Raw genomic sequence first — 112,329 nt, 5'->3', positions numbered from 1 at the left:
AGTACATGGTCGAGGCCACGGTCAAAGGCAAACGATTTGGCCAAAAGGCTGTCCGTTGGGAAAGCGCGTGGATGAACGGCAGCGGCAATGGCCCGCTGACGGTCGAAATCCCCGAGCCGCCTGACGATCTGGGCGAAAAGCTGGATCAATACCTGTCCTGACGGACCCTGCGCGCCGCCCGGCGTTGCGGCGGCGCGTGTGACGGAGGCCGATATGCCCGATGACACCCTGTTCAGCGCTTTGCTCAATCAACTGAATGCGCGCAGCAGTTCCACACGGATCGAAGATGGCCGGATCATTCCGGCGCACCGGTTCCAACTGAACCCCGGCAGCTTGCGCGGGGCGATGGCCAATGTGGATGTGTCGGACCGGGAAGAAACGCGGGCGGTGTCGTCCACGGGCGCGCATTTCGTCATGTCAGAAATCCGCCACCCCATTCTCAAATCGATCCAGATTGACCCTGGCCTTGCTCTGCTTGGCACGGACAGGGTGGAAAATGGTCCAATCCTGACTGCGTCCGGGGGTATGATCCTCCGCGATCGGGGCGATCCGAACCTGCGTTGGGTCAAGCGCGCCTTTGAAGTGCCAAACCCCGCCGACAGTGCGGAACCCGTGTTCCGCGCCCGCAAGTCCGGCACCGCCATAGACGGCACCGACATGTGGGCCGCAGATTTGACCCTGCCCGTACGGCTGGTCCGCCTTGCCGCCACCGAACGGCAGATCGCACTGGCGTTGAAACGTGACCCGCGACTGGAATTCCGGGACATCCCGATGGTGCTGCGCGAAGCCACGCTGAAACTGCCCTACCAAAGCCCCGAGGGTCGGCAGGTGATGGAACTGCAAGGGCGGGTGGCGGGTGACAAGGGGTCCGTCACATTCAACATCACAGGCGATGCGATATCGCTGGCTTGGAAACTGCTGCGCGAAACCGATGAGGCGCGAGTGCAATTCCTGTCCGACCACGTCGCCTACGAAGCGATTGAACAACCCGCCCCGGAGCCTGAAGCGGTGGCAGATGGTGACGGCGACACAGCAAACGATCCGGGTTTTTTCCACGTGGGGCGGCTGGCCAAGCTCTTTGGTGGACGGGTCCGGCGGGCTGACATTTCGGCCAGCAGGCGCATTGCGCGGGAGGGTGTCGAGCCCATCGCTATTTCGCCAAAGGCTAAGCGGTTCAACATCCTGAAAGACCGCGCCGCACGCATACGCGCTGCCCATCTGGGTGCGGCCAAAGTTGCGCGCGCGCCCAAACTGGACACGATTGTCTATGCCAAGCAGCGCATGGTGACGGACATCGTTCACATGCTGGACTTTCGCGGGTCAGACAAGGACCGGCTGTTTGTGATGACAGACCCCGTCACACGTCGCGACATCCGGATCACCCGCCCGCCTTGGTCCGCGCACGGTGCTATTCGCGAACTGGAAGAACTGGATGGGTTCAAACTGGGTCTGCCCCCTGCGCTGGCCACGCGGCTGACCATCTTTGCATCGCTGGTCGATGTTGGTGTCTACATCGTTGTGCCCGATGTCTACGTGCTGGGGCGCGAGCCGGAGACGGGCGCGCTTCAGCTGTTCGCAGAGGTGATCAGCGACCCGATGATCCCTGAAAATTCCGTTGTGCGCGTGACCATCGGTCTGGTGCCGGAGGTGCAACCGGATGAAGAGGTCGTGCTGCGTGCGGCCCTTGAGGCGCATCTGCGGCAGACCCTCTTTGCCACCGATACGCCACCTGCACCCAAGCTGCGCTATCCCACTGATCTTGGGACCCTGCCGGATCTGTCATGGGGTGACCCGCTGACAGAGGCGAGCCAGCCGATCATTGATGGGCGCACGGTGTTGCTGACGCTGACCACCAACAAGCTTGGGTTCGCCAAGGCGGTGTTCGACACGCTGACCCGGCGCAATCAGGTCATTGGCGGGCAGTTGGCCTTTGGCATCCCTGACGCGCGGTCGGCGCGGGTGTCCCTGCTGATTGGGCTGACACGGACATCCGGCCCGACACTTCGGACTGAAATGACCTCAGGTGGCGCTGTTCTGACCGATCTGTGTGGGCATCCCCAACGGGTCACGGGCCTTGTGCGACCCAAGTCCTTTGGCGCGGTACAGACGCTCAATCTGTCGCCGCCTGTCGATCTGGAGCCGGGGGCAATGGAACAGGCCCAGCCTGACGGTCTTGAACCCGGTGCATGGACGGCGGCGTCGCAGGTCCTCTACCCAGAGGTTGTCCCACTTGACCCAAAACGCATCAATGTGGATGAACTGGTCACTTCGGTCATCTTTACCACAGCGCTGGAACAGGGGGCGGTGTTTGGCGGTACAGGCCTTCAGTCGCTGACGATCGAGGCATCGTTGCCGGGTCAGGAACCGTTGGCCGTTGTCATGAACCCACGCGCTGATACCGGGTTCTTTGAGGCGCAGATCGTGCGGCTTGCGCTGCCGTTTGATCAGGCGTTGTCAAGCACGGGCCGGGTGCTGGACTACCGCATTACCGCGATGTTCGCGGATGGGTCGCGGTTTATGACGGATTGGCGTTCGCAGGACTTTGGTGCCAATCCCGACATTTCCATAACGCGCGAGATGCTGACGGCGTGATCCGGTGGCCTGATCGGCGGGCCCGTCTGGGGCCGTCCTTCGGGATCATTCCCGGGCACAAATATGGGCCGGTCAGCGCCGATACAGGGTTCTTGTGCAACTGTCCGAGGGAACGCTCCATCGTTCAGGATCAGCTTACGCGGGATTGGACAAACGGGCTGCACAGGTGGTGATGCGTCAAGTGCAACGACCGCCGCAAAACCGAATGCGCAGCGACCCACGGCAACGGTGGCAGGCACAGAGTATTCTGAACGCTCGCCTTGTCATTTCGGTGCGTTCGCTGTGTTCTCCTCTGTGAATGCCACCAACTGCGCCGGACATATCGTGACTCTCTTTGCCCAGATCGCCCTTGGCTCATTGCTGCTGACCATCTGCGCGCTGCTGCACGTGTTCGTCGTGGTGGGCAGCCTGCCGTTTCTGGCGATTATTGGCCGTGCGATGCGGCGCCACACGAATGTCGTGCGCAACGCCGTCTTGCTGTCCTATGGTGTGGTTGCGGTCGTTGTGGCCCACACCTTGCAAATCTGGGCGTGGGCCTTTGTGCTTTATGGCGTTGCAGCGTTCTCGGATTTTCCCGAGAGCTTTTACTTTGCCATCGCCACCTACACGACGCTGGGATATGGCGACCTGATCCTTGGGCCGGGCCTGCGGGTGTTTGCGAGCTTTGCCTCCATCACCGGGCTGTTGACCTTTGGCATCAGCACGGGCCTTCTTGTTTCGCTGGTGACGCGGCTGATGCCACAGGACCCGCGCTAAACGTATCTGTTAACGATGTTTTCCAACCGCTCCTGCTGGCCGGAACGTGGTGCCGGGGCGAACCCGTCTTGCATCGCTATGTCAAAACACCCGTCAAGCCCGCCTGCCAGCATAGTCTTGGCGTCTTGACTGTCCCATCCGGCGTAACGCGCTGCCCGCGCCTGTTCGAGCGTGCCGTCCTCCAGCATCGCTGCGGCCGCCTTTAACCCGCGGGCACAAATGTCCATCGCGCCCACATGGGCGGCCACAAGGTCCACCGGGTCGAGCGATTGTCGCCGCAGTTTCGCGTCGAAATTGGTTCCACCGGTGGTAAATCCGCCAGCGCGCAGCACCTCGTAATAGGCCAGCGCCACTTCGGGCACGTTGTTGGGGAACTGATCCGTGTCCCAGCCGGATTGGTAGTCATTGCGGTTCATGTCGATGGACCCAAAGATGCCCAGAGACGCCGCCATCGCCAGTTCATGTTCAAACGAATGCCCGGCAAGGATCGCATGGCCCTGTTCGAGGTTCATCTTTACCTCACGTTCAAGGCCGAATTCCTTGAGAAAGCCATAGACCGTTGCCACGTCGTAATCATATTGGTGTTTGGACGGTTCCTGCGGTTTCGGTTCGACAAGGATGGCACCTTCAAAGCCGATCTTGTGCTTGTACTCGACAACCATTTGCAAGAACCGGCCCGCATTGTCCCGCTCACGCTTGAGATCGGTGTTCAGGAGCGTCTCGTACCCTTCGCGACCACCCCAAAGCACGTAGTTCTGCCCGCCGAGCCTGTGCGTGGCGTCCATGCAAGATTTCACGGTCGCACCGGCACAGGCAAAAACCTCCGGATCGGGGTTTGTCGCGGCCCCCGACATGAACCGCCGTTCCGTGAACAGGTTGGCCGTGCCCCACAGCAGTCTCGGACCGCCTGCTGACATCTTGTCGCCGATATAGTCGACGATCTCTTCGAAATTCCGGGTGCTCTCGGCAAAGGTGCTGCCTTCGGGGCGGATGTCATAGTCGTGGAAACAGAAAAACGGCTGGCCAAGGATGTCGAACAGGTCAAAGGCGACGTCTGCCTTCATCCGGGCCAGATCCATCGTGCCGCCAAACCACGGTCGGTCAAAGGTCTGTCCGCCAAACGGATCGCCTCCGGGCCAAGCAAAGCTGTGCCACCACGCCACGGCAAAGCGCATGTGGTCTTCCATCCGCTTGCCCATCACGATCTCGTCTGCGTCGTAGTGGCGATAGGCGAGGTCAGACGTGCTGTCGGTCCCCTCGAATTGAACCGGCGCGATGCCGTTGAAGAAGTCGGTCATGAGATATCCTTGAGAGCTTGGTACGTGGCGCGGTAGCGCGCATAGGCGTCGTCGAACGCGGCGCCGAGTGTCGTATCGGGCACGTAGGTATGGGCGATGTCTGGTGGCGTGGCGCTCTCCGGTCCGCCGTCGCCTGCGGCCATGAGGCCAAGGCGCGCGGCCCCATAGGCGGCCCCGTAATCGCCTTGGGCCGGGACCGAGACGGGCAGGCCGAGCACTGTCGCGATCGTTTGCAACCAGTAGGACGATGCCGCCCCGCCTCCCACAGCGATCAGGCTGTTCAGCGGGGTGCCTGTGGCTGTCATCGCCGCTTGGGTGTCGCGGAAGGCAAAGGCCAGCGCCTCAAGCACCGCGCGTGTGCCTGCGGCCCTGTCGGTTTCATGCGCAAGGCCGATAAAGGCACCGCGCACGCGCGCATCATTGTGGGGCGTTCGTTCGCCGCCGAGATAGGGCAGGAACAATGTGCGTCCGGGGCCCTGTGCATCACCTAGCTCTGCGGTCAGGGTGGCGGGGTCCGCGCCCACCATCCGCCCGTACCACGCCAGCGCATCCGTTGCGGCAAGGATCACGCCCATCTGGTGCCACTGTCCCGGCAACGCGTGGCAAAATGTGTGCAACGCCGTGGCCGGGTCCGGTGCATACCCATCGGTGGCCGCAAACAGCACCCCAGATGTGCCCAGCGACACGAAACCTTCGCCGGGCCGAGCCACGCCGACACCCACTGCCGAGGCGGCATTGTCGCCCGCGCCCCCCGCCACGGGGATGCCGGCCCGCATCCCGAACGGCGTCGCAACCCCGTCGCGCAATTGCCCTGATGGCTGTGACCCTTCGACCAGCCGCGGCATGTGTTCGCGGCCCATATCCGTGGCGGCCAGCAGATCGTCTGACCAGTCCCGCGCACCGACGTCCAGCCAGCTTGTACCGGCGGCATCCGACATCTCCGACACCGGCTCACCCGTGAGCCACAAACGGAGGTAATCCTTGGGCAGCAGCACGCGCGCGGTCTTGGCAAAAATGTCGGGCTCATGCGCCTTGACCCAAGCGAGCTTGGGCGCGGTGAAACCGGGAAAGACAATGTTGCCTGTCTGCGCCCGAAAGATCGGGTTGGCGTCCATGGCGGCAGCCTCATCGGCGCTGCGGGTGTCATTCCACAGAATGCAGGGCCGCAGAACCGCGTCGGCGCCATCCAACAGGGTCGCCCCATGCATCTGCCCGGACAGGCCAATCCCCCGCACACCGCTGAGGTCATAGGCCCCGGCCAGTTGCCGCAGCGCCGCTTCGGTCGCGCTGATCCAGCTGTACGGGTCCTGTTCGGACCAGCCGGGATGCGGGCGTGTCACTTCGAGCGGCGCAGTTGCACTGCCGATCACCGCCTGATCTTCACCGATCAGCAGCGCTTTGACACCGGAGGTGCCGAGATCAAGGCCGAGATACATCAGTGATCCAACCTGACCCAAGCGGCATCGCGCTGCGATGATTTCACGCAAGCCGATACAAATTGCACGCCTTTCAGCCCGTCATGGACCGTAGGATAAATTACGTCGTCCGGCACAGTGGCACCGGTGCGCGCAGCCACAATCGCTTCAGCCGCCTCGCTGTAGATATTGGCAAACCCTTCAAGGTAACCCTCTGGATGGCCGGGCGGGGTCCGGCTGATGCGTCCTGCGGCGTCGCCCGCGCCCGCGCCACCGCGCGTGATCAGCCGTTTTGGTTCTCCGAAGGGCGTATGCCACAGGTAATTCGGATCCTCCTGCGCCCATTCCAAGCCGCCTGTTTCGCCATAAACCCGAAGGCGCAGCGCGTTTTCATTGCCCGGCGCCACCTGAGACGACCACAACATACCCCGCGCCCCACCGGCAAAGCGCAGCATGACATGGGCGTTGTCATCGACCTGCCGCCCGGGGACAAAGGCCTGCAAATCGGCGGCGAGGCTCTCGACCTCCAGACCCGTCACGAAACAGGCCAGATTGAACGCGTGTGTGCCGATGTCCCCGGTGGACCCGCCGACACCGGATCGCGCCGGATCGGTGCGCCATTCCGCCTGTTTAAAGTCCTGCTCCACCGACAGCCAATCCTGCGGATACTCGACCTGAACAACGCGCACCGCGCCGATCTGGCCGCCTGCAACCATTTCACGGGCCTGCCGGACCATCGGGTAGCCCGTGTAATTATGGGTCAGGATGAACAATGCGTCCGATGCTTCGGCAGCTTTCACCATCCTTTTTGCGTCCGCCAGCGTCGAGGTCAGCGGCTTGTCGCAGATCACGTGAATGCCGCGCTTCAGAAACTCGCGCGCCGCTGCATAATGCACGTGGTTGGGCGTCACGATACTGACGGCCTCGATCCCGGTCTTCAACCGGGCCTCGCGGATCGCCATCTGCTTAAAGTCGTCATAGACGCGCGGCAGCCCAAGCGCGGCGCCACTGGCCTGCGCCTTCTCCGGTGTGGAACTCAACGCGCCCGCCACCAGTTCGAACCGATCGTCGATTCGTGAAGCGATCCGGTGCACCGCTCCGATAAAGGCGTCGTTCCCACCGCCCACCATCCCCAATCTGATCCGGCTCATCCTTCAATCCCTCCTGCGGGGTGGCGCGCCATCCCCTGCTTCTTCTCTTTCCAAATACTCAAATCCTGCGGCTGCCTCCGGCGCCGTCAGTCGATACCCAACATCTTGCGGTTTGCAGCCTCATCCGTGCCGCCATCGGCAAAATCGTCAAAGGCACGCTCGGTCACGCGGATGATATGGTCCGACACAAACTGCGCTCCTTCCCGCGCGCCGTCCTCGGGATGCTTGAGGCAGCACTCCCATTCCACCACGGCCCAGCCATCGAAATCATTGGCTGCCATTTTGGAAAACACCGCCCCGAAATCCACCTGCCCGTCACCCAGTGACCGGAACCGACCCGCCCGGTCCACCCAAGGCTGGTAGCCCCCATAGACACCCTGCCGGCCCGTCGGATTGAATTCGGCGTCCTTGACGTGGAACATGCGGATGCGGTCGCGGTAGATGTCGATATTGTCGAGATAATCGAGGCATTGCAGCACGTAATGGCTCGGATCATAGAGCATGTTGCAGCGTGGGTGATTGTCCACCCGCTCAAGGAACATTTCAAAGGTGGCGCCATCATGAAGGTCTTCGCCCGGATGAATTTCGTAGCAGACATCCACGCCCATTTCCTCGGCGTGGTCCAGAATGGGACGCCAGCGTGCGGCCAGCTCGTCGAATGCGGTCTCCACCAGACCCGCCGGACGCTGCGGCCACGGGTAGATATAGGGCCATGCAAGCGCGCCGGAAAAGGTCGCGTGCGCCCCGATCCCCATGCGGGACGAGGCCGAGATGGCGTATTTGACCTGCTCGACCGCCCATTCCTGCCGCGCCTGCGGGTTGCCGCGCACTTCGGGGGCAGCAAAGCCGTCAAAGGCGGTGTCATATGCGGGGTGCACGGCGACCAATTGGCCCTGCAAATGTGTGGACAGCTCGGTCACCTCGACCCCGTTTGCGCGCGCGGTGCCAAGGAAGTCGTCGCAGTAGTCCTGTGATCCGGCGGCCTTCATCACGTCGAACAGACGACCGTCCCAACTGGGCACTTGCACGCCCTTGTAGCCGCAATCGGCGGCCCATTTCGTGATCGCATCCCAGCTGTTGAACGGGGCTTCGTCACCTGCGAACTGCGCCAGAAACAGCGCGGGTCCCTTGATGGTCTTCATGATCTGTCCTCCCTCGCCGCTGCTATTCGGGCGGCATGTTGTCTTGCAGATAAATGTCGATGCGGATGCGCTCTTGGGTCTCGTCAAAGGGCACCCGGTCCGCCGTTGCCTTGAGCAGGCGCACGGCTGAGCGCACGAGGTGGCCCGCATTCTGTGATATGACGGCGTCGAAGACGCCAGTTGTCAGGGCGCGGCGGGACACTGGTGTTAACTCATGCGCGATGACCACCAGATCGCCGCGGCGCCCCTCGCGTTCGAGGCAGCGCAACAGGCCCGCATTGCCCGCCGCCGATGAATAGATGCCACGCACCTGTGGAACGGCGCGCAGGATGTCGGGCAGCAATTGCTGGATCAGGTCCGGGTCATCGCGACCCTCGACCGACGGCAGCACCTCCAGATGTGGGAAATCGGTCGTCATCACCGCGTCAAATCCTGCCCGCCGTTCCAGATGATCGCGTGCCAGCCGCGAGCCTGTGATGACCAGCACCGGACCCGGTTCGTGAATGAAGCGACCCATCAGGCGGGCGGCGGTTCGACCCGCCGCATAATTGTCGATGCCCACGAAATGATCGCGTTCCGAACTGGGCAGGTCGGCCACCAAGGACACAACGGCAATGCCCCGCGCTCGCGCGCGGTTCACCGCGTCGCGGACCGCAGGTGTTTCTGGCCCAAACACGGCGACCCCGTCAGTCTCATCCGGTGACAATCCGTCCAGCATGTCCACAATCGCTTGCGGATCGAAGGGCGGCACGCTGCGGGCGGCCAGTGTCGTGCGCTGGTGTGACAGCTGCGCGCCTTGGACATCGACCTGTGCCGCCAGCGCATCGACAAATTCGTTCGCCGCGTCCGGCAATATGAACAAAAGCCGGTACACCCGCCGCCGTGCCAGATTTGCCGCTGCGGTGTCGCGGATGTAACCCAGATCGGCGATCGCTTTGTTGACCTTTTCGATGGTCGTCCTGCGTACCCCCGGACGACCGTTCAACACCCGGTCGACAGTGGCCAGCGACACGCCAGCCACGCGGGCCAGATCATTGATCGTCGGCTTGCCAGTGGGGGGAGACAGATCGCCTTCGGGCACGTGCGGGTTATCCTTCCATATGTCCGGCAAGGCCTTCGAAAAGAAGGGCGACAGCCTCTGCGCCGGGATCGTTATGGCCCTTGAGATTGTCCGACGGCACGTATGCGGCCCGACCCGCTTTGGCGGTGTGGATCGCGGCCGTGGCATCGGCACCGGCGCGGGCCGCAGTCGCAGCGGCGTGCAGACCATTCGGCAGGGCCACCAGTGCAGGTGACAAGGCATCAATCATTGTGCGGTCGCCCACCTTGGCTCCGCCCACGTCGCTGACCCGTTGCAGCCCGATGGCCAGCGCTTGCTCCACAGTTGCGCCGCTGGCGCAGGCGTCGCCTGCCGCGTTGAAGTAGATGGCAAGGATCACGCCAGACGAGCCGCCCATGGTCTGGCTCAGCGCATTGCCCAGTGCCGGGAACAGCTGTGTCAGATCGGCCAGTGGCATGTCGTCTATGCTGTCACGCAACGCGCGCGCCGCTGTGGCAAGCGTGCTGCCGGTGTCGCCATCGCCGGATTTGGCGTCGAGCGCATTCAGCGCATCTTCGGCTTTGATCAGCAGCTCCGCCACATGCAGGATTGTGGCGCGTGTCCTGTCATTGGCGGACGGGATCGGCGCGATTGGGGTGAGGCCGTCGGGCAACGGGGTTACCGTCACCTCCCCCAAGGCTTGCACGCCGGGCCATGCGGGCATGGGAACAGGGCTTGTCAGCGCTTTGAGGTCATCGACGTCGACGGGCAGAACGGAGACAGAAAAGCCGTGCATGTCGAGGGATGTCATCATCGGGGCGGGCCCAATGATGTGGGTGACCACGCCGGTCTCGGCCAGTGCATGGGTCAGAACCGACATTTCAAGCGGGGTTGTGGAGCCGAGGTTGTTCAGCAGTGCGACGCAGTATTTGTCACCAATATGCGGTTTCAGCTTGTCCATCACGACAGACATCGCCTGCGCCGCGCCCTCGAAATCGACTTGTTCCACGCCGGGTTCACCATGAATGCCGAGACCGAGTTCCGCCTTGCCCGCCGGGATGCGATCCTCTTTGGGGGAGCCGGGGATTGTGCAGGTGTCGAGGCTCTTGCCGATGGAGGCGACGCTGCCGATGATACGCCGGGCTGTGTTGGCAACGTGTTCGAGGGTGCAGCCCGCCTCGGCCAATGTGCCTGCGATCTTGTGGACAAACAGCGTGCCAGCGACACCGCGCGGCTGTGGCAGATGGGGCAGGGCGATGTCATCGTCCACCACGACCATCTCGACGCGGCGTCCCAGTGCGCGCGCGCGTTCAGCAGCGAGGCCAAAATTGAGCCTGTCGCCAGTGTAGTTTTTGACGATCAGCAGGCAGCCCGCCTCGCCTGTGACTGCGAGGATGCTTGCCAGAACGGCCTCAACCGATGGGGACGCGAAGACCTCTCCACAGACCGCCGCCGTCAACATACCGGGGCCGACAAAACCCGCATGTGCCGGTTCATGCCCCGATCCGCCGCCTGAAATCAGGGCGACGTTGGAGCGGTCCCAGTTGGTGCGGTAGACCACCTTGATATGCGGATACCCGTCCAGCCGCGCCAATGCGCCGCCCGAGGCCGCGAGGACACCATCGATGGCTTCTTTGACCAGATCGTCCTTTGCATTCACGAATTGTGCCATGGGTCGGGGTCCTTTCTTCAAGCGACGCGCGCGCCGTTTGCGTCGAAAAACAGCGGGTTGCGCGGTGCGATATGGATGGTCTCGCCCTGTTCCAGCGAGGTGTGCGGATCGGTGAGGGTGATCACGTCGTGATCCTTGAATTTGAGGTGCAGCCGGGTCTGGTCACCCAGATGTTCAACCCGTGCGACATGTGCGGGCGCACCGCCGTCCATCGCGATATGTTCGGGGCGCAGGCCGATCTGCGCCGCGCCTTGGGGCGCATCCTCGCCAAAGAGGCCGGTGGGCAACAGATTGATCCGTGGCTGACCGAGGCGCGCGGCGACATAGGCCGACGACGGGTTTTCATAGATCTCGCGCGGCGTGCCGAATTGCACCAGCCGCCCCTCGTCCAGCACGCCCACATGGGTGGCCATGGTCATGGCCTCAATCTGGTCGTGGGTGACATAAAGCAGGGTCGCAGCGAGTTCGGCGTGGATGCGTTTCAATTCAATCCGCAGATCGGCGCGGAGTTTTGCGTCCAACGAACTGAGCGGTTCGTCCATCAGGTAAATCGCCGGATCACGTACCAAGGCGCGCCCGATCGACACCCGCTGCATCTCGCCGCCCGAAAGTTCTGTTGCCTTGTTGTCGAGCTTGTGCGGGATATGCAGAACCTCGGCCACTTCGGCGACCTTGCGCGCGATCTCGTCTTCGGCGGTTTTGAGGATCGGTGAGCGCAGCGGAAAAGCGAGATTGTCGCGCACGGACATGTGCGGATAGAGCGAGTATTGCTGAAACACCATCGCCACGTCGCGCTGGGCGGGAGTTTCGACGCTCACATCACGACCACCGATCTGAATGGTGCCGGTGTCGGCCTTTTCCAGCCCGGCGATCAGGCGCAGCGTTGTTGTCTTGCCCGCGCCGGTGGGGCCAAGCAGCACGACAAACGCCCCGTCCGGCACGGTCAGATCCATGTCGGTGACGGCTTGCGTCTTGCGGAACGCCTTGGAGACGTTTGACAATATGACCTCAGCCATGGGCCAGCACTCCTTCGTTCAGGGCGGAGCGCAGCGCATGGCCCGTGCCGCGATCAAAAAGCGTGATCGTCCCCGGATTGAAGTCCATGCCGACAGTCTCGCCGACAGTTGCAGGCTGATCGGAGGCGATGCGCGCCTTGAGATCACCGTTGGGTGTATTCAGGGTCACGATCTGGGTGGTGCCAAGGTATTCGGTCGCGATCACCTTACCGCGATACGCACCCGTATCGTTTAGGGTAATATGTTCAGGCCGCACTCCAAACACCAACTCTCCAGATGCGCCATCGCGCAAAACCGGCACGCCCAATTCCGTGCCCTCAAGCATCACGCTGTTCGAGCCTGCCGCCACTTGTCCCTGAAAGTTGAGAAAATTCATCGACGGCGAGCCGATGAAATTGGCGACGAACATGGTCGCTGGCTTGTCGTAAATCTCTTGCGGGGTGCCGAATTGCTCGACAACCGCATTGTTCATCACGACGATCTTGTCGCCCATTTGCATGGCCTCAAGCTGGTCGTGGGTCACGTATACGGTGGTGGCCCCCATCCGGTCGTGCAGCGCACGCAGTTCTTCGGCCATGTGTTCGCGGAATTCTGCATCCAGCGCGCCCAGCGGTTCGTCCATCATGAACGCCTTGGGTTCCCGGACGATGGCACGCCCAAGCGCAACCCGTTGCCGGTCGCCGCCCGACAGACCACCCACGGGCTTTTTCAGGATGTCCTTGATGCCGAGGATCGTTGCGACCTCGTCCACTTTGGCGCGCACCTGCGCGCGCGGCATCCCCTGACTGACCAGCGGGTAAGACAAGTTCCGGTAGACGTTCATATGCGGGTAGAGCGCGAACATCTGGAACACGAAGGCGATATCGCGTTCGGAGGGCGGGCGCTGCCCGATCTCTTCGCCGTCGAGGTAGATCTCTCCGCTGGTGGGCAACTCAAGCCCCGCAATCATGCGCAAGGTTGTGGTTTTACCGCAGCCCGAAGGACCCAGAAGCATGAAAAACTCGCCGTCCTCGACGGTAAAGGACGACTCGCGCACAGCGACAAAATCGCCGAATTCCTTGCGGACGTTTTTGATAACGATCTCAGCCATTTGGAATATTTTCTCCGATCCTGAGAAGGTTGCCGTCGGGATCCCAGAGCGTTGCCTCGCGCATTCCCCAGGGTTTGTTTTCCGCAGGCTGGAACCGGGGAAAGCCCGTGTCTGCCGGTAGGTTCAGCCCGGCCAAAAGGTCCGACACCGCGTCCACATCCGTGGGGCGGATATAGGCGCCGTGCGTGCTGTCCTGAGGCCGGTGATTGGCGTGGTGAAAGAAATGCAGTTCGATTTTGTCCCGATTTGTCAGCATGTAGTTTCCGTCGTCGTACCACGACACGAATCCCCAGCTTTCGTAGAACGTCCGGGTGGTCGCAAAGTCGCGGGCGGGTAAAATGGGGCAGGCTTGTTCCAGCATGTTTAGTCCCCTTCCGGAAAATGGCTGACCACGATGAACATGACCGTGCCCACGAGCGTTGTGATGAAGGAATAGGTGTAGGCCCACATCACAAATGGCTGCATGAGCATAACCACGCCTAGGGCGATGATGATGGTTGCCAGCATCTCCCATGGGCCGCGGTGCAGGCGCATCAGGCCAGTAATGAAGGACATCATTTGCGTACAGCTCCGAAGGTGATCCCGCGCAGCAGGTGCTTGCGCAGCAGGATGGTGAAGATCATCACGGGCAGCAGGAAGATCGTGGCCCCTGCCGCGACCGCGGGCCAGTCAAGGCCACCGACGCCGATGATGGTCGGAATGAACGGCGGCGCCGTTTGCGCGGTGGCCGAGGTCAGCAGGACGGCAAAAGCATATTCGTTCCACGCAAAGATCAGGCAGAAGATCGCGGTGGAAGCGATGCCAGTAGCGGCCTGTGGCAGCACGACCTTGTAGAAGGCCTGAAACCGGGTGTAGCCGTCGATCAACGCGGCCTCTTCGTACTCGCGCGGGATTTCGTCGATGAACCCTTTGAGCAACCAGACAGCGAGGGAGATGTTCACCGCCGTATAGAGCAGGATCATGCCCAGATGCGTGTCCGACAGACCGAGGTTGCGGTACATCAGGAAGATGGGGATGGCGACAGCGATGGGGGGCATCATCCGCGTACTGAGGATGAAAAACAGCAGGTCGTCGGCGAGTGGAATTTTGAACCTGCTGAACGCATAGGCGGCGAGAGTGCCCAAAAAGATGCTGAGAAAGGTTGAGCCAAAGCCGATGATCACCGAGTTGAAGAACCGTTCGCCGAATTTCGAGGGGCCGACGATGACCATGTCGTATTGGCGCACGATCTCGTCCGCCCAGTTTTCGGGTGGGTTCGCGGCGAGGAAGTCGTCGGTCTGCCGTGTCCGGGTGGTAAACAGGTTCACGTACCCTTCGAGCGTGGGTTCGAACACGACTTTGGGCGGATAGCTGATCGCGTCAGCGGGTGATTTGAACCCGGTCAGCATGATCCACGCCAGCGGGATCATCGTAATCAGCGCGTAGGTGATGACCAACGTGCCTGCGACCCATTTGGAGCGACCGGAGGGTTCGGTGATGGAATGGGCGCTCATGATCTGTGGTCCATTTGCGGATTCGGGGTCCGGAGGGCAGCTGTCGCCATTATCTCTCGGACCAATAGCGTTCCAATGGTGCCCCCCCCGCGCTGACGCGCTGCCTCAAGCGTTTCTGGGGCAAGATGAAGGATGGATCGGGTCATCGTTCTTTCACCTTGTTGAGCGCCTTGACGTAGATGCTGGCGAGGCCAAACACCGTGACAAAGAGGATGATGGCGTAGGCGCTGGCATAGCCGGTTCGCCACTTTTCGAACGCCTCGCGTTTTAGGTTGATTGAGGTGAGTTCGGTTGTTGAGCCCGGTCCGCCACCGGTCAGTTGCACCACGAGGTCGAACATCTTGAAATTCTCGATGCCACGGAAGAGGACGGCGAGCATCAGGAATGGCAGAACCATGGGCACGGTGATGGTAAAGAACTGCCGGAGTTTGGAGGCGCGGTCGATCTCGGCTGCCTCGTAGATGTAGTCGGGGATGGAGCGCAGCCCGGCCAGACAGATCAGCATCACAAACGGCGTCCACATCCACGTGTCGACGATGACGATGGACCAAGGTGCCAGCTGGACGGAGCCGAGCATCTCGAAACTGGAAGGCTCCGCGCGGGTAAAGAAGGTGACGATGTAGTTAAACAGGCCAATCTGCGGCTGGTAGAGGAATTTCCAGAAGTTGCCCACCACCGCCGGGGACAGCATCATCGGCAGCACGATCACGGTGGTCCAAAAATTGGAACCTTTGAAATTGCGGTGGATCAGCCAAGCCAACGCAAACCCGATCAGCACCTGAAGCGCGATGGTCCAGAACAGGAAATGCGCGGTGGCCTGCATATTCAGCCAGATATCGCTGTCGGTCAGGATGCGTTCGTAGTTGCGCAAGCCAATGAACTCGGGCTCGCGGTTGAGCCGGTTGGCTTTGTAGTTGGTAAAGCTGAGCTGGATCGTCCAGATCAGCGGAAAGATGTTGATCGCCAGCAGCAGGAAGATGGTCGGCGCCACAAAGATCCAGGCGATGGCGCGGTCACTCAGCCCTTTGATCTGGCGGGCAACGCGGGGGGGCGTGGCCTTTGCGGCGCGGGTGGCGATGGGATCGGTCATTGTGGCACACAGATGTCCTGGGCAGAGCCGGGCTTAAGCCCGGCCTACCTGTTGGGGAGAGGTGGCGTAGGGCGGGCTTCAGCCCGCCACTACGGTTGGCTCAAGTTTACAGCTTGCCTTCATCTTCGAAGACTTCGGTCCAGTCTTCGATCAACTTGTCGAGTGCCTCTTGGGCCGTGCCCTGATCGGCGACCACGTAGTCGTGGATGCGTTTTTGCATGGCCAGCAGCAGTTCGGCATAGGCCGGTTCCTGCCAGAAGTCCTGCACGGCCCCCATCGCTTCGAGGAAATCACCGGCGAACGGTGCGCTATCTTTGAAGCCCGGATCGTTCAGGACCGAGTTGTGGGCCGAGTAGCCGCCCAGTTCCCACCACTTGGCCTGCACCTCGGGGTTGGCGAACCATTTGATGTATTCAAGCGCGGCGTCCTGTTTGTCCGAATAGGCCACAACAGAGATACCTTGACCGCCCAGTGTGGAGCCGGCTTGGTTCTGCGGCGGGTTCACGAAAAAGTCGATCTTGTCCCCACCGGTATTCGGGTCGGCATAGAGGCCGGGGAAAAACGCAAACCAGTTCATCGCCATGGCGACCTGACCGGATTTGAACGCATCGAGCGATTCACCCATGTACGAGTTCGTGTATCCGGGTGGCGTCGCCGTTTCGTAGAATTCCTTATAGAACTCAAGTGCTTCGACTGCCTCGGGCGAGTTGACGGCACCGTCCATGTCGTAGGAACCGGGGGTGTTCTCATATTTGAAGCCCCACGGATACAGCGCGGACGTCACGCCCATCGTGATCCCTTCGGAGCCACGCTCTGTAAAGATCGACGCGCCGTATACGGTCTTGCCGTCAATTTCGCGGCCCTGAAAGAACTGCGCAATTTCCAGCATCTCGCGCTGGGTTTTGGGTTCGCCCAATTCGCGGCCTGTGGCCTCTTTGAATGCGGCGCGGATGTCGTCACGCTCGAACCAATCCTTGCGGTAGAACCAGCCGTTCGCGTCGCCCATGGCGGGCAGGGCATAGTAGTTCGGCGTGCCCTTGGGCCAAGTGGAATAGGCATAGACAGTGGCGGGCGCGAAATCGTCCATGCTGATGCCTTCGGCATCAAAGAAATCGTTCAGCTTGACGTAGTGACCGTTCTCGGCACCGCCGCCGATCCACTGACTGTCACCAATCAGCAGGTCACACAGTTTGCCGCCCGAGTTCAGTTCATTCAGCATCCGGTCTGCGAAATTGGGCCACGGGATGAACTCGAAATTCATGCTGTGTCCGGATTGGGCTTCGAATTCCTTGGACAGTTCCACCAGCGCGTTCGCCGGGTCCCATGCCGCCCAGCACAATGTCAGATCCTCGGCTGAGGCAAGCGTCGGTACGCTCACGGAACAGGTCAAAGCCGCGCCGATGGCGGCCGCGTTAAATCGTTTCATGAATTCCTCCCTGAATGGGCAATTGATCTTGGTTTGCCCGTGACATCAGTAAAAATGAGGGGCGTACCTCACGTCAACGAATTTCTGAGGTGCGTACATCAGAAACAGGCGTGTAGTTTTCCAACCCGCTGATTTTTCGCGAAAGATTCCCCGAAGAGGAGCGCAGGGAATTTGTGGCTAGAGGTTGAAACAGACTGTGCAAACGTCTTCCAAACTGCTTTGGTGCCGCGAATCCATTGGCCCCTATTCCGAGGACGACGCAATGACCGAGCACGCCGCACCGCAGCACGCGCAGTACGATGTCATCATCATCGGGGGCGCGATCATGGGGTCGTCTGCGGCATGGTTTCTGACCAATAGCGATGACTTTCAGGGCCGCGTGTTGGTGGTCGAGCGGGACATGTCCTATGCTGCATGTTCGACGGCTCACACCAACTCCTGTATGCGCCAGCAGTTTTCTACGGAACTGAACGTGCGGATCAGTCAGTTCGCGGCGGATTTCGTCAAGACTATTCGGGAGCGGATGGGCGGTGATGCACGCGTACCGGACCTGAGCATTCGCAGTTTTGGCTACATGTACCTTGCCGACACCGATGCGTTTGCGGCCGTGCTGCGCGAAAACATCAAGGTGCAGCACGCCGCCGGGGCCGCAACGCAGCTGATGACGCCAGAAGAGATTAAGGCGCGCTATCCGTTCTACACTGTCGATGACATCGTGTTGGGATCAATCAACACGGTTGACGAAGGGTATTGGGATGGCAGCACCGTCTTTGAATGGTGGCGCCGTCAGGCGCGCGAGCGCGGGGTAGAGTACATCCAGAACGAAGTCGTCGCGATCACGCGCAGTGGTGCCCGCGTTGAATCTGTGACGCTCGCCAGCGGAGAGGTTGTTGGATGCGGGCAGGTGGTCAATGCCTCTGGCCCGCGCGCGGCACGCACCGCCGCCATGGCCGGGATCGACGTGCCGGTCGAGCCGCGCAAGCGCTATTCGTGGGTGTTCGCGGCGGAACGGCCTCTGGATCAGGACTTGCCGCTGACCATTGATCCGTCCGGCGTGCATGTGCGCGAAAACGGAGGCGGTACCTATCAGGCGGGTGGGCATTCGGGGGTCGACCCGGCCGTGGAATACGATGATTTCGCGATGGATCATGCGCTGTGGCAGGATCACATCTGGCCGGTGCTGGCCACGCGCATCCCGCAGTTTGAGACGATCAAGGTTACAGCGGAATGGGCTGGGCACTATGCGATGAACACATTGGACCATAATGCGATCCTTGGGCCGCACCCGGAGGTGGAGAATTTCGTCTTTCTCAACGGGTTCTCGGGGCATGGTCTGCAACAATCGCCCGCCATGGGGCGTGGCACAGCCGAATGGCTGACATACGGGGCGTACCGAAGTCTTGATCTGACCCCCTTCCATTTCGATCGTGTTCTGGCGCAAAAGCCGATCATCGAACGGGCCGTGATATGAGGAGCGCGCAATGCTGAAGAAACTGGTTTTGACGGGAGCGGCGGGCAAGCTCGGCTCTTATCTGCGGGGGCCGCTGGCTGCAATGTGCGAGGAGTTCGTGAGCACGGACATTGCCGACAGCGTGCCCGGTCTTGCGGCAAACGAGACCTATATTAAGGCCGATCTGTCTGAACTGGCGCCGTTCGAACAGATGCTGCAAGGTGCTGATATGGTTGTGCATTTTGGCGCGATCGTGGACGAAGGCCCGTTCGAGGAATTGCTGGGGCCAAATTTCATCGGAGCGTACAACATTTGGGAGGCCGCGCATCGCAATGGCTGCCGTCGGGTGGTCTATGCCTCGTCCATCCATGCGGTTGGGATGTATCCCAAAACAGAAGCCATCGGCATCGATGTGCCGCACCGGCCCGACACGTTCTACGGGCTGGCCAAGTGCTTTGCCGAAGATTTGGGTCGGATGTATTGGGAAAAACGAGGGTTAGAGGCAGTGTGTCTGCGTATCCTGTCCTGCGCCCAAGTGACGAACCCCAGGGCCGTGGGCACATGGTTGAGCTATGACGATTGTGTGCGCCTCGTGCAGCGGGCCATCGACACGCCGATCACTGAATTTTCGATCATTTATGGCGTGTCAAACAATGACCGCGCGCCGGTCGACAATTCAGGGGCACGGCATTTGGGCTACAAGCCGCAGGACAATGCAGAGCAGTTTGCCGAGGCGATTTTTGCCGAATATGGCGCGCTTGACCCCCATGATGTGTCGAACGCGCGCCATGGAGGGCCTTTTGCGGGCATCGAACTGGGTAAATCCGCGATGTCGTTGCTCAACCTTAACAAAGATGACACGGGCAAGGGCTGAGTTGGTCTGACATCATGTGAGAGGTGTCGCAAACGGGACGGACTTTGCACGATGGACCGGATTGCCTGCGGCGAAATGCGTATCGTCCAAGGGGAACATTGTCATGAAAATCGGATTCATCGGGCTGGGAAATGTTGGGGGCAAGCTGTCGGGCAGCTTGTTGCGCAACGGCCACGACGTGGCGGTGCACGATCTGGATGCGGCGCTGGTCGCGGCCAAGGTCGGCGATGGCGCGCGTGACGGCGGCAGCCCGGCTGAATTGATGCAGACCTGCGATGCCGTGATCACCTGCTTGCCCAGCCCCGCAGCTTCGGCAGCGGTGATGGACGAGATGCTGCCGCATATCGGTCCCGGCAAGATTTGGATGGAGATGTCGACAACCGATGAGGCGGAGGTCAAACGTTTGGGCGGCGCGGTCATAGCAAAGGGCGGCGCGGCGGTGGATTGCCCGGTCTCGGGTGGCTGCCACCGGGCAGATACAGGCAATATCAGTATCTTTGCAGGCTGTGACCGGGAGACGTTCGAGCGCATTCTGCCGCTTTTGACCACGATGGGTCGGCGGGTGCTGCACACAGGCGATCTGGGATCTGCATCGGTGCTGAAGGTGCTGACCAATTACCTCGCGACCGCAAATCTTGTGTCGTGCGCCGAAGCGCTGACCGTGGCCAAGGGTGCGGGCATGGATCTGGCCGTGGCCTACGAGGCGATGGCGATCAGTTCGGGCACGTCCTTTGTGCACGAAACCGAAAGCCAGGTGATCCTGAACGGTTCCCGCGACATCTCGTTTACGATGGACCTTGTGGCCAAGGATATCGGCCTGTTTCAGGACGTGGCCGACCGGGCCGGTGTGCCGCTTGAGCTTAACCCGCTGCTGATCGAAATTTTTAACGATGGAATTGCGCGGTTTGGGCCGCGCGAATTGAGCCCGAACATCATAAAGCGGCTCGAAGAGGTCACCGGGTTGGACGTCACGGCCCCCGGTTTTCCGTCTGAAATGGTAGATGATGAACCCGAAGAGCGGGGCGCTGAAGTGATCGTGCGCCGCTGACCCTTGTGAGCGGGCCACCTGACGGGTAGGAGGCCGACATGGGCAAAGCTGCAAAACAAGACGAAGTGCTCGCCACCGTCCACTCTTCGGCCGGGCGGCGTATTCTTGGCGTCGGATCAATCTGGGTGCTGGCGGTGCTGGTGCTGTATGTGGCGGTTGTGAACCCGCCCGAGCCGGGCTGGCAGGTGTTCCTGTTTGTCGTGGGCGGCGGCGCGATCTGGATGGCGGAAAAGATGCGGCGCGCCACGTCGCACGCGATTGAACTGACCCGGTCAGAGCTGCGCGACACCCGCGGCATGGTGCTGGCACCTGTGGATCAGATCGTGAGTGTGGACCGAGGCATGTTTGCGTTCAAACCTTCCAACGGTTTTTTGCTGAAACTGTCGCATAAGGCGCCACGCAGCTGGCATCCCGGCATGTGGTGGCGGATGGGCGCGCGGATTGGGGTGGGCGGTATGACACCCGGTCATCAGGCAAAGTTCATGGCCGAGATGATCTCGGCCATGATTGCGGAGCGTGACGGCGTTTAGACGCCTGCGCACTCGTCAAAGCAGACGCGCGGCGCATAGCGGGGACGGGTGAACACGAAGTTGTGGATCTCGTGATCGCTCAGCCCCATGTTGAACGGCGGATCGTATTGCTCGAACGTCTCGACCACGACCACACGCTCTCCGTCAGGCATAACCGGCAGGTGGTTGCGCAGCGCCTCGACGGCGGCATTGTCCAGCGCAGGCACCCAGCCTTTGACCTGGCTCCAGTCGCGTTGGTATTCGTCCGCATCGGCGTCGTATTTTACGCTGGTGATGCGGATCGCAAAGTTGCTGGGCTGGGTCCACGACATATATGCGGCCATTTCGTGAATGCCTGTCAGATACGAGGTGTCCAGGGGGTTCGTTTCACGCGAAATAACGTCGCCAATGGCATAGGCCGTTTTGATGTTCAGCGAATGCGTCCGGTAGGCGTGAAAGAACGAGTACATGGACAAGTAGGCCCACATCAGCATCGGGATCACCAGAACACATTCCAGTGCGATGCTGCCGCGTTCGTTGTCGCGGAAGCGGCGCAGGAAGCGGGAAATATTCATCATGAGCTTGGCTCCTGAACAAAGACGGATACAGCGATGAGCGGATAGTACTCGTTGCCATCCTTCGTCATGGCCTCGCCCATACCGATACGGGGGAAGACCGGGTCATAGAGATAACAGGCCCGCAGGATCATCAGCGAGTGTTCCGCGCCGTGAACAAAGGACCGCGAGGGGGCCAGCGGCTGCGCGGTGTCGACACAGTCCGCGCCGCCTTCAAAGGCCACGAAACCGCGCGGATCGACCGGGTTCATCTCAAGTTTCAGATGCGCGTTGCAGTCCTGCAGGAAGCCTGACTTTTCGCAGATCATCGCCTTGACCTGCGTGTGCGTGTAATTCTGGCCCGTGTTCAGGCGAATGTCGCGCACAGCAAGGTCGAGACCGCGGTCCAGCCAGTTCTGGCGGAAAGCGTAGATGCTAAGTTCGAACGCGGACAGCAGGAGAAAGATCAGGATGGGGAACATGATCACGAATTCGATCACAGGTGCCGCCCCGTCTTCGTCGCGCCGAAAGCGGCGGAGGATAGTGCGTACTGTCCGGGTCATTGTGTGAGCCTCAGCTGGTTGATCTGTTTGGCGATAGCTTCAAAGGCTTCGGTGATCTCGACACCTTCCACGCGGAAGAAGTGGGAGGGGGACGAAGCGCAGTCTTGCATGACGCCGGCGGAGTAGTTGGTGACCTCAAAGCCGATCGACCAGACGACGATGCCTTTGTTCTTGGCCGCCGTGCAGATGTTGCTCAGCATGGTGTCGGCTTGGCCGGACGTGTACTTGGTGTAACGCCAGTTGTCCCAGCTGCCTCCGACATAGTTGTTGAGATACCAATGCAGCGGATACTTGGTCCAATGGACGCGGGCGTTGTGCCAGCTGTAGTAGTAATCGTCGATCCGCGTCGTGTTCACGTTCTGACCGTCGGTCATCAGCAGTACGGTTTTCAGCGTTTCGGTGTCCGAGTGGTCGGCTGGACGGTTGCCAAAGGCCGCGTCCACCTTGTTCTGCAAACCCAAGGCCTGCGTCACCGGGCGGAAAGACGGGTCGAGCATGGCCACGCCCCATTTCATCCCGATGTGGATGGAGGTGTTGGCACGTGCGCGGTAGTTGTTGATGCGGTTTTTGAGCGTCGTTGCGTTCTGGCTAAAGCCGATGATCTGCTCGTACTCGCGTTTCGTTTGTTCGGGGTCCGAGCTGTAATAGCCGTCGTCGCGGCCCGGGCAGCCCGGATTGGAGACGGGGTTGGAGTAGTTCCAGCCTTCGTCGAAGAACTGCATGTGCTCGTAAGTGCCGTCCATTCGCACCGTTGTGGTGGAAAAGTCGGTTTCCTCGAAATCAATGCACCAGCCGGGGTTGCCGGACCAGCGCGAGATATTCATGGCGTTAAAGATGTCCTCACCGGCGCTGACCTGCGCGGTGTAGGGGATCAACGACACAGAGATCAGGTCTGCATTCTCGGGCTTGAGAACGGTGTCGATGAACACGCCCGCCGCGTCGTGCAGGTTGTTCATCTTGTTGTCGCTGCCCATCGAGCCGGAGATGTCCAGCACCATGGAGATTTCGACATTGGACACCCGTTCTTCGGCGGCGCCACCGGCGGGCACCTGAAGTTCGGGCACGCCCATCAGGCGCATGAACTGTGTATTGGTTGTGGCGTCGGCCCGTGCGGTCACGGTACGATAGTTCAGACCTTCATCGACCGTCACGGACGTCAGGTACTGGCCCATGCCCGCCTTGTCGAAATAGTCTTGTACAACGGCGGCAGGCTCCAGCGTCTGATCGAGGTCAGCCGCCGCCAGCACCGCGCGGTCCAGCGTATTCTGTACGCGAGTCCGCATCATTTCGTTTTCCATGAGGTCAACGGCAATGCCACCTACAAGCAGCATCATCATGAGCATGTAGACCGCAAAGTAAGTAACTGTGCCGCGCTCGTCCCGTTTGAACTGTGCGACTGAGCTCCGCAAATCAGCGAGCGTCATCTGCGTTCTGTTCCATTTCCGAGGCATTTTGCACCTTCATTTCAACCAATGGGCCCAAAGCAGGCCTAATTTTCCAATCATTGGTGTGACGGCGGAATATGGCTGAAATCAGGCAAAACAACGGAGTGTTCGGGGTGTTTTTCTACGCTTTGGAACCAATACGCGGCCGAAGGGTGCATTGTGGGTCGGAATCAAGGCTTTTGCGGGGGATCGTGCGCGACATGTTGAAAATGCCAAAAAAGAGAATCTGGCGCTGGTTAACGAAACCGTCATAGCCTGCGGTCACAGACTGGCCATGCGGCCGAGTCGTGCCGGAGAGAGGAGACCCCGGATGAGCACACCCCAGGAACCGAGCTTTCGCGAGAGCGTCGACATTATGTTCAACCGCGCTGTTGCGCTGATGGACCTGCCGCCCGGGCTCGAGGAAAAGATACGTGTGTGCAATGCGACGTACACTGTCCGGTTTGGCGTGCGTCTGCGCGGGCAGATCCAGACGTTTACAGGTTACCGGTCTGTACATTCCGAACACATGGAACCGGTCAAGGGGGGCATTCGCTTTGCCTTGGGCGTTAATCAGGACGAGGTGGAGGCGCTGGCAGCGCTGATGACCTACAAATGCGCATTGGTGGAGGCACCGTTTGGCGGCTCCAAGGGTGGGCTGCACATTGATCCGCGCGAATATGACGATCATGAGATGGAACTGATCACGCGCCGGTTTGCCTATGAGCTGATCAAGCGCGACATGATCAACCCCGCGCAGAATGTGCCCGCCCCCGACATGGGCACGGGCGAGCGCGAGATGGCGTGGATTGCGGACCAGTACAAACGGATGAACACGACCGACATCAACGGCGTGGCCTGCGTGACCGGCAAACCGACCAATGCGGGCGGCATTCAGGGCCGTACGGAGGCGACCGGTCGGGGCGTGCAATATGCGCTACGCGAATTCTTCCGCGATGCCGAAGGTGTCAAAAAGGCGGGGATGAGCGGAACGCTGGATGGCAAGACGGTCGTGGTGCAGGGGCTGGGCAATGTGGGCTACCACGCGGCCAAGTTCCTCGCTGCGGAGGATGGCTGCAAGATCGTCGGGATCATCGAACGCGATGGTGCGCTGACCGATCCGCGCGGACTTGACGTGGATGCGGTTCGGAACTGGATCGCCGGGCATGGCGGTGTGGCAGGCTATGCCGACGGCACCTTTGTCGAAGACGGCTCGACCGTGCTTGAGGAGGAATGCGACATCCTGATCCCCGCCGCGCTCGAGGGGGTCATTCACATGGGCAATGCGGCACAGGTCAAGGCACCGCTGATTATCGAGGCCGCGAACGGTCCGGTGACCGCTGGCGCTGACAGCATCCTCCGGGATAAGGGCACCGTGATCATTCCCGACATGTATGCGAATGCCGGTGGTGTGACCGTGTCCTATTTCGAGTGGGTCAAAAACCTCAGCCATATCCGCTTTGGGCGGATGCAGCGTCGTCAGGAAGAGGCGCGGCACCAGTTGGTTGTGGACGAGCTTGAGCGGCTCAGCCGTCATCTGGGCGATGCGTGGAGCATGACGCCGGACTTCAAGCAGAAATACCTGCGTGGCGCGGATGAACTGGAACTGGTCCGCTCGGGCCTTGATGACACGATGCGGGCGGCCTACCAGTCGATGGCATCGGTCTGGCATGATCGCGACGATGTCGATGATCTGCGCACGGCGGCTTACCTCGTGTCCATCGGCAAGGTGGCGGACAGCTACCGTGCCAAGGGGCTCTAGCCCCAAGCGCCGTCTGGCAGTGGCCAGTTCAGACTAAAATCACTTTTTTTGCAGCGGGGCCGAATAACTCTTCGGCCCCGCGTGTAATTCATGTGAAGGCACAGCGCAGATCCTGTCCAAACCTTCGAACAACATGAATTGCACGAGCGACCCATGGCTCGTGTCCGATAACGCGTTTGCGCGAAAGGAGACATCACGTGCCTTGGTTCCCGAATTTTGAAAAAGTCATTTCCACTGGCGACACAGCGAACACGTATTTCATCGCTGTGTCAGCCAGTTCCCATTCCACATGGGGGACCATCTGATGTCTGGTTTTGCCTTCTGGAAAAAGAAACGCACGCGCAACCGTCGGCGTAACCGGGTGCAGGTGGACCGCAGAGCGGCAGTCGCCGCATGGAAGCAATTGCCCTCGTTTGCCGGGTTGCGTCTGGTCATTGGCCAGAACCATGCCGATGCCGTCATTCAGGTGTACGAGGAATATATCGAGCGCGCCGTGCGCTGGATGGACTACGAAGAGGACGCGGCGGAAATGTACGCGCCGCTGATCAACGGCTACCTGCTCTATGAGACCCGGATGATCCTCGACGTGCAGGCGCAGATCAACGGATTGTGGGCCAGATGCAGCAATTGCGAACTTGAGCCGCTTTTGCGCCGCAACAACATCGATCCATTTGAATGGCGCATTCCCACCAACCCGATGGAAGACGATCTATGGAAGGGTGTGAACTGGGTCAACAGTCATGATCCGTCGGTTGAGGCGCGCCGCAAGACGCTGCGCCTAATGATGATCCTGCACCGCGACTATGACGTGCGTCAAAAGAACACGTTCGACCGCGCCAATCATGAATTGATCGGCGCCGAAGTGATGGCCACCCCGGCTTACGCACACGGGCGCATGGTCAATCGTGGCGGTGCCTATCCCAGTTCGGCGGGGGCAAAGTGGCTCACCGAACACATTGAGCGGCTTGCCATGACACTGCAACTGACGCCGGGGGATCAAAGTCGTCGCTGGGACGATCTGGCCTGTTTTCTCTATGGGGCGTACATTCGCGCGCAATCCGCGCCGGATGGGAACAAACGCACGTCGCGCGCCATTTTCATTGCGACCCTGCGCAAGGGCGGCCGGGATATTCGCGTGCCGAACACCACTTTGGCGCAAACGCTGTTGGGGCCGAACTTTATCCGCTGACATGCTGCCGGGGAAATGTGCCGCTACATTCCGTCGCTGACGGGCCAACCTGTGTCGAAATGGGGCGGATGTGGATGCCGCCCCTTGCTACTCCTGCACAGAGTTGATGGTATTCCATCACAAAAGTGCGTGGAGGCGACATGCGGTTCTCAGGGCTCAAAATCCTGACCGAAGGGTTGACGGGCAACAAGGGCTGGGGGCCGCATTGGCGCAGCCCCGAACCCAAGCCCAACTACGACATCGTGCTGATCGGCGGTGGTGGGCACGGGCTGGCCACGGCGCATTACCTCGCCTCGGTGCACGGGATCACCAATGTGGCGGTACTGGAGCGCGGCTATCTTGGAGGTGGAAACGTCGGGCGCAACACCACAATCGTGCGCGCCAACTACATGCTGCCGGGCAATTCGGAATTCTATTCGCATTCACTGAAACTGTGGGAGGGTCTGGAGGAGGACCTGAATTTCAATGTGATGCATTCGCAGCGCGGTATCATCAACCTCGTGCATTCGGACGGGCAGCGGGACGCCTTTGTCCGGCGGGGGAATACGATGCGTGCGCAGGGTGACGACGCCGAGATGCTGACACCCGGCGATTTGCGTAAGCTGCTGCCGATGATCGATTTCGATCAGACACGCGTTCCCATTTTCGGTGGCCTCTACCACAGGCGTGGCGGCACTGCGCGGCATGACGCCGTGGCGTGGGGCTTTGCCCGGTCGGCCAGCAACCGGGGCGTAGACCTGATCCAACAATGCGAAGTGACCGGGATCGACGTGGAAAACGGTGTTGTGAGGGGCGTGCAGACCACCCGCGGTCCGATCCGGGCCAAGAAGATCGGTATGGTCGCTGCGGGCCGGTCCTCGCAAGTGGCGGCAATGGCAGGTCTGCGCTTGCCCATCGAGAGCCACGTCTTGCAGGCTTTTGTGACCGAGGGGCTGAAACCCTGCCTCGACCACGTGGTCACTTACGGCATGGGGCATTTCTATATCAGTCAGTCCGACAAGGGTGGGCTCGTGTTTGGCGGCGATCTGGATATGTATGCCAGCTATGCCTCGCGCGGGAATCTGCCGCTGGTCGAACATGTGTCCGAGGCGGCGATGACGCTGATGCCGGTGTTGGGCAAGGCGCGGATGCTGCGCAGTTGGGGCGGGGTGATGGACATGTCACCCGATGGGTCCTTTATCATCGACAAAACGGACATCGAGGGTCTCTTTGTCAATTGCGGGTGGTGCTATGGCGGGTTCAAGGCGACCCCGGCATCGGGCCACACCTTTGCGCATTTGCTGGCAACGGGGCAGCCGCACGAAACAACAGTGCGGCACCGTCTGGACCGATTCCGCACCGGACGCGGGATCATGGACGAAGAGGCCACCGGGTCTCAGCACAATCTGCACTAGGAGAGATGGTCATGGTGCAGTTGAGTATTTGGAAAGAGAAGAAGCAGGGGACCTGTTCCCGGAGGATTGTCTGATGCGCATTCCCTGTCCGATTTGCGGTGCCCGCGACCGGCGCGAGTTCTACTATCAGGGCGCCGCTGTGGCTCTGGCCCGTCCTGCGCCGGATGCAGGAGAGGCTGCGTGGGACGACTATCTGCATCTCCGTGAAAACAGTGCGGGCGATCTGGATGAGCTTTGGAGCCACGATGCGGGTTGCGGCGCGTGGTTACGGGTGACGCGCAATGTATCGAGCCATGAGGTGAAGGCAGCAGTGCTGGCGAGGGATGCGTCATGAGGGTCGAAGGTAAAGGCCTGATCGACCGGTCACAGCGGCTGTCGTTTCAGTTTGATGGCAACACATATCGCGGATTTGGAGGCGATACGCTGGCCTCTGCGCTGCTGGCCAATGACGTGCGGCATGTGGCGCGATCGTTCAAGTATCATCGGGCGCGGGGGATTTTGACCGCAGGCTCCGAAGAGCCGAATGCGCTGGTGACTGTTGGTAGGGGCCCCGATACAGACCCAAACGTGCGGGCGACGGTGCAGGAAATCTATGACGGGTTGGAAGCGCGTCCGCAGAATGCGTGGCCGTCGCTGGGATTTGATCTGTTGAGCGTGAACGATTTGGCCGCGCCATTTCTGGGGGCCGGGTTCTATTACAAGACGTTCATGTGGCCACGCGCGTTTTGGGAGCGGCTTTATGAGCCGTTCATTCGGCGGGCGGCGGGCTTGGGGGCACTGGGCGCAGAGGCGGACGGTGATCACTATGAAAAGGCCTATGCGTTCTGTGATCTGTTGGTGGTCGGTGCGGGTCCTGCCGGATTGATGGCTGCGTTGACAGCTGCGCGCGCAGGGGCGCGGGTCATTCTGGCAGATGAGGATTTCGTGATGGGTGGGCGGCTCAACGCGGAAACGCTGGAGATTGGGGGCGCGCCCGGACACGCTTGGGCGGCGGAGGCTGTGGCGGAACTCGCAGCTATGGACACTGTTCGGCTGATGACGCGCACGACGGTTACCGGGGCCTATGACGGCGGCACCTTTGGCGCGCTGGAGCGCGTGGCGCATCACCGGACACGCCCCGAGGGTGGGGTCAAGGAGACGTTCTGGCGGATTGTTGCGCGGCGGTCCGTGCTGGCGGCGGGTGCGCTGGAGCGGCACATCGCGTTTCGAAACAATGACCGTCCGGGCGTGATGATGGCGGGGGCTGTGCGCGCGTATTTGAACCGGTGGGGTGTGGCACCGGGCAAGGCAATCACGGTCTTTGCCAACAATGACGATGCACACCGGACGGCGCGGGATATGGTCGAAGCAGGTGTGCATGTGGCTGCTGTGGTCGACAGCCGCGCAGATGCGGTCGCGCAGGGCGATTACAGGGTCATTGCGGGCAGTCAGGTCACCGGCGCAGAAGGCCGCAGGGGTCTTGAGGCGATTTCGGTCGATGGACCCGCCGGATCTGAGAAGATCGCGACGGATTGTCTGGCGGTGTCTGGCGGCTGGAACCCGACGGTGCATGTGACGTGCCATATGAACGGGCGCCCCACATGGTCGGATGACATCGCATCATTTGTACCCACACCCGGAGCCATTCCGGGAATGATCGCGGCGGGGGCCTGCAATGGCGCTTTTTCGACAGCGGCCTGTTTGGCGGCGGGGGCATCGGCGGCACGCGAGAGCCTTGAGGCTTTGGGCTTGCGCGCGGAGGACAGCATTGTGCCAACAGCCGAAGATGCGCCATACGCCATCGCGCCGCTTTGGGCCGTGCCGGGCAAGGGGCGCGCGTGGTTGGATTTCCAAAACGATGTGACGGTCAAGGATGTGAAGCAGGCGGCGGCGGAAAACTATGCCTCCGTCGAGCATATGAAGCGTTACACGACCCAAGGCATGGCCACGGATCAGGGCAAGAATTCGAATGTCGCGGCACTTGCCGTGCTGGCAGATGCAACAGGGCGCGGCATTCCAGAGACGGGGACAACGACATTTCGACCGCCCTTTGGCCCCGTGGCGCTGGCGGCACTGGGGGCCGGCGCGCAGGGCACGGGGTTTGCGCCTGAGCGCAAGACAACCAGCCATGCGGCCTCGATGGACATGAAAGCGCCAATGATTGCAGCCGGGCTTTGGTATCGCCCGTCGTATTTCCCGCGGGACGGAGAAACGTCGTGGCGGCAATCCTGTGATCGTGAGGTCGGCTATGTGCGCGAGGCAGTGGGCGTCTGTGATGTCTCGACGCTTGGCAAGATCGACATTCAGGGGCCGGATGCAGGCAAATTGCTGGATTTCGTCTACACCAACATGTTTTCGACGCTCAAAGAGGGGCGCGTGCGCTATGGGCTGATGCTGCGCGAGGACGGGTTTGTCATGGATGATGGCACCACCGCGCGGTTGGGGCCTGCGCATTTTGTGATGACCACGACCACCGCTGCGGCGGGTCAGGTGATGCGGCATCTGGAGTTTGTCAGTCAGGCGCTGCACCCGGAATGGGATGTGCGGATCATGTCGGTGACCGAACAATGGGCGCAGTTCGCTGTGGCGGGGCCGCAGGCGCGGGCGCTGCTGAACGGGATGCTTGACCAACCCATCGACAATGAAAGCTGGCCGTTCATGGCGTGCGGGGCCATTTCCATCGGGGGTGTCACGGGGCGGCTGTTCCGCATCTCGTTTTCGGGGGAACATGCCTATGAGGTCGCTGTGCCCGCGCGGTTTGGGGCGAGCCTGTTTGCGGCGCTTGTTGAGGCCGCCGATACTATGGGCGGCGGCGCGTACGGGATGGAAGCGTTGAACGTGCTGCGGATCGAAAAAGGGTTCATCACCCATTCCGAGATCGACGGTCGCGTGACGGCGGCGGACATCGGCATGGCCCGGATGCTGTCGGCCAAAAAGGATTTCATCGGCAAGACGATGGCGGCCCGGCCCGGTCTGGTCGAGCAGGGGCGCGCGCAATTGGTCGGCCTGAAACCCGTTGGCCCGGTCAGGCAACTGACCGGTGGGGCCAAGATCTATACCGATGGCGAAGAGCCGGTGCGTGCGCATGATCAGGGCTATGTCACCTCTGTCGGCTTTTCACCGAGCTTTGGGCATTTCCTCGGCCTTGGATTTGTCCGCGACGGTCAGGCGCGTCATGGCGAGGTGTTGCAGATGGTCGACCACCTGCGGGACATCCGTACACGGGTGGAAATTTGCGATCCGGTGTTTCTGGACCCAGAGGGAGGGCGCGCGCGTGGTTGACTTGGTGGCCGAGACCCCGCTGCGCGGGATGACCGAAACGACCATTGGCACGGTGACGCTGGCTGAGGTTGACCTTGGCACGCTTACCTCGATCGCGCCCTACACGGGCAAGACCATTGGCGATGTGTTCAAGGACGCCCATGGCATGGCGTGGCCCGGTCCGGGCCGCGCCACGGGCAAGACGGGCGCGCGGGCGATCTGGTTTGGCCGTGAGATGGTGATGTTGGCGGGGCCTGAACCGGATGCAGCTCTCAATGCCTATGGGGCGATGACGCTGCAAAGCGATGCGTGGGCGTGCGTGACGCTGTCCGGCGCGGAAGTGGAGGCTGTTTTGGCGCGGCTGGTACCGCTGGACCTGTCTGCCGAAGCATTCAAGCGTGGCCATACCGCGCGCACGCTGATCCAGCACATGACCGGGTCTGTCACGCGGATCGGGGCGGATACATTCCTGTTGATGGTGTTCCGGTCAATGGCGGGCACCCTGCGTCACGATCTGGAAAGGGCCATGGAAAGCGTCGCGGCGCGCCTGTAGACTGCGCCGAACGATTCCGAAGGAGCCTCGCCCACCATGACCCGTTTCGCCCTGTCCTGTGCCGCCGCCTTGTTTGCGCTTCCCGCCTTTGCCGATGAAAAGGCCGAAAGCTGCGGATATCAGGCCGAGGTGGTCGCCGCCGTCCAGCAGGCCCGTCTTGACCGCGTGCCCGAACGAGAGGTCAGCGCGCATATCCTCGCGCAAGAGCCCACGTGGCCGGAACGGTTCAACAACGCGATCCCACTGATTGCGCCGTGGGTCTACGAGCAAAAGCGCCGGGTGATCCGCAAAGAGGACCTGTCGGCTGCATGGAACGAGCTGTGCCTACAGCAATAGGCTCGACTCTGGCCCCTGCGACCCCATTATATAGAGCATGAGCCTGCCCCCCGGATTCCTTGATGAATTGCGCACGCGCCTGAGCCTTGGTCAGGTGGTGGGCCGCAAGGTGATGTGGGATGCGCGCAAGTCCAATCAGGGCAAGGGCGATCTGTGGGCGCCATGCCCGTTTCACCACGAAAAGACTGCGTCCTTCCATGTGGATGACCGCAAAGGGTATTACTACTGCTTTGGCTGCCACGCCAAAGGGGATGCCATCTCCTTTGTGCGGGAGACGGAAAATGTTGGTTTCATGGCGGCGGTGGAAATTCTGGCTGGTGAGGCCGGGATGCCCATGCCTGAACGCGATCCGCGCGCGCAAGAAAAGGCGGACCGGCGCACGATGCTGGCGGACGTCATGGAAATGGCGGTGCAGCATTTCCGGCTGCAACTGAAAACGGGGGCCGCAGCAGCAACGCGGGATTACCTCGAAGCGCGCCGGGGTCTGGGCCCCGACGCGTGGGACCGGTGGGAGATCGGGTTTGCGCCGGATACGTGGCAGGGTCTTTGGGACGCGCTCAAGGCCAAGGGGGTTGAGGACGATCTGATCCTTGCCGCAGGTCTGGCCAAGCCCAGTCAAAAGGGCGGCAAACCTTATGACACGTTCCGGGGCCGTATCATGTTCCCGATCCGCGATGCGCGCGGGCGCTGTGTGGCCTTTGGGGGGCGGGCCATGGACCCCAATGACAACGCAAAATACCTGAATTCGCCCGAGACAGAATTGTTTGACAAGGGCCGCACCCTTTACAACCACGGTCCTGCGCGGACCGCTGCGGGCAAAGGCCAGCCGTTGATCGTGGCCGAAGGGTATATGGATGTGATCGCGCTGGCCGAACATGGCTTTGGCGCGGCGGTGGCGCCGTTGGGCACTGCGGTGACGGAACATCAGTTGGCCATGCTGTGGCGTATTGCCGATGAGCCGGTCATCGCGCTGGACGGCGATACCGCGGGTATCCGGGCGGCCATGCGCCTTATTGATCTGGCGCTGCCATCCCTTGAGGCCGGCAAAAGCCTGCGCTTTGCTCTGATGCCTGACGGGCAGGACCCGGATGATCTGCTGAAATCGCAAGGGGCGGCCGCGCTGCAAAAGCTGCTGGAGGCAGCCCAGCCCATGGTGAAACTGCTGTGGCAACGCGAAACCGAAGGCAAGAATTTTGACAGTCCCGAGCGTAAGGCGGCGCTCGACAAGGCCCTGCGCGACAAGATCAAGCTGATCCAAGACCCTTCGATCCGCCAGCACTACGGTCAGGAAATCAAGGACCTGCGCTGGCAACTCTTCCGCCCGCAGCGCGGCCCCCAAGCCCGGCGTGCGTGGAATGCGCCGCCCACTGCGCTGCCCAGCACCAAATCGTCCGTGCTGGCCCAAGCGGGGACCGACACCACGGATGACCTGCGCGAAGCGGTGATCCTTGCCGCGCTGATCCTGACCCCTGATGTGGCCGAAGAGTTCGAAAGTGGGATCGAAGATTTGCCCTGCCGCGACCACACGCACCGGACGCTGCGCGACCTGATTCTCCGCCACAGCACAGGTGGCCCGGAGGTGTTGCGCGAAAAGATTATCAGCGCACTGGGGCCGGATGCCCTTGATAATCTGCTGTCTGCGCGCCATGTGGCCATTGTCCCCTGTGTTCGCACACCCGGCGATGCCGACATGGCCCGCATGACCGTGGCCGAAGAGCTCGCAAAACTCAGCGCGACGAGGGGTTTGGACGCAGAGATTGCGGATGCGGTACAGGACCTCGAAGGGGTGGCCGATGAAGGTGTGACATGGCGCCTGAGCCAAGCTGCCGATGCTGCATCCCGCGCCGTTCGGAGCGGGCAGGAAGACAACGCAGAATACGACACGGGCGACAACGGCGCCCGTATCAGCCGTCAGGAACGCGACGCATTCGCCGCCCTGATGGACCAAATCAGGTTCTCAAAGCCGGGACGGTGATGCGTTTTGGCCGCGAAACCTTAGGAAAATGCAGCTAGATGGGTGGCCGAATCACTCAAAGCGCTAAATGATTCTCTAAGCGAATCACACGGGGGTGATTCGCCAAGGAGCCCCGATCAGAGGAGCCCGGCATGGCCGCGAAAGACACGAACGAAGACGCCAAGACCGAAGACCAGGACAACGCCCACTCGCTCGATATGAGTCAGGCCGCCGTCAAGAAGATGATCGGTGAGGCCCGCGAAAAAGGGTACATCACCTACGATCAGCTAAACACGGTGCTGCCGCCCGATCAGGTCAGTTCCGAACAGATCGAGGACGTGATGTCGATGCTGTCCGAAATGGGCATCAACATCATCGAAGACGAAGAGGCCGAAGAGGAAGAGCAAAAGGGCTCGACCGAGGTCACCACAACCGAAGGCACTCGCGATCTGACGCTGGGGGCCACGGGTCAGGAAAAACTGGACCGGACCGACGATCCTGTCCGCATGTATCTGCGCGAGATGGGCTCGGTTGAATTGCTGAGCCGCGAGGGCGAGATTGCTATCGCCAAACGCATCGAGGCAGGCCGCAATACTATGATCGCGGGCTTGTGCGAAAGCCCTCTGACCTTTCAGGCCATCACCATCTGGCGTGACGAGCTTTTGTCAGAAGAGATCTTGTTGCGCGATGTGATCGACCTTGAGGCGACATTTGGCAACCAATTGGGTGAGGATGGCGAGGTTCAGGAACCTGTCGTGCAGCCCGCCGGCGCCACAGAAGAAAAAACTGACGACAGCCCGGAACTCGACGCTGACGGCAACCCGATTGCCAAAGATGACGACGACGACGAGGACGATCAGGCCAATATGTCGCTGGCAGCGATGGAAGCCGCTCTCAAGCCGCAAGTGCTTGAAACGCTGGATGTGATCGCAAATGACTACGCACAACTGAGCGAGATGCAGGACAATCGCATCTCTGCCACGTTGAACGAGGATGGCTCGTTCTCCTCTGGCGACGAAGAGATTTACCAGAAATTGCGATCCGAGATCGTGGCACTGGTCAACGATCTGCACCTGCATAACAACCGGATTGAAGCGCTGATTGACCAGCTTTATGGCATCAACCGCCGGATCATGCAGATCGACAGTTCCATCGTGAAACTCGCCGATCAGGCGCGCATCAACCGCAAGGAATTCGTAGACGCTTATCGCGGGCGCGAGCTTGATCCCGGCTGGCTGGACGAGATGGGCGAGAAATCAGGGCGCGGCTGGCAGATGTTCATCGAACGCTCCGCCGAAAAGGTTGAAGAGCTGCGGGCCGATATGGCGCAGGTTGGCCAGTATGTGGGCCTCGATATTTCTGAATTCCGCCGCATCGTGCAACAGGTCCAGAAGGGCGAGAAAGAAGCCCGTCAGGCCAAGAAAGAAATGGTCGAGGCGAACCTGCGCCTCGTGATTTCCATCGCCAAGAAGTACACCAATCGCGGCCTGCAATTCCTTGACCTGATTCAGGAGGGGAACATTGGCCTGATGAAAGCGGTCGACAAATTCGAGTACCGCCGCGGCTACAAGTTCTCGACCTATGCCACATGGTGGATTCGTCAGGCGATCACCCGGTCCATCGCGGATCAGGCGCGCACCATTCGTATCCCGGTGCACATGATCGAGACAATCAACAAACTGGTCCGTACGGGCCGCCAGATGCTGCACGAGATCGGCCGCGAACCGACGCCGGAAGAACTGGCGGACAAGCTGCAAATGCCGCTGGAAAAGGTCCGCAAGGTGATGAAAATCGCCAAGGAACCGATCTCGCTCGAAACGCCCATCGGCGACGAGGAAGACAGCCAACTTGGCGATTTCATCGAGGACAAAAATGCGGTTCTGCCGCTGGACAGCGCCATTCAGGAAAACCTGAAGGAGACGACAACACGCGTTCTCGCTTCACTTACACCGCGAGAGGAACGTGTGCTGCGGATGCGCTTTGGCATCGGCATGAACACCGATCACACGCTCGAAGAGGTGGGCCAGCAGTTCAGCGTGACCCGCGAACGAATCCGCCAGATCGAAGCAAAGGCTCTGCGCAAGCTCAAGCACCCCAGCCGCAGCCGCAAATTGCGCAGCTTCCTCGATCAGTGACCAGAATGCGGGCTGCCCGAATGGCCGCCCGCATCACAGAAGTGGAGGTTTTGCCATGTCGCTCCTGTCGCGCCTGCTGGGACGCAAAGACGCGCCCGCGTCAGAGCCTGTGTGCGAAACTTATGGTGATTTTCGCATCTACCCCGAGCCTATGGCCGAAGGAAATGTCTACCGCATCGCGGCACGGGTCGAGACAGAGGTGAATGGTGAGACCAAAACGCACATGCTTGTGCGTGCAGATACTTTGAACGATCACGACAGTGCGGTCACGGCTTCCATTGGCAAGGCCAAACAGGTGATCGACGAACAGGGACTGCGTATTTTCCGCTGAGTCGGGCAGCACAGGCAACCGCGGGGGTCGCCCATGCCGGTTTCAAATGTCACCTTTCGCTGACCGCGTCCTGGCCGTGCGTTCCGTCCGGGCCGCTAACGGGTACATTGCAGTTCCGGGACATTATCCTGCGCGTCACTGCGTCGGCATCAGGAACACTTCGCGCACAGCGCAGCGCGGGTCAGCGTCAATTGCGAGCATCACCGCATCCGCCACGTCTTCAGGCTGTAGCTTGTCCGGTTTCGCCTCGTCAAAAAACGCCGTATCGACCATCCCCGGAGCAACCACCGTACACCGGCCACCCCATTCCGCCATCTCTTCGGCAAGGTTGCCCGCGTAACCGTGAATGAACCACTTTGACGCGCCGTAGATCGAGCCCTTGATATGGCGCCGGCCTGCGGCGGAACCCGTGAGAACCATGTGCCCCTTGGTCTGGCGCAAGCGAGGCAGGGCGGCTTTGGCGGTATAGAGGACGCCCATAATATTGATGTGGATCATCTCGTGCCATTCGTCGGGGTCGCCCTCTTCCGATCCGGCGGTGTTCAGGCCCTTGCCCGCATTGGCAAATACGGCATCGACCTGCTCCAATTGGTCCAGTGCACGGGTCAGGTCGTCCATCTTGGTGACGTCACCCGGCAACACGGTTGCGTTGTCTCCAATCTGATCTGCGATCTTCTTGAGCTTGTCTTCGGACCGGGCGAACAGTCCCACATGCCAGCCCGCAGCGGCTGCCGCCTTGGCCGTCGCGGCGCCGATGCCTGAACTGGCCCCCGTGATAAAAATTGTTTTGGTCATTGTGCTCTCCTTTGCGTGCGCTACTCAGTCAACCCGCACGGCGGGGGATGGTTTCATGCAAAAGGTATTTGAATGGCAGACGTCAGGTCCGGGATTGTACGAGGTGACGCGCGAGGTTGACGCGTGGGTCACGGGTGATGGTCTGCTGACCTTGTTTGTTCAGCACACCTCCTGTTCCTTGATGATCCAGGAAAATGCGGATCCCGAGGTCCGGACGGACCTTGCGGCATTCTTTCACCGTCTGGTCCCGCCGACCACCGATCCGTCGATGTCGTATTTGACCCACACCTACGAAGGGCCGGACGACATGCCTGCGCACATCAAGGCGGCACTGCTGCCCACGAGTTTGCAAATCCCGGTGGCAGGTGGACGCATGGCGTTGGGCACGTGGCAGGGCATCTACCTATTCGAACATCGTGACGCACCCCATGTCAGACGGGTCATCGGACACTTGGCTTAGCGAATCCGGGCATATGGGTTAACCTTGATGCCAAAGGAGTGTGACCTGTGCTCAAACACTTTGCCATCCTTGCCCTCGCAGCGCTGCCAACGGTGGCCCATGCCGAACGGATCATCTTTCGCGAACTGATTGTCATCCCGGTTCGCCAGATCGATGCGACCCGTTTCGAAGTGATCGAAGCGGACGGCGCGGGCGGTATGCAGATGTGGTGCGCGGCGGGGATATTCTCGCGCAAGGTGATGGGCCTGCGAGGGGGCGACCTGACGATCGTGCAAGCGCGCGGGCCATCGGCGAATTATCCGGGCCGCAAGAGCGTGATTTTCACGACACAACCCGTGGCGAACCCGAAATCCTCCTATTCTACGGGCGTGCGCACCGAAGGGCTGCAATTCAGCATGACCCACGCCTATGCGCAATGTCGGTCCATGCTGCCTGACCGGGTGGTGCGGGTGCGCGTTTTACGGCCATGACGTTGCACCGCTCATGTTGCGGTGGCATTTCCCCCCTACCCAAAACCTAGGCAAGCCCGTATAGTTTCGTGGACAAGGGGGAACACCCCCACTACAGGCGGGACGAACGAAGAGGGGATGGGCCATGCGCTGTCCATTTTGCGGCAATATCGACACTCAGGTAAAAGACAGCCGACCGGCTGAGGATCACGTTTCGATCCGGCGGCGGCGGTTCTGCCCGGCATGTGGTGGTCGGTTCACCACATATGAACGCGTGCAGTTGCGCGATCTGGTGGTTATCAAATCCAACGGCAAACGCGAAGATTTCGACCGCGACAAGCTGGAACGCTCCATCCGCATTTCGATGCAGAAACGGCCCATCGACCCCGAACGCATCGACCAGATGATTTCCGGTATCGTGCGGCGGCTTGAATCCATGGGCGAGACGGACATCCAGTCAAAGCAGATCGGCGAGATCGTCATGGAAGCGCTGAACCGCATCGACACGGTGGCCTATGTGCGCTTTGCCAGTGTTTACAAGAACTTCCAAGCGGCTGACGACTTTGACAAGTTCGTCGCAGAGCTGCGGCCTGACGGCGCCACGGACGAGTGAGCCGGGCGCGCGACACGCGCTTTATGCTGCTCGCCTTGGGATTGGGGCGGCGCGGGCAGGGGCGCTGTGCGCCCAATCCTGCGGTTGGATGCGTGATCGTTCAGAAGGGCAGGATTGTCGGTCGCGGCTGGACGCAGCCCGGCGGGCGGCCCCATGCGGAAACTGTAGCACTGGCGCAAGCCGGAACGGCGGCGCGTGGCGCCGAAGTCTATGTGACGCTTGAGCCATGCGCCCATCACGGCCAGACACCGCCCTGTGTTGATGCGCTGATTGCCGCAGGGGTGGCACGCGTCGTGATTGCGGTGCCCGACAGCGACCCACGCGTGGACGGACAGGGCATTGCGGCGCTAGAGGCTGCCGGGATCACCGTGGAAACAGGTCTGTGCGCGGACGAAGCAAGCGCCGATCTGGCCGGGTTTTTCCTGAAGACAGAGCAGGGCCGTCCCGAAGTAACGCTCAAACTTGCCAGCAGTTTTGACGGTCGCATCGCCACCGGCACCGGCGAAAGCCAGTGGATCACCGGCTCTGACGCGCGCCGCTTGGTACACGCGATGCGCGCACGGCACGATGCCGTGATGGTTGGCGGCGGCACAGCGCGCCACGATGACCCGTCCCTGACCGTGCGTGACCTTGGCATCGCAGCGCAGCCCGCGCGCGTGGTCGTGTCCCGGCGTCTCGACCTACCCTTGATGGGGCAACTGGCCCGCACCGCGCATGAATTACCGGTGATCATATGCCATGGCAAAGACGCCGATCCGATGCTGTGCCAGACGTGGCGCGATCTGGGTGCAACCTTGCTGCCCTGTGCCACCTCCGCCGGGCAGCTTGAGGCGCGGGACGTGGTGCAGCAACTGGGCGCGCACGGGCTGACGCGCGTCTTCTGCGAAGGCGGCAGCGCGCTCGCGGCGTCTCTGATCGACGCTGATCTTGTTGACCGGCTCATTGGATTCACGGCCGGTTTGGCCATCGGTGCCGAAGGTCTGCCCAATATCGGCGCTCTGGGGCTGAGCAAGTTAGACACCGCACCGCGCTTTGCGCTGGCGTCGGTCCGGCCTGTCGGACCCGATATTGTGCACGAATGGGTCCGTTCAACGCCACAGATGTGACTGACTGGCCAGCAAGCCTTGTAACTTTGACAGCGTGCGGTTTGCCAGACCCCGGCGCGGCACATCATCCCGGCGCAACCGGTCCACGATGACCTCAACCGGGCAGGCCGTTCGGGTCACCGGATCAAAGTAGCGGGGATAGTCGATGAGCGTTGCGTGCACGAGGCCCAGCAGCGGCACGTCCTCACGCCGCCGTGGCGGTACTGTGCCACGATCTTCGGTCAGGCCCCATCCGGCGTAAAAGGGCGCGCCGGTTGTGACCACATGCACGCCCCGCATCAGCGCCTCGAACCCCGAAAGCGATGTCATGGTCCACACGGTATCAACCTTGTCCAGCAGCGCGGCAATGTCTGCGTTTTCGGCCACCACATCCGCCAGCGCGCTTGCATCTACCGCGCCGCGGCGCAGCCCCGCTTCAACATCTGGATGCGGCTTGTAGATCAGCGTGGCATCCGGGTGTGCCGCACGTGCAGCGGCCAAAAGGGCCGCGTTTGTGTTGACCTCTCCCGCGCCGAGGCGCACGGATGCGTCATCCTCGACCTGTCCAACCACCAGAACGCGCGGCCCATCGGGCATATCCGGGACGGCCCCGCCCAGATTGTATTTGCTCAGCGCATTTTGCGTCAGTGCCGCGACCAGTCGTTCGGCGCGCAGGCTTTGGTCGGGGCGCAGGGTGCGCCGCGCGCGGATCATGTCTTCGAGATCGCTGGCGCGTGCGGGGTCATAGTAGATGCCCTTGGCATCGGTCACCAATGACAGCGGCGGCACAAGTGCGGCACCCAACCCGCGCGACCGGAGAAAGCCGTCCTCGACCCGCACCGCGTCCGCGTGGCCAACCTCTGCCTTGCCTGCCCAGACCATCCACGGCTGTCCCTTGGCGCGAGCGCGGGCCAGGGTGTCCTCGAACGTAACGGCTTTCCACTGTCCAAAGGCCTGTTGCAGGGGCGCGCGTTTCCACAGGCGCATCCCGCTCGCCACCCAGCCCCGGTGGTCGGCGCGCCAGGCGCGGGTTTCGGCGGCCAGCGCCTCCATCGCGGTTTCGAGGCCGCACAAACAGTCGCGATGCGGATCGTACCATGTGGGGTACAGGATCATCGCTGCCGCAAAGATCTGCGCCCGCGTCAGATTGCGCTGGCGGCGCTGGACGGGAAACTCATCCTGCGTGAGGCCCCATCCGGCATAAAACGGCTGACCAAAAACGCGCGGTTTGTGCCCTGCTAGGATCGCCTCGAACCCCAGACCAGACGACACCGTATAGACGCCCACCGCCCCTTCCATCAGGGTCCACGGGCTGACCGGATCGCTGCAAAATGACACGCGGTCGTTCAGGTCGGCATCCGTGAAATAGCCGGGGCGGTGCCCTGCACGGGTTTCGGGATGTGTCTTGATCACGATGCGTGCGCCGGGGTGTTCGTCCAGTGCAACGAAAAGCATCTCACGAAACCGGTTGCGGTCGGCGCCGGACGCGGTGACGGACGCATCGCCAAAGGTCTGGTCGATCACCAGCACATAGCCGGGGTCAGGCACAGGGCGCGCGGGGTCAAAGGCGGTGTATTTGCTCAAATGCGCCTCGGCCATCCGCGCCATTGCGCCGCGCGCGCGGTCCAACAAAGCGCTGTCATCAAGCGGGTGCGTGGTCAGCATCACCTCAAGGTCAGAAGGATGTGCAGGGTCGAAATGCGCGCCTTTGTGATCAATGAGCAGACCCAGCGGCGGTGCGCCCGCGCGCCCGGGAAACAACGACCGTAGGAACGCATCCTCCACCCGGACCACAGGGACATCATGGCGGGTGGCGGCGGCCAGTCCGCGATGCGCGGTGGGTGAATTGCCCCAGACGCCGATCAGATCATTCGCACCGGGCCGCCCCACGCGGATGGTATAGCCCGCGTGGTGCAGGATGCGCCGCAGGCGGCGCTGGGTCAGAAATCCACCATTGTAAACATAAAGCCGCCGGGCCTTTTCAGGTCCGGCGGCCTTGGTGTCCGTGCCGGTCATAGGCGCGGCGTCAGTTGCCGCTCACGCTGGTCGAGAGCTGGTTGATGCCCGCCACCGGTGTCGTGAGCGCGGTGATGATGCGCGAGAATTGCGTGTAGGGCGCTTCGGTCACATAGACGGTATCGCCATTGCGGATCACAAAGTCGCGCGCCTGAAACAGCCCGTTGGGTTGGGTCAGGTCCAGCACGTAAACCATGCGTTGCGCGCCAATCAGGTCGTCGCGACCAAGCACCACGTTGGAAATTTCCGCCGGTTCGTTGCGCAGCACAAAGACGCCGGTTGGGTCGGCTGTCGTGGCCGACAGCCCCCCCACTTGCGCGATGGCCTCAATGGCGCTGAGCGTCGGGCTTTCAAATGGGATGCGGGCCTGACCGCCCGTTGCACCCAGAACGGTAAAGGCGCGCGTGTCCTCTTCGACCAGAATGCGGTCTCCGGCGCGCAGTGCAATGTCCAGTTCCGGATGATCGTAGAGATCTTGCAGGCGGATCTGGCTGCGCACGTTGCCGCGGATGACGGTGACTTGGGCCACTTCGGGTTCGATGGTCACGCCGCCCGCGCGGGCGAGCATCGTGGCAAGGGTGCGGGTGGGACGTTCTATCGCGAACACCCCCTGAGCGCCGACGGCACCGATCAGCGATACGGTGGCACCGTCGCCCGCAACACGGCGGACCTGCACCTGCGGATCGGGCGTCTGTTCTTCGAGACGGTTGGTGATGATGCGGCGGATCGCTTCGGGCGTGTTGCCTGCTGCGCGGATGCGGCCCGCATAGGGCACAAAGATAAAGCCAGCGCCGTCCACCTGCACCTCTTCGAGGATGGTGGAGTTTGCACCTTCGCCCGCCAGCAGGCCATCGTCGACATTTTCCCATATGGTCAGACCCAGAACGTCACCGGGCCGGATCGTGTCGGACCCCACAAGCCCCGCATTCACAAGGTTTTCCGAAAAGCCCAAGGCGGGTGTCACGGCAGTGGCCCGCGTCACGCGGTCATTCACCGCCACGACAAAGGCGTCGCCTTCTTTTTGTACGGAGCCTGCGAAAATCTCGCGTTTGTTGGGGCCGACGCGCGGCAGACCACAGGATGCGACCAGCGTGCAAATCAAAAACAACGCGACGACGCGCGCCCAGCGGAATGTCGGGAAAGTCACTGCTTGGTCTCCTCGACCTGATTTTCTGCCTCGCGGTGCCAGTTTGCAGCACCTGATTATTGTTGTCTGGCCCGATTTTTCGGTGCCAATTGCGTGTCAACCTACCGGAGTCACGATCAAAAATCCAGCCATAGGGGTTGTGCCGCTCATGTGACCAACCGCAACTGTTGCCTTGGGGCCGCGGTGCCGGAGGCGAGTGCATCATAGGGATCTTCGGGCGACAGCATCATGTCGACAACCTGTCGCAACAATTGCCTGCGCCCGCGGGCCGAATAGAAGCCGCCGGGCAACTGGCTCGTTTCCAGCAGGTAGCGGCGGTAATCCTTGTAGGCGCGGCTGTCCGGGCGACTGGCCCCGGCAAAGAAATCCGGCAAGGGCTGATCGCTGACAAATTCTGGTTTCGCGAACACGGCGCGGCCAAAGACCTTGAGCGGGATGCCGCGCCACAGCACCTGTTGAGCAGCCGTGGAGTTTACTGTCACGGCACTGCGCGCGTCGTTCAAAAGCTGGGCGAGCTTGCCGCCGCGCACGTAATGGACCCGGTCTTGCAGACCCTTTTGGCGGGCCAGTTGGCGGATGGTGCGGCGGATCGGTGTGCGCCCATCTTCGAGCGGGTGCGCCTTTATCACGAGGTGGTGGTGCCCCGGCGCGCCCTTGGCAAAACCGTCGATGACCAGTTCCAGAAAGTCGGTCATGGTGGAAAAGGGCGAGTGTTCCTGAAAGCTGCTGTCATGTTCGAGCTGCAGGAGTGCGAGGTGGTAGGGAAACCCACCATATCGGATGCGCAGTGTCGCCTGTACCCGGTCCAGCGTTTGGAACGGCATCAGCAGCAAGCGTTTGAGATACAACTGGAATTCCTTGGCCACAGTGAGCGAGCGATGTGGTTGGAAATTACGGTAATCGCCGTTTCGGAACATCACGAACCAGTGGTAGAGCGCGCCGTAAAAGACATGCTGGCGCATGTCGCCCCAGTGACCGGGGGGCAAGGGCGCCTCCATATCCGACAGGGCAAGTGCGGCCTGCATGTCCGCGACGGACATGTCCATCAACCGGGAGTTTCCGTTGGTGCCGCCCCGCTCATACGTGACCCAATAGGGCCGCATATACCCCTCTTCGAAGACATGGACGGTCAGGCCCCGGCGCTCGGCCTCGGCCACCGCTTCGGCGTGAACGGGACGCACGTCGCCATAGAGCACAATGTCGGTGACGGCCTTGTCATCGATCAGCCGGGCAAATGTGGCAGGCCAGTCTGTGGCGGTGCCGCGATAGGGGATGTAGCTGCGCGGGTGAAACCAGAAGGCGCGGTCTCCCGCGTTGAAGCCCACACGCCACACAGCAGAACCCGCACGGCGCAGCATCGCGCCCAAGCGGTGAAAGAAGGGCCCGTGAGGTCCCTGCAGAAACAGGAACACGCGTGTGTCGGGGGCGGTCAATGTCATCTCGTTTCTAATACGCGGCATGTCGTTAACCCAAGATGAACAGGTGACTGGGGCGATTTTATGGCTCATGGCGCGGTTTAACGCAAATGGCTGGGCTCTTGCCCTTGGACGTTGCCGCAGCTACCTCGGTCGCAAGCGTGGGAGATATGGCATGTTCACAGGCATTATCACGGATATCGGCACCATCACACAGATGGTCGAGGAAGGCGATCTGCGGGTCCGGATCGGCACAGGGTATGACACAGACACTATCGATTTGGGCGCGTCGATTGCGTCTGATGGTGTGTGCCTGACGGTCGTCGATCTGGGCCCCGACTGGTACGAGGTGCAGGTGAGCGCCGAAACGGTGTCAAAGACCAACTTGTCGTCATGGGCTGTAGGAAAGCGCGTGAACCTTGAACGCGCGTTGCGTGTGGGTGACGAATTGGGCGGGCATATCGTATCCGGCCATGTGGACGGCGTGGCCGAGGTGGTTTCGGTCAAGGACGAAGGTGACAGCACACGGGTGCAGTTGCGCGCGCCAGAGGCGCTGGCGCGGTTCATCGCGCCCAAAGGGTCGGTTGCGCTGAACGGGACATCCCTGACCGTGAACGAGGTCGAGGGGGCGGTGTTTGGTATCAATTTTATCCCCCATACCAAACAGGTTACGACCTGGGGTGATGTGGCCGTTGGCGATGGTGTGAACCTCGAGATCGACACGCTGGCCCGCTATGTCGCCCGCTTGGCCGAGGTCGGCTGAGCCAAAGGACAGGCTGCGCCTGACACGATTCTGGTGCGAATGGCTGCCGTGCTCGCATCATGTTGTGGTGCGGGTGGGCGGCTGACCGGCCCTCCCGGGGGGGGATTTTTGGGGACAGAGACGGAGGCGCGCATGGGATGTGCGTGGCGTCCCACTGGCAAGTGGGGTTTGGTTCGGTTATGTCGCGCACAATCGCTGCCAAAGGTGCCCCAATGAGCTTTGAAACGCCCGGACCGGTCGAGAAGGATCTGGTCAACGCCATTTCTCCCATCGAGGAGATCATCGAAGAGGCGCGGCAGGGCCGGATGTTTGTTCTGGTTGATCATGAGGATCGCGAGAATGAGGGTGATCTGGTGATCCCCGCCGATTTTGCGACGCCCGAGGCGGTGAATTTCATGGCCACCCATGGGCGCGGGCTGATTTGCCTGACGCTGCCTGCGGAGCGCATTGAGGCGCTGGGACTGCCCATGATGGCGATGCACAATTCGTCCCGGCATGAGACGGCCTTTACCGTGTCCATTGAGGCGCGGGAGGGGGTGAGCACCGGCATTTCCGCCGGTGACCGGGCGCGAACTATTGCCACGGCGATCAATCCGCAGGCCACGGGCGCTGACATCGCCACACCGGGCCATGTTTTTCCGCTGCGCGCCCGCAAGGGGGGCGTGCTGGTTCGTGCAGGCCATACCGAGGCGGGCTGTGATGTGGCGCGGCTGGCCGGGCACTACCCGTCAAGCGTGATCTGCGAGATCATGAAGGAAGACGGAGAGATGGCGCGGCTGCCCGATCTGGTGGCCTATGCGCGGACCCACGGGCTGAAGATCGGGACAATTTCTGATCTGATCGCTTACCGGCGGCGGCACGATAATCTGGTGGTCGAGACGGATCGCCGGACCATCACCTCGCAACATGGCGGCGACTGGGACATGCGGATTTTCACGGACCAGACCCATGGGATTGAACATGTGACGCTGTCCAAGGGTGATCTGAGTTCGGACGCGCCTGTATTGGTCCGCACCCATGCGCTAAACGAGGTGACGGATATCCTTGGCCTTGGGCCCAAACCTGTGGGCGAACTGCCGCGCGCGATGGAGGCAATTGCCGCGGAGGGGCGCGGTGTCGTCTGCCTCTTCCGCGAGCCGCGCAAGGCGCTGTTTTCGGACGATGAGGATGATGGCCCGCGCGTGGTCAAGAATATCGGTCTGGGCGCGCAGATGCTGTCGAATATGGGTCTGACCCGCCTGATCCTGCTGACCAACAGCCCGCGGACAACTTATGTGGGCCTCAGCGCTTATGACCTTGAGATCGTGGGCACACGCCCCATTCCCGGAGACACCTGAATGGCATCCATCGAACATCACGTGCTGGAACGGCCCAGCTTTGACGCACCCACGAAATTGTTGATCGTGGTGTCGCCCTATTACAAGGCGATTGCCGACAACATGGTCGCCGGGGCCAAAGCCGAGATCGAGGCGGCAGGTGCCACGTGGGATCTGGTCGAAATGCCCGGTGCACTGGAGATTCCCACGGCCATTGGCATTTCCGAGCGGATGTCGAATTTTGACGGATACGTGGCCCTTGGCTGCGTGATCCGGGGCGAAACCACCCACTACGAGACGGTGTGCAACGACAGCAGCCGGGCCTTGCAATTGCTGGGTCTGCAGGGGCTGTGCATTGGCAACGGAATTCTGACGGTCGAGACCGTGGAACAGGCCGAGGTGCGCGCCGATCCCGAAGGCCAGAACAAAGGCGGCGGAGCGGCTGCTGCGGCCTTGCACCTGATCGCGCTCAGCCGTAAGTGGGGCCGCCAGAGCAAGGGGGTCGGTTTCAAACCGACCGGAGAAGACACGATCCTTGCCGGTGAGATGAGGCCCAACCAAGCATGACCCTTTCGGGAAATCAGAAACGCAAGATGCGGTCGGCAGCACGGCTTTATGCCGTGCAGGCGCTGTTTCAGATGGAGCAATCGGGCCAGACCGTCGATGCAGTCCGGGCCGAGTTCATGGATCACCGTTTCGGTGCGGTCTATGACGGGGACGAACTGGCAGAGGGCGATCCCGATCACTTTGCCCGGGTGATGGAAGATGCTGTCAACTATCAGGCTCCGATTGATCAGGCGACCGACCGGGCGCTGGTGGCGAAATGGCCGATTGCGCGCATTGATCCGACATTGCGGGCGCTGTTTCGGGCGGCCGGTGCAGAGTTGCGCGACACCGGCACGCCGCCGCGGGTGGTGATCACGGAATATGTTGACGTCGCGCGCGCGTTCTTTCCCGATGGTCAGGAGCCAAAATTCGTCAATGCCGTGCTGGATCACATGGCGCGCGAGGCGCGGCCCGACGCGTTCTGATCTGCACTGGCGTGGACTTTGTGGCTGGGGCGGCTAGTCTTAAGGCACATGTCTTATGTTTCGCTGCCTCGCCTGTTCCTGAACGCCACGGCCATTGGTCTGACGCTGTCTGCGGCATTGATCACGGCGCTGTGGCACTTCAACATCAATGGCTTTTACGACACGCTGGCGCCATCGGGTGATGCGTTGCTGGCGCTTGTGCTGATCTGGGTGTCCAACGGCCTGCTTTTCGCTGCCGTGCAGGTGGGGTATGCCGTGCACCGGATTGGGGACGCGGATTAAGCCCCCGGAACTGCGAGGGGTCGATATGCGTGCAATGCAAGTGGTGGAACTGGGTCATCCTCTGGCCCTGCGTGATGTGGCAGTGCCGTCGCCCGGTGCGGGCGAGGTACTGGTGCGGGTGGCCGCTTGTGGTCTGAACTTTGGCGATCTTTTGATCGTGAAGGGGACTTATCAGGAAAAACCAATACTGCCCGCGACCCTTGGCATGGAAATGGCCGGGACGGTTGATGCCGTAGGCGAGGGGGTGACCCATCTGGCCGTGGGCCAGCGCGTTGCGGCCTATGCCGGGTTCGGTGGGCTGGCGGAATACGCGGCCCTGCCCGCCGAAATTTGCGTGCCGATCCCCGACGAGATGAGCTTTGTCGATGCGGCGGCGTTCCTCGTGGCCTATGGCACCAGCCATGTCGCGCTGGACTACAAGGCGCGGATGCAGCCCGGTGAACGGTTGCTGGTTCTTGGGGCGTCGGGCGGGGTTGGTCTGACAGCGGTTGAACTGGGCAAACTGATGGGCGCGGAGGTGATCGCCTGTGCCCGTGGCGCCGACAAGCTGGAGGTGGCGCGCCAAGCGGGCGCAGACCACCTGTTGGACAGCGATACATGTGATCTGCGCGCCGAAGTGAAGGCATTGGGGGGGGCTGACGTGGTCTATGACCCAGTGGGGGGCGATCTGTTTGATGCGGCCTTGCGAGCCTGCAATCCGGAGGCGCGGCTGCTGCCGCTTGGATTTGCCAGCGGGACGGTGCCGCAAATACCGGCAAACTACCTGCTGGTCAAAAACCTGACGGTACTGGGATTCTATTGGGGCGGCTACATGCAAGTGAACCCCAAGGTCCTGACGGACAGTTTTGAGGTGCTGTTCGGCTGGTATGCCCAAGGTCGATTGACACCGCATGTCAGCAATGTGCTGCCGCTCGAAGCGGCGAATGACGGGCTGGAGCTGCTGCGGACCCGGCGGGCAACGGGCAAGGTCGTGATCGAGGTCACGGGCTAGCGATCCTGCGCCCGCTCAGTACCGGCCCTTGATCTTGCCACGGGCCAGCACCTGCGCCTTTTGGCGTTCGCGCAGGAACACGAACAACCCGGCGCCGAGGATGAGAGCCATGCCCAGCCACACCTCCCACAAGGGGATGTCGCCAAAGACGACAAAGCCCCAAAACACCGCCAGCGGCAGACCGACATATTCGAACGGGGCGACGGTGGCCGCGTCCGCCAATCGGTAGGCCTGGCTCAGACTGTAGCCGATGATGGCCGCATTCAGGCCCAAGCCCAAAAAGATCCAAGTGTCCCCCGGCGCGGGCCACACCCATGCGCGCAGCAGGAACGTGACCGACGGATTTGTCGATCCTTCGGCAAAGCGGCCGTCTCCGGCCACCACAAAGAACAGCACAGACACCAGAATGAATGTTGATTGGATGTAGATTGCCATGGCGCTGGCTTTGCTCTCGACGCCCAGCTTGCGCGTCAGGAGCTGGTTCAGCGCGTAGGTCAGCGCCGACAGTACCGGCAGCAGCAGGACAATCCTGTTGACCTCCAACGTGTCGGAGCCGGCCCACGGGCGCTGCATCACCAAAACACCTATGAAACCGACCACGACGGCCCCCATCCGCAAAGGCCCCACCTTTTCACCAAGGATCGGGATCGACAGCAGCGTGATGAACAGCGGCGCGGCGAAAAACAGCGCGGTCGCATCCGCCAGCGGCAACACGGCCAGCGCCACGAAGAACGTCATATTGGCGATCACGATGAGCAGGCCGCGCATGGCGTGCAGCCACGGGTGCCGGGTGCGCAAGATGCTCCAGCCGCCTTCGTATTGGAGGATGATCAGGCTGAACAGAATGCCAATGGCCGAGCGGACAAACACCAGTTCGTGCAGCGGATAACCACCGGACAATTGTTTGATCAGCAGGTCGTTGATCGAGATGCAGAACACCCCCACCAACACGAACAGGATACCCAGCCCGGCAATATTGCGATCCGCTCCACTCATGGTTCTGCCCATATCACGATGCACAGCGCTGTCGCGCAGATTCGCATATGGCGGTGTGATCATGCCTGCGCTATCCCTGAAACAGACCTGCCGCACGCTTGAGGGAGCCAACCCGATGAAAATGTCCGACACCCGCGAAATCGCCGCACAGCCCGCCGCCGTTTATGCCGCCTTGCTGGACGCCGATACGCTCAAGGCCTGCGTGCCCGGTGCCACCGAAGTCAGCGGTTCACCTGAAACCGGGTTCGAGGCCACGGTTGTTCAGAAGGTCGGCCCGGTCAAGGCGACGTTCAAAGGGCAGGTGGCCCTGTCCGACATGACCGAAAACGAAAGCCTCACAATCTCGGGCGAGGGCAAGGGCGGCGCAGCCGGTTTTGCCAAAGGCGGCGCCGAAGTGCGCCTCGCCCCGTCCGACACCGGCACGACGCTCAGCTACGATGTGGAGGCCAAGGTGGGCGGCAAGCTGGCCCAGTTGGGCAGCCGTATCATCGACGGGTTTGCCAAAAAGATGGCCGACCAGTTCTTTTCCAACCTGCAAACGCATCTTGAAGGTCCTGCCGATTCCGAAGCCGACGACGCACCTGAGGCCGACGGCAAAAAGGGCTGGCTTGGCCGGATCACCGGCAAAAGCTGACCTCGCGCACATCGCGTTGTGCATGGGTGCGCTGGCCACCGGTGAATTGGTCCGCTACCTCTCGGGTTCGTGATCTTCCGGAGTTCTCATGGCACCCATCCTCAGCATCAAGAACGTGCGCAAGGCCTATGACGATGGGTTCGAGGCGCTCAAGGGCGTGTCGCTCGACATCGAAGAGGGCGAGATTCTGGCGCTGCTCGGTCCAAACGGCGCGGGCAAGACGACGCTGATTTCCACCGTGTGCGGGATCACGATGCCAACCGCCGGTACCGTCACGGTCGCGGGCCATGACATTGTTCGTCAATACCGTGCGGCCCGCAGCCTGATTGGGCTCGTGCCGCAGGAAATCGCGCTCGAACCGTTCGAAAAGGTGATCAACACGGTTCGTTTTTCGCGCGGTCTGTTTGGCAAGGGGCGCAAGGATTCCGCCGTCGAGGACATCCTGCGCCGACTGTCGCTTTGGGACAAACGCAACAATCAGATCCGCGAGTTGTCAGGCGGCATGAAGCGCCGGGTGCTGATCGCCAAGGCACTGGCGCACGATCCGCGGGTGCTGTTTCTCGACGAACCCACCGCCGGGGTGGATGTGGAACTGCGCAAGGATATGTGGGACATCGTGGGCCAATTGCGTGCTGACGGCGTCACAACGATCCTGACGACCCACTACATCGAAGAGGCCGAGGCCATCGCGGACCGTATCGCGGTGATCAATGACGGTGAAATCCTGTTGGTCGAAGACAAGGACAAGCTGATGACCCGGATGGGACAAAAGCAACTGATCGTGCAATTGACCGATCCGCTGTCCAAGGTTCCGGCGGCACTGGCCGACTATGCGCTCGTACTTGGCAAGGACGGTCAAAGCCTTGTCTACACCTATGACACCAAATCCGAACGCACCGGGATCACCCGTCTGTTGCAGGATGTGGCAAAGGCGGGTCTGCACCTGCGCGACGTGGAAACGCAGCAGTCGAGCCTTGAGGACATTTTTGTCTCGCTGGTGCATAAAGGGGAGGATGCCGCATGAACTGGTCCGCCGTGCGCGCCATATATGTGTTTGAAATGGCGCGCTTTTTCCGCACTATCGCACAATCCCTCATCTCACCTGTGCTGTCCACGTCGTTGTATTTCGTGGTGTTCGGCGCGGCCATCGGCAGCCGCATTCAGGAGGTCGAAGGCGTCAGCTACGGCGCATTCATCGTGCCGGGGCTGGTGATGCTGACCGTGATGACGCAGGGCATATCGAACGCGTCCTTTGGCATCTACTTTCCAAAATTCATCGGCACGATTTACGAATTGCTGTCCGCGCCCGTGAACTTTCTCGAGATCGTGATGGGATATGTGGGCGCTGCGGCGACCAAGGCGATGTTCATCGGCGTGGTCATCCTCATCACCTCGTTCTTCTTTGTCGACATCACCATTCAACACCCGCTGGCGATGGTGGCATTCCTCGTGCTGACTTGCGTCAGTTTTGCGCTGTTCGGCTTTATCATTGGCATCTGGGCGGGCAGCTTTGAACAGCTGCAACTGGTGCCCCTGCTGATCGTGACCCCGCTGGTTTTCTTAGGTGGATCGTTTTATTCCATCTCGATGCTGCCACCCGTGTGGCAGACCATTTCGATGTTCAATCCGGTGGTCTATCTGATTTCGGGATTTCGCTGGTCGTTCTTTGGGTTGGCTGATGTGCCGATCCTGACATCGCTACTGGCGATCGCCGGATTTACGGGCCTGTGCCTCGGCGCAATCTGGTGGATATTCAAGTCGGGATGGCGCATCCGGCAGTAACGTTGGGTGCATTCCTGTCACGGGCGGGGCACCGTCTGCAGGGCCGCCCTTGTTTGCATGTACTGTGCAATCTACATGGGCTGGGATGAAACGCTGGATCCCCTTCCTGAAATCCGACCCCACCGTGGCCGTTATCCGGCTGCAAGGGGTCATCGCCGGTGGGTCGCGCGGGACGCTGAACGATCAGGCGCTTGCGCCTGCGATCGAAAAGGCGTTCAGCCGTGGCAAACCCGTTGCTGTCGCGCTTGAGGTGAATTCGCCGGGTGGCAGCCCGGTGCAGTCGTCGCTGATCGGCGCACGCATTCGCCGCCTCGCCGAGGAAAAGGAGATCCCCGTGATCGCCTTTGTCGAGGATGTGGCCGCATCGGGCGGCTACTGGCTGGCGGCGGCGGCTGATGAAATCTTTGCCGATCCCAGTTCGGTGCTGGGCTCGATCGGGGTGATTTCCGCCAGCTTTGGCGCACATGAATTCATTGGCCGCTACGGGGTCGAACGGCGCGTTTACACCGCGGGCAAGTCGAAATCCATGCTGGACCCGTTTCGGCCTGAAAAACCCGAAGACGTTAAACGGCTCAAAGGTATCCTCGACGACATCCACGGTAATTTCATCTCTCACGTGGAGGCGCGGCGCGGTGGCAAGCTGGACACCGAAACAGAGCTGTTCACCGGTGAGGTTTGGTTGGCCGAACGCGCCAAGGCGCTGGGTCTGATCGACGGGATTGGGCATCTGAAGCCTGTGCTGAAGGAGCGTTTTGGGGACAAGGTCAAGCTCCGCCGCTACGGCGTCCGCAAGCCACTCTTTTCCCGATTGGGCGCGCAAGTGGTTGACGACACAATCAGTTCCATCGAAGAACGGGCAGCCTATGCCCAGTTTGGACTGTAACGGATGCTGTCAAAGATCGTTCTGCTGTTTCTGGTCTTCATCGCCGTGTTGGGGATGGTGGGCAAGCTGCACTGGATCGGTGGACCGCGTCTGAAAAGCATGAAGTGTGATTGCGGACGCTACCGCATCGGCAAAGGCCCCTGCGCCTGCGGGCGAGGGGCATAGAAATGACCGAGATTATGCCATGGCTGCTCAGCGGGTTGGGCCTGCTGATTTTGCTGCTTGCCGGTGACAGTCTGGTCAAAGGGGCGGTGAACCTGTCGCTGCGGCTGGGTGTGCCCGCGCTGATCGTCAGTCTGACCATCGTGGCCTTTGGCACGTCGGCGCCCGAAATGCTGATCGCGATACAAGCGGTGCTGGAGGATGCACCGGGTATCGCTCTGGGCAACGTGGTGGGGTCGAACACGGCCAACATCCTGCTGGTGCTGGGGATACCGGCCCTTTTGGCCACAATGCACACATCCGAATGCGAAACGCGCAAGACGTTCAACTATATGATTGCCGCGTCGGTCCTGTTCATCGCGCTCGCCTTTCGCGGGGTTTTTGACTGGATCGCAGCGGCTGTGCTGCTTTTTGCACTGGCGCTTGTCCTGTTCGATGCAGCGATGGAGGCCAAGGGCCACCGGGCCGCCTCTGCTGATGGCACGGACGATGCCGAAGAGATTGAGGGCGTGGACCCCGACCTGCCGTGGTGGCGCATTGCCGTGTTTGTCACGCTTGGTCTGATTGGGCTGCCGCTGGGCGCGGATCTGCTGGTGGACAATTCCACGATCATCGCCCGCACCTACGGGGTCAGCGACACGGTCATCGGGCTTACCCTTGTGGCGGTGGGCACGTCGCTGCCGGAACTGGCCACCACCGTCATGGCCGCCCTGCGCCGTCAGGCGGACGTTGCCTTGGGCAACGTCATCGGCTCGAACATGTTCAACCTTTTGGCCATCATCGGCATTGCAAGCCTTGTGGGTCCCATCCCGGTGGATCCGGCGTTCCTGAAATTCGATCTGTGGGTCATGCTGGGCGCGTCGATCCTGCTGGTGCCGTTTGTCTATATGCGCCGCGATATCAACCGGGTGTGGGGCGTGATCTTGACGGCGCTCTATCTCGCCTATTTGGCTATCGTACTCAGCTGACAACAACATTGAAGGAGCGGGTGGCATGACACGAGCGCTGGTGACAGGGGCAGGCCACAGGCTGGGCCAGGCAATGGCGGTATATCTTGCGGGGCGTGGCTATGACGTGGCGGTGCATTATGCGTCGTCGTCCAAGGGCGCGGACGAGACCGTGGCCCAGATCGAAGCGGCAGGCCAGCGCGGGGTTGCGCTACAGGCCGACCTGCTGGACGAGGATGCGACCCAAGGGCTGTTTCCGCGCGCGGTCGAGGCATTGGGAGGACCAATCACCTGTCTCGTCAACAATGCGTCTATATTTGAATATGACGACATCTCGTCGGCCACCCGCGACACGTGGGACAAGCACCTGAACAGCAACCTGCGCGCGCCCTTTGTGCTGAGCCAAGCGATGGCGGCACAGGGCCTTGAGCCACGGACGGACAACCGGGGCGAACCGCAGGCCGTGGGCCTGATCGTGAACATGGTCGACCAGCGCGTGCGCAAGCTCACGCCCGAGTTCATGACCTACACAATTGCCAAGATGGGCCTCTGGGCGCTGACCCAGACCAGCGCGCGCGCCCTGACGCCCGCGATCCGCGTGAATGCCATCGGTCCGGGCCCCACTTTGCAGGGGGGTCGCCAAAGCGCCGAGCACTTTGCCAAGCAGCGCGAAGCGACTGTTTTGCAGCGCGGTTCTAACCCCGAAGACATCGTTGGTGCGCTTGGCTATTTCCTCGATTCCCCGGCGGTCACGGGGCAGATTTTGTGTGTGGATGGCGGACAGCATCTGGCGTGGGAAACACCCGATGTGGTGGGGGTCGAATAGGCGACGCTAGGTAAGTTTTGCACCGCGTTAATCTTCGTTACAAATCTGTTACTGAAATGCCTTTATTTTCAGTCACTTGGTTCGGGGATAAAAAATTATCCTTTCAAATCAGCGGCTTGAAAATATGCCCAAATTTTAGGCAGTCGTGTGAAGGCCCCAAAAAACAAAGGAAAATCCTTAAGGTCCAGAAGTTGTCTCCAAGTTTATCCACAGGAATGGTGGATGTCTCATGTCTTGCGCCAGACGGGACGCTGAGGCAGCCAGAACGGGAATCAAGGTAGAATCGCATGGCGAATTTGACACCCGAAGATCAGCCTCAGGTTGCAGCCCCTGTGCCGGTGGGTCACACGGTGATCCAAGGCTATCTGAAAACGCTCGATAACTCGCCGGGCGTGTACCGGATGCTGGACCGCGAAAGCCGCGTTTTGTACGTCGGCAAGGCGCGCAATCTGCGCGCGCGGGTGTCGAACTATGCGCGGCCATCCGGACATAGCGGGCGGATCGCGCGGATGATCTCTATGACCGCCTCGATGATGTTCCTGACCACCCGGACAGAGACCGAGGCGCTGCTGCTTGAACAGAACCTGATCAAACAGCTTAAACCCAAGTTCAACGTGCTCTTGCGCGACGACAAGAGCTTTCCCAATATTTTGGTCACGGGCGACCACGCCTTTCCGCAGATCAAGAAACATCGCGGCGCCAAAAAACAAAAAGGGGCCTATTACGGACCCTTCGCCAGCGCAGGTGCCGTGAACCGGACGCTCAATCAGTTGCAACGGGTGTTCCTGCTGCGCAATTGCACAGACGCGATGTTCGACAGCCGGACGCGCCCCTGCCTGCAATATCAGATCAAGCGCTGCTCGGGACCGTGCGTCGGGCTGATCGACAAAGACGCCTACGCTCAGACGGTCAAGGACGCGGAAAAGTTTCTGACCGGCAAATCCATCGACATTCAGGCGCGCCTCGCCGCCGAGATGCAGGCGGCGTCCGAAGCGATGGAATTCGAGCGCGCCGCAGCCCTGCGCGACCGCATCCGTGCCATGACGTCCGTTCAGACCGCCCAAGGGATCAATCCCAAGAATGTGCACGAGGCCGATATCGTCGCATTGCATCTGGAACAAGGGCAAGCCTGCGTGCAGGTGTTTTTCATCCGCGCGGGCCAGAACTGGGGCAACCGCGATTTCTATCCGCGTGTCGGTGCGGATGTGGACGCCGCCGAAGTGCTGGAGGCATTCCTTGGCCAGTTCTACGACACCAAGGAACCACCCCGGCAGTTGATCCTGTCCAACGAGATCGAAAACCCCGACCTGATGGCCGAGGCGCTCAGCCAGAAACGGGGTCGCAAGGTCGAACTGCTGGTGCCGCAGCGTGGCGAAAAGGCGGAACTGGTGGATTCAGCATTGCGCAACGCCCGCGAAAGCCTTGCCCGTAAGATGGCCGAAAGCGCCACGCAGGCCAAATTGTTGCGGGGCCTGGCCGAGGCATTCGAACTGTCAGAGGTGCCACAACGGATCGAGGTCTACGACAACAGCCATATCCAGGGCACAAATGCGGTGGGCGGCATGATCGTCGCGGGCCCCGACGGGTTTATGAAAAACAGCTACCGCAAGTTCAACATCAAGGGTGACGACCTGACCCCCGGCGACGATTTTGGCATGATGAAAGAAGTGCTGCACCGCCGGTTCAAGCGCCTCCTGTCCGAAGATCCGGACCGCGCCAAGGGGATGTGGCCGGACCTGCTGCTGATCGACGGCGGGGCAGGGCAGGTGTCCGCCGTGGCCGAGATCATGCGCGAACATGGGGTCGAGGACATCCCGATGGTTGGCGTCGCCAAGGGCGTGGACCGCGACGCGGGCAAGGAGGAGTTCCACCGTGTGGGCCAACGCCCCTTTGCCCTGCGCCACAACGACCCTGTGCTCTATTTTGTTCAGCGGATGCGGGACGAGGCGCACCGGTTCGCCATTGGCACGCACCGCGCCAAACGCGCCAAGGCCAACATGAAAAACCCGCTCGACGACATTGCGGGCGTGGGGGCCGCGCGCAAACGCGCGTTGCTCGCGCATTTCGGATCGGCCAAGGCGGTGGCCCGCGCAAACCTCGCCGACCTCAAGGCGGTGGAGGGGGTGTCAGAGGGGCTGGCGCAAAAGGTGTACGACTATTTCCACGACCAGTGAGCGGTGCCCTTCCAGCCGCCAACGCTTCGGGATAGAGATGACCGCATGACGTGGAATATTCCAAACCTCCTGACCACATTGCGGCTCTTGGCAGCCCCTCTGGTCGCGGTCATGTTTCTTTACTTCACGCGGCCTTATGCGGACATTCTGGCGGTGGTCCTGTTTATCGGTGCGGCCATCACCGACTGGTTTGACGGCTATCTTGCCCGCGCGTGGGGCCAGCAAACCAAGCTGGGCACCATGCTTGACCCGATCGCGGACAAGGCGATGGTCGTGATCGCGCTGATGGTCATCATCGGCTTTTCCAGCTGGTCGCCATGGCTGGTGTTGCCCGCCACGATGATCCTCTTTCGCGAAGTGTTCGTGTCGGGCCTGCGCGAGTTTCTGGGGGATACGGCCGGTACGCTCAAGGTCACGCCATTGGCCAAATGGAAAACGACGTTGCAGATGGTCGCTATCGCTGTCCTGTTTTCCCAAGGCGTGTTCGAACACTACTTTGGCATGTCGGTCTGGGGGATGGATGACGAGCTTGTGGCGGCGATCCTGCGCGGCGAGGAACCGGACCTGCAAGGCCTTGGCTGGAAACTGGCCGGCGCCGAATGGTCGGGCCGGATCGGTCTGTGGCTCTTGTGGATTGCAGCGGCGCTGACGATGATCACGGGCTATGATTACTTTCGCAAGGCAATGCCGTATCTGAAAGGGTAACAGCATGGACGTCCTCTATTTTGCTTGGGTGCGCGAGCGGATCGGTATCCCAAAGGAACGTGTCGACAGCAGTGCCGCCACGGTCATGGATCTCGTCAATGAGTTGCGCGCGCGGGAAGACCGCTATGCCGCCGCGTTCGAAGACGTCAGTGCCCTGCGTGTGGCCATTGATCAGGAACTGGCCGATTTTGATGCGCCGCTTGATGGCGTGCGCGAAGTGGCGTTCTTTCCGCCTATGACTGGCGGCTGACCGATGCGCATCGCTGTCCAGACCGCACCGTTCGACCTTGGCGATGAGGCCGCCCGATTTGCGTCGGCGCAATCGCACTCTGGCGCGGTCGTAACCTTTACGGGCGTGGTGCGGGACGTGTCAGGTGGGCTGCAAGCGATGGAGATCGAGCATTATCCCGGCATGACCGAACGCGCATTGACCGACATTGCGCAGCAGGCGATGGACCGATGGTCGCTTGAGGATGCGCTGGTGATCCACCGGCACGGCACGCTCACGGTGGGCGAGCAGATCATGATGGTCGCCACCGCCGCCCGCCACCGCAAGGATGCGTTCGAGGCGGCGGAGTTCCTGATGGACTACCTCAAATCCCGCGCGCCGTTCTGGAAACGCGAAGTGACCGGTGACGGCGAGGCGTGGGTGGCTGCTCGGGACGAGGATGAGGACGCGCTGAAGCGCTGGTAGGGCTCAGCCCGTACGCTGGCGGTCGATCCAGGCGCGCAGCTCTTCGGCCTCGTGGCGCGCATCGCGCAGACCGTCCATCGCGGCGCGCAGTTCAGCCTCGGTTTGTTGCAGCTGGTTGGTCAGCTCCGCCTCGCGCTGTTGCAGGTACGTGATCGCCTGATCGCGGGTTTCTTCGGCTTCGTGCAGTTCCTGGCTCATCCGGTCCAGTTCTGCCACGTCACCGGCGGCCACGCGGGTAAAACGGTGGATTAGCCAATTGGCGAACCAGCCAAGGCAAAACGCCACGAACAGGATGATGGCTGTTGCAATGACAAACTCAGTTCTGCTCATCGCTCTGGGCCTCCTCCTCTGTGGCCGGTTCGGCCGTCTCCTCTGTATTGCCTGATCCGGCGAGGGTTTCCAGCGTTGTTTCACCCTCCGGCGCAGAGGGTTTGGGACGGATCAGGCGAAACTCGATGCGCCTGTTGGCTTCGCGGCCCTCTTCGCTGTCGTTCTCGGCGATGGGGTCGCTTTCGCCATAGCCCTTGGCGGAAAAGGTCGAGGTTAGAACACGCCGTGCGCGCAATTCGTTCAGGACCGATTGGGCCCGCGCTTGGCTGAGGTTCAGGTTCATCTCTTCGCGGCCCTGACTGTCGGTGTGGCCTTGAATCTCAAGGCGCAGATCGCCGCACTGGCGCAGCACTTCGGCGATGTCGTCCATGGTGCCCAAGGCGCTGGTGTCGATGGTGGCGCTTCCGGGCTCAAAGGTGATCTTGGACGACGCCACGATTTCGGCAATCTCGGCCTCGCATTCGTCGGGCGTCGGCAGGGCTGCGACCGGGTCCAGCTTTTCCTGATAGGTCACGTTGATATCGAAACCTTCGGCCTCGCCCAGCCGGGCGGCCAACAGGGACGCGATTGTCGTACTGGCTTGGGGGTTGCCGGTGTTGCCGGTTACGACAACGCTGTCCGGGGTCACTGTGACGGCCCCGTTCGACAACTCCGCCAGCGCGCCCAGGCCCGCCAGCACCCGCACGGACCAGTCGCCGGGCAGGTCCTCGACCACACGTGCGCCAGTGTAGACGCTGTCCGATCCAAAGGCCGCCTTGGCATAGCTTTCGGCAACGGTTCGCAGGTTCTCGCTCGACACGCGGCCGCGCAACTGCACCAGCCCCTCGGGGCTGAGCGTGGCCACAAATTCCGGTGGGCCCTGATTGGGGTCCACGGTTTCCGGCAGCTTGGCGTACAGTGCGAACACCTCGGGCAGCGCGTTTTCCAGATCTCCCACGATCCGGTCAAACTCACCCTGCACCGTGCCTTCGGGTGCGATCAGCGTAATGTCGGCATCCGAAAAGGTGACAGAGCCGCCGCCCAACGCGTTCACAGCCTCAATGGATTGCACAACGGCGGTGGACCAATTGGGGCTGGGCACGCCCATGCCGATGGTGCAGGTGCCCGGCCCGGTCAGCCCGGCGGAAAAGGCCGCCCCCATGATCCGGGTCTCTGACCGTTCGGATTCGGCAGAACAGGCGTCAAAGCGTGTTCCGTTTTCGTCCTTCACAAAGCGCAGGGTAAAGGGCGTGATCACAGGCCGCGGGGCCGCGATGTCCAGTGCGACGCGCAATCCGGGCGGCGCGGCGCGGTTCAATTGCGCCTCCAGCCGCGCCTTTTCCTCGGCGCTGTCGGTGATCGCGGTGATCGACACGCGGCCCGCCTCGACCGACACTTTGGCGCGCGGCAGCCGCTCCATCGCGGTCAGCGCAAAGGCCAGCGCATCGTCCCAGCCGGACGGCGCTGGATAGTCGGCAATCTCGATCAGGTCGGTCACGGGGGAATCGCCGCTGATGGCAGTGATACGGTCCACCACCTCTTCGCGGTCGGTCGAGGCGGGGATCAGGCCGATGACGGACAGGCCTGCGTCGTTGCGCAGGATTTCCGCGGAAAACCGTGGCGGGGCGATGGCGGCGGCGGCCTCGACCTGCATCTCGTCAATCACGCGCGCCGCGTCCACGACGGTGCCAGCCGTCGACAGGGCGGCAAAGCGCACCGCTTCGGTGGGTGCTTGGCCTGCGAGGGTGACCTGTAACCCATCGGCCTGCACCTCGGCCCACGTCATGCCTTCGGTGTCCAGCGCATCGCGCACGCCGATCTCAGAGGTCTCTTCAATCAGTTGGACGGACAGGTTGGCCGCAACGAGCGACAAAACCGCAGCACCGGCAAAAATCGCGGCGATCAGAAACAGTGACGACAGACGCATTCCGTTGCTTCCAATAAAGGCCAACTCAGACCCTTGGTCTAAGCCCGGCAGGCCAGAGTTTCAATCACACCAACAGCGCGCCGACAAAAAAGATGAGCGGGATAAAGCCGGTGTCGCGGTTGGCCCGAAACAGGATCATGCACTTTTCCGGGCTCTCGATGTCGAGGCCGCGCAACTGCCATGCCAGATGCCAGCCCATCGCCCACGGACCCGCGAGGGCAGCGACAAGCGCCAGAACCGACGCCTGTTCGGTGCCCGCAAAGATCACCGCCAGCCCCATCAGGCCGACCGTCGCCACCAGAAACCGGCGCAACCATTGCGGTGTGTTTGCGCCAAACAGGCGCGCTGTGGACTTGACCCCGATCAGGGCGTCATCCTCGATATCCTGATGCGCATAGATCGTGTCGTAGTACAGCGTCCACGCAATCCCGGCGGCATAGAGCAGCACCGCAGGCGCATCAAGCTGCCCCCGATGCGCCGTCCACGCCAGCAGCGCGCCCCAGTTGAAGGCAAGGCCCAGAAACACCTGCGGCCACCATGTGAACCGCTTGGCAAAGGGGTAGATGGCCACCGGCACCAGCGCCAGCACCCCCAGCAGGATCGCCGCCGGGTGAAAGGTCAGCAGGATGCCAAAGGCCAGCAGCGCCTGCACGCACATCCAGATCACCGCGCCGCGCACTGTTACCTGTCCCGACGGGATGGGCCGCGACCGGGTGCGCGCGACCTGACCGTCGATATTCCGGTCGGTGATGTCGTTCCACGTGCAGCCCGCGCCCCGCATCAGCCACGCGCCGATGCCGCAGCCGATGGCAATCCATGCATCCTCCCAGCGCGCGCTCTGATCATAAAGCATGGCAAGCGTCAGGCCCCACCAGCACGGCAGCAACAGAAGCCACGTCCCGATGGGCCGATCCGCGCGGCTGAGCCGCAGGTAAGGGCGTGTGGCGGCAGGGGCCATTGTGTCGACCCAGTTGTCCGGGGCGGCGTCTGCCACTTGCGTCTCTGGTGCGGGCGGGGTGTTGGTCATATGTAGGGGCTCATGAGTGACGCAAAGATCCGCCTTTATGTAGAGCACCCTTTGGGGCAGGGGCAATCGGTCCCGCTGTCGCGGGAGCAGGCGCATTATCTCTTTGGCGTGATGCGGCAGGGGATTGGGGCGCAGGTTCTGTTGTTCAACAGCCGTGACGGGGAATGGCGCGCCACCGTGACCGAGGCTGGCAAGCGTGGCGGCACACTGGTCTGCGCCGAACAGACGCGGGCCTTGCAAATGCCGCCAGACCTGTGGCTGCTCTTTGCGCCGATCAAAAAGGCGCGGACGGATTTCATCGTGGAAAAGGCCGCCGAGATGGGCGTGCGTCGCATCGTGCCGGTGCAGACCGAATTCACCAACGCAGGCCGTATCCAGCAAAGCCGCTTGCAGGCCCACGCCATAGAGGCGGCAGAGCAATGCGGCGGCACCTATGTGCCAGAGGTGGCGGACATGGTGCGCTTGGATCGTGCGCTGGCCGAACTGGGCCGCCGCCAGATCATGTTTTGTGACGAAGCCATGGTGGGCGCATCACCCATCCTGCACGGGACAGCAGGCCCATGGGCCATATTGATCGGGCCGGAGGGCGGCTTTTCTGAGCGGGAACGCAAGCGGTTGGTGGGCTTGGACAGCGCACATGCCGTGTCGCTTGGCCCTCGCATTTTGCGGGCCGATACGGCGGCGGTTGCGGCGCTGACCCTGTGGCAAACGCACTTGGGAGACTGGCGATGAGCTTTGTCCGACCTGCGGCACGGGCCGCCATCTGGCGCTGGCGCGAGGTGCTGATCGGCTTGGCGCTCGCCGTGCTGGGCCTGTGGTGGCTGGCGGATTTCACGGGGCTTTTGCGCTACGTCGCGCCTGCGGTGCTGGTGGGGGCGGGTGCGTTGATCATGGTGGGATTTCAGCGCGGACGTTTTCGCGGCCCCGGTGGGGGTGTGGGCACGGTGCAGGTGATCGAAGGGCAGATCACCTATTACGGCCCGCTGACGGGCGGTGCCGTGGCCATGCGCGAGATGACGCGGCTGACCCTCGACGGCACGCAACACCCGGCGCATTGGCTGCTGGAACAAAAGGGGCTGCCGGATGTGCACATTCCCGTGAACGCGGACGGGTCGGATGCGCTATTTGATGCGTTCGCCAGTCTGCCGGGGCTGCGCACCGAACGAATGCTCAGCCAGCTTCAGACCCAACCGCACCAAGCGGTGGTGATATGGGAGCGGCGGACACCCGATCTTGCGCAGATTGCGCCACAGGGCCGTGCCTGAGCGCACAGACGGGGCGCATTGACACCCCGGGCAATTCGCACCATCCCTGTAAGCCGGTAGTCGCCAGCAAAGAGATTGGAGCCAGCCCATGTCCATCCCCCAGTCCGGCGGCGGCCCGATTGAACATCACGACCAGCTGGCCGAATACCTTGCAAGCGGTTGCAAGCCCAAGGCCGACTGGCGTATCGGCACCGAGCACGAGAAATTCGGCTATTGCGTCGACAGCCTGAAACCACTGCCCTACGCGGGCGACCGGTCGATCCACGCGGTTCTCAGCGCGCTGCGCGACCGCCATGGCTGGGCGCCAATCGAAGAGGGCGGCAAGCTGATCGGTTTGCAAAAAGACGGGGCCAATGTGTCGCTTGAACCGGGCGGCGCGTTGGAGCTGTCGGGCGCACCGCTCGAGACCATTCACGAAACCTGTGACGAGGTGAACGCCCATCTCAAGGAGGTGATGGACATCTCCAAGGAGATCGGCGTGGGGTTCATCGGGCTGGGGGCCGCGCCCACGTGGATGCATGACGAGATGCCGCTGATGCCCAAAGGGCGCTACAAGCTGATGGACGCCTATATGGGCAAGGTCGGCACGATGGGGCGCAGCATGATGCGCCGCACCGCTTGCGTGCAGGTGAACCTCGACTACGGGTCCGAGGCGGACATGGTGCAGAAACTGCGGGTGGCGATTGCCTTGCAACCGGTTGCAGTGGCTCTGTTTGCCAACTCGCCTTTCTTTGAGGGCAAGGTGAACGGGCACAAAAGCTGGCGCAGCCGCGTGTGGCGCGACACCGACAACGCGCGGGCGGGCATGGTGCCGTTTATCTTTGAGGACGGGTTCGGATTTGAACGTTGGGTGGACTATGCGCTCGATGTGCCGATGTATTTTGTCTACCGCGATGGGGAATATATCGACGCGTTGGGGCAGTCTTTTCGCGATTTCCTCGACGGTCGTCTGCCCGCGCTGCCGGGTGAAACGCCGCAACTGAGCGATTGGGCGGACCACCTGACCACCGCCTTCCCCGAAGCGCGGATCAAGAAATACATCGAAATGCGCGGTGCCGATGGCGGACCGTGGCGCAGGCTATGTGCGCTGCCCGCATTTTGGGTTGGCCTGATGTACGATCAGACTGCACTGGATGCGGCATGGGACCTTTGCAAAGACTGGACCGCCGAACAGCGCGAAGCGCTGCGGGTTGCGGCGTCGGTTGACGGCCTGCAGGCGCGGGTTGATGGCATCGACATGCACGAGGTCGCCCGGCAGGCGGTGGCGATCAGCCATGCGGGCCTCAAGGCCCGTGCACGTCCGGGGGCAGGTGGTATGATCCCGGACGAGACCCACTTTCTGAACGCGCTTCAGGAAAGCGTGGAAAGCGGGCAGACCCCGGCGGATGAACTGCTGGAACATTATCACGGCGACTGGAACGGCGATCTGACACGGATATTCGCGGAGTATTCCTATTGATCCGCGCCGATCCGGCCCTGTCACCGCAGTCAAGCGTCGTCGCAGGCCAGCGCACCGCCTAGCCGTCGTCGTTCAGCGCATCACCCAAGGCGCGCAGTAAGGTGTCCAGTTCCGACCGCTGATTGTCCGAGATACCCGCAACCAGACGCTTTTGCGTGGCTGCATGTTCGCCCACGGCGGTTTCGATCGTTGAAAACCCGGTGGGCGTGAGCCGGATCAGAAACCCCCGCTTGTCGTTTGGGTTCGGCACCCGCTCAACCAGCCCTGATTTGACCAGTTGATCCACGCGATTTGTCATCGTGCCCGACGTCACCATCGTCAATTCCAGCAACTCTCCCGGCGACAACCCTTCGGGTTTGCCCGACCGGCGCAATGTCGCCAGCACGTCAAAGCTCGCCGCGTTCAGCCCGTAACGCTTCCACGTCTTTTCCATTTCGGAACGGAGCTGGGCGGACAGGCGCGCGATCCGCCCGATCGTCGCCATAGGGCCGGTGTCGATATCGGGCCGGGCTTCTTTCCACTGCTGGATGATGCGGTCCACGTGATCCATGGAACCTGCATATTCGATTTTATCTTGACGTCAAGATATATCAAAGTATCTTGACGTCGAGATAAATGGAGGCGCGCCATGAAACGCCAGTTGGATATCGCCCTTACCGCGCTTGCGCCGTTGATCTGGGGCAGCACCTACTATGTCACCACCGAACTTTTGCCGGACGGGTTCCCGGTCACCATGGCGGCGCTGCGCGCTTTGCCCGCCGGGCTCTTGATGCTGGCGATTGCGCGGCACATGCCGCAGGGCATCTGGTGGGGCCGCATCTTTGTGCTTGGGGCGCTGAATTTTACCCTGTTCTGGTCATTTCTCTTTGTGGCGGCCTACCGGTTGCCGGGGGGTGTCGCCGCGACGGTGGGGGCGGTGCAACCGCTGATCGTCGTGTTCCTCGCCGCTTTGCTGATCGGTACAGCGGTCCGCGCTGCGGCGGTGATTGCCGCGCTGCTTGGCATGGTGGGCGTCGGAATGCTGGTGTTGGGGTCCGGGGTCGCGCTGGACCCGCTGGGCCTGATGGCAGGGCTTGCCGGGGCCGCGTCCATGGCGGCGGGCACTGTGCTGACGCGAAAATGGCAGCCGCCGGTGCCGCTCTTTGCCTTTGCGGCGTGGCAATTGACGGCGGGAGGTATCCTGCTGGTTCCGCTCGCCCTCCTGCTGGAGCCACCCTTGCCACCGCTTGAGGCGGGCAACCTGCTGGGCATCGTCTATCTCGGGCTGATTGGCGCAGCGCTTACCTATGTCCTGTGGTTCCGTGGCATCGCCCGGATTGATCCGGGTGCGGTGTCGGCCTTGGGGTTTCTGAGCCCGCTGTCGGCTGTGGTGATTGGCTGGCTGCTGCTGGGTCAGGCGCTGACATTGGTCCAGATTGGCGGAGCGCTTATCGTTCTGGGCGCGATTTGGCTGGGCCAGCGCGCGGCGCGCATCCGCCCGCCATTGGTGTCCAAACCTGCGTGACAGCCCCGGCGGCCACGGTACGTGTCAAAACGGGATACCCCCGGTCAGGCCTGAGTTTCGTGATCCAGCCGTTGGCGCGCCACATCTTCGTTCCGCTCGGCTTTTTGCTGATCGCGCAGGGCGCGTTCGACATAGTCCAGATGGGTGTGCACCGCGGCGCGGGCGCCGTCCGGGTCACGGGCCTGCAAGGCCGCATTGATGCTGCGGTGCTGGTCCAGCAAGGCCTGACGGGTGGTGCGTTGTTTGAACATGACCTGCCGGTTGTAGAAGACGCCATCGCGCAGCAATTGGTACATCGACCGCATCATATGCAGCATAATCACGTTATGGCTGGCCTCGATGATGGCCATGTGAAACTGCGCATCCAACTGCGCCTCTTCGTCAGAATTGCGCTTGGGGTGGGCGGCCTCCATCTTTTCAAAGACGGTGTTGACCACGGCCAGATCGGTGTCGGACGCGAGGCGCGCGGCGCGTTCGGCTGCCAGCCCCTCCATGTCGCGGCGAAAGCTGAGATAGTCAAACACCGCCTCGTCGTGGCGGGCAAACAGCTGCGTGAGCGCAGGCGCAAAGGCAGACCCCAGCACATCCGCCACAAATACCCCCGCGCCGGGCCGGGTGGCCAGCAGCCCTTCATCCTGCAAGTGGCCAATGGCCTCGCGCAGCGACGGGCGCGACACGCCCAGCCGGTCGGCCAGATCCCGTTCGGGCGGCAACCGTTCGCCGGGCCGCAGGATGCCGCGCAGGATCAATTGTTCGATCTGGCGGATCACGGCGGAAGAGAGTTTTTCCGGTTGGACGGGGCGGAAGGGCATTTCGGGCACCTGATTGCGAATTGGTAAAATCATATGACCAGTTCCGATGCGGTGCAATGCAAGCGTTAAGGCGGCGTTAACCATGACCGGGCAGGGTGCCGGGATGAGGTATCTTGCGCTCTTGTGTTTGCTGGCCGCCTGCAACACCGCAGGCCCGCATTTTCGCGGACTTCCGGTGACGACGGTGACGATTGACGGCTCGACCTTTGACGTGCGCGTCAATGGGCGTCTGGCGGAGGCAATCCGTACGAACATGCAATACGCGCCGCGTTTTGGCCCGATCCAGTCACGTGCGGGCCGCGCGATGGAAATGGTGAGCGGTTGCAGTGTCAAAGAGGTGCGCGGGGATCAGGCACAGGCCACCGGCATTCTCGATTGCGGCAAAGGCGGGCCAAAGATTGACCGGCTGAAACCGCAGGGTGAATACGACTGTTACACGGTGGACAGCTATATCAGCGCAGCCACGAATGAGTTGGTGCTGGACCTGGATTGCACCCTGATCTGAGCGGGGAACCGCAATATCTTGTGGATAAATCGCTTCAGGCCGCTGTTTCTGGGGTCTTCGCGTTGACAGACGCCCCTGCGCCCCGCCACCATGACAGGCCAGAGAGACTCAGAGCCGGACCTGCCCTTGCGCTTTTCCAAACTCAGACTGACGGGGTTCAAATCCTTTGTCGATCCCACTGACCTCATCATCGCGGATGGGCTGACGGGGGTTGTCGGGCCCAATGGCTGTGGCAAGTCGAACCTGCTCGAAGCGCTGCGCTGGGTGATGGGTGAAAACCGGCCCACAGCGATGCGCGGCGGGGGCATGGAGGACGTGATCTTTGCAGGTGCTGCAACGCGGCCCGCGCGCAATTTTGCCGAAGTGTCCCTGCATCTCGACAATTCGGACCGCTTGGCGCCCGCGGGGTTCAATGATCAGGACACACTTGAGATTGTGCGCCGGATCACGCGGGACGTTGGCAGCGCCTACAAGACCAATGGCAAGGATGTGCGGGCGCGCGACGTGCAGATGCTGTTTGCCGATGCGTCCACCGGCGCGCATTCGCCCGCATTGGTGCGGCAGGGCCAGATCAGCGAGCTGATCAACGCCAAGCCCAAGAACCGACGGCGCATTCTGGAAGAGGCGGCAGGCATCTCCGGGCTGTACCAGCGGCGCCACGAGGCCGAGCTAAAGCTGAAGGGTGCCGAACAGAACCTTGCCCGCGTTGATGATGTGATCGAGCAACTGGCCACGCAACTGGCGCAACTGGCCCGGCAAGCCCGGCAGGCGGCGCGCTACCGCGAGATCGGCGACAGCCTGCGCAAAGCGGAAGGGCAGTTGCTCTACCGGCGCTGGCGTGAGGCCGATGAGGCGCGGGCACGCGCCGAAGAGGCTTTGCGCGACCGCACCACCTCGGCGGCGCAAGCCGAAGCCGCAGTTCAGGTGGCGCTGAAGGCGCGCGCCGCCGCCGAAGAGGCCTTGCCGCCCCTGCGCGAGGAAGAGGCGATCGCAGCAGCGGTGCTGCAGCGGCTCACCGTGCAGCGGGACACGCTGGACGAACAGGACAGGCAGGCGCAAAAGACGATCGAAACGCTCAGCCAGCGGATCGTGCAGCTGACTCATGACATCGATCGCGAAGGTGGCCTCAACCGTGACGCGGGCGAGACGATCCAGCGTCTCGAATGGGAGGCGGGCGAGATCGCCAAAGCCAGCGACGGGCATGAAGCGCTTCTGGATGAGGCGGCAAGCGGGGCGCGGGAGGCCGCACAGGTCTTACAGGCCCGCGAAGAGGATCAGGCCGAACAGACCGAGGATGTGGCCCGGCTTGCCGCGCGGCATGGGTCGGCGCAGCGCTTGCTGGATGACAACCGCAAGGTCGAAGCACGCGCGCAGGCCGAGGCGGAAAAGGCGCGCGCGGCGGTGGCGACAAGCGCAGATGCGTTGCGGCAGGCCGAAACGGATGTGACAGCGGCGCAAGCGGCCTCTGTCGAGGCCGAAGCGACAGCGCAGCGGGCTGATGAGACGCTCCTGTCCGCCGAAGAGGCGCGGGCGGATGTGCAGGCGCGCGAAGCGGATGCACGTGCCGAACGGTCCGAGGCCGAAGGCGAGCTGAATGCGCTGCGCGCCGAAGCGGGCGCGCTGGCCAAGCTGGTCGAACGGGATACCGCCGAGGGTGGCCAGATTGTGGACCGTTTGCAGGTCGAGGCCGGGTTCGAAAAAGCGCTGGGGGCAGCCTTGGCCGACGATTTGCGCGCACCAGAGGTGGATGCGGATGGCCCGTCGGGTTGGGCGACATTGCCGGATTACGAGGGGGTGCAGCAACTGCCTGCGGGTGTGACGCCCTTGTCCCTGCATGTTTCTGTCCCATCGGCACTTGCCCGCCGGATGAGCCAGATCGGACTTGCCGATTCCGACGATGCGGCCCGCCTGCATGACCAACTCAAACCCGGGCAGCGCCTTGTGTCGCGCGAGGGCGATTTGTGGCGGTGGGACGGCTTCCGCGCGTGGGCCGAAGATGCGCCCAGTGCGGCAGCACTGCGGTTGCAACAACTCAATCGGCTGGAGGCGCTGAAACAGGCGCAGGAGCGTGCAACCGCACGTGCCGATGGGGCGCGGCAGGCGCATGAGGCACTGACCGCGCGCCTGACCGAGTTGACGGATGCAGATAAGCGTGCGCGCGAGGCGCGGCGGGTGGCAGACCGGATGATGGCGGACGCCGCCCGCGCACTGAGCCGGGCAGAGGCGGACCGCGATCTGGCGCAAAGCCGACTGGATTCGCTGGGCCTTGCCGTGACGCGACACGAGGAAGAGGCGATGGGCGCGCGCAGCCGTTTGGCCGAAGCGGAGACGGCCTTGGCCGATTTGCCGGACCTCGATGCCGCGCGCGCGCAAGTGGAGGATATCCGCATGACGGTCGAGGCGGCCCGCATCACCATGATGTCGCGCCGCTCGGCCCATGACGATCTGCGTCGCACAGGTGAGGCGCGGATCAAACGCGCACAGGAGATCACCAAGGAGGTCAGTGGTTGGAAGCACCGGCTTGAAACGGCGGAGCGCCGCAGCGCCGAATTGGTGGCCCGCAAGGAAACGACAGAGGCAGAACTGGCCGTCGCCGAAAAACTGCCATCGGAATTGGCCGAGACCCGCGCGAGCCTTGCCGAAGAGATCACGAAAGCCGAAGCGCGCAAGGCGCACAGCGCCGACGCGCTCAGCACCGGTGAAGCGGCGCTGCGCACGGCCGCACAAACGGAACGGGATGCAGAACGTGCCGCGTCCGAAGCGCGCGAGGACCGGGCGCGGGCCGAGGCCCTGACAGAAGCGGCGCGCGAGACGGTGCAGGCTGCGGCAGAGCGGATTGCGGACGAACATCAGCAAACGCCGAACCAGCTGCTGACGGCATTGGACGTGACGCCGGATGCGATGCCGGGGGCCGAGACACTGGAGACCGAAGTGGCGCGGCTGAAACGTCAGCGCGATGCATTGGGTGCTGTGAACCTGCGCGCAGAGGAAGACGCCAAAGAGGTGCAAGAAGAGCACGACAACTTGTTGTCCGAAAAGAACGACCTTGAGGAGGCAATCAAGACGCTGCGCGGCGGCATTGCCAGCCTCAACCGCGAGGGCCGTGAGCGGCTGTTAACTGCCTTTGAACAGGTAAATTCGAATTTCTCCATGCTCTTTAAACACTTGTTCGGTGGCGGTGAGGCTAACCTCGTAATGGTGGAAAGCGACGATCCGCTGGAAGCCGGGCTTGAGATTATGTGTCAGCCGCCGGGCAAAAAGCTGTCGACCCTCTCGCTGCTGTCGGGTGGGGAGCAGACGTTGACCGCTTTGGCGCTGATCTTTGCAGTGTTTTTGGCCAACCCGGCCCCAATCTGTGTGCTGGACGAGGTCGACGCGCCGCTGGACGATGCGAACGTGACACGGTTCTGCGATCTTCTGGACGAGATGTGCCGCCGCACCGACACACGGTTCCTGATTATCACGCACCACGCCGTCACCATGGCGCGGATGGACCGATTGTTCGGGGTGACCATGGCGGAGCAAGGTGTGAGCCAGCTGGTGTCGGTGGATCTGAAAAAGGCCGAGACGCTAGTAGCCTAGTGCGCGTCAGATGCATTCAAATTGAGTTAATCTTTCACCGATATCCCTTGGCAGCGGTCCCCAATGGACCGTGCGAGGAGGTGAGTGCACTGACGGAAAGCAAATACCGCAAATGGATGATGGCGATTGCAATAGCGACGCTCGTGATTGGTATCATCCGTCTCTTGATCGGGCTATAGCCTGAAAAAGAGTGACCCGGCAGAGTAGCGGCTCTGCCGGGTCGTTTGTTCGGTGCGTGCACTGAACACAATTACCGCTGGCTCGGAATATAATCCAAACGTTACCAAATTACAAACGTCGCAGAAGCGCGGGCGTCGGCCAGGCATCGGCGGGCAGGCCCAGCCGTTTTTGTTCGGCTTGCACGGCGGCGCGCGTGCCTGCGCCGAGGATACCGTCGATCTTGCCGACATCGTGCCCGCGTGCCTGAAGCTTTTTTTGCAGTGTTTTCATTTGGTTCGCGTTCAGCCCAGGATCTGGGGTCCCGGCGTCATAGACCTGAGCGCCCGCCAGCCGCGTGGCGAAATAAGCGGCGGTAAGAACGTAGGTAAAGGACTGGTTCCACTCGAAATAGACATCGAAATTCGGATAAGCGAGAAAGGCAGGGCCTTTGTGCCCTTGCGGCAGGATCAGCGATGCGGGCAAATCAGCGAGGCGACCCTGACGCGGTTGCACCCCCAGCTTTGCCCATTGCGCGGCGGACAGTTTGGTGCCGACACCGCTCAGGCTCCAATCCATGGACGTGGGCACTGTGACCTCCTGCAACCACGGCTCGCCTGCACGCCAGCCCAGATGCTGCAGCATCTTGCCGCCTGACATCAATGCGTCCGGGGCAGAGGATTTCAGGCGCACAGCCCCGTCGCCGTCGCCGTCCACTCCGTTTTCTAGAATGTCTCGGGGCAGCATTTGCACCATGCCAATCTCACCGGCCCACGCGCCAGTTGTGCGGGCAGGATCAAAGGCACCACGGGCGAAAAGCTCCATCGCGGCAAAGACTTGGGGGCGAAAGAGATCGGGCCTGCGGCAGTCATGGGCAAGAGTGACGAGAGCGTTGGCCGTATTAAAATCGCCCTGAAACGCGCCGTAATCCGTCTCAAACGCCCAAAAGGCCAAGAGAACATGGCGATCGAGACCATATTGCCGTTCGATCCGGTCAAAGACACTGGCATATTGTTGCGCCTTTTGGCGGCCCGCATTGATCCGGTTTTGCGAAATCAATCGGCGCGAGAAATCAATAAACGGACGTTGAAAAACGCCTTGGGCGCGGTCAGCCTTGAGCACGGACGGATCTTGCCGCACGCCCGCAAGGAACCTTTCTACGGTGTTCTTGGACATGCCTTTGGCGATGGCTTCGGCTGCCAGCGCGGATTTGAAACTGGCAAAGCTGCCACCGCATTGCGCCCATGCCCCAAGCGGCAGAAATGTGACCACCAGGGCGATGGCGAGGCGATTTACAAGAGCCATTGAAGGCCTCCCAGAACAAAGAGGGCGGCCACGATCCCGCCCCAGGTTTTCCATATCAGCGCAACACCGGTATCAATATCGGATGATGTCAGGGCGCGTTTGCCAGCGCCATTGACCCACGGAAAGGTCTGCACCGCGCCGTCATAGCTGCGCGGTCCTGCGAGGGCGAAGGACAGGCTGTGGGCCAGTGCTGCTTCGGGCCAGCCCGCGTTGGGAGAGCGGTGCAGGGCGGCATCGGCACGGATTGCGGCCCACGCGTGCCACGCGCCGCCCATCAGAGTAAGTGCCAGTGCGGTCAGGCGGGCGGGCACCCAATTCAGTACGTCATCACAGCGTGCCGCGGCCCACCCAAAATCCGCGTATCGCGGCGTGCGGTAGCCTATCATGCTGTCGGCGGTGTTGACCATCTTGTAGATTGCGATGCCAGGCAGGCCAGCCACAAGGAACCAAAAGGCCGGTGCGACAACGCCGTCACTGAAATTTTCAGCCAGCGATTCTATTCCTGCCCGGGCCACATCCTGTGGGGCGGCATCGCTGACGTCGCGGCTGACGATCATGCGCACCGCTTGGCGGCCCGCTGCATCCGACAGGCGCAAGCCCGCAGCGACAGCGCCGACATGTTCCACAAGCGACCTGTGTGCCAGCAGAATTGCAGCGGCGCAGATGGCCACGACATCACCAAAGAGGGACAGCGCCCACCCGACCGCCCCCGCCAGCGTCACCATCACCACAAGGGCCACGACGCCGGTGGTGCGTGCGACATGCGTCCGGTTCAACGTCACATCCAACCAGCGAACAAGCTGCCCCATCAGAACAGCAGGGTGGGGCAGGCGGTTCCACAGCCATTTGGGCTCGCCCAGCAGCGCGTCGAGGCACAGGGCCAGTGTCAATTGCAACGCGATGCTCATACTGCGTCGGCCAGTCGGGACCACCCGGATGCATCCGGCAGACCAAGGCGCAGCCAACGGTCCGAATATGGGAATGTCCGGCTCCAGATATGATGCTGCGCCAATCGGTCCTGCCAGCGGGCAGCGTCATCGACCTGATACAGGCGAAAAAGTGCGGTGCCGCCAACGCATTCTGCGCCCGCATCCGCCAAAATACTGTCCATCCGAATGGCATCGACGTCCAGCCGCGTGCGTGTCGCATCGGCCCATGCGACATCGCGCAACGCCTGCCGCCCGACGTCCAGCGCCACGCCGGAGACGGGCCACGGACCCAACCACTCGGCCAGACGCCCAAGATGGTCGGGCTCACCGATGACAAAGCCCAGACGCAGCCCCGCCAACCCCCAGAACTTGCCAAAACTTTTCAGCACGATCGTATCGGCGCCAGCATGGGGAACGAGGCTGCGGTCCGGCGCAATGTCGCAAAAGCTTTCGTCGATGATCTGCAACCCATGTCCCAGATCGTTCGCGTTCCAAAAATGTCCCGTTGGATTGTTGGGATGGACCAGCACTTGGCCGTCGCCACCTGTGTCTGTGACGTCCCATCCGTGGGTGACAAAGGCAGCGGCGTGTTCGTTGTAGGTGGGGCGGGGAATGCGCACGGTGCCTGCCGGTTTCAGGCGGGGCATCTGCGCGATTGCGGCTGACGCACCGGGCACGGCCAGCACGTCCAAATGATCCGGTACAGTCCAGAATGTGCGGGCGGCAGCACACAGCGCCGATTGCGCGCCAGAATCGGGTAACGCAGTCCACGCAGCGGCGGTTGGCGGCGTAAACGCATAGGGAATAGGATTAATACCTGTGGACAGGTCGATCCAATCCGCGCGCGCCCCACCATAGCGTTGAACAGCCTGATCCAGCCCACCGCCATGGTCACGCTTTTGTCTTGCGTCGTTGGATTTATCCATTCGAGCGGGCACCCATTAAGCATTTCCTGCGCCCTAAGAGCGAAAATCCGCGCAAAACTCAATGCTCAGATGCGCTGTTAAGGTTTGTTCTCGTGTATTAACCCTTTGTTAAGGAATCCGGGAAAAATAGAAGGCAGGGGCCGAAGTTGGGTCGGCCCGGAGTCGTTATGAACGTTTTGATCGTAGAAAGCCGGCCAGAGCTTGGGGCTATTTGGTCGCGGCACTTACAAAGAATGGGGATGAACGTGCATCAGGTCACTGACCAGAGCGCGGCTGTCGACCATTTGGATACACATGCCCCCGATATCATCCTGCTGGATTTGGTGCTTGAAGAGGGCAGCGCGTTGGCCGTGGCCGACTTTGCCAGCTACCGACATCCCGATGCACGGGTGATTTTCGTCACAGACACCAGCTTTTTCTCGGATGGGTCAATTTTTGCCCACGCGGCGAATGCCTGCGCGTTTTTGCCCGCAGGCACACGTCCAGAGGATCTGGCCGCGATGGTGGAGCATTACGCCATCACCTGATCGCGACCGTGCGGTGTGTCAAAGTCGATAACCGGGTTGATCGGAATGATCCGGTGCGGATTGATGCTTTCGTGGCTGTAGTGATAGTGGCGCACGACGTGCTTCATGTTCACCGTCGCGGATACGCCCGGCGTCTGATAGAGGTCGCGCGTGTAGGCCCACAGGTGTGGGTAATCGATCAACCGTTTGCGGTTGCATTTGAAGTGCAGGTGATACACTGCGTCGAACCGCGCCAGCGTGGGAAACAGCCGCCAGTCCGCTTCGGTCAGACGATCACCCATAAGGTAGCGCTGCGTGCTCAGCCGGTCCTCCAGCCAGTCCAAAGTGTCAAAGAGGGGCCCCACGGCGTCGTCATAGGCGTCTTGCGTGGTGGCAAAGCCGGATTTGTAGACGCCATTGTTCAGCGTGTCATAGATGCGGTCGTTGACCGATGCGATGTCGTCCCGCAAGGCCTCGGGCCAGTAGTCGTCTGTGTTGCCGGTGATCCCGTCAAAGGCCGAATTGAACATGCGGATGATCTCGGCACTTTCGTTGTTTACGATGGTCTCTTGGGTCTTGTCCCAAAGGATCGGAACTGTCACGCGGCCCGAGATTGTCGGGTCAGCTTTGGTATAGATATCGCGGGCAAAGGGCAGGCCGTACAAGGTGTCACCCGTGGCCCCATGGTCGTCCGTCTGGAACGTCCAGCCATCGGAAAGCATGTCGGGATGCACGACAGACAGGGTGATGTGATCGGTCAGGTTTTTGAGCGCACGAAAGATCAGTGTCCTATGCGCCCACGGACACGCGTAAGAGACATAGAGGTGATAACGCCCTGATTCGGCAGGAAAGCCTCCGATACCGCTCGGACCCGGCGCGCCGTCGGCGGTGATCCAGTTTCGGAACTTGGCCTGGCTGCGCTGAAATTTGCCACCAGTCGACTTGGTGTCGTACCACTGGTCCCGCCATTCGCCATCCACCAAAACACCCATATCGCGTCTCCTGTCGCTTGGTGCGGCATATGTAGCGGTTTGCCCGCCCTGACCAACGTTTTGGCGCGCGCAGGGCACCTGCGCCCCTGCACATGCGGGGCCGTCACGAGAATATCACAGTGATCTGGTCCAAGCGGTCGCGTAAAAGAAATTTACTGGACCTCAACACACTCTGCCTCAAGTTGTGGGTCTGAAGAGGGAAGTCTGCGATGTCCACATTTGTCCCCAAAGAAGTGCAAGCGGGTCTTGACCACGCACGCCGCCAATCCATCCGCAACGCCTCGCGTTTGCGGATTGAGACGGGGGGCGCGTCCTATCCGGTGTTGCGCATGTGGAAAACCGGCTTTGCGATGGAGGCGGAGACGGCCCCATCTTTGCGCGGGTTCGTGGATCTGCATGATGGCGCTGTGCACCTCTTTCAGTGCCTTGTCGTCGCCTCCGAAGAAGAGGCTGGCGAGAAGCGCTTTGAATTCAAACGGCTGACAGCCGTTTCTGATCGCGCTGCGCTGGATTTCGAAAAGGCTGCGGATGCGCCCGTCGCTTTGTTGGAAAGCAAGCTCTGAGCTGATCCCCGCACACGTGCGCGTGAACAGGACTGGCACCCGGGCTTGGTCGTGATACACTGAGGCCCGCATGTGAAATCGAGGAAAGCCCGCCCGATGCTTCGTATCTTGTCCGCCTTGTTTGCCCTTGGCCTTGTTGCTGCCTGCGATGATGCGGTTGCCCCTGCGCCAGCACCAACAGGGACGGTCACAGCGGTGCAAACACCGGACGAGTTGCGCACGCCGGATCAGGCCGCCCGCGCCTTTGCCCAAGTGGTGCGGCGCGTGGAGCCCGTGGCCGAACGCGTCTGCCGCGAGAGGACGACGGGGGTGGATTGTGATTTTCGCATCCTCGTGGACGACCGCCCCCGTCTGCCGCCCAATGCGTATCAGACGCTGGACGACAATGGCCGCCCGATCATTGCCTTTACCGTGGCGCTGATTGCCGATGCCCGCAATGCAGATGAACTGGCCTTTGTGATGAGCCACGAGGCGGCGCATCACATTCGTGGCCATATTGCGCGGCAAAAGCAGAACGCCGCCGCCGGTGCGGTCATTTTTGCGGGGCTTGCGTCGATCACCGGCGGTGATGCAGGCGCTGTCGAAGCGGCGCAGCGCATCGGCGCCAATGTCGGCGCGCGGACCTATTCCAAGGATTTCGAACTGGAAGCGGACGAACTGGGAACAATCGTGACGGCCCGCGCGGGCTATGACCCGCTGAAAGGGGCAGAGTTCTTTAACCGCATTCCTGACCCCGGTGATCGTTTCCTTGGCACGCATCCGCCCAATGCGCAGCGGATCGAGATTGTGCGGCGCACGGCCAGCCAACTCTGACACCCCGACTTTGATCTTGGTCAAGGTGCGCCCTGCGCGCCTTGGGGCATTCTATGTGCACACCCCCGCTGCAATCGGAGCTGCACATGACCTCGACCCATCGCCTGAAACGACACGCCGCCCTTGTTGACGACATGGCAGAGGCGCGCGGCATTGACCTACAAGACGCATCGCTGCGCGCGGGTCTGACCCCTGACGACTTGGCAGATATGGTGCATCGCTGTGCCGGTTGTACGCAGCCAGACAGCTGTGAAAGCTGGTTGGCCTCGCAGGTGGGGGCTGTGTCCGAAACGCCCGAGTTTTGCCGCAACGCAAAGGTGTTCGACACGTTGGCCCGGCTCGGCTCAGGCTGAGACGCCCATACTGACCGCGCAGAAAAAGCAGGTGGAGGCGGCGAGCACAAAACTGTGCCAGATGGCGTTCTGAAAGCGCAGCACTTTCATCGCAAAAAACACCGTCCCCACGGTGTAAAGCAACCCGCCAGCGGCGATCAGCGCAACAGCGGCGCCGGGCAGATTCTGCCACATTGGCCAGATCAGCAACACGCTCGCCCACCCCAGCAGCAGATACAGCGCCAGCGAACCGCGCGCATTTGTGGCCCAAAAGCTGAGTTTGGCCACAGCCCCCAGCAGTGCCACGACCCAGACAGCGGCCAGCACCACATAAGCGAACCATGATCCAATCAAGACCACCAACGGCGTGTAAGTCCCCGCAATCTTAAGGTAAATGGCAGCGTGATCCATACGATGAAACACCGGGCGCGACCGTTCCCACGGCAGCAGGTGATAGGCCGCAGAGGCCAACAACGACAGGATCAGTAAGCCCGCATACACGCTTGTTGCCGCGATTTGCGAGGCATCCTGCGTTTGTGTGACATATAGGATAAGGCCGGTTCCGGCCGCGATGGCCGCGGTCACACCCACCGCATGAACCGACGCATCGGCCAATGTTTCCTTGAGTGAGTACGGATATGGCATGACCCGAGGCTCCTGCATCAGGGAGCCTCAGTCTAGCCCTCAATTCATCACTAAACTGTTGACGTTGCGCGAGCTTTGCGGCGCAGGTGCCAGCGATAGATCAATGGCGCAAGCACATGGTCATAGGTCAGCGACGCCAGTTTGTGCACGCCCGGCAGCGATACAAGCCGCGCCAACCACCGGTAACGCGGCATTTCCTGCCAAAGCAGAATAAAGGCCGGGATGCCGGAATAAAGCGCGTCGTCCTTGAGAACGTACAACCGCCGCGCAGCGGTGTCGGCGTCCAGATCCCAATCGGCGAGCGCGTCGGAATTCAGATCGTCAAAGCGGATCGGCAGACCCTCTTTGCTGCTGTAGTTGGCGTAATGCGTGATCTCGAAGTTACAGACCGGGCATTCGGCGTTGTAAAGGACGCGGGTGTTTTGGCTCATATTGCAGAATTAGCGCGAAAAGCACGGCGTGCAGGCCGACAAGGTGCCGCAGGTCAGCGTGGTTTGTTGCCGTCAATCCAGCGGGACATGAGCGTGCGATCCTTGAAACACATTTGTGGAATGTCACGCCGCTTCAGACGCGCGATGCGTTCGGCAAACTGCACCTGCTTGGCACTTGGATAATCCGAGAACCGGCCTTCAGGTTTTGGCGGCTTTGCGCTGTCGATCCATGCCGACAACATCGCCTTGTCGCGCATGACGGCCTGCGGCAGCGCTTTGCCGGTTTTGGCGGCCAACGCCTTGGCGTAACTGATTTGTTTTTCAGTCGCGGGCTGCGCTGGCGCAATCGGCAACGACCCCTGTGCGGGGTCAAAAAGTCCGGGTTGGGTCGAATGATAGCTCATGTGACATATCCGTTCTCTTGAGTGAGAACAAATATAGAACATCAGATTTCATTTTTCAAGTTCGGCTCGTGATCAGAAGAACATGGCAACCACATCAGGACCAGCAATCAGCGCGAACACAAGGATCACAACAAACAGATACAGAGCGCCGAGGCCCGTGCCCTTGGCCCGGCCAAATTCGAAACTGGCGTCTTTGAGAAGCTCGAAAATCTGTTTTACCATCGTTGATCCAAACGGTGCGGCACCTGTGCCGTCATGTTGCATTCGAATCAAAAGATGCACGTCGATCCTTAACGCTGTTTCAACGCTGCGTGCAGGTGCGCGCCTTTGTTAACGCAACACAATAAGTATTAAGCGTTAACACTCTGAAATTAATAGATTGCCCTGGGGCCAGAAGTTAAGAACTGGTTAACAGGCATTTGGGCCTGTCAGCACATTTTGCCCCAAAGATCGTAATCGCTGGCCTCGTCCACTTCGACCCGCAGGATGTCGCCGGGGCTCAGATCTTCAAAGCCTTCGTCGATAAACAGATTGCCGTCGATTTCTGGCGCGTCTGCTTTGGTGCGGCAGGTGGCGGCGTCCTCATCGATGCTGTCCACGATCACTTCAAGCGCGGTGCCGACCTTGGCGGCGAGCTTTGCTTCGGAAATGGCCTGCGCCTTTTCCATGAAGCGTTCCCAGCGGTCTTGCTTCACCTCGGGCGCAACATGATCGGGGAGGGCGTTGGACCGCGCACCTTCGACGTTTTCATATTGAAAACAGCCCACCCGGTCGAGCTGCGCCTCGTCCATCCAGTCAAGCAGGGTCTGGAATTCCGCTTCGGTTTCGCCCGGATAACCTACGATAAAGGTCGAGCGCAGCGTGATGTCCGGGCAGATGCCGCGCCATTCCGCGATCCGGTCCAGTGTGCGTTCGGCAGCGGCGGGGCGCGCCATGCGCCGTAACGTGTCGGCGTGGGCATGTTGGAACGGGATGTCGAGATAAGGCAAGACCAACCCCTCGGCCATCAACGGAATAAGCTCGCGCACATGTGGATAAGGGTACACATAATGCAGGCGGACCCACGCGCCCAACCCGCCCAGATCACGCGCCAGATCGGTGATGTGGGCTCGGTGGCCACGGTCCTCTGCGTGTTTGATGTCAACGCCGTAGGCGGAGGTGTCCTGCGAGATCACCAGCAGTTCCCTGACCCCGGCGTCCACCAGTTTTTCCGCCTCGCGGATCACCGCGTGCGCCGGACGGGAGGCCAGCCGTCCGCGCATATCAGGGATGATGCAGAACTTGCACTTGTGATTGCAACCTTCTGAAATTTTGAGATAACTGAAATGGCGTGGGGTGAGGCTGACCCCGCTTGCGGGCAGCAGGTCTATAAATGGATCGGGGTCCGGCGGCACCGCGGCGTGCACCGCATCAAGCACCTGTTCGTATTGGTGTGGGCCGGTCACCGCCAACACTTTGGGATGGGCGCCGGTGATGTAATCGGGCTCAGCCCCAAGGCAGCCGGTCACAATCACCCGCCCGTTTTCGTTCAGCGCCTCGCCAATGGCGTCGAGGCTTTCGGCCTTGGCGCTGTCAAGAAAGCCGCAGGTGTTTACAATCACCGCGTCGGCACCGGCGTAATCCGGCGAAATGCCGTACCCTTCGGCACGCAGGCGCGTGAGGATGCGTTCGCTGTCCACCAGCGCTTTGGGGCAGCCCAGCGACACCATGCCAATGGTGGGTTGGCCGGGGCGGGTGCGGGCGTCCATCCGCAGCATGGGTGCGATGTCGGGGCGAAGATCGGGCGGGTTTGTGCTCATCCCCGCGTCATAGGCGATCACATGGCTGTGGAAAAGGGTGGGGTTGGGGGGCTGGCCTTGCTAGGCTGGCGGCAACACGTCGCCAGAACGGAGCAGTTTTATGAAGTGGATCGGTCGCCTTATCGCATTTGTGCTCGTGGTGGTTCTTGTCGCGGGGGTGTCGCTGTTTTTCCTGCCTGCGGACCGGATCGCAAAACTGGCCGCGGATCAGTTGCGGGTCGCGACGGGGCGCGACGTGACGATTTCGGGCGATGTGTCGATGACCTTGTGGCCGGTATTGGGCGTGTCGCTGGGCGAATTGGAGGTCGGCAATGCCGACTGGTCCGAGCAGGGGCCGATGCTGTCGGCGCAGAACGCAGCCATAGGCGTGGACCTGATGGCCTATATCACCAACCGCGAAATCCGCATCACCAATATCGAGGCGACAAGCCCGACCATCCGTCTGGACAGCCGCAGTGACGGGCGCGCGTCTTGGGTGTTTACTGATGCCAGCGGCGAGGCCCAGATCGAGACGGAAACCGCCCCGGACCGCGCCCCGCAAGCGGTGTCGATCCAGCGGCTGGCGGTGACGGACGCGACGCTGATCTATGACGCCGAAGGGGCGGACCTGGTATCCTATTCCGGTGTTGACCTGACGCTGGACTGGCCCGAGCGACTGGGGCCTGCCACCATCGCAGCCACTTTGCGCCCGGCGGGAAGTGAAGTGCAGGTGGATGCCACCATCGGCGGCTTTGCCGGGTTCATCACAGGGCAGGTCCAGCCGGTGGACGCCGTGATTTCGGCGGGTGGTGGACGTGCCGCGCTGAACGGTCGGGCCAGCACGGCAGGAGACGTGGCGGGACGGCTGCGCCTTGATATCCCCGACACGGACGCTTTTTTTGCGGCACTTGCGCTGCCGCAACCGGGTCTGCCGGCCAAGTTGGGGCGGGCGATGGATGTCACAACAGATCTGACACTCACCGCTGACCGGCGGCTGTCCTTGCGCGACCTGACGGCGGATCTGGGGGGCAACGCGCTGACCGGCGCGGCGGATATCAACCTCAACGGCACGCCGCAGGTGAATGCCCAACTGAGCGCCGGTGCGCTTGATCTGCGCAGCGTCACGGAAAGCGGTGTGGCCAGCGGAGGAGGCGGCGCGCCCAGTGCGGGATCGGGCTGGCCCACGGACCGGATTGACGCCAGCGGATTGGCTGCCTTCAACGGAGAGATCGCGCTGACGGCATCCTCTATCGATCTGGGTCAGTTCAAGCTGGGCCAGACCCGCACTCTGCTGCGCAATGATCGCAGCCGCATGGTCTTCGAACTGCGCGAGGTGCAGGCCTATCAGGGGACGCTGTCGGGCGAATTTGTGATCAACAACCGCTCCGGCCTCAGCGTGGGGGGCAAGATGTTTGCCCAGTCGCTGGCGATGCAGGACGTGCTGCGCGATGCCGCCGGGATCGAGCGGCTGACCGGGCAAGCCGATGCCGAGATGTCGTTTCTGGGGTCTGGCAGCACCGTCGATGCAATCATGAAATCGCTGTCGGGCAAGGGGGCTATCAAATTTGGTCAGGGCACCATCATCGGCATCGATCTGGACCGGCTGATGCGATCCGGGAATGTGGGGGGCGGGACGACCGTGTTCGATAGTCTTGGGGCCACGTGGGACATCGCGGGCGGCGTGCTGCGCAATGATGACCTGCTGCTGAGCCTTGCCAATTACGAGGCGCGCGGGGCCGGGCAGGTGGGCTTGGGCGCGCAGACCATCGACTACACCTTTACCCCGGTTGCCCTGCGGGCCAACGAGGGGACGGGCATTGCGATCCCGGTGCGGATCAGGGGCCCATGGGCGTCGCCCAGCATCTTGCCCGACCTTGAGGCGGCTATTGATCTGAACTTTGAAAAGGAGGTCGAGCAGGTCAAGCAGCAGGCCCGTGATGCGGTCCGGAACAAGGTCGCAGAAGAGCTCAATATCGTGGACGAAGGGCAGGACCTTGAAGACGCGGCCAAGCAAAAACTGGAGGATGAGGTCAAGAAGGGGCTGCGGTCCCTGTTTGACTGACGGCGCGACTGTCCCACGCTGGGACAGGCGTGCGGTGACGTAATTTCAATGGCTTACAGCGGCCAATTAGTCATTTGGCAACCTTTGGGCCCCGGAGCGGTGCTTAGATCCCAAGCACGGCGCGGGTCGCCTCGACCCGGTTTTTGACCCCCAGTTTGCGATAGGCGGCTTGGGTGTAGTCGGCCACCGTGTGGGGCGACAGGCTGCAACTGCGCGCGATTTCCTTGCGGCTGAGACCTTTGGCGGTGAGCCAGATGATTTCGCGTTCGCGCGGGCTGAGCGCCACAAGCGTCGGCACGGGCGGCACGTCAATCACCGACGGCTCTGACGCAACGGGGCGCGACAGATCCTCGACGCGGCGATGCAGGATGAGGGCAAACAGCCGGAATTCTTCTGCGCGCGATCCAATCCGGTCCTCGAACACCGCCCGCTCCATCCGGGTGCCAAAATTCACCCCGCCAAAGCGCGGCGCACCGACAAGCCGCACGGGAATGCCCAGACCGGACCGAAACCCGACGGCCTCTGCCCGCTTGATGAACGTCTGGGCCGCTTCGGGCAAATAGGGATAGTCCCCCAGAAACGCCGACCCGGTCCGGGTGATGTCGTAATTGGTGCAGCAGTGGTGCAGGAACGGATCGGTTGCAGGGGCGTAGCCGTCATAAAGCGCAGGGATTGTGGTCTGTAAGAACGGCTGGGAAAAGTCTGCGGCCACGGTGAGGTAAGTGACGCTGCCGATGCCTTCGGCGTCCAGCACGGCCACGGCGGTCTGCCACAGTTCGTCGAATGTCTGCGCCGCTTCGAGATCGCGCAATCTGGCTGTCAACACGGGCGCAATCCCCCCAAATGAATGACCCCGGCAACGGGGATATCCCCGCGCAATTTTGCATAGCAAACAGGGTGTTCAGGCCGAAACCATTTGTCGGCCAAATTGGAAAAAAGGGATATATTGCATGGGTTTCAAACGTAAACGCCGCTGGGGTGGCCGCCCGAAACTGTCCAACATCGTTGGTCAGGTCGCGGATGCGGTCAAAGACGTCAAGGACGAGGTCAAGGACCGGATTGACAGCCGCGAAGAGGCGCTGATCCGGCGGTCCGAACGGGCGCTGATCCTGTTTTCCGAGTTCGGGGAAGAGGCCGAGGAACGGCCCTACAAATGGCTTTATAGCGGGATCGAGAAATCGTCGATTGGCATAGGGATGGCCTTGGCGGCGAGCTATGGCGAGGTGCGGGTGATCAACGGGGCCAATGCCACGTTGGACGGTTTGGTCGATGTGCTGGAGGGGCTGCTGGCGGATGGCGATATTTTTGAGATCGACATGCTGCATCACGCCCATGGCGAGGACGGAGAGGCCTGTTTCGTGGATCGCAATGTGGCGTGGGCGGATGTGCAGGCGGCCATTGGCGCGCTGGGTGCGGGCGACCGGCTGCGCATGTTCTATACCACGTCCTGCTGGGGCTACGGGTTGGCGCGCGCGATGGTCAACGCAGGCTTTTCCTGCGGTTCGGGTGCGGTTGGCGTGAACACCAACGCGGCCGGGGAATACGGCGCCTTTATCAAATACTGGCAGACGCTGCGCCCGTTCGACACGGCGGTGCGCCGCGCCTTTCAGGGATCGGGCTGGCGGGTGTCAGATGCCGCCGCGATCAAGATGGACAAGCGGTTTGCCGCAGCCAACAGCCAAAAGCGCTGTTATGGCGATGGATCGGTCAATATCCGCACCAATGCGGACGACTGACCTGCGGCCCAATCCAGACGCGGGCCGGGCACGGGCGGGCGCGCATTGCGCCTGCCGTGTTGCGGTGTTCAGCGGTAGACGCCGACCAGATAGGACGGTTCGAAATGCGCGTTTGCCCGTTGTTGCAGGCGTACGGCCAGCGGGCATGTGTCATGCGCGTTGGCATTCGCATAAGCGAAGGTCCATGTGTTGTCCTGTGTGAACTGGGCCGGTGCGTAAACGCAGCCATTGTTCAGGGTCAGGTTGGAATCGGTCCGTGTGACCAGTTCCAGATCGGCCGAAGCCGATGCTGCGCTTGCGGCCATACAGAGGCCAGCGGCGATTGTCAGTGCACGCATCATACGTACTCCCATCCAAGTGTCCGTGCCCCCGCACTGGAATGGGTCTACAGGATGAAACGGCTGTTTTTTCGACGCCAATGTGTCCAGACAGAGGCGTACGTTAAAAACTTTAACGGGCGTGCGGCCTGACCTGTCGGCTTAGCGAAAGACGCCGACCATATAGGACGGAATGAAGGTCAGGCGCGGACGCGGGGCGATGTCGGCGATGACTTGGGTTTTGGTCACGATCGCGGTGTCGCCGGTGGCCTGCGTGTCGGGCACATAGGCCGCCACTTGGGCTGTTTCCGGCACCGGGGCCGGGTCTGCGGTGATCTGTCCGTAGATGGTCAGCGGGCATTGCACAGATGTGCCGGCCTGCGTGTAGATCAGCGACCATTCGTTGCCTTGCGCCAGTTCGTTGCGCGTGTAGACGCAACCATTGGTCAGCGTCACGTGGCCGTTTGGTGCTGTTGGTGTGAATTCCTGTGCCTGCGCAAAGGCGGCGGTAGAGGCCAAAGTGAGGCCTGCGGCGAACATCGTTGCACGCATGTCGCGCACTCCCATCCCAGTGTCATGTCCCCCGAATGGATGCTGAATCGCAGGGAATGTGGGCCGGAAAGTGGCGCAAATGTGGCAGAAATGTGGCGGGCGAAAATGCGCCGATGGCGGGGGATGGGCAAAGTGCCCATCCCGCCTTTGCGTCCGCTGCGGTCAGATTGTCTGGTCGTAGTCGCCCACGCCGGGTTCGGTGCGGATCACCGCGTCGATATCGGCGAAAATGGCGCGCATTTCGTCGTCGCTTTGCGGGCTTTCGCAGACCACGACGAGGTTGGGCGTGTTCGAAGAGGCCCGCACGAGGCCCCATGCCCCGTTGTCGAGGATCACGCGGGCGCCGTTGACCGTCACCACGTCTTTGATGGCGCGGCCCGCGATCTGCTCGCCTGCGGCGTGCTTGGCCACCAGCTTGTCCACGAGGCGGGCGAGGATGTCGTATTTTTCGGTATCGGCGGCGTAGGGCGACATGGTGGGCGTGGCGTAGGTCTGCGGCAGGGCCTTGCGCAGGTCGGACATTTTCATGTCCGGGTTGCGGTCCATCAGTTTGCAGATTTCCACAGCGACGCGCATTCCGCAGTCGTAGCCGCGCCCGACCGGTTCGGCGAGGAAGTAGTGGCCGGATTTTTCGAACCCTGCCAGCGCGCCAATCTCCTTGACCCGGCGTTTCATGTGGCTGTGGCCGGTTTTCCAGTAGTCGGCCTTGACCCCGTGTTTTTGCAGTTCCGGGTCGGAGGCAAAGAGGCCGGTGGATTTGACGTCGGCCACGAAGGTGCTGTTTGGGTAAAGTTTGGCCAGATCGCGGGCCATGATTACGCCGACCTTGTCGGCAAAGATCTCTTCGCCCTCGTCATCCACCACGCCGCAACGGTCGCCGTCGCCGTCGAACCCCAGCGCAAAGTCGGCACCGGAGGCGCGCACGCTGTCGGCCATGTCGTGCAGCATTTCGAGCGCTTCGGGGTTGGGGTTATAGTGCGGGAAGGTGTAGTCGAGCGCGTTGTGGCTTTCGACCACTTCGACGCCGATGCGGCGGAACAGTTCAGGCGCAAAGGCGGAAGCGGTGCCGTTGCCGGTGGCGCAGACAACCTTGAGCTTTCGGGTCATTTTGAAGTCGCCCACGAGGTCTTGCAGATATGCCTCTTGGACGCCGTCGACAAACTCGTATTTGCCGCCGTCGCGCGCCTCGCCCTCGCCGTTCAGCACGATATCGCGCAGTTCGCCCATCTCGTCCGGGCCGTGGGTGAGGGGGCGGTCAAAGCCCATCTTGACCCCGGTCCAGCCATTGGGGTTGTGCGAGGCGGTGACCATCGCCACGGCGGGCACATCAAGGTGGAACTGGCTGAAATAGGCCATGGGCGACAGCGCCGGGCCGATATCCCTGACGTGGATGCCGGCCTGCACCAGCCCGACGATCAGCGCGTTCTTGATCGACAGCGAATAGTCGCGGTAGTCGTTGCCCACGGCGATGACGGGCGGGATGCCGCGCCGGTGCATCTGCGTGCCAAGGCCCAGACCCAGCGCGGTGATGCCGGGCAGGTTAATCTCGTCCGGGTATTTCCAGCGCGCGTCATATTCGCGAAACCCCGTCGGCGTGATCATCGGGTCGCGGAGAAATTCCCATGTGTTCTGGGTGACGGTGGGCAAAGGCTTGGTCATCAAAAATACTCGCTGTTCGTAAGGTATCAGAGTGTGACGGGGCGTGCCTTGGCCAGTGCATCAAATTGCATCAACGTGTCGATGAGTTGCGGCATCTGGTCGAGGTAGATCATGTTCGGCCCGTCGGAGGGGGCGGTGTCGGGATCGGGATGGGTTTCGATAAAGACCGCGCCGACGCCAATGGCCACTGCGGCGCGGGCCATCACGGGCGCAAATTCGCGCTGCCCCCCGCTTGAGCCGCCCTTGCCACCGGGTTGCTGCACGGAATGGGTGGCGTCCATCACCACCGGATAACCTGTCTGGGCCATCTGCGGCAGCGACCGCATGTCCGCCACCAGCGTGTTGTAGCCAAAGGACGTGCCGCGTTCGGTCAGCAGGATGCGGTCATTGCCGGTCGACTCGATCTTGGTGATGATGTTGGGCATTTCCCACGGGGCCAGAAACTGCCCCTTTTTCACATTCACCACCGCGCCCGTGTTGCCTGCGGCCAGCAGCATATCGGTCTGGCGGCAGAGAAAGGCGGGGATTTGCAGGATATCGACGGCCTCGGCCGCGGGCGCGCATTGCGCCTCGGTGTGGACATCCGTCAGTACGGGCACGTCATTGGCCTTGCCGATGGACTGGAGCGCGGCCAGCCCCGCATCAAGCCCAAGACCCCGTCCCCCCGACAGCGACGTGCGGTTGGCTTTGTCGTAGCTTGCCTTGAACACGTATTGCGCACCGGCGGCGGCGCAGATGTCCTTCATCCGGCCCGCGATGTCCTGACCCAATTGTTCGCTTTCCAGCGCACAGGGGCCTGCGATCACCGTTAGGGGGCAGTCATTTCCGATGGTCAGACCACCGACGGAGACATGTTTCATCTTAGCTGGTCACCTGTTCTCTGAGGATCGACGCGGTGAGCGAGATCATCAGGTAGATGCCTGCAAAGACCAGAAATGCCAAGATCGTGTTTTCGAATGCGCGGGGATAGGACGGCTCGTCCGGGGCGATCGGGGTCACGGCAACGGTCAGGTAACGCACCTGACGGCTGGCCTCGACCCGCGCCGATTCCATCTGTTGCAGGGCCGATTGCAGCATCAGGTCGCGCGCGGCGAGGTCAGCTTGGGCAATCTGGATGCGGGCGGCGAGTTCGGCCAGTGAATTTTCGCCCTTGCTGACATCCGTCATCTTGGCGTTGAGCCGGACAAGCTGATCTTCGAGGATTTCGATTTCGCCCCGTGTCGCGTCAACGCGGCTTTGATTGGGGCGGGAGTTGTTGAGCAGGCTGGCCAGTTCGATCTCTTTTTCGATCTGGAGCGATTCCAGTTCGCTGATCTGGGTGCGCAGGCTGGTGATCACGCCTTCGGGGTCGAGCGTCGACCCTTCGATTTGCAGGCGGACAAGGTTTTCCTGCGCCGCGCGCCGTTCCAGTTCGGCGCGTTCGAACCCTTCGCGGGCGTCGCGCATGGAATCCTCGCGGATTTGCGCGGAGAGATTGTTCACCCGCTCTTCGGCGTAGTCGATCAGGCGACGGGAGAATTCGGCAGACACCTGCGGGTCGGCGGCGGCGACCTCCATACGAATGAGCCCTTCGGTCGGGTCATAGCCGATCTTGACGTTTTTGGCGTAGGTTCTGAACGCCTCTTCGTCGGTGGGGTCGTCGCTGAGCCGTTGGATCGGGTCGATCCAGTCTTGGGTAAAGTGCGATTTGAAGCCGATATCCTCGTCCAGCCGCAGCATCGCCTCTTTGGATTGCAGGAACGCCTGCACGCCGATGCTGTCCTGATTGGCGGAAAACTGTGCGGGCAGGAGGCTGCCAAGGCCGCTGCTGCCGCCTGCGGCTTCGGCTTGGCTGACGTTGAATTCGGATTTGGTCGCGTACATGGGCGTCGCGATGGAGAAAAAGTAATAGCCCGCCAGCAGCGTGGGCAGCACCACAAAGAAGGCAAGCCGCACCGACAGCAGCGCCATTTTCTTGCGGCGGCGGCGCATGATGTCGTTCTGGATATTCCTGATATCCTGCGCGCGGCGGTCTGCGGGGCTGAGTTCGGTCGACGGCAGTTGCGCCTTTTGGACCTGCATGGTTTGCGGCAGTTGCACCCGGCCTGCCGCTTGGGCACCGGCACCGCCTGTCTGTGCGGGCAGGTTGGCAAAGGCGTCGGGCGCGCCGCCCTCGTGCTGTTCGCCGCCAGCTTGGGGCACCACCAGTTCCAGCATGTTGGAGCGTTGGAAGGGGTCGATGCCTGCGGCGCGCAGCAGGCGCACGGCGTCAAAGTCGGAGGTGGGCGCAAGCCCGTGTTTTTGCGCCACACGGCGGGCCATGCGCAACTGGCGACCTGTCAGCCCCTCTTGGCGGATGGCGTCGATGGTGTTTTCGCTTGCAACCTCGCTGGCGGAGGCCACTTCGCCGGACTGGGCGGCGGGTTGCTGTGGCTGTTGGGCGGTGGGTTGCTGTGGTTCTGGCGCGCGTGGTGCGTCGGGGCGCGGAGGCGTGGGCGCGCCACCGGTCGCCGCCGCGGCGGTGCCGGGCGTCGGTGGCGTCCGCTTGATGCGGAATTTTCTAGCCTTGGGTTTCGTAGTCATAGAGCCTCTTTGCCTCTTCCAAGGTGTCGAACATCTGCAAGCGACCGTCCAGCAGGACGGCGGCAGATCGTGCAAATTTTTCCAGTGTCTCGGCCTGATGCGAGACGATGATGATCGTGGTCGTGCGCAAGCGTTCCTGTAGCACGTCGCCCGCCTTGCGGTTGAATTCCACGTCGGTGGAGGAGGGCATCCCCTCGTCGATCAGGTAGATGTCAAAGTCGAGCGCGAGCATGAGGGCGAATGAAAACCGCGCGCGCATCCCCGACGAATAGGTGCCAAGGGGCTGGTCGAAATATTCGCCCAGATTGCACAGCCAGCGGCAAAAACTTTCGACATAGTCGGGGTCGAGCCCGTAGAGCCGGGCAATGTAGCGGGCGTTTTCCAGTGCCGAGATCTTGCCCACCACGCCGCCCATGAACCCCAGCGGGAACGAGATGTTGCAGGCGCGGGTGATTTCGCCCTCGTCGGGTTTTTCCAGCCCCGCCATCATGTTGATCAGCGTGGTTTTGCCGGTGCCGTTGGGTGCAAGGATGCCCAGTGAATTGCCCAGGTCCACGCGAAAGGACACGCGGTCAAGGATCACCTTGCGCTGCGTGCCCGTCCAAAAGGACTTGGATACGTTACTGAATTCCAGCATCCCGTGCTCCGCGGCCTGCTTGCCCATTTCCCCCTTAGATGGGGGTGCTGCCCATGCTTAACACGGGTATGCTAACGGTCTATTCACCGATTTTGTCCACATTATGTCCAAGATGCGAACAAATGTATAGGTTCACACGGTCATTGTTGCCTGTGAATAAACGGTAAATTTTGGGTCAGGTGTCTTGTTTTTCGACGCGCAGAAGGCGGCCTGCAATGATCGAGATGATTGCCGCCGCAAAGGAAAAGAGCGCGCCCATCTTGGCCGCATCCTGGGTCGGACCGGGATCAAATGCAGCGGCGGCAAAAAACAGCGACACGGTAAAGCCAATGGCGGCAACGCAGCCGATCACCACCAGATCGACGATCCGCATTCCTTCGGGGATGCCAAGGCCAAGCGGTTTGGCGGCAACCCACCCCATGATCAGGATGCCCACCGGCTTGCCAATCAGAAGTCCGGCCAGCACCAGCCATGTGGCGTCGCCAATGGAGCTGAATTCAACGCCCGCATTCAGCAGGCCAAAGAAGAACAGCACCACCTCGACCGGGCGTTTGAGCGCGTGTTCAATCTGGTTCAGCAGGTCGGTCAGGTAGCGTTCCGCCGCCGAAAAGATGCCAAAGGCGCGGTCGGCATGGGGGATTGTCGGCACGATGGGCAGCAGCCCCAGCGAGGGGTGCAGACCGGAGGCGGCAAAGCCATACCAGCTGAACACGGCGGCGATGGCATAGGGCCAAAAGCCCAGCTTTTCCCGCACCCATGTCGAATTTGGGCGGCTCTGATTGTGGCGGTCCATCCGGCGCGGCAACCAGTTGGCCAGAAAGAACACCACCACGGCGGCAAAGACAGACACCAATAGCCACTCCAGCGCCAGATCACCGGACGGATAGAAGATGGCAAGGATGATCAGACCCGCCGCATCGTCGGCAATGGCCAGCAGCAACAGGAACCGCACCGCCGGATGGCCCGCGCCAAACACGAGGCGGCCCACCAGATAGCTGAACGCAATGTCTGTGGCGGTCGGGATAGCCCAGCCATTGGCCACGGCGTCAAAGGTCGTGGACCCCATGACGTAGGCAAGCCCCAAATAAATCGTGATCGGCCCCATCATGCCGCCGAGGGTGGCAAACAGTGGGGTCGCGGCCTTTTTCCCGCGCAGCGACCCGTTCTTGAGGATCACCGCCTCCCAGACCTCCTTGGCCGCGATGGCAAAGAAGAACGCCATAAGCATGTCGTTCACGAGGTAATGCATGGAGACAACCATGCTGGCGCCACCCGCGTCGAATGTGTCGTAGCCTTCGCCGTATACCTTTTTCCAATAGGCGTAATCTGCACCCACCAAGTCATTGAAAAATAGCGGGTATTCGACGAAGTGGTGATAGGAGTGCGGATCCGTGTTGGCCCAGACCAAAGCCAGCAGCGCACCGATGATCAGCAGCAGCGAATAATCGGTGAGGAATGTCCAGACGCGGTACATGGTTTGCCCCTCTTGGTCTTTTTCGTCCGGGGGCGTTTGCGCATCACCGGTTGCGGGCGGCGCGTGGCCGCGTCGCCCGGGGCCACCTTTGACCCGGCGACGCGGTTTTGCAAGTCAGGCAAGCATTTGCCAGCCGACCCCGGTAAGGATCGCACCGGTCAGGGCAAACCCCAGATAGGCGGCAAAGATGCGCGGTTTGACCAAGGCCCAGACCGCGATGGCCGCCGGGATGGAACTAACGCCGCCCGCAATCATAAAGGACATCGCCGCACCGGGGGCCATGCCCTGATCCAGCAGGTCGCCAATCAGCGGCGCTGCGGCATAGCCATTGAGATAGGCGGGCATCCCCACCAGCGCGCCCAGCACCACAGTGCCAAACCCGGTTCCGCCCAACACGGTCGCGATGAAATCGGCAGGCATATAGAACACCATCAGCGCTTCGATTGTGTAGGCAAAGGTCAGCCATTTCAGCAGGAACAGCCCGTTTTCCAGCCCGGCATTGCGGAACACGCGGATGCGGTCACTGTCCTGCCAGAAGCGCCAGACGGGGGTTGCGGAAAACGGTGCCTTGACCCCGCAGCACCCGCCTACGGCGGGCTTGTCGCGCAACGGATCGGTGAACAATGCGGTGCGTGCCAGCATCAGCGTGCCAAAGCCGCCGAACATGCCGAGGGCCACGGCGGCCACGGTCTTGGCGATGGCAAAGTCGAGGGTGATCGCACCGGTTGTGATGGCAAACATGGCCGGGTCCATCAGGGGCGAGGCAAGCCAGAACGCCATGACCGCCGCCAGCGGCGCGCCCACGGCCAACAAAGCGGCGATAAAGGGGATCACCTCGCATGAACAGAACGGCGACAGCCCGCCCAAAAGCGCGGCCATGACGATCATGCGGGCCGGGTTGCCTTCGAAGGCGCGGGCCAGCAGGTTTTCGGCGCCGGACGCCTTGAGATAGGCGATGGCAAACACGGCAAAGGCGATGAAGGGTAGGGTGCCCAGCAGGGCGCGCGCGGCAAAGGCCGCCACGTCGCCCACGCGCGCCGTGTCGACGATCAGCACGAGCAGCAGGATAACCCCGGTGGCCAGCCACACACGGTCGATGCGTGTCCACCACGCGGGACGCGGTGCAGTGGTTGTGGTGTCAGCCATGGGTGTGATCCTCGGGGTTGATGCTGTCGGCGCAGCATTCGGTGAGCAGGAAGTCGGAGAGGTGCCGCACCTCGTCAAAGGCGACGGCGGCGCAGATGATGGACCGGCCTTGGCGGGCTTGGGTCACAAGGCCCGCGCTGGCCAGAATCTTGACATGGTGGGTGAGCGTGGACCCGGTGACGCCGGTCCGGTCCCCCAATGCACCAATGCTGAGCCCATCCGGCCCGGCCCGCACCAGCGCACGCAGCACGGACAGGCGTTGTTCAGAGCCGAGGGCCGCAAAGGCGGCAGCGGCGCGGGTGAGGTCGAGCGGGTCTGGCGATTCTATTTTCATATTTCTAAAATCATAGAAATGACATGATCGCGCAAGTGTTATTTCGAAGTTTGTCGAACTATTTGCCTAAGGCTTTGATCGGGCGTAGGTCCTTGACCATGGAATTGACCGAACGCTTGGCCGCCTGCACCCTGTGCGCTGACCGATTTGCCGCAACCGAAACCGCGCACAGTCCCCGGCCCGTGGTCTGGTTTCGTCCGGGCGCGCGCATTCTGGTGGCGGGGCAGGCCCCCGGTGCGCGGGTCCACGAGAGCGGCAAGCCGTTCACCGATCCGTCGGGCGACCGGTTGCGCGACTGGCTGGGCATGGACAACACCACGTTCTATGACCGTGACAAGCTGGCGATTGTGCCGATGGCCTTTTGCTTTCCCGGCTATGACGCCAAGGGATCGGACCGCCCGCCGCCCAAGATCTGCGCCAAGACATGGCGCGACGGGGTGATGGCGCATGTGGGTGACGTGCCGCTGGTGCTGCTGATCGGCGGCTATGCGCAAAGCTGGCATTTGGGCACCAAGGCGGGCGTGACCGACACGGTTGCGGCGTGGCGCGATTATGCGCCGCGGGCCTTCCCCTTGCCGCATCCGTCGTGGCGCAATACCGGGTGGCTGAAGAAACACCCGTGGTTCGAGGCAGAGGTTCTGCCGGTTCTGCGGGCACGTGTGAAAGAGGTTCTGGCATGACCGAGACGGCATTGGACCGGGCGCATGGCGAGATGATGGCCGCACCCGAGGACGACGCGGCGCGGTTGCGGTTTTACGAACGGTTGGGTGATGCCGAACTGTTCCTGCTCTTGGCATCAGAGGCCGAGGGCGAGGACGTGACGCCGCAGGTTTTTGACCCCGGTGCGGGTCCGCTGGTGCTGGTTTTTGACCGCGAGGACCGGCTGGCGGCCTTTGTTGGCTCAGCGGCGCCTTATGCGGCGTTGTCGGGGCGCGCGATTGCGCCGCTGCTGGCGGCGCAGGGGCTGGGGCTTGGGCTGAACCTTGACGTGGCGCCGTCGTCCTTTCTGCTGGAGGCGGAGGGCGTGCGGTGGCTGGCCGAGACCTTGGCCAGCGCGCCCGACCGGGTGGAGGCGCGGCTGACCGAAGTGGCGGCCCCCGCGGGCCTGCCCGAGACGCTGGTCGCGGCGCTGGACACCAAGCTCGCGACAGCCACGGGGCTGGCGCAGGTGGCTTATCTGGTGACGACGGTCGCGGATGCGGGTGGGCGCGGGCATATGCTGGCCTTTGTGGGGGCGATGCCGGGTGCGGAGGCCGCGCTGGCGCAGGCCGTGTCCGAAGCGCTGGTGTTTTCCGGCCTTGAGGCGGCGGCGTTGGATGTCGGGTTTTTCGATGGGCGCGACCCGGTGGTGGCGCGCTTGGCGCGGGTGGGGCTGCGGTTCGATCTGCCGCAACCGGCACCGGCTGCGGCACCGTCCGCTCCGGGGATGGACCCCGACAGGCCGCCGCGCCTGCGCTGAGCGGTTCACGCATTCCCGCGCCCGCTCACAACGCTGCGAGGCGGGCTGCCGCACTGGACAGGGGCAGGTTATCTGAGCATCATCCGCGCATGTCACGTGCTGCGGGCCTCACCTGGACCCAAGGATGATACCGATGCTGAACCGCTTTGCCCTGACCGCCGCCGCTGCCGCGAGCGCCCTGACCTTTGCCACCACGGCCCTCGCCGGGGATCAATATGTGGATGAGACCGGCTTTGCCGTGTCGGGCTATGACGTGGTGGCCTATTTTGCGCTGCCGCAAAACCCGGTGGGCCAGACACAGACGCCCCCCGTGGCGGGCAATGCGGGGATCACCGCGGACTATAACGGCGCGACATTTGCCTTTGCGACCGAGGCGAACCGGGACCTGTTCCTTGCCGATCCGGCCAAGTATGCGCCACAATATGACGGGCATTGCGCCTATGGCGTGGCGCAGGGCGGCAAGGTGCCCGCGAACCCCTATCTGTGGCGGATCGTTGACGACAGGCTGTACCTGAACATCACGGATGTGGTGGTGGGCTTTTGGGAAGAGGATATTCCCGGAAACATCACCAAATCCGAAAGCAACTGGGTGAGCATTGAGGATACGGCGGCGTCCGACCGCACGATCCCCAAATTCACGTCCACTGCGCCGCAGTCCTGACATGAGCGGCGCGTCGACCTCACCTGATCCGCAGAGCCCGGCCCCGGGGCGCATGACGCGCCGGGGATTTGGCGTCTTGGGCGCCGCCGCGCTGGTTGGCGGCACCGTGATGGCCGCGCGCTGGTTCAACATCACGGCGGATGCCAGTGGCGAGGGCATGTTGAGCGCGCCGGACGCGCATGACGCCGCACATTCGGGTGAGATTGTCCTTGTGGACATACGCCGACCGGACGAATGGACCCGGACGGGCGTGGGCGCAGGCGCGGTGCCCATCGACATGCGGCGCGCCGATTTCATCGATGCGCTGTTGTCCGAAACCGGGGGGCGGGCGGACGTGCCCGTCGCCCTGATCTGTGCCCGCGGTGTACGGTCGCGGAAAATGAGCCAACGGCTGATGGCCGCCGCGTTCACCACGATTATCGACGTGCCCGAGGGTATGCTTGGGTCCGGTGCCGGGCCCGGATGGCTCAAGCGTGGCTTGCCCGTGGTCGCGTGGACCGGCTAGCTGTTGCCAAATTGAGCGCGCTGACGCGCGCACGCCATTTTTGATTTGGCGCTTCTGGGCCCACCAAAACCAAGCTGTCCGAGCCGTCCCCTGTCTCTTGGCGATCACGCGACGGCGGCTCCGAAACCAAGGTTTATTCGGCTGCGATATGGGCGGCGTTCAGCTCTGCGGCGATGTCGGCGCGGGCGTGGCGGGCGCGGGTCACGATTGTCGGTTCGCGCAAGGTGAGCGGGCTGTCAAGGCGCAGCGCGCTGAGATCGACGCGGGAGAGCGGATAGGCGCTGAGGGCGGAGAGCGGGATGGCGAGGGCGAGGCTCGCTGCGATCGGGATCAGCCACCAAGAGATCAGACCGGCGAACAGGAGCGCGAACAGGGCGGCCCCCAGTACCGTTTCAACCCAGTGGAACTGCACCAGCGTGCGCAGGCTGTAGCCTTTGGTCTTGCGGGATTGGGGTGTCCATGTGGCCCCGCGGCCAAACACACTGCGCAGCACCGCCTTGGTCTGCTGGATCATCAGGATTGGCGCATAGGCAATTGAAAGCGCCAGTTCGGTCAGCACGGCACCGGCAAAGGTGCGGCGTCCCCCAAACCGGCGCACCGCCTTGGGTTGGGCCGCGATGATGGCGGCACAGGTGATTTTGGGCAGAAGCAGCACTGCGTACATGACGACGAGGAACATTGCGCTGTCGATATGGGTCATCTGGGGGGGCCAGTTGGGGATCAGCGGGTTTGCCTCGTTGAAATAGGTGATGACATTTGTATCCGCATCGCGGCCCAGCAACGCCCAGAACACCAGCAGGACAAACCATGCCGGTGACATCAGATAGGCTGCGGCCCCTTGGAACAGGTGGAACCGGCTGACGGGGTGCAGACCGCGTGTGGCCAGCAGGCGCAGATGTTGCAGATTGCCCCGGCACCAGCGTGCATCGCGCAGGACGTAGTCGATCAGCGTGCCGGGCACCTCTTCGAAGCTGCCGGTGACGCGGGGCAGGAAGCGCACGCGCCAGCCCGCGCGGCGCATCAGCGACGCTTCGACAAAGTCGTGGCTGAGGATCAGGTCGCGCCGTCCCAGCAGGCCGCGCAGATGCGGCAGACCGGCGGTGGCGGCAAAGGCGCGGGTGCGGATGATCGCGTTGTGGCCCCAGTAATTGCCTTCGGTCCGGGACCAGTGCGCGAGCCCTTCGGCCAGAAGCCAGCCATAGGCCACGTTCGAAAATTGCTGGATGCGGGCAAAAAGCGTTTCGGCCCCGATGAGTTGGGGAAAGGTCTGGATCAAGCCCGTTTGCGGGTCTGCGGCCAGCGCGCTGGCCAAATGGTCGATGGCGCGGCCTGTCATCAGGCTGTCGGCATCCAGCACCACCATCGCCTCGTACGCGCCGCCCCAATGGGTGATCCACTGGGTGAGATTGCCGATTTTCTGGTCCGTATTGTCCGCGCGGCGGCGGTAGAACACCTGTGTTCCCGCGGGCGCGTCACGTCGCAGGGCGGCCAAAGCCTGCCCCTCTTGCGTGGCGATGGTGTCGTCGCGCGTGTCGCTGAGCACAAAAAGCGTATAGCGGTGGCCGCCCTTTTGCCGGGCCAGATCGGCCAGCATCGCGGCGGCGTTGCCAAAGACGTCACTGGGCACTTCGTTGTAGATGGGCACCAGCAGGGCCACGTCGATAGGCGCACCGCCTGCTGTGGGTTGTGGCCCGTCGAGGCGGCTGGCGACGCCCACGCCGATGGTGGACACGGCCAGTGTGACCCAGATGAACGTCGCCCCGATCAGCGCCAGAAGCATATATTCGAGCCACGTCATGCCATTGCTGGCAAAGAGCGTGTGCAGCCCCCAGATCATCGCGGCGGTGCCAAGCACGGCGGGGGCAAAGACGGCCAGACGCCGGATCGGGGCGCGGGCCGGGGCGGGGTGAACCGCATCCGCCCCGCGACGCAGGTCCTGCGCGGGCATGGCCAGCGGGCTGGCGGGGGGCATGTGCTGCGTCATGTGCGCGTCCACCGGTAGAGCCACACTTCGGAGAGCGGCGCACCGTCGAGCCGCAGTTGCGCGCGGAATTCGGCCCAGTCACTGTCGCCCGGCATGAAGGTGAAGGCGAGGCGCGGGCCGCCCGTGGCCGGGTTGCGCTGGATGATGCCTTCGGTCACTTCGCCCGCGCTGGTGCGCACAAGGCGGTCGATCCGGCCCAGATCCTCGGGCACGTGATCGGCGGGTTCAAAGTCGATGGTGAAGATGCGCCCGCCTTCGGGGCGGCCCCCGGCGGCGGTGTTGAGCACGCGCAGGGGCATGGCGGCCTTGGGCGCGGGATCCTCACCCCAATCGAGGCGGTAGGTCATCTTGTGCGCGCCACCTTTGGGGATGTCGTCAGCGGGGCGCCAATAGGCAACGATATTGTCGTAAATCTCAAGATCGGCGGGAATTTCCACGAGGGCCACGGACCCGCGCCCCCAGCCTTCGCCCGGTGTGACCCAGAGGCCGGGGCGGCGGTGGTAGAGCGCTTCGAGGTCGTTGAAATCCTCGAACCGGCGGGCGCGCTGCATCAGGCCAAAGCCGCGTGGGTTCATATCGCCAAATGCGCTGATCTGGAGCGTCAGCGGGTTGGCGAGCGGGCGCCAGATCACCTCGCCCGCGCCGTTGTGGATCATCAGCCCGTCATTGTCGTGCACGGCCGGGCGGAAATCGTCAAAACGCTGGCGGTCCATGTCGTCAAAGAGGAACATGGAGGTCAGCGGGGCGATGCCCACATGTGTCAGCGTCTCGCGGGCAAAGATCTCGGCGCTCACCTCCATGGTCAGGGGTTGGCCGGGGGTGATGGCAAAACGGTAGGCGCCGGTGCAGGACGGGCTGTCGAGCAGCGCGTGCAGGACGATTGTAGCGGCCCCCGGCGCGGGACGTTCGAGCCAGAAATGGGTGAAATCGGGAAACTCTTCGCCCATCGGGTCGCCGGTTTTCAGCGCAAGGCCACGGGCGGACAGGCCATAGATGTCGCCGGTGCCGATGCCGCGGAAATAGCTCGCGCCCTGAAAGACAGCATATTCCTCGTAGATACCGGGCTGGCGCAACTCGGCGCGCAGGCGCAGGCCGGAATAGCCCAGCGTGTCGTCGATGGGCACGTTGGGGAATTTGTCGGTGGTGTCAAAGACGCCCATGTCGAACATCATCGGGCGGGCGCTGTCGCCTTCGACCACATAGGTGCGGATCGCTTGTGGAAAGTAGAGGCCCGGTGGGAACACGTCGATGCGTTGCGGCGCGTCGGACCCTTCCCAGAGCGCGTTGCGACTGTCGAACCAGATCTTGCGGTACTGGTCATAGGTCAGGTTGCGCCACGGCTCGGGGATGAGTGGGCGGGGTTCGTAAGACACGGCGGCCTTTTCGCGGGCCATGTCGATGACGTCCGACGCGCTGAAGGGCGTGGCGTCGCCCAGTTGCAGCCCCGGTTCGGCGTCCTGCGCCCACGAGGTGCGGGGGGCAGCGGCCATGGCCGCCAGCGTGGCCAGAAAGGCGCGGCGCGCGATCATCGTTGTCCTTTCCACGGGACGGATTTGAACCAGCCTGCGAGATAGGCGGTCAGGATCAGGCAGGCACAGCCGAACGCGTTTACCGCCCAAACGGTTCCCGTATCACGGCCCAGCATGTCCATGGCAAACCCGTTGAACCGCGCCACAAAGATCGACACGACGAACACCGCAAGCGACTGCTGACCGACCTTGAGGATGATGGTCAGCACACGGTCCCACAGCCGGGCTGCCACATGGGTGGCCCTCACGCGCAGGCGGTTGCCCTTGTCGCCGGCCAGCACCCAAGCGAGGTAGGCGAGCGACAGGAACTGCACATAGCGCAACAGGCCAAAGTCGGTCTTCGAGATCAGCTGGCGGTTTTCCATCCGCCACTCGCGCGCCCATTCGAACCCGAATTCGCGCACGCCGATATTGGACAGGGGCATATTGGCCAGAACAAAGAACGCGGCAATCCCGATCAGGACCGGGGTCACGGGCGGCTTGGGCAGCCAGCCGCGCATAAAGGCAAAGCCGGTAAAGAACACCAGTTGCCAGCCAAAGGGGTTCAGGAACCAGCGGCGTTGCCAGTCGTCACTGCCCACCCACGGCTCGGCGGTGAAGTTGAAATAGGGCAGGCCCAGAGCTTCCATGAAGCTGCGCTGCCCAAAGACCCAGAGCGTGATGCAAAGTGCTGCCACAAGGCCCAAGTGAATACGGGCTAGCCAGATCACCAGCGGCATCATGGCAAGGATCACCATATACATCGGCAGGATATCAAAAAGGTTCGGCACCCATTGCAGCGTCATGAACCGAAACAGCATGTCCGGCGTTTCCCACAGCCCCTCGGAATGCTCCACAAACAGCATCCACAGGTTCAGCTGACCCCAGTAATTGCGCGTGGTGGCGTCAAGGTTCGTCAGAAACGCCAGCATCGCGGCAGTGGCAAAGAAGAGGCCCACATGTGCCCAGTAGACCTGCCAGATGCGGTAGGCGACGCGGGCCGAACCAAGGGCAAAGCCCGCCCGGTCGAATGTCGCGCCAAAGGCGATGGCAGAGGCCATGCCCGAGCAGAACACAAAGATCTCTGTCGCGTCGGAAAAGCCAAAGCGCGCCGGAATCCACGAGGTAAAGAAATTGCCCGGCGTGTGGGCAAACAGGATAATGAACATCGCCAGCCCACGAAAGAAATCCAGACGGATGTCGCGCACGCGCGCCTGCGGTGCGGCCGCGTCGGTCACGGCAGGGGCCGTGCGGGTCTGGGTTGGGTCGGCAAAAGTCATGGCTGCTGTCTATGGCACATTACAGGGGGACGACAGGGTCAGTTGTCACTGTGCGGGAATGCGGCGCGCGTCACCGATGCTAGCCAGACGTGTGGCCGCGAACCGGTCCACGGCACCTGCCCTGCGGGCGATGCGGTCTTCGAGCAGGGCTTCGGTCGCGTCGACCATCCCGGCGCGCAGGCCCGCGTCAATGGTCATGCGTTCGAACACGTCGCGCTGGGCGTGGCTGCCGCCGATGGTTTGCATCGTGGGCCGCGCCGCAGCAAGGTTGCGGAACGCAGCGTCGTAGCGCCCTTCGGCAAAGGCATTGAGACCGGCCAGCGCGGCTTTGCCCGGATCAGCGACGCGGGCAGGCATCTCGCCCTGGCGGGCTGCGTCAACGGCAAACCGCGCGGTCATGGCATCCTGCGCATCGGTGCGGCCTGCCGCACCCAACGCCAGTTGGTAATGCAGGTCGGCAAACACCACGCAGCCGTCATCGGTGCGGTCCTGCGCGAAATCGGCCAGTTCGGCCCAGCGGTCGCCGACGGCGGTGCCTTCGAGTTCCAGCCGCATCAGCAGGGACGTCGCGTTGGCGATGTCACGGTAATCATCTGTTTTGTCGGCGCGGATTTGTTGGTCATAGAGCGCCAGAACGATGTCATTCTCGCCCCGGTCCAGATGCAGCAGCGCCTTGTGCCACCACACGTGGTAGCGGAAGTTGTTGCAGTGATCCCAAGCCGACACGTTGTTCTCGATCAGGGAAATGCCCGCATCGGGCCGCGCTGTCATGTCGTAGACATGCGCCACGGCGTGCAGGCCCCACGCGTCGTCGCCGGCCAGTTGTAGCCCGCGCAGCCCGGCGGCCTCGGCCCCATCGTAGTCGCCGGTTTCTTCCAGCGTGAAGGCGTGACAGCCGTGTACATACCCTTCGAGCGCGTGGCCTTTGTGGGCGTCCAGCACGTTTTCGATCGAGGCCCGCATTCCCACACCGTCGCCAAGGATAAAGCGGATTGCGTGGCTGACCTTGGCCGACAGGGTGTCGGTGGGGTGTTCGGCAAGCACCCGTTCCATCGCGGCAATCGCCCCCGAGGGGCGGCCATCGAGCCATTCGCCCAAGGCGCGCACCCAGAGCCGTTCGCGCGTCGTGCCCCCTTCGGTGGCCAGTGCCGCGACGGCGGCGCGGCCTGCGTTATGGGCAGCGGCGACCATTTCCTTGCGTCCCATCATCAGGCAGAACAGCCCCTTGGCCGCGTGCCCCATGGCAAAGTTCGGCGCACCAGCCAGCACAGCACCCAGATGTGTGGGTGTGGCGGTGCCATGCGCCATGAACGCGCGAACCATACTGTTCCAGTCCCCAACGTGGGCCGGATCGTCCAGACTGACGGGCGACTGGCAGATATCATACATCATCGAGCGTTCACCTTTCACGCGAGGCATCTGTGTTGCGGGTGTACTGCATCTATGCCCGTTTGGCAGTGTCTTGCGCCATCTCACACGTAAGCGTGATGAACGATGAGCGGTTGCGTGAGGAAAATTTCAGCACCGATGCTGCAAAGCGGCAAAAACCTGCTGATCCAAGGGGTTCAGCCGCTGTTCTCGTCCCGCAATGTGTCAAGAACGGCGTCCGTGTCCTGCCCGAACCGGGGTGGTGGACGGCGGTACTGCACGGGGGTCCGCGAGAATTTCAGCGGATTCGCCAGAAGTCTCACATGGCCCTCCGCAACATCGCCGCGCGGGACCTCGACAACTGTGCCGCGCGCCTGTGCCTGATCGGACCCCAGCGCCTCTGCGACATCGTGGATCGGGCCGCCTGGCACCTTGGCGCTGTGCAGTTTTGCCAGCAGATCGGCCTTGGGCATGGTGCGGATGCGTGCGGCAAGCTGTGGGATCAGCGTCTCGCGGTTCTCGATCCGGCCCAGATTGGTGACATAGCGCGTGTCGGCGGCCAGTTCGGGCGCACCGATGACGTCGCAGAAACGGGCAAACTGGCTGTCATTGCCGACCGCGACCAACAGGTGGCCGTCGCTGCATTCGAACGCATCATAGGGCACAATGTTGGGATGCGCGTTGCCGCGCCGTTCAGGAATGTTTCCCGAAGTCAGATAGTTGCACCCCTCGTTGATCAGCCATGCCATTTGCGCGTCCACGAGGCTGAGGTCGATATGCTGGCCCTCGCCGGTGGCGTCGCGGTGGCGCAGGGCTGCGAGGATACCGATGGTGGCATACATTCCGCACATCACGTCCGCGATGCCGACGCCCACCTTCATGGGGGCGCCTTCGGGGGCGCCGGTCAGCGACATGATGCCGCCATAGCCCTGTGCCATCAGATCATAGCCCGGTTGATCCCGGTTCGGCCCGGTCTGGCCGAACCCGGAGATGGAGCAGTAGACCAGCCCCGGATGCGCCGCCAGCAGCGTGGCGTGGTCCAGCCCGTATTTCTCCAGCCCGCCGGGTTTGTAATTCTCGATCACCACGTCGGCGCGGGCGGCGAGTTTGCGGATCGTGTCCTGGCCCTCGGGGCTGCTCAGATCCACGGCGATGGATTGTTTGTTGCGGTTGGCCGACATGAAATAGGCTGACAGGTCAGTGGGTTGGCCGTCGTTGTCCTTGGCGTAGTTCGGCCCCCAACCACGGGTGTCATCGCCGCCTGTCTTGGGGTTTTCCACCTTGATGACCGTCGCGCCCATGTCGCCCAGAAGCTGGGTGGCGGTGGGTCCGGCCAGAATACGGCTGAGGTCGAGCACAAAAAGCCCGTCCAGCGCGCCGCGTTGTTCAGATGCGTCCGTCATATGCCCCTCGGTCGATCACTGCCGCTATGACGGTGAACGTATCGGCCTTGCGCGCAGCGGCAAGGGCTGCCGACAGTTCGGCGCGCGAGGTGACGGTGTGACCCGCCCCGCCAAAGGCGCGGCCCATGGCGGCAAAGTCGTGTTTGGCAAAATCCACGCCCGCGTTGGTCAACTGGCGCTGGCGCTGCTTCAGTTCGATCAGCGCCAGTGAGGCGTCGACAAAAACCACGAAAATGGTCCGAAGGCCCAGTTCGGCGGCTGTTGACAGCTCTCCGGCCACCATCAGAAAGCCTGCATCGCCGGAAAAGCTGACAACGGGGCGGTCCGGCTCGGCCACCTGCGCGCCCATCGCCAGCGGGATCGCGCAGCCCATGGTGCACAGCGCCGACGATTGCATGAGGCCGCGGGGTTCAAAGCAGTGCCACATCTGGCTCAGCAGGATGCGGTGCGCGCCGCTGTCTGCGGTGGCCAGCGTGTCGCGGGGCAGGGCCGTTCGGCAGGTGTCGATAATCGCGGCTGGTCCCCAATCGTCATCCGAAGGAAAGGCCGCGGCCAGCGCGTCTTTGGCCGTGGCCACGTCACCTGTGGTCCACGTGTCGCGTGGCGTCACGCCGTCGCTCATGGCGGTGAGGGTGGCGCTGCAATCGGCGACCACGTTGATCGTGGCCTGATGCATATAGTGGTGGTTCGGTTCGGCGGTGATGTCGATCATCGTTTGAATGCCGGGGTAGTAAAAGTCGCGCCAGCCGGTGCGCATTTCAATCGGATCATAGCCCAGCCCGATGATCAGGTCCGCCTTTTGCACCAATGGCAGCAGGATTGCGTCCGCCTTGGGCGACAGGCCGGCCCCTCCCAGCGCCAGCGGGTGGTCTTCGGGCAGCAGACCTTTGGCCTTGTAGGTGGTGATCACCGGCACGCCGTAGGTTTCGGCAAATTGCTTTAGACCGGCTGACATGTCGGCGCGCCGTGTGTCAAAGCCTTGGTTCAGGGCATCCACACCCACGATCAGGATGGGGCGTTCGGCGCGGGCCAGATGGTCGCGCATCTGCGCCAGCACTTCGGGCGCAGGCACCAGCGGGGCCGCGTCGGCGCGCCGGGCCGGGATCGTGTGGGCCGCAGGCGCCACCGCAACCGAAATCGGCACATCGATGTGCACGGGGCCGGGACGGCCTTCGGTCGCGATGCCCACCGCTTTGTCGGCGATCACGCAGGCGGCCCCTGTGTTGAGCGTAAAGCTCGCCTTGGTGATGGGGCGAAAGACTTGTGTCTGGTCGAGCACCTGATGGGTATAGGTCTGCGCCTCGTCCGCATCGACGCAGCCCGCAAGGACGATCAGCGGCACGCGGTCCTGATGGGCGTTGGCCACCGCATTGACGCCGTTGAGCGCGCCGGGGCCAACAGTGGCCACAAGGATGCCGGGCGCGCCGGTCCGGTGCCACGCCCCTTCGGCCATGAAGGCGGCGGCGTTCTCGTGCTTGCAAAGCACGAACCGTATCCCCGCCCGCTCCAGCGCATCGACAAGCGTCAGCACTTCGCCACCCGGCATCCCAAAGGCGAGCCTGCACCCGGCATCGAAAAGGCGGCGGGCCAGCACGTCTGCGGTGCGTTGGGGCTGTGTGGTCTGGGAGGTCATGGGGCAGGTCCGGTCGTCATGTCTTGGTCCGCGTCTTCCTGTCACGGGTACAGGTGACGTACAACTCACACCTGCGTTGGAGGATGTTTCATATGTCCCTCTTGACCTTCCAGTCACGGGAAGCCTTATGTGATGTCCCATGACTGCACATACCTTGACCTTTCCGATTTCGGGCCTGCATTGCGGGGCCTGCGTGGGCCGCGCCGAAGCGGCGCTGTCGGCGTTGCCCGGCGCGCGTGAGGTGCGCGTAAACCTTGCCAATCGTACCGCGCAGGTCGCGGGGGTCGAAGCGCCGTTGGTGGAGACGGCGCTGGCGCAGGCGGGGTATCCGGCGGCACCGCAACAGATGTCGCTGCATGTGCCTGATATGTCCTGCGCCTCCTGCGTGGCCCGGATCGAGGAGACCGCCGCGCGCGCTCCCGGTGTGATCCACGCGCGGGCCAATCTGGCGACGCACAGGCTGGATGTCGCGACGCTGGGCGATCCCGGCGCCGTGCGCGCGGCGCTGGATGCCGCGGGTTATCCAGCGTCCGATGCGGACACAGACACTGCCCCCGACGCGAGCGACGAAACCGATGCGATGCGCCGCCGGTTCATTCTGGCCGCAGCGCTGACCCTGCCGGTCTTTGTGGCGGAAATGGGCGGGCATCTTTATCCGCCGCTGCATCACGGGCTGGTCGCCTTGTTCGGCGCAGAGACGCTGCGCTTGGCCCAGTTGATCCTGACCGCGCTGGTGTTGGCGGGGCCGGGTGCCGGGTTCTTTCGGCGCGGCATTCCGGGGCTGTTGCGCGCCCGTCCCGACATGGACGCCCTTGTGGCGCTTGGGGCGGGGGCGGCGTTCCTGTTTTCCGCTGTTGCCGTTCTATTGCCAAACTGGCTGCCGCCCACAGGGATCTATTTCGAAGCGGCTGCGGTCATTGTGACGTTGATCCTGCTTGGCCGCTGGCTTGAGGCGCGCGCACGTGGCCGCACCGGTGAGGCGGTGCGGCGATTGCTGGATCTTGCGCCGGATACGGCGGACCGTGTGACAGGGCAGGGCACCGAGACGGTGCCGCTCGCCGCCATCGAGATCGGTGACGTGCTGCGCGCCCGCCCCGGCAGCCGTATCGCGGTAGACGGTGTTGTGACCGACGGGCAAAGCCCGGTCGACACCGCCATGCTGACCGGTGAGCCCGTGCCGGTGCTGGCCGGACCGGGCGATGTGGTTCATGCGGGTACGGTGGTGACCACCGGCACGCTTGCCTACCGCGCCACCCATGTGGGGCGGGACACGACGCTGGCACGGATCGCCGCGTTGACGCAGGCCGCGCAATCCGCGCGACTGCCAGTGGAGGCGGTGGTGAACCGGGTGACGGCGTGGTTTGTTCCGGCGGTTCTGGTGGTGGCGACCGTGACATTTGCCGTCTGGCTTGCGCTGGCCGGGATCGGACCTGCGGTGGTCTCGGCCGTCTCCGTGCTGATCATTGCCTGTCCCTGCGCCATGGGGCTGGCCACGCCCATGTCGATCATGGTTGGCACCGGGCGTGCGGCGACCCTTGGTGCGCTCTTTCACAAGGGCGCGGCCTTGCAACGGTTGCAAGATGCGCGCGTCGTGGCCTTTGACAAGACCGGCACGCTGACCCAAGGCAAACCCGCCCTGACCGAGGTCGAAACGGATATGGACCGCGCGCGCCTTCTGCGCCTTGTGGCTGGTGTCGAGGCAGGGTCAGAACATCCGATTGCACAAGCGTTGGTGGCCGCCGCCGACAGCGCGCCCGAGGACGTCGCCGGTTTCGAAGCCACCGCAGGCGAAGGGGCACGCGCACAGGTCAACGGGCATCGCGTTCTGGTTGGCAACAGCGCCTATCTGGCGCGGCACGAGGTGGCCCCCCAACCGGCGCTGCTGGAGAGCGCGCAAAGATGGGCCGAAACTGGAGCGACCCCCGTGCTTGTGGCCGTGGACGGTGTCCACGTGGCAAGCCTCGGCGTGAGCGACCCGCTGCGGGACGGGGCGGGTGCTGCCATCGCCGCCTTGCAAGAAACGGGTCGGCATATCGCACTGATTTCCGGCGATGTGCCCGCCGCCGCGCAACATGTGGCGCGCATCCTCGGCATCGACACGGTGATTGCGGGCGTCAAGCCAGAAGGCAAGGTGGCGGCCATCGCCGCCTTGCGCGCGGATCACGGTCCCGTCGCCTTTGTCGGAGACGGCATCAACGACGCCCCCGCGCTGGCGGCGGCGGATGTCGGGCTCGCCGTGGGCGGTGCCACGGACATCGCGGTCGAAGCAGCCGACGTGGTGCTGATGTCGCCGGACCCTTGGGCCGTGTTGCGGGCAGTGGGCATGAGCCGGGCCACGCTGCGCAATGTCTGGCAAAACCTCGTCTGGGCTTTTGGCTATAACACCTTGCTGATCCCGGTGGCGGCAGGTGTGCTGGTCCCCTTGGGGGGCCCGCAACTCAGCCCGCAACTGGCCGCCCTCGCCATGGCCCTGTCGTCGGTCTTTGTGGTCACAAACGCCCTGCGCCTGCGCCGTTGGAGCCCGTCATGAACATCTCCCAAGCCGCCAAAGCCACCGGCCTGCCCGCAAAGACCATCCGCTATTACGAGGATATCGGCCTTGTCCGCCCGGACAGGCGCACCAATGGCTATCGCGACTTTGCCGCGGCAGAGGTGCACAAACTCCGCTTTCTCGCCCGCGCCCGCGCGCTGGGATTCGGGATTGATAACTGCCGTTCGCTGCTGGCCCTTTGGGAAGACCGCGACCGCGCCAGCGCGGATGTCCGTCAGATCGCGCACGCGCATCTGGCCGAAATCGAGGAAAAGATCGCTGACCTCACGGCCATGCGTGATACGTTGTCCCATCTTGTCGTCACATGTGCGGGCGACGACAGGCCAGACTGCCCGATCCTGAACACCTTGTCTTCTTCTGACTGAAAATACCACGGGGGCGCCGAAGGCGGGGGCAGCGCCCCCTAAAAAATGGCGTCGCGCAGCGTCCGCTGGATCAGCGGCGGCGGTCGCGCCGCGAGGACATCGGCTGGAACGCCACGCCCACATGCGCCTCGCAATAGGGCTTGCCCTGCTGCACGGGCAGTCCGCAGAACCAGAAATCCGGTGTCGCGGGGTCGCCAACAGGCCACTTGCAGGTTCGCTCGGTCAACTCCATCAGGCTGATGCGCTTGGCCTTCTTCTCGATCTCGTTGACCTTGGCCAGCGCCTCCGGGCTGATCTCGTTCGCCGAAGGTTGCGGGGGCAGGGGCTGGCCCGCCGGAATAATCTGCTTGCGCGCAGGCACCACTGCTTTGGTCTCGGGCGCCGGGGCGGGCTTGGCCGCCGGTTCCGGTTTCGGGGCCTTGGGCTTGGCGTCGGCCTTGGGGGCCGCCTTGGGCTTGGCGTCGGCCTTGGCCGTGCTGGCGCCGCCGCCGCCGGCCCGGTTCGACAGACCCAGACGGTGCACCTTGCCGATGACCGCATTGCGGGTCACACCGCCAAGCTCCTTGGCAATCTGGCTGGCCGACTGGCCCTCGCCCCACATCTTCTTCAGCAGTTCTACGCGCTCATCGGTCCAGGACATTCGAGGGGCTACCTTAGCTAAAAAGCGGCCCCCGTGATGCGGGCCGCCTTGTATTTCGTGTCAGCCTACTATTCTAGCCACGCGCGCCAAAGTTACAAGGGCTGCCGGGCCACGCGGCGCCTTCCCTCGCGCCATGCGAGCAAGGCCGCGCCTGCGATGATGATCCCCGCCCCCGTCAGGGTGATCGCATCCGGGATCACATCGTAAAAGATCACGTCGTAAAGTGCCGCGAAAATCAGCGTGGCATAGCTGAATGGCGCCACAAAGCTTGCGTCCGCCCGCGCCATTGCATTGACGAAACAGGCCTGTGCCGCTGCCATCGCACAACCAACCCCGGCCATCAGTGCCCATTGCGCCGGCGTCGGTGTCTGCCAGACCCACAGCACCGCCATCCCTGCAATGGCCACGCCAAGTGCGTTGTTCACGATCAGGATGGAAAACGGTGCCTCGCGTCCTGTCAGCTTCTTGATGATGCTCAGCTCGAACCCGAGCACCATCGCCGCCCCAAGCGCAAGCAGCGCCGCAGGCTGGAAACTCGCCGGTGTCGGGCGCAGCAGGATCATCGCCCCGGTCAGCGCAATCGCCGCCGCCAGCCATCGCCACCGCCCCACCTTTTCTCCCAGCAGCGGTATGGCAAGGATCATGCCGAACACCGGGTTGAGAAAGGAAATCGCCGTGGCATCGGCCAGCGGAATATACGCCACCGACGCAAACATCAGCGTGACCCCCGACGCGCCACTCAGCGTGCGCAGCAGATGCAGCGGCAAATGCGGGCGCTGCAGGCGCGGTCGCATCACCGCGGCCACAGCGGCAAAGCTCAGAAACGCAAAGAGGAACCGCCCAAACGTGATCTGGAACGGGTGCAGCGGCGGGCCGGGCGTGTCCGTCCCCAGCGCTTTGGCCATCAACGTTGTGGCCGCGATAAACGCCGAAGCGATCAGGATCAGCGTGGCGGCGCGCCGGGGGTTCTGCGGAAGTGGCACATGCATATGCGCCCCATGCGCCTTTGCCGCGACCGCGACAAGGGACAAAGGGCTGGCGCCCGCCTGCGCAATGCGCTACGCAGCCGTCCATGATCAAAGCGCTTCGCCTCCGACGACCCGTTTGCCGCCGCTGACCCAGCGGCCATGATCGACCGTGCGCATCGCACATCCCCACCACCCAACACTGTTGACCACGGCCACCCGCTCAGGCACCAAAACGGTCTGACCTGTCCCGGCCCCCTAGTATAGGATGATCCAGATGATCACGTCCGTTCTGCCGACCTATTCCCGCGCCCCTCTGAGCTTTGTCAAAGGCGAAGGGTCATGGCTGATCGAGGCGGATGGTCGACGTTTTCTGGACTTGGGCGCGGGCATTGCCGTGAACGCGTTGGGTCACGCCCATCCCGGCCTGACGGCTGCGCTGACCGAACAGGCGGGCGCGCTCTGGCACACGTCGAACCTCTACCAGATCCCCCAGCAACAGGCGCTGGCGGACAAATTGGTGGCGGCCACCTTTGCCGACACGGTGTTCTTTACCAACTCGGGCACCGAGGCGTGCGAACTCGCCGTTAAGATGGCCCGCAAATACTGGTACGACAAAGGACAGCCAGACAAGGTCGACATCATCACCTTTTCCGGCAGCTTCCATGGCCGCTCCTCCGCCGGTATCGCTGCGGCGGGTTCCGAAAAGATGACCAAGGGCTTTGGCCCGCTGTTGCCCGGTTTCACTCACCTCACTTTTGGTGATCACGACGCGCTGGACCCGGCAATCACCGACACAACAGCGGCGATCCTGATCGAACCCGTGCAGGGCGAGGGCGGCATCGTGCCGGTGCCGGATCAGTGCCTCAAAGGCCTGCGCGCGCTTTGCGACGACAAGGGCATTCTGCTGATCCTCGACGAGGTGCAATGCGGCGTGGGCCGCACCGGCAGGCTCTTTGCACATGAATGGGCGGGCATCGCGCCCGATATCATGATGGTGGCCAAGGGCATCGGCGGTGGGTTCCCGCTGGGCGCGGTTCTCGCCACGGAAGAGGCCGCATCGGGCATGACTGCGGGCACACATGGCTCCACCTATGGCGGCAACCCGCTGGGCTGTGCGGTGGGATCGGCGGTGATGGACATCGTCTCTGACCCTGACTTTCTGGCAGAGGTGAACCGCAAGGCCGGTCTTCTGCGCCAAAAGCTCGAAGGTCTGGTCGCCGCACATCCGGATGTCTTTGACAGCGTCCGTGGCGCGGGCCTGATGCTGGGCCTGAAATGCAAGGCCACGAATGTCGACGTCGTCACTGCGGGCTACGCCCAAGAGGTGCTGTCCGTACCCGCCGCAGACAACGTGATCCGCCTGCTGCCACCGCTCACCATCAGCGACGCGGAAATCGCCGAAGCCGTCTCCCGGCTCGATGCCGCAGCACAGTCACTCTCCGCATAGCCCTTCTTTTCTTCAAAAATACTCCGGGGGTCCGGGGGCAGCGCCCCCGGGTCTCTCCACCAAGAGAACCGATATGACCCATTTCCTCGACATTCACACAACAGACCAATCCGACCTGCGGTCCATCATGGACAAGGCCCACGCAATGAAATCCGCGCGCGCGGGCCGCCCCAAGGGGACGCCGGATGACGACCAACCGCTTGCCGGACACATGGTGGCGCTGATCTTCGAAAAACCCTCTACACGGACCCGCGTCAGCTTTGACGTGGGCGTCCGCCAGATGGGCGGCCAGACGATGGTGCTGTCGGGGGCCGACATGCAACTGGGCCACGGAGAGACCATTGCCGACACCGCGCGCGTGCTCAGCCGCTATGTGGACCTGATCATGATCCGCACATTCGAAGAGGCGACGCTGCTCGAAATGGCCGAACACGCGACCGTTCCCGTGATCAACGGCCTGACCAACCGCACCCATCCCTGCCAGATTATGGCGGACGTGATGACGTTCGAAGAACATCGCGGCCCGATCAAGGGCAAGCGGGTGGTGTGGTCCGGCGATGGCAACAACGTCTTTGCCAGCTTTGCCCATGCCGCCAAGCAGTTCGAATTCGATCTCGTGTTCACCGGCCCCGAACCGCTCGACCCCGAGCGCGCGCTGGATGGTCTTTACACCACCGTACGTGACCCGCACGCGGCCGTGCAGGGGGCGGACCTTGTGGTCACGGACACATGGGTGTCGATGCACGACCCGCAATCGGCGCGTGAGCGGCGGCACAATCAACTGCGCGGCTATCAGGTCAACGCCGATCTGATGGCGCAGGCCAAGCCTGACAGCCTGTTCATGCACTGCCTGCCCGCGCACCGCGACGACGAGGCGACATCCGAAGTCATGGACGGCCCCCATTCGGTGATCTTCGACGAAGCGGAAAACCGGCTGCACGCGCAAAAGGCGATCATGCGCTGGTGTCTGGGCCTTTGAGGTGACGGATGCCCCGCGCATTGCCGTTGCCGGTGCGGGCAGCATTGGCTGCTTTGTCGGCGGACTACTAAGTGCGGCGGGCCATGACGTACGCTTTCTCGGGCGGCAGCGGATTTGTGATGCAATCGACGCGCAGGGGCTGCGCCTGACCGACTATGGCACATTGGATCTGACCGCGCAGAATCTGATGACCAGCACGGATGCCGCAACCTGTCTGCGCGGTGCGGATGTGGTTCTGGTTTCGGTCAAATCTGCTGACACGGAGGC

The 112,329-nt window shown here is 62.3% G+C and carries 111 protein-coding genes (2 of these 111 only partly in view); 58 read left to right on the top strand and 53 right to left on the bottom strand.

Annotated features, from left to right (window positions below; genetic code table 11):
- The 3 genes from Q1A85_RS12990 to Q1A85_RS12980 form a co-directional block, all read left to right on the top strand.
- On the top strand, positions 1-161 hold the 3' end of the coding sequence (locus Q1A85_RS12990; RefSeq protein ID WP_299689723.1) for a hypothetical protein. 1,864 nt of this gene lie to the left of the window's left edge; the window shows 161 of its 2,025 coding nt (coding positions 1,865-2,025); its start codon lies beyond the left edge, outside the window; the stop codon is at positions 159-161.
- A gap of 52 nt (positions 162-213) precedes the next feature.
- Positions 214-2,592 (top strand): hypothetical protein, encoded by a 2,379-nt coding sequence (locus Q1A85_RS12985; protein ID WP_299689721.1) that lies wholly within the window; start codon positions 214-216, stop codon positions 2,590-2,592.
- A gap of 282 nt (positions 2,593-2,874) precedes the next feature.
- The gene (locus tag Q1A85_RS12980; protein WP_299689719.1) at positions 2,875-3,348 is read left to right on the top strand and encodes a potassium channel family protein; all 474 of its coding nucleotides are present in this window, start codon (positions 2,875-2,877) and stop codon (positions 3,346-3,348) included.
- Here the strand turns inward: Q1A85_RS12980 and xylA are convergent.
- The 13 genes from xylA to Q1A85_RS12915 all read right to left on the bottom strand — a co-directional run bounded on the left by xylA (position 3,345) and on the right by Q1A85_RS12915 (position 17,180).
- Entirely contained in the window at positions 3,345-4,646 is a 1,302-nt protein-coding gene (gene xylA, locus Q1A85_RS12975; protein WP_299689717.1) for a xylose isomerase, read from the bottom strand. The genes Q1A85_RS12980 and xylA overlap by 4 nt on opposite strands.
- Positions 4,643-6,082, bottom strand: coding sequence for a xylulokinase (gene xylB, locus Q1A85_RS12970; protein WP_299689715.1), 1,440 nt, complete (start codon positions 6,080-6,082; stop codon positions 4,643-4,645). Before xylB ends, xylA begins: the two co-directional genes overlap by 4 nt.
- The gene (locus tag Q1A85_RS12965) at positions 6,082-7,212 is read right to left on the bottom strand and encodes a Gfo/Idh/MocA family oxidoreductase (protein ID WP_299689713.1); all 1,131 of its coding nucleotides are present in this window, start codon (positions 7,210-7,212) and stop codon (positions 6,082-6,084) included. Before Q1A85_RS12965 ends, xylB begins: the two co-directional genes overlap by 1 nt.
- Before the next feature lie 86 nt (positions 7,213-7,298).
- The gene (locus Q1A85_RS12960) at positions 7,299-8,354 is read right to left on the bottom strand and encodes a sugar phosphate isomerase/epimerase (protein WP_299689711.1); all 1,056 of its coding nucleotides are present in this window, start codon (positions 8,352-8,354) and stop codon (positions 7,299-7,301) included.
- 22 nt (positions 8,355-8,376) lie between these two features.
- Positions 8,377-9,435 carry a LacI family DNA-binding transcriptional regulator gene (locus tag Q1A85_RS12955; protein ID WP_299689709.1) on the bottom strand — a complete coding sequence of 353 codons (1,059 nt, stop codon included), beginning with the start codon at positions 9,433-9,435 and terminating at the stop codon, positions 8,377-8,379.
- A 7-nt stretch (positions 9,436-9,442) separates the two neighbouring features.
- Positions 9,443-11,065, bottom strand: a complete 1,623-nt coding sequence (locus tag Q1A85_RS12950; RefSeq protein WP_299689707.1) for a dihydroxyacetone kinase subunit DhaK — start codon at positions 11,063-11,065, stop codon at positions 9,443-9,445.
- 17 nt (positions 11,066-11,082) lie between these two features.
- A complete protein-coding gene (locus tag Q1A85_RS12945) occupies positions 11,083-12,081 on the bottom strand; it encodes an ABC transporter ATP-binding protein (RefSeq protein ID WP_299689705.1) in 999 nt (332 codons plus the stop codon).
- Positions 12,074-13,171: an ABC transporter ATP-binding protein gene (locus tag Q1A85_RS12940; protein ID WP_299689703.1), complete on the bottom strand. Its 1,098-nt coding sequence runs from the start codon at positions 13,169-13,171 to the stop codon at positions 12,074-12,076. The genes Q1A85_RS12945 and Q1A85_RS12940 overlap by 8 nt, the downstream gene beginning before the upstream one ends.
- On the bottom strand, positions 13,164-13,532 hold the full coding sequence (locus Q1A85_RS12935; RefSeq protein WP_299689700.1) for a VOC family protein: 369 nt from the start codon (positions 13,530-13,532) through the stop codon (positions 13,164-13,166). The genes Q1A85_RS12940 and Q1A85_RS12935 overlap by 8 nt, the downstream gene beginning before the upstream one ends.
- A 2-nt stretch (positions 13,533-13,534) precedes the next feature.
- The gene (locus Q1A85_RS12930; RefSeq protein ID WP_299689697.1) at positions 13,535-13,729 is read right to left on the bottom strand and encodes a hypothetical protein; all 195 of its coding nucleotides are present in this window, start codon (positions 13,727-13,729) and stop codon (positions 13,535-13,537) included.
- Positions 13,726-14,664, bottom strand: a complete 939-nt coding sequence (locus Q1A85_RS12925; RefSeq protein ID WP_299689695.1) for a carbohydrate ABC transporter permease — start codon at positions 14,662-14,664, stop codon at positions 13,726-13,728. The genes Q1A85_RS12930 and Q1A85_RS12925 overlap by 4 nt, the downstream gene beginning before the upstream one ends.
- 142 nt (positions 14,665-14,806) lie before the next feature.
- Positions 14,807-15,754, bottom strand: coding sequence for a sugar ABC transporter permease (locus Q1A85_RS12920; RefSeq protein WP_299689693.1), 948 nt, complete (start codon positions 15,752-15,754; stop codon positions 14,807-14,809).
- Positions 15,755-15,860: 106 nt separating this feature from the next.
- Positions 15,861-17,180 (bottom strand): extracellular solute-binding protein, encoded by a 1,320-nt coding sequence (locus tag Q1A85_RS12915; RefSeq protein ID WP_299689691.1) that lies wholly within the window; start codon positions 17,178-17,180, stop codon positions 15,861-15,863.
- A 262-nt stretch (positions 17,181-17,442) separates the two neighbouring features.
- Here Q1A85_RS12915 and Q1A85_RS12910 point away from each other — a divergent pair, with 262 nt between their 5' ends.
- The 4 genes from Q1A85_RS12910 (at position 17,443) to Q1A85_RS12895 (ending at position 21,082) form a co-directional block, all read left to right on the top strand.
- Positions 17,443-18,651: an FAD-binding oxidoreductase gene (locus Q1A85_RS12910; RefSeq protein ID WP_299689689.1), complete on the top strand. Its 1,209-nt coding sequence runs from the start codon at positions 17,443-17,445 to the stop codon at positions 18,649-18,651.
- A gap of 10 nt (positions 18,652-18,661) precedes the next feature.
- Complete coding sequence (locus tag Q1A85_RS12905; RefSeq protein WP_299689686.1) at positions 18,662-19,504, top strand: NAD(P)-dependent oxidoreductase; 843 nt, start codon at positions 18,662-18,664, stop codon at positions 19,502-19,504.
- A gap of 103 nt (positions 19,505-19,607) precedes the next feature.
- Positions 19,608-20,552, top strand: coding sequence for an NAD(P)-dependent oxidoreductase (locus Q1A85_RS12900; protein WP_299689683.1), 945 nt, complete (start codon positions 19,608-19,610; stop codon positions 20,550-20,552).
- Between the two features lie 38 nt (positions 20,553-20,590).
- A complete protein-coding gene (locus tag Q1A85_RS12895) occupies positions 20,591-21,082 on the top strand; it encodes a hypothetical protein (RefSeq protein ID WP_299689680.1) in 492 nt (163 codons plus the stop codon).
- Here Q1A85_RS12895 and Q1A85_RS12890 read toward each other — a convergent pair.
- The 3 genes from Q1A85_RS12890 to Q1A85_RS12880 are packed head-to-tail and all read right to left on the bottom strand — an operon-like array spanning position 21,079 to position 23,602.
- Positions 21,079-21,639, bottom strand: a complete 561-nt coding sequence (locus tag Q1A85_RS12890) for a hypothetical protein (protein WP_299689678.1) — start codon at positions 21,637-21,639, stop codon at positions 21,079-21,081. The genes Q1A85_RS12895 and Q1A85_RS12890 overlap by 4 nt on opposite strands.
- Entirely contained in the window at positions 21,636-22,178 is a 543-nt protein-coding gene (locus tag Q1A85_RS12885) for a TadE/TadG family type IV pilus assembly protein (RefSeq protein ID WP_299689675.1), read from the bottom strand. Before Q1A85_RS12885 ends, Q1A85_RS12890 begins: the two co-directional genes overlap by 4 nt.
- Positions 22,175-23,602, bottom strand: a complete 1,428-nt coding sequence (locus Q1A85_RS12880) for a TadE/TadG family type IV pilus assembly protein (RefSeq protein ID WP_299689672.1) — start codon at positions 23,600-23,602, stop codon at positions 22,175-22,177. The genes Q1A85_RS12885 and Q1A85_RS12880 overlap by 4 nt, the downstream gene beginning before the upstream one ends.
- A gap of 331 nt (positions 23,603-23,933) precedes the next feature.
- On the opposite strand from Q1A85_RS12880, the gene Q1A85_RS12875 reads away from it, so the two are divergent.
- The 10 genes from Q1A85_RS12875 (at position 23,934) to Q1A85_RS12830 (ending at position 36,496) form a co-directional block, all read left to right on the top strand.
- Positions 23,934-25,364, top strand: coding sequence for a Glu/Leu/Phe/Val dehydrogenase (locus tag Q1A85_RS12875; protein ID WP_299689669.1), 1,431 nt, complete (start codon positions 23,934-23,936; stop codon positions 25,362-25,364).
- A gap of 304 nt (positions 25,365-25,668) precedes the next feature.
- The gene (locus Q1A85_RS12870) at positions 25,669-26,553 is read left to right on the top strand and encodes a hypothetical protein (RefSeq protein ID WP_299689666.1); all 885 of its coding nucleotides are present in this window, start codon (positions 25,669-25,671) and stop codon (positions 26,551-26,553) included.
- A gap of 140 nt (positions 26,554-26,693) precedes the next feature.
- A complete protein-coding gene (locus Q1A85_RS12865) occupies positions 26,694-27,947 on the top strand; it encodes a sarcosine oxidase subunit beta family protein (protein WP_299689663.1) in 1,254 nt (417 codons plus the stop codon).
- A 73-nt stretch (positions 27,948-28,020) separates the two neighbouring features.
- The gene (locus Q1A85_RS12860) at positions 28,021-28,281 is read left to right on the top strand and encodes a sarcosine oxidase subunit delta (RefSeq protein ID WP_299689660.1); all 261 of its coding nucleotides are present in this window, start codon (positions 28,021-28,023) and stop codon (positions 28,279-28,281) included.
- Positions 28,278-31,208, top strand: a complete 2,931-nt coding sequence (locus Q1A85_RS12855) for a sarcosine oxidase subunit alpha family protein (protein WP_299689657.1) — start codon at positions 28,278-28,280, stop codon at positions 31,206-31,208. The genes Q1A85_RS12860 and Q1A85_RS12855 overlap by 4 nt, the downstream gene beginning before the upstream one ends.
- Positions 31,201-31,740 carry a sarcosine oxidase subunit gamma gene (locus tag Q1A85_RS12850; protein WP_299689654.1) on the top strand — a complete coding sequence of 180 codons (540 nt, stop codon included), beginning with the start codon at positions 31,201-31,203 and terminating at the stop codon, positions 31,738-31,740. Before Q1A85_RS12855 ends, Q1A85_RS12850 begins: the two co-directional genes overlap by 8 nt.
- A 36-nt stretch (positions 31,741-31,776) precedes the next feature.
- On the top strand, positions 31,777-32,076 hold the full coding sequence (locus Q1A85_RS12845) for a hypothetical protein (RefSeq protein ID WP_299689651.1): 300 nt from the start codon (positions 31,777-31,779) through the stop codon (positions 32,074-32,076).
- 37 nt (positions 32,077-32,113) lie between these two features.
- Entirely contained in the window at positions 32,114-34,051 is a 1,938-nt protein-coding gene (dnaG, locus tag Q1A85_RS12840; RefSeq protein WP_299689648.1) for a DNA primase, read from the top strand.
- Between the two features lie 131 nt (positions 34,052-34,182).
- Positions 34,183-36,165, top strand: coding sequence for an RNA polymerase sigma factor RpoD (rpoD, locus tag Q1A85_RS12835; protein ID WP_299689645.1), 1,983 nt, complete (start codon positions 34,183-34,185; stop codon positions 36,163-36,165).
- 55 nt (positions 36,166-36,220) lie between these two features.
- The gene (locus Q1A85_RS12830) at positions 36,221-36,496 is read left to right on the top strand and encodes an HlyU family transcriptional regulator (protein ID WP_299689642.1); all 276 of its coding nucleotides are present in this window, start codon (positions 36,221-36,223) and stop codon (positions 36,494-36,496) included.
- 135 nt (positions 36,497-36,631) lie between these two features.
- Here the strand turns inward: Q1A85_RS12830 and Q1A85_RS12825 are convergent, their stop codons facing one another.
- Positions 36,632-37,291 (bottom strand): SDR family NAD(P)-dependent oxidoreductase, encoded by a 660-nt coding sequence (locus Q1A85_RS12825; protein ID WP_299689639.1) that lies wholly within the window; start codon positions 37,289-37,291, stop codon positions 36,632-36,634.
- Positions 37,292-37,346: 55 nt separating this feature from the next.
- On the opposite strand from Q1A85_RS12825, the gene Q1A85_RS12820 reads away from it, so the two are divergent.
- The 4 genes from Q1A85_RS12820 (at position 37,347) to ribD (ending at position 39,919) form a co-directional block, all read left to right on the top strand.
- Entirely contained in the window at positions 37,347-37,751 is a 405-nt protein-coding gene (locus Q1A85_RS12820; RefSeq protein WP_299689636.1) for a secondary thiamine-phosphate synthase enzyme YjbQ, read from the top strand.
- A 47-nt stretch (positions 37,752-37,798) separates the two neighbouring features.
- Positions 37,799-38,221, top strand: coding sequence for a hypothetical protein (locus tag Q1A85_RS12815; RefSeq protein WP_299689633.1), 423 nt, complete (start codon positions 37,799-37,801; stop codon positions 38,219-38,221).
- 124 nt (positions 38,222-38,345) lie between these two features.
- Positions 38,346-38,813 (top strand): transcriptional regulator NrdR, encoded by a 468-nt coding sequence (gene nrdR, locus Q1A85_RS12810; protein ID WP_299689630.1) that lies wholly within the window; start codon positions 38,346-38,348, stop codon positions 38,811-38,813.
- Positions 38,810-39,919 (top strand): bifunctional diaminohydroxyphosphoribosylaminopyrimidine deaminase/5-amino-6-(5-phosphoribosylamino)uracil reductase RibD, encoded by a 1,110-nt coding sequence (gene ribD / locus Q1A85_RS12805; protein WP_366140588.1) that lies wholly within the window; start codon positions 38,810-38,812, stop codon positions 39,917-39,919. The genes nrdR and ribD overlap by 4 nt, the downstream gene beginning before the upstream one ends.
- Here ribD and Q1A85_RS12800 read toward each other — a convergent pair.
- From Q1A85_RS12800 to Q1A85_RS12790, 3 genes are all read right to left on the bottom strand, one after another.
- Positions 39,902-41,914: a capsular polysaccharide biosynthesis protein gene (locus Q1A85_RS12800; protein ID WP_299689627.1), complete on the bottom strand. Its 2,013-nt coding sequence runs from the start codon at positions 41,912-41,914 to the stop codon at positions 39,902-39,904. The genes ribD and Q1A85_RS12800 overlap by 18 nt on opposite strands.
- A 10-nt stretch (positions 41,915-41,924) precedes the next feature.
- Positions 41,925-43,061 (bottom strand): polysaccharide biosynthesis/export family protein, encoded by a 1,137-nt coding sequence (locus Q1A85_RS12795; RefSeq protein ID WP_299689624.1) that lies wholly within the window; start codon positions 43,059-43,061, stop codon positions 41,925-41,927.
- Between the two features lie 146 nt (positions 43,062-43,207).
- On the bottom strand, positions 43,208-44,500 hold the full coding sequence (locus Q1A85_RS12790) for a capsular biosynthesis protein (protein WP_299690227.1): 1,293 nt from the start codon (positions 44,498-44,500) through the stop codon (positions 43,208-43,210).
- 151 nt (positions 44,501-44,651) lie between these two features.
- On the opposite strand from Q1A85_RS12790, the gene Q1A85_RS12785 reads away from it, so the two are divergent.
- The 6 genes from Q1A85_RS12785 (at position 44,652) to Q1A85_RS12760 (ending at position 48,859) form a co-directional block, all read left to right on the top strand.
- Positions 44,652-45,239, top strand: a complete 588-nt coding sequence (locus Q1A85_RS12785) for a riboflavin synthase (protein ID WP_299689621.1) — start codon at positions 44,652-44,654, stop codon at positions 45,237-45,239.
- Positions 45,240-45,451: 212 nt separating this feature from the next.
- Positions 45,452-46,576 (top strand): 3,4-dihydroxy-2-butanone-4-phosphate synthase, encoded by a 1,125-nt coding sequence (ribB, locus tag Q1A85_RS12780; protein ID WP_299689618.1) that lies wholly within the window; start codon positions 45,452-45,454, stop codon positions 46,574-46,576.
- Positions 46,577-47,122: a 6,7-dimethyl-8-ribityllumazine synthase gene (locus tag Q1A85_RS12775; RefSeq protein WP_299689615.1), complete on the top strand. Its 546-nt coding sequence runs from the start codon at positions 46,577-46,579 to the stop codon at positions 47,120-47,122.
- Positions 47,119-47,586, top strand: coding sequence for a transcription antitermination factor NusB (gene nusB / locus Q1A85_RS12770; protein ID WP_299689612.1), 468 nt, complete (start codon positions 47,119-47,121; stop codon positions 47,584-47,586). The genes Q1A85_RS12775 and nusB overlap by 4 nt, the downstream gene beginning before the upstream one ends.
- 48 nt (positions 47,587-47,634) lie before the next feature.
- Positions 47,635-47,868: a hypothetical protein gene (locus Q1A85_RS12765; RefSeq protein ID WP_299689609.1), complete on the top strand. Its 234-nt coding sequence runs from the start codon at positions 47,635-47,637 to the stop codon at positions 47,866-47,868.
- 25 nt (positions 47,869-47,893) lie between these two features.
- The gene (locus Q1A85_RS12760; protein WP_299689606.1) at positions 47,894-48,859 is read left to right on the top strand and encodes an NADPH:quinone oxidoreductase family protein; all 966 of its coding nucleotides are present in this window, start codon (positions 47,894-47,896) and stop codon (positions 48,857-48,859) included.
- A 15-nt stretch (positions 48,860-48,874) separates the two neighbouring features.
- Here Q1A85_RS12760 and Q1A85_RS12755 read toward each other — a convergent pair whose 3' ends face one another.
- Positions 48,875-49,855 (bottom strand): DMT family transporter, encoded by a 981-nt coding sequence (locus Q1A85_RS12755; RefSeq protein WP_299689604.1) that lies wholly within the window; start codon positions 49,853-49,855, stop codon positions 48,875-48,877.
- Between the two features lie 115 nt (positions 49,856-49,970).
- Here Q1A85_RS12755 and Q1A85_RS12750 point away from each other — a divergent pair, with 115 nt between their 5' ends.
- The 10 genes from Q1A85_RS12750 to Q1A85_RS12705 all read left to right on the top strand — a co-directional run bounded on the left by Q1A85_RS12750 (position 49,971) and on the right by Q1A85_RS12705 (position 58,662).
- On the top strand, positions 49,971-50,489 hold the full coding sequence (locus Q1A85_RS12750) for a carbon monoxide dehydrogenase subunit G (RefSeq protein WP_299690224.1): 519 nt from the start codon (positions 49,971-49,973) through the stop codon (positions 50,487-50,489).
- Positions 50,490-50,577: 88 nt separating this feature from the next.
- Positions 50,578-51,513, top strand: coding sequence for an ABC transporter ATP-binding protein (locus tag Q1A85_RS12745; RefSeq protein WP_299689601.1), 936 nt, complete (start codon positions 50,578-50,580; stop codon positions 51,511-51,513).
- Positions 51,510-52,271 (top strand): ABC transporter permease, encoded by a 762-nt coding sequence (locus Q1A85_RS12740; RefSeq protein WP_299689598.1) that lies wholly within the window; start codon positions 51,510-51,512, stop codon positions 52,269-52,271. Before Q1A85_RS12745 ends, Q1A85_RS12740 begins: the two co-directional genes overlap by 4 nt.
- An 85-nt stretch (positions 52,272-52,356) precedes the next feature.
- Positions 52,357-53,154: a S49 family peptidase gene (locus tag Q1A85_RS12735; RefSeq protein WP_299689595.1), complete on the top strand. Its 798-nt coding sequence runs from the start codon at positions 52,357-52,359 to the stop codon at positions 53,152-53,154.
- Between the two features lie 176 nt (positions 53,155-53,330).
- Positions 53,331-54,284 carry a calcium/sodium antiporter gene (locus tag Q1A85_RS12730; RefSeq protein WP_299690221.1) on the top strand — a complete coding sequence of 318 codons (954 nt, stop codon included), beginning with the start codon at positions 53,331-53,333 and terminating at the stop codon, positions 54,282-54,284.
- Positions 54,285-54,309: 25 nt separating this feature from the next.
- The gene (locus tag Q1A85_RS12725) at positions 54,310-55,089 is read left to right on the top strand and encodes an SDR family oxidoreductase (protein WP_299689592.1); all 780 of its coding nucleotides are present in this window, start codon (positions 54,310-54,312) and stop codon (positions 55,087-55,089) included.
- 287 nt (positions 55,090-55,376) lie between these two features.
- On the top strand, positions 55,377-57,263 hold the full coding sequence (gene uvrC / locus Q1A85_RS12720) for an excinuclease ABC subunit UvrC (RefSeq protein WP_299689589.1): 1,887 nt from the start codon (positions 55,377-55,379) through the stop codon (positions 57,261-57,263).
- A gap of 45 nt (positions 57,264-57,308) precedes the next feature.
- Positions 57,309-57,968, top strand: coding sequence for a CDP-diacylglycerol--glycerol-3-phosphate 3-phosphatidyltransferase (gene pgsA, locus Q1A85_RS12715; protein WP_299689586.1), 660 nt, complete (start codon positions 57,309-57,311; stop codon positions 57,966-57,968).
- Positions 57,969-57,972: 4 nt separating this feature from the next.
- Positions 57,973-58,218, top strand: coding sequence for a molybdopterin converting factor subunit 1 (gene moaD, locus Q1A85_RS12710; RefSeq protein ID WP_299689583.1), 246 nt, complete (start codon positions 57,973-57,975; stop codon positions 58,216-58,218).
- Positions 58,219-58,221: 3 nt separating this feature from the next.
- Entirely contained in the window at positions 58,222-58,662 is a 441-nt protein-coding gene (locus Q1A85_RS12705) for a molybdenum cofactor biosynthesis protein MoaE (protein WP_299689580.1), read from the top strand.
- A gap of 3 nt (positions 58,663-58,665) precedes the next feature.
- Here the strand turns inward: Q1A85_RS12705 and Q1A85_RS12700 are convergent, their stop codons facing one another.
- The 3 genes from Q1A85_RS12700 to ubiA all read right to left on the bottom strand — a co-directional run bounded on the left by Q1A85_RS12700 (position 58,666) and on the right by ubiA (position 61,925).
- Entirely contained in the window at positions 58,666-58,992 is a 327-nt protein-coding gene (locus Q1A85_RS12700; protein ID WP_299689577.1) for a hypothetical protein, read from the bottom strand.
- A complete protein-coding gene (locus Q1A85_RS12695; RefSeq protein WP_299690218.1) occupies positions 58,979-60,898 on the bottom strand; it encodes an OmpA family protein in 1,920 nt (639 codons plus the stop codon). Before Q1A85_RS12695 ends, Q1A85_RS12700 begins: the two co-directional genes overlap by 14 nt.
- A gap of 64 nt (positions 60,899-60,962) precedes the next feature.
- Positions 60,963-61,925 carry a 4-hydroxybenzoate octaprenyltransferase gene (gene ubiA, locus Q1A85_RS12690; RefSeq protein WP_299689574.1) on the bottom strand — a complete coding sequence of 321 codons (963 nt, stop codon included), beginning with the start codon at positions 61,923-61,925 and terminating at the stop codon, positions 60,963-60,965.
- A gap of 12 nt (positions 61,926-61,937) precedes the next feature.
- On the opposite strand from ubiA, the gene Q1A85_RS12685 reads away from it, so the two are divergent.
- The 3 genes from Q1A85_RS12685 to Q1A85_RS12675 all read left to right on the top strand — a co-directional run bounded on the left by Q1A85_RS12685 (position 61,938) and on the right by Q1A85_RS12675 (position 64,649).
- Complete coding sequence (locus Q1A85_RS12685; protein ID WP_299689571.1) at positions 61,938-62,657, top strand: 16S rRNA (uracil(1498)-N(3))-methyltransferase; 720 nt, start codon at positions 61,938-61,940, stop codon at positions 62,655-62,657.
- Positions 62,654-63,190, top strand: a complete 537-nt coding sequence (locus tag Q1A85_RS12680) for a hypothetical protein (RefSeq protein ID WP_299689569.1) — start codon at positions 62,654-62,656, stop codon at positions 63,188-63,190. The genes Q1A85_RS12685 and Q1A85_RS12680 overlap by 4 nt, the downstream gene beginning before the upstream one ends.
- 88 nt (positions 63,191-63,278) lie before the next feature.
- Positions 63,279-64,649, top strand: a complete 1,371-nt coding sequence (locus tag Q1A85_RS12675; protein ID WP_299689566.1) for a glutamate--cysteine ligase — start codon at positions 63,279-63,281, stop codon at positions 64,647-64,649.
- 58 nt (positions 64,650-64,707) lie between these two features.
- On the opposite strand, the gene Q1A85_RS12670 is transcribed toward Q1A85_RS12675, so the two are convergent.
- Positions 64,708-65,199 (bottom strand): MarR family transcriptional regulator, encoded by a 492-nt coding sequence (locus Q1A85_RS12670; protein WP_299689563.1) that lies wholly within the window; start codon positions 65,197-65,199, stop codon positions 64,708-64,710.
- Positions 65,200-65,277: 78 nt separating this feature from the next.
- Between Q1A85_RS12670 and Q1A85_RS12665 the strand changes: the two genes are divergently transcribed.
- Positions 65,278-66,153 (top strand): EamA family transporter, encoded by an 876-nt coding sequence (locus Q1A85_RS12665; protein WP_299689560.1) that lies wholly within the window; start codon positions 65,278-65,280, stop codon positions 66,151-66,153.
- A 44-nt stretch (positions 66,154-66,197) separates the two neighbouring features.
- Here the strand turns inward: Q1A85_RS12665 and Q1A85_RS12660 are convergent, their stop codons facing one another.
- The gene (locus Q1A85_RS12660; RefSeq protein ID WP_299690216.1) at positions 66,198-66,965 is read right to left on the bottom strand and encodes an FCD domain-containing protein; all 768 of its coding nucleotides are present in this window, start codon (positions 66,963-66,965) and stop codon (positions 66,198-66,200) included.
- A gap of 103 nt (positions 66,966-67,068) precedes the next feature.
- On the opposite strand from Q1A85_RS12660, the gene Q1A85_RS12655 reads away from it, so the two are divergent.
- Positions 67,069-67,470, top strand: a complete 402-nt coding sequence (locus tag Q1A85_RS12655; protein ID WP_299689557.1) for a hypothetical protein — start codon at positions 67,069-67,071, stop codon at positions 67,468-67,470.
- 90 nt (positions 67,471-67,560) lie between these two features.
- On the top strand, positions 67,561-71,052 hold the full coding sequence (gene smc, locus Q1A85_RS12650; protein WP_299689554.1) for a chromosome segregation protein SMC: 3,492 nt from the start codon (positions 67,561-67,563) through the stop codon (positions 71,050-71,052).
- Between the two features lie 288 nt (positions 71,053-71,340).
- Here the strand turns inward: smc and Q1A85_RS12645 are convergent, their stop codons facing one another.
- Genes Q1A85_RS12645 through Q1A85_RS12635 form a run of 3 tightly spaced genes read right to left on the bottom strand, consistent with a single transcriptional unit; the run spans position 71,341 to position 74,368 of the window.
- Positions 71,341-72,513, bottom strand: a complete 1,173-nt coding sequence (locus tag Q1A85_RS12645) for a lytic murein transglycosylase (RefSeq protein WP_299689551.1) — start codon at positions 72,511-72,513, stop codon at positions 71,341-71,343.
- Complete coding sequence (gene cbiB / locus Q1A85_RS12640; protein ID WP_299689548.1) at positions 72,501-73,421, bottom strand: adenosylcobinamide-phosphate synthase CbiB; 921 nt, start codon at positions 73,419-73,421, stop codon at positions 72,501-72,503. Before cbiB ends, Q1A85_RS12645 begins: the two co-directional genes overlap by 13 nt.
- Positions 73,418-74,368, bottom strand: a complete 951-nt coding sequence (locus Q1A85_RS12635; protein ID WP_299689545.1) for a threonine-phosphate decarboxylase — start codon at positions 74,366-74,368, stop codon at positions 73,418-73,420. The genes cbiB and Q1A85_RS12635 overlap by 4 nt, the downstream gene beginning before the upstream one ends.
- Before the next feature lie 167 nt (positions 74,369-74,535).
- Here Q1A85_RS12635 and Q1A85_RS12630 point away from each other — a divergent pair, with 167 nt between their 5' ends.
- Entirely contained in the window at positions 74,536-74,895 is a 360-nt protein-coding gene (locus Q1A85_RS12630) for a response regulator (protein ID WP_299689541.1), read from the top strand.
- Here Q1A85_RS12630 and Q1A85_RS12625 read toward each other — a convergent pair.
- A complete protein-coding gene (locus Q1A85_RS12625) occupies positions 74,880-75,866 on the bottom strand; it encodes a glutathione S-transferase family protein (protein ID WP_299689539.1) in 987 nt (328 codons plus the stop codon). The two genes, Q1A85_RS12630 and Q1A85_RS12625, sit on opposite strands and share 16 nt — an antisense overlap.
- A gap of 209 nt (positions 75,867-76,075) precedes the next feature.
- Between Q1A85_RS12625 and Q1A85_RS12620 the strand changes: the two genes are divergently transcribed.
- The 3 genes from Q1A85_RS12620 to Q1A85_RS12610 all read left to right on the top strand — a co-directional run bounded on the left by Q1A85_RS12620 (position 76,076) and on the right by Q1A85_RS12610 (position 77,595).
- Complete coding sequence (locus Q1A85_RS12620) at positions 76,076-76,429, top strand: hypothetical protein (protein WP_299689537.1); 354 nt, start codon at positions 76,076-76,078, stop codon at positions 76,427-76,429.
- A gap of 96 nt (positions 76,430-76,525) precedes the next feature.
- A complete protein-coding gene (locus Q1A85_RS12615; protein ID WP_299689535.1) occupies positions 76,526-77,242 on the top strand; it encodes a M48 family metallopeptidase in 717 nt (238 codons plus the stop codon).
- A gap of 86 nt (positions 77,243-77,328) precedes the next feature.
- On the top strand, positions 77,329-77,595 hold the full coding sequence (locus tag Q1A85_RS12610) for a DUF6455 family protein (RefSeq protein ID WP_299689532.1): 267 nt from the start codon (positions 77,329-77,331) through the stop codon (positions 77,593-77,595).
- Here Q1A85_RS12610 and Q1A85_RS12605 read toward each other — a convergent pair.
- The 5 genes from Q1A85_RS12605 to rimO all read right to left on the bottom strand — a co-directional run bounded on the left by Q1A85_RS12605 (position 77,587) and on the right by rimO (position 80,853).
- Entirely contained in the window at positions 77,587-78,219 is a 633-nt protein-coding gene (locus tag Q1A85_RS12605; RefSeq protein ID WP_299689530.1) for a hemolysin III family protein, read from the bottom strand. The two genes, Q1A85_RS12610 and Q1A85_RS12605, sit on opposite strands and share 9 nt — an antisense overlap.
- A gap of 50 nt (positions 78,220-78,269) precedes the next feature.
- Positions 78,270-78,650, bottom strand: a complete 381-nt coding sequence (locus Q1A85_RS12600) for a thiol-disulfide oxidoreductase DCC family protein (RefSeq protein WP_299689528.1) — start codon at positions 78,648-78,650, stop codon at positions 78,270-78,272.
- 53 nt (positions 78,651-78,703) lie between these two features.
- Positions 78,704-79,054, bottom strand: a complete 351-nt coding sequence (locus tag Q1A85_RS12595) for a hypothetical protein (RefSeq protein WP_299689526.1) — start codon at positions 79,052-79,054, stop codon at positions 78,704-78,706.
- 72 nt (positions 79,055-79,126) lie between these two features.
- Complete coding sequence (locus tag Q1A85_RS12590; RefSeq protein WP_299689524.1) at positions 79,127-79,276, bottom strand: hypothetical protein; 150 nt, start codon at positions 79,274-79,276, stop codon at positions 79,127-79,129.
- 206 nt (positions 79,277-79,482) lie between these two features.
- A complete protein-coding gene (gene rimO / locus Q1A85_RS12585) occupies positions 79,483-80,853 on the bottom strand; it encodes a 30S ribosomal protein S12 methylthiotransferase RimO (RefSeq protein WP_299689522.1) in 1,371 nt (456 codons plus the stop codon).
- Positions 80,854-80,953: 100 nt separating this feature from the next.
- Between rimO and Q1A85_RS12580 the strand changes: the two genes are divergently transcribed.
- Positions 80,954-82,894, top strand: a complete 1,941-nt coding sequence (locus Q1A85_RS12580) for an AsmA family protein (RefSeq protein WP_299689520.1) — start codon at positions 80,954-80,956, stop codon at positions 82,892-82,894.
- 103 nt (positions 82,895-82,997) lie between these two features.
- Here the strand turns inward: Q1A85_RS12580 and Q1A85_RS12575 are convergent, their stop codons facing one another.
- Positions 82,998-83,720 carry a LuxR family transcriptional regulator gene (locus tag Q1A85_RS12575; protein ID WP_299689517.1) on the bottom strand — a complete coding sequence of 241 codons (723 nt, stop codon included), beginning with the start codon at positions 83,718-83,720 and terminating at the stop codon, positions 82,998-83,000.
- Positions 83,721-83,844: 124 nt separating this feature from the next.
- On the opposite strand from Q1A85_RS12575, the gene Q1A85_RS12570 reads away from it, so the two are divergent.
- Entirely contained in the window at positions 83,845-84,630 is a 786-nt protein-coding gene (locus tag Q1A85_RS12570; RefSeq protein WP_299689515.1) for a hypothetical protein, read from the top strand.
- A gap of 68 nt (positions 84,631-84,698) precedes the next feature.
- Here the strand turns inward: Q1A85_RS12570 and Q1A85_RS12565 are convergent, their stop codons facing one another.
- The 9 genes from Q1A85_RS12565 to Q1A85_RS12525 all read right to left on the bottom strand — a co-directional run bounded on the left by Q1A85_RS12565 (position 84,699) and on the right by Q1A85_RS12525 (position 93,311).
- Positions 84,699-84,968 (bottom strand): hypothetical protein, encoded by a 270-nt coding sequence (locus Q1A85_RS12565; RefSeq protein ID WP_299689513.1) that lies wholly within the window; start codon positions 84,966-84,968, stop codon positions 84,699-84,701.
- Between the two features lie 141 nt (positions 84,969-85,109).
- On the bottom strand, positions 85,110-85,499 hold the full coding sequence (locus Q1A85_RS12560) for a hypothetical protein (protein WP_299689511.1): 390 nt from the start codon (positions 85,497-85,499) through the stop codon (positions 85,110-85,112).
- 162 nt (positions 85,500-85,661) lie between these two features.
- A complete protein-coding gene (locus tag Q1A85_RS12555) occupies positions 85,662-87,158 on the bottom strand; it encodes a phosphomannomutase/phosphoglucomutase (protein WP_299689508.1) in 1,497 nt (498 codons plus the stop codon).
- Between the two features lie 26 nt (positions 87,159-87,184).
- Positions 87,185-88,018, bottom strand: a complete 834-nt coding sequence (gene kdsA / locus Q1A85_RS12550) for a 3-deoxy-8-phosphooctulonate synthase (protein WP_299689506.1) — start codon at positions 88,016-88,018, stop codon at positions 87,185-87,187.
- Position 88,019: 1 nt separating this feature from the next.
- Positions 88,020-89,720 (bottom strand): capsule biosynthesis protein, encoded by a 1,701-nt coding sequence (locus Q1A85_RS12545; RefSeq protein ID WP_299689503.1) that lies wholly within the window; start codon positions 89,718-89,720, stop codon positions 88,020-88,022.
- A complete protein-coding gene (locus tag Q1A85_RS12540; protein ID WP_299689500.1) occupies positions 89,698-90,357 on the bottom strand; it encodes an ATP-binding cassette domain-containing protein in 660 nt (219 codons plus the stop codon). Before Q1A85_RS12540 ends, Q1A85_RS12545 begins: the two co-directional genes overlap by 23 nt.
- A gap of 175 nt (positions 90,358-90,532) precedes the next feature.
- Positions 90,533-91,831 carry a Na+/H+ antiporter NhaA gene (locus Q1A85_RS12535; RefSeq protein ID WP_299689497.1) on the bottom strand — a complete coding sequence of 433 codons (1,299 nt, stop codon included), beginning with the start codon at positions 91,829-91,831 and terminating at the stop codon, positions 90,533-90,535.
- A 114-nt stretch (positions 91,832-91,945) separates the two neighbouring features.
- Positions 91,946-92,977 (bottom strand): permease, encoded by a 1,032-nt coding sequence (locus tag Q1A85_RS12530; RefSeq protein ID WP_299689494.1) that lies wholly within the window; start codon positions 92,975-92,977, stop codon positions 91,946-91,948.
- Positions 92,970-93,311 (bottom strand): metalloregulator ArsR/SmtB family transcription factor, encoded by a 342-nt coding sequence (locus tag Q1A85_RS12525; RefSeq protein ID WP_299689491.1) that lies wholly within the window; start codon positions 93,309-93,311, stop codon positions 92,970-92,972. The genes Q1A85_RS12530 and Q1A85_RS12525 overlap by 8 nt, the downstream gene beginning before the upstream one ends.
- A 98-nt stretch (positions 93,312-93,409) precedes the next feature.
- Between Q1A85_RS12525 and Q1A85_RS12520 the strand changes: the two genes are divergently transcribed.
- From Q1A85_RS12520 to Q1A85_RS12505, 4 genes are all read left to right on the top strand, one after another.
- Positions 93,410-93,991, top strand: a complete 582-nt coding sequence (locus Q1A85_RS12520) for a uracil-DNA glycosylase family protein (protein ID WP_299689488.1) — start codon at positions 93,410-93,412, stop codon at positions 93,989-93,991.
- Positions 93,988-94,770, top strand: coding sequence for an SseB family protein (locus Q1A85_RS12515; protein WP_299689485.1), 783 nt, complete (start codon positions 93,988-93,990; stop codon positions 94,768-94,770). The genes Q1A85_RS12520 and Q1A85_RS12515 overlap by 4 nt, the downstream gene beginning before the upstream one ends.
- A 133-nt stretch (positions 94,771-94,903) precedes the next feature.
- On the top strand, positions 94,904-95,431 hold the full coding sequence (locus Q1A85_RS12510) for a YHS domain-containing (seleno)protein (RefSeq protein WP_299689481.1): 528 nt from the start codon (positions 94,904-94,906) through the stop codon (positions 95,429-95,431).
- Position 95,432: 1 nt separating this feature from the next.
- Positions 95,433-95,936, top strand: a complete 504-nt coding sequence (locus Q1A85_RS12505; RefSeq protein WP_299689478.1) for a rhodanese-like domain-containing protein — start codon at positions 95,433-95,435, stop codon at positions 95,934-95,936.
- A gap of 133 nt (positions 95,937-96,069) precedes the next feature.
- Here Q1A85_RS12505 and mdoH read toward each other — a convergent pair whose 3' ends face one another.
- The 6 genes from mdoH to Q1A85_RS12475 form a co-directional block, all read right to left on the bottom strand.
- Positions 96,070-97,920, bottom strand: a complete 1,851-nt coding sequence (gene mdoH / locus Q1A85_RS12500) for a glucans biosynthesis glucosyltransferase MdoH (protein ID WP_299689475.1) — start codon at positions 97,918-97,920, stop codon at positions 96,070-96,072.
- Positions 97,917-99,449, bottom strand: coding sequence for a glucan biosynthesis protein G (locus Q1A85_RS12495; RefSeq protein WP_299689473.1), 1,533 nt, complete (start codon positions 99,447-99,449; stop codon positions 97,917-97,919). Before Q1A85_RS12495 ends, mdoH begins: the two co-directional genes overlap by 4 nt.
- The gene (locus tag Q1A85_RS12490; protein ID WP_366140587.1) at positions 99,446-100,666 is read right to left on the bottom strand and encodes an OpgC domain-containing protein; all 1,221 of its coding nucleotides are present in this window, start codon (positions 100,664-100,666) and stop codon (positions 99,446-99,448) included. Before Q1A85_RS12490 ends, Q1A85_RS12495 begins: the two co-directional genes overlap by 4 nt.
- A gap of 87 nt (positions 100,667-100,753) precedes the next feature.
- Positions 100,754-102,100: a tetratricopeptide repeat protein gene (locus Q1A85_RS12485; protein ID WP_299689468.1), complete on the bottom strand. Its 1,347-nt coding sequence runs from the start codon at positions 102,098-102,100 to the stop codon at positions 100,754-100,756.
- Between the two features lie 173 nt (positions 102,101-102,273).
- Complete coding sequence (locus Q1A85_RS12480) at positions 102,274-103,479, bottom strand: CoA transferase (protein ID WP_299689465.1); 1,206 nt, start codon at positions 103,477-103,479, stop codon at positions 102,274-102,276.
- Positions 103,463-105,112, bottom strand: a complete 1,650-nt coding sequence (locus Q1A85_RS12475) for a thiamine pyrophosphate-binding protein (protein WP_299689462.1) — start codon at positions 105,110-105,112, stop codon at positions 103,463-103,465. The genes Q1A85_RS12480 and Q1A85_RS12475 overlap by 17 nt, the downstream gene beginning before the upstream one ends.
- Positions 105,113-105,251: 139 nt before the next feature.
- Between Q1A85_RS12475 and Q1A85_RS12470 the strand changes: the two genes are divergently transcribed.
- A complete protein-coding gene (locus Q1A85_RS12470; protein ID WP_299689459.1) occupies positions 105,252-107,642 on the top strand; it encodes a copper-translocating P-type ATPase in 2,391 nt (796 codons plus the stop codon).
- Entirely contained in the window at positions 107,639-108,028 is a 390-nt protein-coding gene (gene cueR, locus Q1A85_RS12465) for a Cu(I)-responsive transcriptional regulator (RefSeq protein ID WP_299689456.1), read from the top strand. The genes Q1A85_RS12470 and cueR overlap by 4 nt, the downstream gene beginning before the upstream one ends.
- A gap of 70 nt (positions 108,029-108,098) precedes the next feature.
- On the opposite strand, the gene Q1A85_RS12460 is transcribed toward cueR, so the two are convergent.
- Together Q1A85_RS12460 and Q1A85_RS12455 are read right to left on the bottom strand one after the other, a co-directional pair.
- The gene (locus Q1A85_RS12460) at positions 108,099-108,668 is read right to left on the bottom strand and encodes a GcrA family cell cycle regulator (protein ID WP_299689452.1); all 570 of its coding nucleotides are present in this window, start codon (positions 108,666-108,668) and stop codon (positions 108,099-108,101) included.
- 92 nt (positions 108,669-108,760) lie between these two features.
- Positions 108,761-109,657: a DMT family transporter gene (locus tag Q1A85_RS12455; RefSeq protein ID WP_299689449.1), complete on the bottom strand. Its 897-nt coding sequence runs from the start codon at positions 109,655-109,657 to the stop codon at positions 108,761-108,763.
- 253 nt (positions 109,658-109,910) lie between these two features.
- Between Q1A85_RS12455 and Q1A85_RS12450 the strand changes: the two genes are divergently transcribed.
- The 3 genes from Q1A85_RS12450 to Q1A85_RS12440 all read left to right on the top strand — a co-directional run.
- Positions 109,911-111,083 (top strand): aspartate aminotransferase family protein, encoded by a 1,173-nt coding sequence (locus Q1A85_RS12450; RefSeq protein ID WP_299690213.1) that lies wholly within the window; start codon positions 109,911-109,913, stop codon positions 111,081-111,083.
- Positions 111,084-111,156: 73 nt separating this feature from the next.
- Positions 111,157-112,062 (top strand): ornithine carbamoyltransferase, encoded by a 906-nt coding sequence (gene argF / locus Q1A85_RS12445; protein ID WP_299689446.1) that lies wholly within the window; start codon positions 111,157-111,159, stop codon positions 112,060-112,062.
- 1 nt (position 112,063) lies between these two features.
- A protein-coding gene (locus Q1A85_RS12440; RefSeq protein WP_299689443.1) for a 2-dehydropantoate 2-reductase crosses the window boundary here: on the top strand, positions 112,064-112,329 show its beginning. Its footprint extends 727 nt past the window's final position; 266 of the gene's 993 nt are visible here — the first part of the coding sequence; the start codon lies at positions 112,064-112,066; the stop codon falls past the right edge of the window.

It is taken from the genome of uncultured Tateyamaria sp., assembly GCF_947503385.1.
Lineage (GTDB): Bacteria > Pseudomonadota > Alphaproteobacteria > Rhodobacterales > Rhodobacteraceae > Tateyamaria.
This window is presented reverse-complemented; position numbering and strand designations above follow the sequence as displayed.

Excerpts from the sequence above, each read along its gene's own strand:
- Q1A85_RS12885 (WP_299689675.1), bottom strand. The coding sequence starts at position 22,178 with ATGACCCGGACAGTACGCACTATCCTCCGCCGCTTTCGGCGCGACGAA.
- Q1A85_RS12855 (WP_299689657.1), top strand. The coding sequence starts at position 28,278 with ATGAGGGTCGAAGGTAAAGGCCTGATCGACCGGTCACAGCGGCTGTCG.
- Q1A85_RS12470 (WP_299689459.1), top strand. The coding sequence starts at position 105,252 with ATGACTGCACATACCTTGACCTTTCCGATTTCGGGCCTGCATTGCGGG.
- Q1A85_RS12655 (WP_299689557.1), top strand. The coding sequence starts at position 67,069 with ATGAGGTATCTTGCGCTCTTGTGTTTGCTGGCCGCCTGCAACACCGCA.
- ubiA (WP_299689574.1), bottom strand. The coding sequence starts at position 61,925 with ATGACCAACACCCCGCCCGCACCAGAGACGCAAGTGGCAGACGCCGCC.
- Q1A85_RS12775 (WP_299689615.1), top strand. The coding sequence starts at position 46,577 with ATGGCATCCATCGAACATCACGTGCTGGAACGGCCCAGCTTTGACGCA.
- Q1A85_RS12630 (WP_299689541.1), top strand. The coding sequence starts at position 74,536 with ATGAACGTTTTGATCGTAGAAAGCCGGCCAGAGCTTGGGGCTATTTGG.
- Q1A85_RS12915 (WP_299689691.1), bottom strand. The coding sequence starts at position 17,180 with ATGAAACGATTTAACGCGGCCGCCATCGGCGCGGCTTTGACCTGTTCC.
- Q1A85_RS12520 (WP_299689488.1), top strand. The coding sequence starts at position 93,410 with ATGGAATTGACCGAACGCTTGGCCGCCTGCACCCTGTGCGCTGACCGA.
- Q1A85_RS12755 (WP_299689604.1), bottom strand. The coding sequence starts at position 49,855 with ATGAGTGGAGCGGATCGCAATATTGCCGGGCTGGGTATCCTGTTCGTG.
- Q1A85_RS12460 (WP_299689452.1), bottom strand. The coding sequence starts at position 108,668 with ATGTCCTGGACCGATGAGCGCGTAGAACTGCTGAAGAAGATGTGGGGC.
- Q1A85_RS12455 (WP_299689449.1), bottom strand. The coding sequence starts at position 109,657 with ATGCATGTGCCACTTCCGCAGAACCCCCGGCGCGCCGCCACGCTGATC.
- nrdR (WP_299689630.1), top strand. The coding sequence starts at position 38,346 with ATGCGCTGTCCATTTTGCGGCAATATCGACACTCAGGTAAAAGACAGC.
- Q1A85_RS12485 (WP_299689468.1), bottom strand. The coding sequence starts at position 102,100 with ATGATGTATGATATCTGCCAGTCGCCCGTCAGTCTGGACGATCCGGCC.
- Q1A85_RS12920 (WP_299689693.1), bottom strand. The coding sequence starts at position 15,754 with ATGACCGATCCCATCGCCACCCGCGCCGCAAAGGCCACGCCCCCCCGC.
- Q1A85_RS12675 (WP_299689566.1), top strand. The coding sequence starts at position 63,279 with ATGTCCATCCCCCAGTCCGGCGGCGGCCCGATTGAACATCACGACCAG.
- Q1A85_RS12800 (WP_299689627.1), bottom strand. The coding sequence starts at position 41,914 with ATGACCGGCACGGACACCAAGGCCGCCGGACCTGAAAAGGCCCGGCGG.
- Q1A85_RS12890 (WP_299689678.1), bottom strand. The coding sequence starts at position 21,639 with ATGATGAATATTTCCCGCTTCCTGCGCCGCTTCCGCGACAACGAACGC.
- Q1A85_RS12750 (WP_299690224.1), top strand. The coding sequence starts at position 49,971 with ATGAAAATGTCCGACACCCGCGAAATCGCCGCACAGCCCGCCGCCGTT.
- Q1A85_RS12530 (WP_299689494.1), bottom strand. The coding sequence starts at position 92,977 with ATGGCTGACACCACAACCACTGCACCGCGTCCCGCGTGGTGGACACGC.
- Q1A85_RS12600 (WP_299689528.1), bottom strand. The coding sequence starts at position 78,650 with ATGAGCCAAAACACCCGCGTCCTTTACAACGCCGAATGCCCGGTCTGT.
- Q1A85_RS12965 (WP_299689713.1), bottom strand. The coding sequence starts at position 7,212 with ATGAGCCGGATCAGATTGGGGATGGTGGGCGGTGGGAACGACGCCTTT.
- Q1A85_RS12865 (WP_299689663.1), top strand. The coding sequence starts at position 26,694 with ATGCGGTTCTCAGGGCTCAAAATCCTGACCGAAGGGTTGACGGGCAAC.
- Q1A85_RS12505 (WP_299689478.1), top strand. The coding sequence starts at position 95,433 with ATGAGCGGCGCGTCGACCTCACCTGATCCGCAGAGCCCGGCCCCGGGG.
- kdsA (WP_299689506.1), bottom strand. The coding sequence starts at position 88,018 with ATGAAACATGTCTCCGTCGGTGGTCTGACCATCGGAAATGACTGCCCC.
- Q1A85_RS12510 (WP_299689481.1), top strand. The coding sequence starts at position 94,904 with ATGCTGAACCGCTTTGCCCTGACCGCCGCCGCTGCCGCGAGCGCCCTG.
- Q1A85_RS12935 (WP_299689700.1), bottom strand. The coding sequence starts at position 13,532 with ATGCTGGAACAAGCCTGCCCCATTTTACCCGCCCGCGACTTTGCGACC.
- Q1A85_RS12610 (WP_299689532.1), top strand. The coding sequence starts at position 77,329 with ATGACCTCGACCCATCGCCTGAAACGACACGCCGCCCTTGTTGACGAC.
- Q1A85_RS12790 (WP_299690227.1), bottom strand. The coding sequence starts at position 44,500 with ATGACATTGACCGCCCCCGACACACGCGTGTTCCTGTTTCTGCAGGGA.
- Q1A85_RS12940 (WP_299689703.1), bottom strand. The coding sequence starts at position 13,171 with ATGGCTGAGATCGTTATCAAAAACGTCCGCAAGGAATTCGGCGATTTT.
- Q1A85_RS12560 (WP_299689511.1), bottom strand. The coding sequence starts at position 85,499 with ATGCGTGCAACGATGTTCGCCGCAGGCCTCACTTTGGCCTCTACCGCC.
- Q1A85_RS12985 (WP_299689721.1), top strand. The coding sequence starts at position 214 with ATGCCCGATGACACCCTGTTCAGCGCTTTGCTCAATCAACTGAATGCG.
- Q1A85_RS12895 (WP_299689680.1), top strand. The coding sequence starts at position 20,591 with ATGGGCAAAGCTGCAAAACAAGACGAAGTGCTCGCCACCGTCCACTCT.
- Q1A85_RS12905 (WP_299689686.1), top strand. The coding sequence starts at position 18,662 with ATGCTGAAGAAACTGGTTTTGACGGGAGCGGCGGGCAAGCTCGGCTCT.
- Q1A85_RS12700 (WP_299689577.1), bottom strand. The coding sequence starts at position 58,992 with ATGAGCAGAACTGAGTTTGTCATTGCAACAGCCATCATCCTGTTCGTG.
- Q1A85_RS12555 (WP_299689508.1), bottom strand. The coding sequence starts at position 87,158 with ATGACCAAGCCTTTGCCCACCGTCACCCAGAACACATGGGAATTTCTC.
- ribB (WP_299689618.1), top strand. The coding sequence starts at position 45,452 with ATGAGCTTTGAAACGCCCGGACCGGTCGAGAAGGATCTGGTCAACGCC.
- Q1A85_RS12725 (WP_299689592.1), top strand. The coding sequence starts at position 54,310 with ATGACACGAGCGCTGGTGACAGGGGCAGGCCACAGGCTGGGCCAGGCA.
- Q1A85_RS12930 (WP_299689697.1), bottom strand. The coding sequence starts at position 13,729 with ATGATGTCCTTCATTACTGGCCTGATGCGCCTGCACCGCGGCCCATGG.
- Q1A85_RS12515 (WP_299689485.1), top strand. The coding sequence starts at position 93,988 with ATGACCGAGACGGCATTGGACCGGGCGCATGGCGAGATGATGGCCGCA.
- Q1A85_RS12570 (WP_299689515.1), top strand. The coding sequence starts at position 83,845 with ATGGGTTTCAAACGTAAACGCCGCTGGGGTGGCCGCCCGAAACTGTCC.
- Q1A85_RS12705 (WP_299689580.1), top strand. The coding sequence starts at position 58,222 with ATGCGCATCGCTGTCCAGACCGCACCGTTCGACCTTGGCGATGAGGCC.
- Q1A85_RS12950 (WP_299689707.1), bottom strand. The coding sequence starts at position 11,065 with ATGGCACAATTCGTGAATGCAAAGGACGATCTGGTCAAAGAAGCCATC.
- Q1A85_RS12495 (WP_299689473.1), bottom strand. The coding sequence starts at position 99,449 with ATGATCGCGCGCCGCGCCTTTCTGGCCACGCTGGCGGCCATGGCCGCT.
- cueR (WP_299689456.1), top strand. The coding sequence starts at position 107,639 with ATGAACATCTCCCAAGCCGCCAAAGCCACCGGCCTGCCCGCAAAGACC.
- Q1A85_RS12565 (WP_299689513.1), bottom strand. The coding sequence starts at position 84,968 with ATGCGTGCACTGACAATCGCCGCTGGCCTCTGTATGGCCGCAAGCGCA.
- Q1A85_RS12735 (WP_299689595.1), top strand. The coding sequence starts at position 52,357 with ATGAAACGCTGGATCCCCTTCCTGAAATCCGACCCCACCGTGGCCGTT.
- dnaG (WP_299689648.1), top strand. The coding sequence starts at position 32,114 with ATGAGCCTGCCCCCCGGATTCCTTGATGAATTGCGCACGCGCCTGAGC.
- Q1A85_RS12625 (WP_299689539.1), bottom strand. The coding sequence starts at position 75,866 with ATGGGTGTTTTGGTGGATGGCGAATGGCGGGACCAGTGGTACGACACC.
- argF (WP_299689446.1), top strand. The coding sequence starts at position 111,157 with ATGACCCATTTCCTCGACATTCACACAACAGACCAATCCGACCTGCGG.
- Q1A85_RS12745 (WP_299689601.1), top strand. The coding sequence starts at position 50,578 with ATGGCACCCATCCTCAGCATCAAGAACGTGCGCAAGGCCTATGACGAT.
- rimO (WP_299689522.1), bottom strand. The coding sequence starts at position 80,853 with ATGAGCACAAACCCGCCCGATCTTCGCCCCGACATCGCACCCATGCTG.
- Q1A85_RS12785 (WP_299689621.1), top strand. The coding sequence starts at position 44,652 with ATGTTCACAGGCATTATCACGGATATCGGCACCATCACACAGATGGTC.
- Q1A85_RS12660 (WP_299690216.1), bottom strand. The coding sequence starts at position 66,965 with ATGCCCTTCCGCCCCGTCCAACCGGAAAAACTCTCTTCCGCCGTGATC.
- Q1A85_RS12695 (WP_299690218.1), bottom strand. The coding sequence starts at position 60,898 with ATGCGTCTGTCGTCACTGTTTCTGATCGCCGCGATTTTTGCCGGTGCT.
- Q1A85_RS12645 (WP_299689551.1), bottom strand. The coding sequence starts at position 72,513 with ATGGCTCTTGTAAATCGCCTCGCCATCGCCCTGGTGGTCACATTTCTG.
- Q1A85_RS12615 (WP_299689535.1), top strand. The coding sequence starts at position 76,526 with ATGCTTCGTATCTTGTCCGCCTTGTTTGCCCTTGGCCTTGTTGCTGCC.
- Q1A85_RS12680 (WP_299689569.1), top strand. The coding sequence starts at position 62,654 with ATGAGCTTTGTCCGACCTGCGGCACGGGCCGCCATCTGGCGCTGGCGC.
- Q1A85_RS12820 (WP_299689636.1), top strand. The coding sequence starts at position 37,347 with ATGCAAAAGGTATTTGAATGGCAGACGTCAGGTCCGGGATTGTACGAG.
- cbiB (WP_299689548.1), bottom strand. The coding sequence starts at position 73,421 with ATGAGCATCGCGTTGCAATTGACACTGGCCCTGTGCCTCGACGCGCTG.
- Q1A85_RS12620 (WP_299689537.1), top strand. The coding sequence starts at position 76,076 with ATGTCCACATTTGTCCCCAAAGAAGTGCAAGCGGGTCTTGACCACGCA.
- Q1A85_RS12685 (WP_299689571.1), top strand. The coding sequence starts at position 61,938 with ATGAGTGACGCAAAGATCCGCCTTTATGTAGAGCACCCTTTGGGGCAG.
- Q1A85_RS12590 (WP_299689524.1), bottom strand. The coding sequence starts at position 79,276 with ATGGTAAAACAGATTTTCGAGCTTCTCAAAGACGCCAGTTTCGAATTT.
- xylA (WP_299689717.1), bottom strand. The coding sequence starts at position 4,646 with ATGACCGACTTCTTCAACGGCATCGCGCCGGTTCAATTCGAGGGGACC.
- mdoH (WP_299689475.1), bottom strand. The coding sequence starts at position 97,920 with ATGACGCAGCACATGCCCCCCGCCAGCCCGCTGGCCATGCCCGCGCAG.
- Q1A85_RS12910 (WP_299689689.1), top strand. The coding sequence starts at position 17,443 with ATGACCGAGCACGCCGCACCGCAGCACGCGCAGTACGATGTCATCATC.
- xylB (WP_299689715.1), bottom strand. The coding sequence starts at position 6,082 with ATGTATCTCGGCCTTGATCTCGGCACCTCCGGTGTCAAAGCGCTGCTG.
- Q1A85_RS12540 (WP_299689500.1), bottom strand. The coding sequence starts at position 90,357 with ATGCTGGAATTCAGTAACGTATCCAAGTCCTTTTGGACGGGCACGCAG.
- Q1A85_RS12480 (WP_299689465.1), bottom strand. The coding sequence starts at position 103,479 with ATGACGGACGCATCTGAACAACGCGGCGCGCTGGACGGGCTTTTTGTG.
- Q1A85_RS12880 (WP_299689672.1), bottom strand. The coding sequence starts at position 23,602 with ATGACGCTCGCTGATTTGCGGAGCTCAGTCGCACAGTTCAAACGGGAC.
- Q1A85_RS12665 (WP_299689560.1), top strand. The coding sequence starts at position 65,278 with ATGAAACGCCAGTTGGATATCGCCCTTACCGCGCTTGCGCCGTTGATC.
- Q1A85_RS12945 (WP_299689705.1), bottom strand. The coding sequence starts at position 12,081 with ATGGCTGAGGTCATATTGTCAAACGTCTCCAAGGCGTTCCGCAAGACG.
- Q1A85_RS12580 (WP_299689520.1), top strand. The coding sequence starts at position 80,954 with ATGAAGTGGATCGGTCGCCTTATCGCATTTGTGCTCGTGGTGGTTCTT.
- smc (WP_299689554.1), top strand. The coding sequence starts at position 67,561 with ATGACAGGCCAGAGAGACTCAGAGCCGGACCTGCCCTTGCGCTTTTCC.
- Q1A85_RS12825 (WP_299689639.1), bottom strand. The coding sequence starts at position 37,291 with ATGACCAAAACAATTTTTATCACGGGGGCCAGTTCAGGCATCGGCGCC.
- Q1A85_RS12545 (WP_299689503.1), bottom strand. The coding sequence starts at position 89,720 with ATGACTACGAAACCCAAGGCTAGAAAATTCCGCATCAAGCGGACGCCA.
- Q1A85_RS12760 (WP_299689606.1), top strand. The coding sequence starts at position 47,894 with ATGCGTGCAATGCAAGTGGTGGAACTGGGTCATCCTCTGGCCCTGCGT.
- Q1A85_RS12830 (WP_299689642.1), top strand. The coding sequence starts at position 36,221 with ATGTCGCTCCTGTCGCGCCTGCTGGGACGCAAAGACGCGCCCGCGTCA.
- Q1A85_RS12860 (WP_299689660.1), top strand. The coding sequence starts at position 28,021 with ATGCGCATTCCCTGTCCGATTTGCGGTGCCCGCGACCGGCGCGAGTTC.
- Q1A85_RS12450 (WP_299690213.1), top strand. The coding sequence starts at position 109,911 with ATGATCACGTCCGTTCTGCCGACCTATTCCCGCGCCCCTCTGAGCTTT.
- Q1A85_RS12605 (WP_299689530.1), bottom strand. The coding sequence starts at position 78,219 with ATGCCATATCCGTACTCACTCAAGGAAACATTGGCCGATGCGTCGGTT.
- Q1A85_RS12475 (WP_299689462.1), bottom strand. The coding sequence starts at position 105,112 with ATGACCTCCCAGACCACACAGCCCCAACGCACCGCAGACGTGCTGGCC.
- Q1A85_RS12870 (WP_299689666.1), top strand. The coding sequence starts at position 25,669 with ATGTCTGGTTTTGCCTTCTGGAAAAAGAAACGCACGCGCAACCGTCGG.
- pgsA (WP_299689586.1), top strand. The coding sequence starts at position 57,309 with ATGACGTGGAATATTCCAAACCTCCTGACCACATTGCGGCTCTTGGCA.
- Q1A85_RS12635 (WP_299689545.1), bottom strand. The coding sequence starts at position 74,368 with ATGGATAAATCCAACGACGCAAGACAAAAGCGTGACCATGGCGGTGGG.
- Q1A85_RS12765 (WP_299689609.1), top strand. The coding sequence starts at position 47,635 with ATGTCTTATGTTTCGCTGCCTCGCCTGTTCCTGAACGCCACGGCCATT.
- Q1A85_RS12525 (WP_299689491.1), bottom strand. The coding sequence starts at position 93,311 with ATGAAAATAGAATCGCCAGACCCGCTCGACCTCACCCGCGCCGCTGCC.
- Q1A85_RS12740 (WP_299689598.1), top strand. The coding sequence starts at position 51,510 with ATGAACTGGTCCGCCGTGCGCGCCATATATGTGTTTGAAATGGCGCGC.
- Q1A85_RS12960 (WP_299689711.1), bottom strand. The coding sequence starts at position 8,354 with ATGAAGACCATCAAGGGACCCGCGCTGTTTCTGGCGCAGTTCGCAGGT.
- Q1A85_RS12900 (WP_299689683.1), top strand. The coding sequence starts at position 19,608 with ATGAAAATCGGATTCATCGGGCTGGGAAATGTTGGGGGCAAGCTGTCG.
- nusB (WP_299689612.1), top strand. The coding sequence starts at position 47,119 with ATGACCCTTTCGGGAAATCAGAAACGCAAGATGCGGTCGGCAGCACGG.
- Q1A85_RS12595 (WP_299689526.1), bottom strand. The coding sequence starts at position 79,054 with ATGAGCTATCATTCGACCCAACCCGGACTTTTTGACCCCGCACAGGGG.
- moaD (WP_299689583.1), top strand. The coding sequence starts at position 57,973 with ATGGACGTCCTCTATTTTGCTTGGGTGCGCGAGCGGATCGGTATCCCA.
- Q1A85_RS12535 (WP_299689497.1), bottom strand. The coding sequence starts at position 91,831 with ATGTACCGCGTCTGGACATTCCTCACCGATTATTCGCTGCTGCTGATC.
- Q1A85_RS12845 (WP_299689651.1), top strand. The coding sequence starts at position 31,777 with ATGACCCGTTTCGCCCTGTCCTGTGCCGCCGCCTTGTTTGCGCTTCCC.
- Q1A85_RS12670 (WP_299689563.1), bottom strand. The coding sequence starts at position 65,199 with ATGGATCACGTGGACCGCATCATCCAGCAGTGGAAAGAAGCCCGGCCC.
- Q1A85_RS12875 (WP_299689669.1), top strand. The coding sequence starts at position 23,934 with ATGAGCACACCCCAGGAACCGAGCTTTCGCGAGAGCGTCGACATTATG.
- Q1A85_RS12925 (WP_299689695.1), bottom strand. The coding sequence starts at position 14,664 with ATGAGCGCCCATTCCATCACCGAACCCTCCGGTCGCTCCAAATGGGTC.
- uvrC (WP_299689589.1), top strand. The coding sequence starts at position 55,377 with ATGGCGAATTTGACACCCGAAGATCAGCCTCAGGTTGCAGCCCCTGTG.
- rpoD (WP_299689645.1), top strand. The coding sequence starts at position 34,183 with ATGGCCGCGAAAGACACGAACGAAGACGCCAAGACCGAAGACCAGGAC.